We start from the raw sequence: 115,343 nt of genomic DNA on the forward strand, positions 1-115,343 counted from the left end.
ACAAATCTTATGTTACGTAGATTAGCCCGCAATCATTGTTGCTCGCCTGCTTAATATTTATTTTATAAACACCCTCTTAGTTATTTACATGGCAGTTTATCACCAGAAGCTGAAGTTGCTGTGACAACATTTCAGACTTTCCAGCAGGATTTACTGGGGTACTTGAAAAAATGCAGTTCTGGTAAAGAGTTGATTGAAAAAGGTTTTGAGGCAGATGTTGAATTATCAGCCGCCTTTAACATCAGTGATTGTGTGCCTTTATTTGGTGATAATGCTTATGTGAATTCCAAAGTACAAAGTTAATTAGCTGTCAGAGTTTTAATTTAATTATGCATACGCCATATTTAGATGCCTTTGCTTTGCCAAGTTACTCCTCTGTTTTTCCCAAGTAATAGTTGTGTCGATAATTTCGTCTAAATCATCGTGCTTCGGCTGCCAGCCCAAAACCTTACGGATTTTATCTGCACAAGCTGCAACACAGGCAGGATCGCCCGGACGGCGTGGTGCGGCAATAACGGGAAAATCTACACCAGAAATAGCCTTGACTCTTTCTATAACTTGTCGCACACTATATCCTTGCCCATAACCGCAGTTGAAAATTTGGCTTTCATCTCTTTTTTCTAAATAATCCAAAGCATCTAAATGAGCAGTCGCCAAATCCTCGACGTGGATATAGTCTCGGATTGCAGTTCCATCGGGAGTAGGAAAATCAGTACCAAAAATTCGTACTTCTGGCTTGCGCTTGAGTGCCGCATCACAAGCAGCCCGAATTAAGTGAGTGGCATTCGGAGACATTTGCCCCAATAGTCCACGTGGTTCGGAACCTGCTACATTAAAGTAACGTAGAATTACGTAGCGCATTGAAGATGCTGCTGCATAGTCCTGGATCAGCCATTCACTCATCAACTTGGAACGTCCGTAAGGATTAATCGGCTGTGTAGGGTTCAACTCAGTAACAGGATTTTCTTCTACTTCCCCATAGACTGCGGCTGTGCTGGAAAAAATGAACTTGTTAACACCCATAACGCTACAGCAGCGCAGCAGATTTAAAGTGTTGCGGGTGTTGTTTGCGTAGTAATCGAGGGGATGAGCTACTGATTCTGGAACAATCAGACTAGCGGCAAAGTGTAAGACTGCGCTGAATTCATGCTGGGCAAAAACTTGATAAAGATGCCCGGTGTCTACTAAATCGCCAATAATTAGTTTCCCGTGTAGTACGGATGCTGGTGAACTTGTAGAGCAGTTGTCATAGACTACGACATCATAACCAGCTTCCCCCAGTTGACGAACTACATGGGAACCAATGTAACCAGCACCGCCAGTTACCAATATTTTCTTCTTCATTTCTTTTTCCTTATCTACCTTTACCTAACAAAACAACTCGAATCGTTTTGAAGGCGATCGCTAAATCCAACCAAATGGAATAATTTTTGATGTAATACAGATCGTAAGAAAGCTTTTCGTAAGCATCTTCGATAGATGCTCCATAGGGATACATAACCTGTGCCCAGCCTGTAATTCCCGGTTTTACCAGATAGCGTATTTCATAGTAGGGAATCGCTTCTTTAAGTTTGACATCAAATTCTGGCCGTTCTGGACGCGGGCCAATCAGACTCATTTCACCCTGTAAGACGTTCCAGATTTGGGGTAATTCATCAATACGCAACAAACGTAGCCAGTATCCGATTCTGGTGATCCGTGGATCGCGTTGACTTGCCCATTGCGCCCCGGACTTTTCTGCATCTTGATACATGGAGCGAAATTTATAAACTCTAAATGCTTTACCGTACAACCCACTTCGCTGCTGACTGTACAATACTGGACCAGGGCTATCTAATCTAATTAGTAATGCAACCAACAACAGAAGTGGTGCAACTAATACTAGTAAAAACAGGATTAATATGATATCGATAACTCGCTTCAGTTTCATACTGAAGTAACCAGGCATTAGGTTAAAACCATCGCTAAAAGCCAACCATTTATCTTGTAGCAGCGATGAAGGAAGTTTATACCAAAATGTTTGGTATACATCCGGCAATGTGTAAACCGGAATGCCTCGCAACCGCATCTGCATTAACTGTTGTGCTTGAGATTTGGAAAAATTTATCTGGGCTGTAACTATAACCCCAGACCAGGATTTTTGACTCCATTGCGACAAATCGCTCAGATTTCCCTGATAACTCAGATTGCTTTTTGGTAAGTTTATGGTTGTTTGATTTTCTTCTGCTAGAACAGTCAACTTTCCTAAAGGATTAAGTACCAGCAATTTTTGTGCAAATTTAATGGCATTATCCTCTGCTCCTAGGATCAACCAACGACTTTTCAGAGCGTGGGATCGCACCCATTTCACTGCTACCACGCGTAATATTACTGACCAGATAGTAAAAATTCCCAAGCTAGGTAAGAACACACTCCGCCACGATACCGGGTTATGTTGGGCAATACCTGACAAGTAAATTAGGGCAGAAACGAAAAATGCGATCGCAATGTTACAAACAATAATTCGAGCAGGCGCTCTTAAACCTGCAATTTGCCGATCTGGATGGTACGCATCTGCTAAATAAAACGTTGCAAGTGTCATGCACACAAATCCGTAAGGCAATGGATTGAGCCAATTTAAGGGTTGATCTAAACGCAACCATTGTGCGATCGCTAAACAAATGAGCAACCCAAAAATATCCCCTAACAAGAGCAATATTGGTAGGCTGCGGACTATGTTTGGCAACCTAGTATTGGCAGGAGAACTGACATAACTTGTAAGAGTCATTGATTTTTTTTGATTCTTCAGTATCCTGGTATTTATTTGTTTGTTAAAGGCAGCAAGAGATTCAATGATAGTAGTATAAAAATTAGCTCTTTTGTTTCAAAGCATACATAGATAACAAACTTTTGTAATGCTCTGTTTTTCAAAAGAATTGGGTATTGAATATTATGGACTGGAAGGGCAGTTGCCAGTGCGCTTACGTGGCATGTATGTAATACATACATCTTACTAAGGTTATCTGTCCAAGCTTTATATTTGCATGATGCCATGAATATCGTCAATATAAACTTGAAATTTAATTAACATAAATTTACTTAAAAATACGTATTGACATATAGATGTAGTTTTGGTAAAAAATTGTTCAGTATAGTAAAATACTGTTAATCAAGCAGTATAAAATATTGTAAATATTAAGGATATAGTAATCTAATATTCCCTGTTTGCAAGAGTTTACGTTTTTCTCAAGGCGTGATTACTAGTTAAGTCAATAACAGCAGAGCAAGCAAAATCTTTACGTAGTAATACTCGATCAATAAAAATTTTTAAACCATATATACAATAAGATAGTGATTGTTTAATTTAGTCTACGTAGCTTTATATACCAGTAAAAAGGTTATATGCAGGTTAAAGTTTTATTTAATTTAAATACTTGTCAAAGTAATATAAAATCTCAGAGAAATGTGGATAAAAAATACCTTGACATTTCGATAATGTTTCTGGGATAAAACTAAAAAGATGTATAGAAAGGAAAGTAATCTAAAAATTACAGAAAAACTAAATACTTTTTATACGGCTTAATTTTAAGTAATTATATTTAATTATGTCCAAACAACTATTTTGGGATACCAAAATTTTGAAGAAAAATTAGTAAGTATTTCAGATATTCGCAATATATTCCATGCCCTCTAACCAAGAAGACCAATCCCCAGATTTGCAACAATACTCGCTGATTCTGAAAAGGCGTTGGCTAGTCATAGCTGCGGTGACTGCCTCTGTTTTTGGACTGTCAGCTTTAATTGCCATCAGACAAAAACCAATTTATGAAGCAGAAGGCAAGTTGCTCTTCAGTAAAACTGACCGCGTTTCTTCGCTGACAAGTCCCTCGGCACAAGTTGGAGAGTTGAGCAGTGTGACTCAACTCAGTAGCCCTTTGGATACAGAAGCAGAGGTAATTCGTTCTAACCCGATAGTTGAAAAAACTATCACTAGTCTCAACTTGGTAGGTAAGCAAGGAATACCCTTGGAAATAGATGAGTTTCTCAAAAAAATCAAAATTAAGATTGTCCGGGGTACAGATATTTTGGCGATTTCCTACAGCAGTAGCAATCCCAAAGAAGCCGCAGATGTTGTGAATTTGCTGATGAGATATTACCTGGAGAATAATATTCGCATTAACCAAACCCAAGCCACAGTGGCACAGAAGTTTTTGAGCAAGCAATTGCCTGAAGTTGAAGCAAGGGTAGTCAAATCAGAGGCAGCTTTGCGTCGGTTTAAAGAAGAAAATCGGGTAATTGCCTTAGACCAAGAAGCAACAAAAGGAGTGGACAGACTCGCGGATTTATCAGACCAGATTACCCAAGCTCAGGCAAATTTAACGGATGTTGAGACTCGCTCACAACTTCTGCAACGTCAATTGAGATTGAATTCCCAGCAGGCTGTGGATACGGGGAATTTAAGTCAATCAAAAGCTGTGCAGGAGGTATTAACAGAATACCAGCAGGTGCAAAATCAGTTAGCAGTAGAACAGACTCGCTATACAGACAAACATCCTGCGATCGCTAATTTATTAGCAAAAGAAGCAGCCCTGAAAAAGCAGCTAGAGATTCGAATTTTTGAGAATGCAGGCAGAGAAAAATCTGTACCAGCGCAGAATTTAGGGATGGGAGAACTCAAGCAGACCCTACTGGCCCAACTGGTACAGTCGGATGTAGAACGGTCAGCATTAGCTAACCGAGTTACAGTTTTGCAGAATGCATACGCACTTTCCCAAAGACGATTGAGTGTCTTACCCCAACTGCAAGAAAAACAGCAGCAGCTAGAGCGACAGTTGCAAGTAGCGAGGTCTACCTATGAAGAACTGCTGAAGCGATCGCAAGAAGTCGAAGTAGTAGTAAATCAGAATGTCGGTAATGCCAGGGTAGTATCTGCGGCTTTACTTCCTAAAAAAGCTATTTCTCCCAAAATTGCTCTTTACCTGGCGCTGGGTGGATTTGTGGGAATTTTGCTGGGTGTAGGGTTAGCTCTGATGTTAGAGGCTATGGATCAATCCCTCAAAACTCTTGAGCAAGCCCAGCAGTTATTAGGTTATCCTTTACTCGGTACGATTCCTCATTTGGGTCAAAAAGCTAAAAATGCTGGGGAAGCTTTAGTTGAACTGCCGGTCAGAGATAATCCATATTCGGGAGCAAGTTCAGCCTTTGAGATGCTTCAGACAAACCTGGATTTTACCATCTCTGATAAACCACTAAAAGTAATTGCTGTAGTTAGTTCAACTCCAGGTGAAGGCAGATCATTTGTAGCAGCAAATCTGGCAGTAGCCAAGGCACACATGGGACGCAGAATCCTATTAATAGATGCGGATATGCGTCACTCCTGCCAACAGGAAATCTGGAAATTATCTAACCCAGTCGGACTAAGTAATGTTTTAGTTGGTCAAGCAGAGTTTCGTAGCACCACCCAAGAAGTATTAGTTAACTTGGATCTATTAACGGCTGGGACAATTCCACCCAACCCCGCAGCATTGCTAGATTCACAACGCATGGCTTTGTTAATTCAAGAGGCAGCCAAAGACTATGATTGCGTCATTATTGATACTCCTGCCTTGAGTTTGTTTGGTGATGCACTGATGCTGGGCAAGATGGCAGATGGGATATTGCTGGTTGTACGTCCTGGAGTGCTTGATTGTGCTGTTGCTAAGAGTACAAAGATGATGCTTGAGCAAGCGCGATCGCGTGTTTTGGGAATGGTGATGAATGGAGTTACTGCCGATAGCGGTTTTATTTACTACAACCAGAAGAGTTATTACGACAAAAATAGCAGCGATGCCTACGGCGGCAAGCTACGGAATGGGAAAGGTGAACTGAAGTTTCCCAATATACACATTTCCTAATCCCTTGATAGTGATTTAACTTAACTATTTTAGTATTTTTGCGTTAATGCTTGTATTAAAAGAGAATATTTTTGGTGAAAAATAGCTTACTTAAGAACGGTTTTTACAACTCAATAACAGGATTAATCAAAATAGGGCTAGGCATACTAATTATTCCTATACTAATTCGCCTGTTGGGAATTGAAGAGTATGGACTATGGACTTTAGCTTCTGCTGTGGTGGTAATGGTTACTTTAGCTGAAGCAGGTCTTTCTACAGCCACAACAGTATTTGTTTCTCAAGACTTAGGAAAGAAAGATGTTGATGGACTATCGCAAACCTTGACTGTCACTATTGGGGTAATGCTAATATTGGCAACTTTAGCAGTAGTTGCTCTTTGGATGGGTGCTGAACCGATTATGAATTTATTTCCTAAATTGGGTCAGTTACAACAGTTAAAAGTTATACAGGCTATTAAAATTGGTGGGTTAGTAGTAGCGGCGCGATTGTTGCAACAAATTTTGATTGGTGTCGAACAAGCCCATCAGCGCTATGACTTAATGAATGTGCTGAATACAATACAGTCTGTGCTACTAAATGTCGGAATGTTGATTGTAGTTTGGCTAGGAGGTCGCACAGTTGAGTTAATGCAGTGGCAGGCTGGAATCGGTGTAGTGACTTTGGTCAGTCATATCTGGGTAGTGCGATCGTTACTCCAAAATATGAACCTGCGTCTGAGTTGGAATCAAAACAAAGCAGTAGCAGTAGGAGGCTACAGCTTAATGATGTGGTTAAACACATTGGGAAGTATGCTTTTTAGTCGAGGCGATCGGCTGATTGTCGGTAGCTTGTTAGGTACCCAGGCGCTTGGAGTTTATGCAAGTATTACTGATATCACCGCACAAATCAACTCATTTTCTGCATTACCTGTACAGCCTTTGCTTCCCACTTTAAGCAATCTAATTGGACAGCAAAACATTAATCAGCGTCAACTAGAACAGCAACTTAAACAAGCTACACAAATCAATGGATTAGTTGCTTTGGGAATGGGAGCAACTCTCATAACACTCTCTCCCTTAATTCTCAAACTATTATTTTCTGAGCAAACTGCAAGTCAATACTTAATTATCTTCTGTATTGCAACAGCAATTTACGCACTTTATTCGTGTCATGCAGTCGGCTACTATTCTTTGTTAGGAACAAATGCAGTTAAGGCTTGTGCATTAATTCAACTGCTAGGCAGTTTTTTGTCACTAGGATTAATCGCTATTGGTGCTTATAATTTTGGCTTAATAGGAGCAATTCTAGGTAATTTGGGATATCTCACAACCTTTCTGGTAACTGTCTTTGGAATGAAACGTTTATCTGTGTCTTATACTCTCTGGTTTAAATGGCTATGGCTTCCATTAATTTGGTTTTTTATAGTTGTATTATTGAGCTTTCAGCTTCCAAATGATTATATAGTAAGATGTATTATATGTTCGATACAAACAACTATTATATTGACATGGTTTGCTATTAGCAATAACTACAAATTTTCATCTATCAAAAAATATATCGTCGCTAAAAAATAAGCTTTACAGCTATTATAAATGATTATTAAGCTTAAAAAATAATTCAGGGTTGTATTCATGGATATAATAATTTGTACTTACAATAACGCTAATTTGCTAGATCGTGTTCTTACAGCCCTTTCCTTATCAAAAGTATCTCCTAGCTATCAATGGACAGTTTTAGTTGTAGATAATAACTGTACAGATGATACTAGTGCTGTTGTTGAAAAACACATTAATTTACAACGAATACCTAGCTTGTTTAGGATAGTAGAGCAAAAACAAGGATTAACTCACGCCCGTTTATGTGGAATTAAAAATACAACTAGTGAATGGCTCGCTTTTGTTGATGATGATTGCCTTTTATCAGAAAACTGGATAGACAAAGCAATACAATTTGCTGCATCTCGCCCAAATTGTGGTGCTTTTGGTGGCAAAGTAGTTCTCAATTGGGAAATAACTCCTTCCCCCATCCTTATCAAACATTCAGGTAAATTTGCAGCCTATGAGCGCGGCGAAACTTCAAAACAATTAAATCGGGGTAATTACCAGATTCCAGGTGCAGGTTTAGTTCTTCGTAGAACTGCCCTTGAGAAAAGTGGCTGGTTAGATAAACAATTACTCAACGATAGAGAAGGGAAAAAGCTAAGTGCAGGAGGAGATTCTGAGATAGTTTTACGAATTTTAAATGCAGGTTATCAACTTTGGTATACGCCTGATTGTGTGCTGCACCATTTTATCCCCACAAAGCGCATATCAGAAACTTATCTTTTTAACTTAATGTATGGTTTTGGTGCCGCAGCTCCTTACATTGCTGCTATGCGTTGGAACCGTTCTTATTATATTTGGTTGCTTGTATCTATTCTCAGAATTTTCAAAGGATTTTTGCAAATAATTGCTTGCTATGTTAAAGCTTCAATTAATCCGAATAATAAAGCAGAAGCATTGATCATGTGGAATTGGACTAAAGGTCAAATTCATAGTTTATTTACTATTATCAGGATGGGTAGAGAAGAACATATAATCTGGTTAAGTTTATTTCAAAAAACTTTGATTACCTAAATATATAATTAGAGTTAGAGAATGAATTTTAACTTATCAAGTGTCCGAACCAACTATCAAAAGTATATTTTGCTATTTGTTGGAATAATTATATGGCTAAACATTCCGATAATTGGAGTTTTACCACTAGTTTTATTTGTATTTCTCAATAGAAACTCAAAATCTTATAGCCTAGACAGCTTACTCAATAATTCTATACTTCTGCTAGTTGCAGTAACCGTCACTCTTTTTTGTTGTCTTATAGATATTCAAGCTGATACTGAGCAATATTTAATAGCATATCGAGATTGTAATGGTGATAATCCTATAGAATGTTTTCAATCAGACATTTTTCCATTTGAACCAGGTTTTTATTTGTTCGCTTCTATATTATTTATTATTTGTAATGGTTCGGAACTGGGCTTTCTATTATTTTGGTCTTTCATTATTAATTTTCTGACATTTTTCGTAATCTGTAAGGGCTTTTCAAAAAAATATTATGCTTTACTGATATTTTTTATTTTACTAAACCCGGCATTTTATCTTCAAGCATTTATAATGCGCCAATTCATGTCAAGTACTTTTTTTTTGTGTGCATTAGTTTCTAAAAAAAATAAAGTTAATTGTATATTATTTCTGCTTTTAAGTATTTTAAATCACTACTCTATACTTCTTTATTTACCTATAATAATCATGCAATTCGTTGATGTAAATAGCTTATTACAATATAAATATTTTAATAAAATCATTACTTTACTTAAATATACCAGTATTAGTTTATTTGTATTTGGATTAATATATTCTGTGAATCAAGCTACTATTGCATCTCTATTTGATAGAATTAGTAGTATTCCCCAACTTAGTTTTTTAGCTGCTAAAAGTTCATTTTTTGTAAAAAATCAATTGGCGAGTATAGGTTTCCTGGCTCATTTAGTGCTTGTAGCCTTTCTTGGTTATTTTTATATAAGTTTATCACGAGATAATTACATTGAGACAAGTTTAAATTCTTGCCTTACTTTAGAAGAAAAGCGTTTAGACTTAAGTATGTTAGGTCTTTATGTATTGCAGTCAATTTTATTTTTATTTACGCGCAATCTTGATTACCTTCCTTTAAGATTGAGTCTTATACTTCTATCCTTTTTAGGAATTTTCTTCTATTTACCTTTAGAAAGAAGGAGTAATCTTAAACCACCAATAAAGTTTTTGTCTATGCTTACTTTAGTTACGTTATTGTTCAGTTACTTTATTTATTTTTTACAAGCTAACTCTCGTGCAAATCCTACATTTAATTACTTAGAAGGTCATATATTTACATCATCTATTATAGATTATATTGATATGGCTATTTCTCGGTGGTAAATAACTCTCTATAAGTTTAAGAAATAATGCACAACCTAATTCAAGTTGACGTAATTACTCTAACAAAAAATTCTTCAAATTGTATACTTAAAACTTTGGATAGTGTTAGTATACAAAATTATAAATACATAAATCACATTATTATTGATGGGCATTCAACAGATGAAACAGTCGATATTGTCAATCAATATAATCATGAAAAACAAGTAACTATATTTCAGCAAAATGGTGTTGGAATTGCTAATGCTTTTAATCTAGGATTAATGAAATCATCAGGTAGTTTAGTGATTTTCTTAAATTCTGGAGATACTTTAGTTAATGAAGTTGTAATTAGTAAAATTGTAGATTCTTATATAAAACAAAAGTGGCTTTGGGCATTTGGAGAAACTATTTCTATGAGCCGGAAGCAATACTTAAAAAGACATATTAAGCAGTACAGTCAGTGGAATCAAAACTTATTCTTGTCTCGCAATCCTATCTGTCACCAGTCTACTATTTTCTCACAAAAAATTCTCCAGGAAGTCGGCTTATATGATGAGCGGTTAACTTTAGAAATGGATTATGATTTTAATATTAGAGCCTCCTTGATTGCTCAACCACACCTGCTCTATTTTCCAATTTCTTACTATGACACGACAGGTGTATCTTCTATAAAAGTCTTTAAACATTATAAGATACATAGAGAGTTACGTAAGAAATACTTTACACTATCTCCTATTAATAGCTTCAAAACTGATAGTTTGTGCTTTTTAAAAGCATGTATGCGCTTTCTGATGATCCCGATTAAAATATTCTTGTAACTTAAATTGTTATTCCTCCAAAATAAATTCAATATCGTAGCTAAATGTAATATGTTAGTCGAACCAAAAGTCAAGACTTTTCCTTCTGTAACTGTAGCCATACCAACCTATAACGAGGTAAATTATATAGAAAACTTGGTTTTAGGGTTTTTAGGAACAAATTATCCTAACCTAATTGAGATATTTGTAGCTGATGGTGGCAGCAATGATGGCACTCAAGAAATAGTCAAAAAACTCTCAGATAAAGACGCACGAGTTAAATTAATACACAATCCTGATAAAATTCAATCGGCTGGTCTTAATTTAATTTTGTCTGAATGTATAGGTGATATTTTTATTAGAATTGATGCCCATTCAGATTATGCACCTGACTATATTGAAAGATGTATAGAGGCTTTGCTAGAATCAAAAGCTAGCAATGTTGGTGGAGCGCAGCGTTTTGTTGCACAAACTTCCTTCCAAGCTGGTGTTTCCCTTGCATCCAAAAGTTTTCTTGGTAATGGTGGAGCTAAATATAGAAATCCGAACTATACAGGCTATGCGGATACAGTTTATTTAGGGTGTTTCTGGAAAAAGAGTTTACTAGAGATACAAGGCTATAATTTAAAAACAAGTTCTAATGAAGATGCTGAATTAAATTTGAGATTAAAAAAGACATTTGATACAACACAAATTACTAATCAAGATGCTGAATTAAATCAAAGATTAATTTCTCAAAATAAACAAGCAATATATATTGACTCCAAAATTCGTGCCTGGTACTATCCTCGAAAAAACTGGAAGTCTTTATTTATTCAATATTTTAAATATGGCAGAGGTCGCTATTTAACGAGTACAAAACACCAAATCCAATCACAGTTGAGGGGTTTGATACCTTTTGTATTTATATCTACTGTCATTTTACTGCTGATTGTTGATTTACTATTTCCCAAGCTAGGTTTACCTGTAGAAATATTAATTACAATAAGTTTATTTTTGCCTTTTTTAGAGAGTTTACGAGTTAATTTTGTATATTGGAAAAGCTTTCCTTCGGAAATTTGGAGAGGTGATGAAGATAAAATGCCGTCATTTTTTAGTCGTTGGTTTTTTTGTGGTACTACTTTATTAAGTATGCCGATTGCTCATTTTACTGGATATGCATATCAATTATTTCGGCATAAAATTATGAGAGTAAAAACTTGGTAAATTAATATATTTATCGATTAATTAATATGCAAAATAATTAAGCATAGCGTAAGTAAGTTGGCACAATAAAACCAAACTATAGGAAGAAAGCTAAACAGAACTAAAACACCTTTTTCCCATACCTTATCCCAACTATAATTATTTTTATCAAATCATGTTTTACATTCCAATTTGATATAACCTAACTTCGTAAGCTTTTAAAAGAATACTAAAACCTCCCTCAGCAATTTTTTTTGCAATAGGCTTTTGATTAAAAATAACTACTTTTCGAGATAATTTTTGAGGAAGTTTTACAGTGAAATTGTTCTGAGTATTATTGTGATTAACAACTATCATCACAAAATTTTTAGTATTAGGAATAGAGAATAATTTAACTTCTATGTTTGAGTGATTTACTTGTACTGCATTATTTGAATCTTCCCCTCTAACGATTGCAGGAATGTAATCTCGAAATTCCTGAATAGTAGGATACAAAACTGACTCATTCCAGAAATGTGAAGAACGGTAGTGCGTCCAAAATATCAGTCCGTCAGCCCCTGCAAGGACTGATAAATAAAACATATAGCGAAATTCTGCCTTTGTTGGTAGTCGTTTTTTGAACTGATTACTGCTATAAGCCTGTAGTACGTTCCAAAATTTTTTATTTTTAACATCAGCTAGAGAAATGACTTTATACATTGCCTTGCGGTAAGATAATACCCATTCAAATTCTGGAACTCCCTCCTCGCAAGGATAACGATCCCACATCAGTATATCCATTGCATCGGCGTAAGATTCGATTTTTTTTATGCCAGCAAAAACTAAAGCAACTGGCTTAGTTTTATCTTCTTCTTTAATAGCTTGGTATACCTTTTTTAATAAATCTGGAGAGAGTGGTGTAGGTTTTTTCATCTCTGGTTCATCATAAAGATACCAACCATAAACGGAAGGATGATTTTTATAAGTACGAATAAAGTTTTTTACTCCTAAGATATTTTCTGATTCAACTAGGGGACGATAAATCTCTAATAAAACTTTTACTCCTGCTTTCTTAGAAGTATCCAGAAATGCTTGAATTTTTCCCTTGTTTGCTTCTCCTACATAAGGTATTAATAGATCAATTCCTTTAGAAGATACTTGAGTTGAAACATCAATATTGTAAACGTGTTCATACCAGCCTAAGAAGAAGGGTAAATTTCGTTTCCGATGAACTGTTAAATATTTGGTGGTATTGAAACTCAAAAGTATGCTGCTAGTACTAGCTACTATGAAACTAGGAATCAAGGCTATAAATTTACGTCGCGTTATGATCATCAAATATCAAGTTTCAGAAAAATTTAGGAACAAAGCTAGAGACATTGTGCCAAAGCATCAAAATGCTTTGGCATTGGAGATTCAGCAAAAATTCGAGCTTCTGCTTCTGGTGATAGTTTCTCTACGCGCAGCGTATCGTAGAGAGCGCTTGAGGCGTTACCAAGTGTCCTTTGTGGCATGAAAATCCCCTATCGCGCGTGCTGGCTCACTAGTCCCACAGAATTTATGGCTTTATTCTGGCGACTAACGCCTTTGTTCTTTGTTCATAAAATCAAAAAAAATGGAAAAGTCCTGTCAGCAAAAACCACCTTGAGCCGACAGAGGGTATTAATATTTTATATATGGGATGGTGAGCAAGATTGCGGCAATTGTGAGTTTAACCAATGGGGTACAGTTCTGAACTGGCAATCATCAATTCAAAGCTCTGAGTTAATCAAATGTCACATTCATGGGTTTGGCAGTATTTGGTTTTATTGATTGTATCTTGTAAATTTCTCAAGGGAATTATCTGAAAATTAGTTCCATCTTGCACCGCCGCAGTGATGTAAGCAAACTTTTTGCCACGATAAAATTGGTCGCGACCAATTTTTGTAACATACTGGGACTGCTTGAAGTCATTGGCAATGTTTAAATTGTAAATATTTTCTAGTAGTTTGACTCCTTTGGTATTTTTTGTGGTGAATTTGATGCTTGAGTCACCACTCACAGTTATTCCTTCTTTGGTCACTGTCCCATTTTCTTGCGTGACCTCAGCATAAAAGTATAAATTTCCTTTTGTACCCTCATAGCCGTGGGCTTCGCTGTTGTATCTCAAAGTTGGTAGTTGCGATCGCGTTTTTGCCCACTTAACAACGGTGCTAATGTTTTGCTCTGGAAGCGCATTTGCAGGAGTGACAGCTAAAATAACTGCGATCGCAGACAGAGTAGCATTGAATAAATAGTTAAATTTAGAACTTTTCTGCATAGTATTTTCCGGTTAAAGAATACTGATAGCAAATGCTTAAAACTCCACAAAATAAAAATTATTTCCAGCGTGGTGTTATTTATCAATACCCATTTGCTAGTAGCAAAAACAACTTAACATTGACTAATGACTACTGTCCACTGAGATTGCTAAAAGCAATTTGGTTTCAACTAAAATTTTGTATAAGTTGTAATAATCGTAGAGTGGACACTGCCACAAACATCACAATAAGGGTTTTCGGCATCAGTAGACCATGCTTACCCTATTACTTAGTTACAAAACTTAGATTTTGTCTCAGCCAAACAAGAGTATGTACTTTTAAGACTGGATGTATCTAAGCTACAGGTTCTACACACTTCTTAATAAACCAGCCTTGAGAACGCAAAACGTTCTAATCTAAAAGCTAACTGGGTTAATTTACTGGCAGTTTTGCAGGCAGTACTCTCAAGCTCATAAAGCACAGACGCACCGATGTGTCAAGCCTCAAAGCGACCCAGACTTAACACATAAATGATTATGATGGGAGTTTTACAAATCCGATGAGTGTTAAGGCAAGTGGTGGAAGCTCAGTTGCGCGTCCGCAACTATATCAAACCCTAGCTGTAGCGACAATTACCCAAGCCGAGCAGCAAGACCGCTTTTTGGGAAGTGGTGAGTTAAATGAACTGGCAAGCTATTTTGCATCTGGTGCAAAGCGTCTAGAAATTTCCCAGACGCTGACGGATAATGCCGAGATTATTGTATCTCGCGCTGCCAACCGGATTTTTGTCGGTGGTTCGCCAATGGCTTTTTTAGAAAAGCCCAGAGAAGCAGAACTAGTAACTGCTGGTGGTGGTGGTGCTAATGTTCAACAAGGGATGCAACTGGGAACTGTAACCTACGTTGAAAGTCGTGGTGGGTTCCTAGAAAATTTACGCTCAATATTTAACTCATCCCCCAGTGGCCCGACACCTCCAGGTTTCAGACCAATTAACATTGCTCGATATGGCCCAAGCAACATGGCCAAGAGCTTGCGGGATTTATCCTGGTTCTTGCGCTACGCTACTTATGCGATCGTTGCTGGCGACCCCAACATCATAGCGGTGAACACACGGGGTCTGCGGGAAATAATTGAAAATGCCTGCTCTGGTGAAGCAACGCTAGTAGCTTTGCAAGAAATCAAAGCCGGGTCGCTTTCCTTTTTCCGCAAGGATGCTGAGGCTACAGAAATTGTGTCTCAGTACATGGATGTTTTGCTAACAGAATTCAAAGCAGCCACACCTTCAAATAAAGTCCGCCAACGCCCCTCTAGCGACCAGCAAGGGTTGCAACTGCCACAAATTTACTTTAATGCGGCAGAACGGCGTCCCAAGTTTGTGATGAAAACTGGGTTGTCAAGTAGCGAAAAAAATGAGGTAATCAAGGCTGCATATCGGCAAATTTTTGAGCGCGACATTACCCGTGCTTATAGCTTGTCCATATCTGACCTAGAATCCAAGGTGAAAAATGGCGACATCTCCGTGAAAGAGTTTGTCCGTCGTCTAGCTAAATCTCCCCTTTACCAAAAACAGTTTTACCAGCCTTTTATTAACAGCCGAGTCATTGAACTGGCTTTCCGTCACATTCTAGGACGAGGCCCAAGTAGCCGTGAAGAAGTACAAAAATACTTCTCAATTATTTCTAACGGTGGTCTGCCAGCCTTAGTAGATGCCTTAGTAGATTCTGCTGAATACGGCGACTATTTTGGCGAAGAAACAGTACCCTATCTGCGGGGTCTGGGACAAGAAGCACAAGAATGTCGCAACTGGGGGCCGCAGCAAGACCTGTTTAACTACAGTGCACCTTTCCGCAAGATACCTCAGTTTATTACCACATTTGCTGCTTACGAACAACCACTACCAGACCAACATCCTTATGGTTCTGGTAATGACCCCTTGGAAATTCAATTTGGGGCGATTTTCCCGAAAGAAACTCGCAACCCCAGCACCCGTCCGGCTCCTTTTGGCAAGGATACCAAGCGCATCCTAATTCACCAAGGGGCAGGGATTAATAACCAAAATAGTAATCCCAAAGCGCGGGGTGAAGCTCCTGGGACTCTTGGACCTAAGGTGTTCAAGTTAGATCAGCTGCCTGGTACTATTGGTAGAAAAGCTGCCAAAGGTTCTAGTGTCAGATTCTCCGAAAGCTCTACGCAAGCTGTGATTAGAGCCGCTTACCTGCAAGTTTTCGGTCGTGAACTCTACGAAGGTCAGCGCCCAAAGGTATTGGAAATCAAGCTGGAAAACGGCGACATCTCTGTGCGGGAGTTTATCCGTGCTTTGGCTAAGTCGGATGTATTCCGCAATCTGTACTGGTCATCGCTCTATGTTTGTAAAGCGATCGAGTATATTCACCGCCGCTTGTTGGGTCGTCCGACCTATGGTCGTCAAGAAATCAATAAGTACTTTGACATTGCTGCGAAGCAAGGCTTTTACGCGGTGGTTGATGCCATTATTAACAGCGTAGAATACACCGAAGCATTTGGTGAAGATACAATTCCTTATGAACGGTATCTGACTCCTGGTGGTGTATCAGGGCGACAATTGCGCGTTGGTACCATTCGTGAAGATGTTGCGGCGAAAGTCCAGAAGGAAGTAACACCAAGTTTTGTGACATTGGGTACAGTCACAGAAAAACGGTCAGAACCAGATATTCAGTTCCGCATTAACCAAGGTGTCAGCAAGCAACGCGAACAAACCAAAATCTTTAAACTGGTGGCTAATACCAGTGACAAAGTTGCAGTCCAAACTTTGATTAGTGCTGCATATCGTCAGATTTTTGAGCGCGATATTGCTCCCTACATCGCCAAAAACGAATTTACGGCGTGGGAAAGCAAGTTAGGGAATGGGGAAATCAGTGTGAAGGAGTTTATTGAAGGTTTGGGTTACTCTAACCTCTACCTGAAAGAATTCTACACACCCTACCCCAACACCAAGGTGATTGAGTTAGGAACCAAACACTTCTTGGGACGTGCGCCACTAGACCAAGCAGAAATCCGCAAGTATAACCAGATTTTGGCTACTCAAGGTATTCGTGCCTTTATCGGTGCATTGGTAGATAGTGTGGAATATAACCAAGTATTTGGTGAAGATACGGTGCCTTACCGTCGCTTCCCAACTTTACCTGCGGCAAACTTCCCGAATACAGAGAAGCTGTACAACCAGCTTACCAAGCAAAATGATGACGTAGTTGTGCCTAGCTTTAAGCCAGTGCAACCGCGTGTAGGAGTTAGTAACGATACGCCGCTTTTGGCACAGGCGATCGCAAATTCAGCGCAAACAAATGGTATAAACCAGAGCAAGCCCTCCTTTGCTGAACTGGGTCGTTCCTACAACGACGTTACCGGACAAACTGTGGAATTGGGTGTGCGTAAACATGCACGCATTTACCGTCTAACGGAAAGCACCAACCAAGCCGAAATACAACAGGCAATCAACGCCATCTACCGCCAAGTGTTGGATGTATTTAGCGGTGAAGTACCTGATAATTTCCGCCGTCCTGATCTAGAGAGCAAACTCCAGAATGGTGAAATTTCCGTGCGGGAGTTTGTGCGTGAACTAGCCAGTTCCCAAATTTATCGCCAGCGCTTCTTGTCACCTTATCCTCATGCCAAGGTCATTGAGTTCCTCTTCCGTCAACTGTTGGGGCGTACACCCGCAGATCAGGAAGAAATTCGCCAGTATCACAAGCTGCTAGCTGATAGTGGTTTGTCGACTGCTGTAGAAGCAATAGTCGAAAGCCCAGAATATAGCCGCTACTTCGGTGAAGATGTTGTGCCTTACAACCGCTTCCCATCTCTGCCAGTAGGTAACTAACTCGGCAGTGTTCAGGCGACTGAAAAGAAATTAGGGATTAGGGAATAGGGAATAAATTATTTCCTGTCCCCTGTCCCCTTTGTAACCTTTCGTAATATCGCTCTCAGATTGCAGCTAAAACAGGTAATTCTGAAAAAGAATATTACAAAGTGTTAAGAGCAGTCATAAATGCTCAACAGAATGCCGGAAAATGTTTTGCGGAAGGTAACTGAGTTTAAAAGCTTGCGTACTTGTGTGGACTCAAGAAAACTCGTAATTTATTAGCCGTAGCAGTTATGAAACTGTTGTGTCTAAAAGGACGAGAAGATAAACTCAGTGAACCAACTTTAAAGTCGCACCAGTTTAATCAAATCCTGGTTTCATTCGTATTGGAGGAATCCATTAATGAGTATTGTCACGAAAGCTATCGTGAATGCTGATGCAGAAGCCCGCTATCTCAGCCCTGGCGAGTTAGATCGGATCAAATCCTTCGTTGCAAGTGGTGAGCGCCGTGTGCGGATTGCTCAAATTTTGTCAGAAAATCGCGAACGGCTCGTTAAGCAAGCTGGCGATCAACTGTTCCAAAAGCGTCCTGATGTTGTGTCTCCCGGTGGTAACGCTTACGGTCAAGAATTGACTGCTACTTGTCTGCGTGACCTAGATTACTACCTCCGCCTCGTTACCTACGGTATCGTTGCTGGTGATGTTACCCCCATCGAAGAAATTGGTGTTATCGGTGCCCGTGAACTGTACAAGTCCTTGGGAACTCCTATCGATGGCGTCGCTGAAGGTATCCGTGGGCTGAAGAATGTAGCTGGTACATTGCTGTCTGGTGATGACGCTAGTGAAGCTGGTAGCTACTTCGACTACCTAGTTGGTGCTCTTCTAGGATAGGGTAAAGCTGTTTACTCACTGAAACAGAAGTATTGCAATACGGTTGGAAATAAGGAATTAACAACATGGCTCAAGACGCAATTACCGCTGTCATTAACTCCGCAGACGTTCAAGGTAAATACCTAGACTCTTCTGCTTTAGAAAAGCTAAAAGGCTACTTCGCCACTGGCGAACTGCGAGTACGTGCTGCTAGCACCATCAGCGCTAATGCTGCTGCGATCGTTAAAGAAGCTGTAGCAAAATCTTTGCTGTACTCTGACATCACCCGTCCCGGTGGTAACATGTACACCACCCGTCGCTATGCTGCTTGCATCCGTGATTTGGACTACTACCTCCGCTATGCCACCTACGCTATGTTAGCTGGCGATCCTTCCATTTTGGATGAGCGTGTATTAAATGGCTTGAAGGAAACCTACAACTCTTTAGGAGTTCCCGTTGGTGCTACTGTTCAAGCTATCCAAGCAATCAAGGAAGTAACCGCTAGCTTGGTTGGTTCTGATGCTGGTAAGGAAATGGGTGTTTACTTAGACTATATCTCTTCTGGCTTAAGCTAAGAACTAGTTTGCGCTTAAGAATTTAGGTGCGGCTTTATTAAGGTCTGGAAATCAACCGTGAGTGCTAGAACGTTATATTGCTTATCTTGGTAAATTATCAGCGATGAGTGTTGGTGGTCTAGTATTGATGTTTGATTTCCAGCCTTGGAATGATTAAAAGATTTGCACTCAAGATTTTGAGATAAAAAAAGTTTTCACAAAGTTTACAGGAGATTTTCAAAACATGGCCCGTTTTTTTAAAATTACTGCTCTAGTTCCTAGCCAAACCCGAATTCGTACCCAACGTGAACTGCAAAATACTTACTTCACTAAGTTAGTTCCCTATGAAAACTGGTTCCGCGAACAGCAACGCATTCAAAAAGCAGGCGGTAAAATCATCAAAGTAGAACTGGCAACTGGCAAGCAAGGTGCTAATGCTGGCTTGTCGTAATTCTGTAAATAGAACATTATTTTAGGGAATTGGTGAGAGGTCAGCAAAGACCTCTTTTTTGTTGATAATTGATACTACAAACAATCTGTTAATTAAGCATATAATTAGCTGCTACACAAACAAAGTATACCTGCGTGAACTTAATAAAATAACCTGCTTAGGCGGGTTTAGTCTATTTAGCAGCGATTTCTAATCGCCAGGGCTGAATAAAATTTCACTTTTATATTTGATTTTTAATCTACGTATTTTTTCACGATTCAATTCGGATTGCTGATTTTGAGTCCTGCATTTTGTACCTCACGTGCAAACTGCTGTAGTTGCAAAATATGCAATTGGCTCAGATAGAAATAAGGTACTCTTAATCAAGCTTGTTAGCTTTTTTAAAGTACTTGTCCCACTCAGCATCTAGGTCTATGGGTGATAAAGATTAATAAAGAGGTCTGGTATTAGACCTCTTTCTTTTTTGTTGCTTGTATTCCTAAAAGTTAAAAGTTGAACATTTCTACAATGCGATACCCACGAGTATATAGGGGAACTAGAGCGCCAGAATTCTGTTTTTTCCTTGCTTGTTCAGAAGTTTCATCAAACACAATTAGTGTTTCTTTCCCAACTTTCAGCCAGTCTTCATAGGGCACACTCATATCTTCTTCAATACCAGCAATATTAGATGCTACCATTGCCCGGTAAGCTTCATTAAATTTTCTACGAAACCGGAAATCTACTGAAATTCTTAGACCTTCAGTTTTCCTTCTTACTGTTTGATGCAATCCACGGGCATCATTAAAGTACATCGTTCCGTGTTGAAGTTGTGCTTCTGTGTAGGAGACAACCATTGGAATATTCCGACCTTCATCGAAGTCTGACATTACCTGCATAGACGGTAGTTCCATTTCGCGGGGCATTTCACCCGCTTCAATGGTTATATTATCGATGTCGCCAAACAGTGGTAGAACCACTACAGTAGCATCAGCAGCAACACCTGCCCAGACATCACTGTGGCATTTTGAGCTAGCGAAGGGTAAACCTAGCTTTTTTGCATCAGTTTTGCCGTAGACCATGCGGAGATTTACTGGTAAATCCACTGCATCAATCAGGTCATTTGCTCCTAGTTGGTAGAAAGCCTCAGCTACGCTTTTTTGAAAGAGGTTAAATGCCAAAGTATGTTCTCGCTTGGGCATCAAAAGACCAGTGCCAGTATAGTTCGACAAAGTATTTCTTGCTTCTATTAGCCGTTCAAGCATTTCAGCTTCTGAAAGAATGATAGGACTATTCAGACATGCTGAAATATAACCGGCAGCAGCAATTCGGATCTGCTGGAATAACTCAGGCTTTAATGTGTGTTCAAACAGTAGTCGGTACTGTCGCTTTGTAGCAATTTTATCAGCAAGCTCATCAAAGAGGCGATCGCCAAGCTCAGAAAATGCGATCGCACGTTCATATTCTAAGCCGCATACTGGTGATTCTGCTAATAGTTCTTTTAACATCATTTCTTCCAACATTATTTTAAATTGGCTAAATAACTCATGTATCCAAAGCCATTTCGCTTTCAAAACGAATCTGGTTATTACAAATTAACAAGATTACTTTCTTTATACTTCGTAAAATATACTGTTTTATTTTCCTTATTTATCTTTATTAAAAAAGTTAATTTTAATTTTTTTAATAAAGTATAGATGAAGTTGAAGTTTCTAAACCAAACTAGCTATATGTGAAGTAGCTATTAACTAAGTAACAATGGAACTTCATGAAGTTAAATATGATTTATCTGTTTACATTTAAAGAAACTAACAAGATTATATGTTCAAATTAGCTATTTTTTTTGAAAATGATAGGTTTTAAATACAAAAACACCAAGCAAAACAAAATCAGTAAAATTAACATTATCAATAAAACATATTAATTGTTAAAACATATATATTCAGTAGTATTTCAGCTTTATCTGAATGAAATTGCACAAGACAAACATAACTCAAATATAAATAAATACTTAAAAATGTCAAATGTAAATCACAAAAACTCAACTCAAAAATTATATAACCACACAGCATCAGAGTGGATTAGAGGAGAACCTACTTCCTTATCAGACTTTACAGCACGCCCTTTTGTACTAGAGCTTTGTGAGCCTGTTGCTGGGGTGCGAGTACTCGATATAGGTTGTGGTGAAGGTTATTGCAGTCGAGAATTACGCCGACGTGGCGCTGCACAGGTGCATGGAATAGACCTTTCCCAAGGAATGATTGCAGCAGCAAACTTGCAAGAAGTAGAAAATGCGTTGGGTATTAGCTATGAAGTAGGATGTGCTACTAATCTCAAGCAGTTTGATGATGGCGAAATTGATCTAGTTGTTGCAGTTTTTCTATTTAACTATTTGACAATTGCTCAGACCCAAGAATGCATGACAGAAGTTGCACGTATTCTTCGTCCAGGCGGTCGATTTGTATTCAGCGTTCCCCATCCATCTTTTCCATATATGCGGGAAGCAGCATATCCGTTTTATTTTCAAGTTGAGGGTGCAGGCTACTTTAGCAAGCGAGATCAGCAGTTTCCTGGTCGGATTTGGAAACGAGACGGCTCTTGGTTAAATGTGCAATTGATTCACAAAACTCTTGAGGATTACTTTAATGCCCTTAAAATTGCTGGCTTCAATACGATGCCAATCTTACAGGAATTGCATGTGACTCCAGAACATATAGCAATAGATGAATCATTTTTTAGCCCCTTACTTGACCAACCACTCCATCTAGCCCTACAAATATCACGATGATACAGACATCTTCTTTAGTGACAGATTCCTTCCGTGATATAACGGTTAATCATCCTCTATGGAATCATGAGTTTCTCATCCGCTGTCGCACTGGAAATTTATTTTTACCAGATGTACAGGTACTAGCTGTTCAGATGTACAAATTCTCCAAAGAATTTAATCGTATCTTGGCTAGTATTTTGTCTTGCTGTCAAGATGAAAGTAGTCAGTTAGTCATATTAGAAAACCTATTTGACGAAATGGGACAGGGAGATACAACTCAGTCCCACCCGGAATTATTTCGTAAATTTACCCGCGCACTTGGTATCCACGACGAAACTCTGACAGCACTGCCCACTGCACCTGAAACTCGCGCCCTTATTGAAACCTACTTGCGGATGCCACATAAGTACGGCTATTTAGCTGCACTGGGTGCTGTCTGTTATGCTTCCGAAGGGATTGTTAGCTCACTGTACACGCAGCTATATAAAGGAATTGTCGGCGCTGCTCCCTTACCCAAAGAATCGCTGATCTTTTTTGAAGTCCATATTGATGTGGATGATAGTCATGCAGCAAAGCTAGCAGCAGTGATTGAACCTCGAATAACCATGAATGAGGAGGATATCAAGATCAAACTGGCTATCGCAGAAGCTATGGATGCTCGGGTTCAATTTTTTAACGGAATTCAGCGTCAAATCTCTAAATATGGCTTTTATACTGATTCATGGCTGCCTTTTGATGCATAAATACATTTGTTTGTTAAGTTCAAATTGATGGGTAAGCAAGTTTGTAGTAAGAACTAAAGTGCTTACTACAAACCCTCCAAACATAGGACTCATATTTAATTTTTGAAAAAACTCCGTACAACTCAAAATGCCTTATTGCTTTCTTGCCTATTGCTTGTTAAGTCTAATAAGTTCAAAAATTAAAGCGGATTCCTATAGCTTGACAAGGTAGTGGGTAAAAGCAATAAGTGAAAATACGGTTATCACAACAAGGATTTGTAGCATTAAAATGTGAACAGTTTTCCCCTATTTTTTCGGCTTTTAAAGCTGTAATAAAACATTTCAAGGTTTGTCTGCAAAAAATTGTGTCATTTAAATAAGCCTTTTAAAGAATTAGTTGTCAAGTCTTGGGCAAATTCACAAAGCAAAATTAGGTGCAGCAAGAGGAGGCTTCCATGTACGGATTAGTGAACAAGGCGATTCAAGACATGGTGTGCAGTCGCTTTGGCGAAGAGACTTGGAAAGAAATTAAGCACAAAGCAGAGGTAGATGTAGATGTTTTCCTCAGTATGGAAGGCTATCCCGATGACATCACCCACAGGCTGGTAAAAGCTGCTAGTGTCGTTCTCGGTCTATCTCCCTCAGAGATTATGCAAGCTTTTGGCGAATTCTGGGTTCAGTACACAGCCCAAGAAGGCTATGGCGAAATGATGGATATGAGCGGAGATGCACTCCCTGAGTTTTTAGAAAATCTTGATAATCTTCATGCTCGTGTAGGAGTTAGTTTTCCTAAACTTCAGCCTCCATCATTTGAGTGTACTGATATGGAGGAAAATTCTTTGAGCCTACATTATCGCTCTGATAGAGAAGGGCTAACGCCAATGATTCTTGGACTAGTCAAGGGGTTGGGAACCAGGTTTGATACAGAAGTTCATATTACCCAGACCCAGAGTCGAGATGATGGTGCTGAACATGATGAATTTTTAGTGATTTATAAACCAAATTGAGTGAAGTAGCATGTCTCCTCCTCACCTGACGCTTTCACCAGAGTTACTGGCGAAAGCTTTTCCTTTCCATTTTGCCTTTAGCCGTAATCGGGAAATTGTACAAGCTGGTGATGTATTAGGGCGCATTAGTCCTGAACCATTAGTTGGTAAATTGATTGAGCAGCATTTCCTGATTAATCGCCCAAAAATTTTGGTCGATTTTGATGCTATTGGTAAACAGTCTCGTGCCCTGTTCATATTAGAGTTTATTCACAATGGAATGCAGCTCAAGGGCCAGATGATGTATCAACCAGAGCAGGAGGTAATATTTTTTTTAGGTTCTCCCTGGATTACAGATACGACTAGTTTGGCTCCGCTGGGTATCAAACTCAAAGATTTTGCGATTCACGACCCAATTGTTGATTTCCTGTTTTTACTGCAAGCTCAGAACACCGCTTTAACTGATGCCAAAAAGTTGACAAGCGAACTGAAACAGCAAAGGGCACAACTACGGAGTGCGCTACAAATTAAGGAGAATTTAGCAGAAATTGCTGAGGCTCAGGCTAAAAAATTGGAAAAATCGCTTCGGGAACTACAGCAAACTCAAGCCCAATTAGTTCAGGCTGAGAAAATGTCCAGTTTAGGACAGTTAGTTGCAGGAGTTGCTCACGAAATTAACAACCCCGTTAACTTTATTTACGGGAATTTGAAATATGCAAAAGATTATACACAGTCACTGCTAAAACTTGTGGTTCTTTACCAGCAGTTTTATGCCAATTCTGTGCCAGAAATTCAAGAATATATTAAGGAAATTGAGTTAGATTTTTTACTAGATGATTTACCCAAAATCCTAAATTCGATGCAAGTAGGAGCCGAACGGATCTCTGAAATTGTCTTGTCCCTGCGGAATTTCTCTCGTCTTGATGAAGCAGAGAAGAAAAGAGTTGATATTCACCAAGGGCTGGATAGTACTTTGCTGATTTTACAGAATCGGTTTAAGAATAGTGTTGATAATACTGGTATAAAATTAGTTAAAAATTATGGAAATTTGCCTTTAGTAGATTGCTACGCTGGTCAACTAAATCAAGTATTCATGAATATTATTAGTAATGCAATCGATGCGCTCGAAAACTATAACAGTAAACGCGCGATCGCAGAAATTCATGCTAATCCTAATACAATTACAATTACTACGGAAGTCATAGAAACTAACTGTGTGATCCGAATTGCTGATAATGGTTCAGGAATGACAGAAGCAGTTAAGGAGCGACTGTTTAATCCATTTTTCACAACTAAGCCTGTAGGTAAGGGTACAGGATTAGGCTTATCAATTAGCTATCAGATTGTAGTTGAAAAACATGGGGGAACACTAAGATGTGTATCAGAACCTGGACAAGGAACTGAGTTCTCGATTGAAATTCCCTTGTCTATGGACAGACAAGCAGTTAATTGTGGCAAATCGTTGAGTTTTATGAATTGTCAAAATTCAGTAATGCTTGCAGTGGGTGATTGGGACTCAACACCTTCTGTGATCTAAGAAAGTTTTGGATTCATAGTTCTCTCTGAATTCTGAATTTTTCTAGAAATTACTGTTTTTTTTTGTAAATCTGCTCATTGATTGCCGCATAGCGATACCTTTTCTAAGTTCCCTGTGGGATGCTACGCAAACGCGCAACGTGTCGCAGACAGACACTCTTGCTAGCTTGCTTCTCCGTAAAGGTACAGCGCACATAGCCAACGTAATTTGTCAGAAATTATTGAACTAGCAGTGTATTGAAGTTGACAACTCTAATATTTTTGGTTGTAAAGCCTACTTATAAGTTATAAGTTATGATTTATGAGTTTTATTGCTAACTCCTAATTCCTAACTTTTTACCTGTACTGATCGTGAATCTACGCCGCCTGATTCCAATTTTTGATAGTTCAGTCTCCAACTGGGCCTTAGAAGCGCGGTTGTTGCGCTGGTTAACGTTGATTTGGCTGTTTGTCGGCTTGATCATGCTATTTTCAGCATCCTATCCCGTTGCTGACTCCCGTCATGATGATGGGTTGTACTACTTTAAGCGTCAACTGCTTTGGGTCTTAGTTTCCTTAATGGGATTCAATATTATTGTTAATTTGCCATTGCAGAAAATTTTGAGACTATCTCATTGGTTTTTATTACTGTTTTTGACGTTAATTTTCATTACACTGATCCCAGGATTGGGAAAGAAGGCTTTTGACGCAGCACGTTGGATAGCGATTGGGCCAATTCCGATTCAACCTTCAGAATTAATTAAACCCTTTTTGGTGCTGCAAAGTGCGCGACTTTTTGGTCAGTGGGAACGAATCAGTTGGCGGGTTCGCCTGGCTTGGTTGGGTATTTTCGGTTTAGTACTTTTAGGAATTATTGCCCAGCCTAACTTGAGTACAACAGCACTTTGCGGTATGACTATTTGGTTAATTGCTCTAGCAGCTGGATTACCTTACAAGTATCTGGGAGGAACAGCAATTGGTGGAGTGATGCTGGCAATACTAAGTATTAGTATTAAAGAGTATCAACGTAAACGGGTGATGTCATTCCTCAATCCATGGGCGGATGCTACAGGAGATGGCTACCAGTTGGTGCAGAGTCTACTAGCGGTAGGTTCTGGTAGAACTTGGGGTTCTGGATTTGGGCTTTCTCAACAAAAACTATTTTATTTACCAATTCAGGATACAGATTTTATTTTTGCGGTGTTCGCTGAAGAGTTTGGCTTTATCGGCAGTATGGTGTTGTTGGCACTTTTAGCTACATTCGCCACTCTCGGATTAATTGTGGCGCTGAAGGCTAAAAATACAGTACATCGATTGGTAGCGATCGGTGTGACTATTTTGATGGTAGGACAATCATTGCTCCACGTAGGTGTTGCTACAGGTTCTCTACCGACTACTGGCTTACCTTTGCCCATGTTTAGTTATGGTGGTAATTCCATGATTGCCAGCTTGATAGCTGCTGGGTTGTTGATTCGGGTAGCACGCGAAAGTAGCGAAGCTGAGGTAGTACCGTTGCGAAAACCCCTGTTTGAAAATGGGCGCAGACGCCGAGCTTTTCAGAAAAATAGGAATTGAGCTAGCAAAAGCTTTTTGCAGGAATTAAATAGATTATGAAAGACCTAAAACAAGCAATAATTAGCTACTCCAGCAAAGACCTCGAATACCGAAAAAATTGGTATTCTCCGGTAGCAGAAGCTTACAAGATGATTTTAGAGGCAGTCTTCAACTTTAATCTCTGCATTTTACATCGCCCAAAAAGTTACCTCAGGGGTAAAGGAGTTTTAAATGGACTATTGCTAGGTGGCAGAGTAGGCACAATTGGGTTAATGCTAGGTATAGGAGTAGGCTCTACTTTTTTGAGCACTGTGATTGCAAATCCTCTTTGCTGGGGTTGTTGCTTACCAGATATATCATTCACTAGTAGTCCGATTTGAGGCGGGAAGGCTTGATTTACTGGAAGCTTTATTGAGTCAACTGGTTTAACATCATTGCCGTATGGCAGAAGTTTGACCTGAATATTTTCTCCCTCTACTCTCCAACTCAGAGTAGCAGATTCTCCTTCGTTAAGAACTAGATTTGGTTGCTCACTACCGTTGATTCTGAAAGAGACAATCTTAAATGGTTTCGGTAATATTCCAATTTTTGATTCAGTCTTTTTAGAACTAATTTTCTCACTCCCGTTATTAGGAAAAGCTTTGATTTCAAATGCGAAGTTTCCCGCTTTATATGCTGGTAGAGGAATATTTGTACATCGCAGTTGTTGATTTTGTTGTGTACATAGCTTTTGAAGTTTAGGGTCGGCAAGATTACCTTGATTAAATTTATAAGTAATTGGTTCACCATATGATGTCCCATCATCTGCACTGCCAGCAATTTGAACTTGCGCTAGCAATAGCGGCCGGGCAATTGTCCAACTTAAAAGAATATTTTGACCTTTTGTATACTGTGGTTTATCTGCTTGGAAACTAAGTACTTCAGCAATTTGTTTTTCAGCTATTTCTACTTGGGTTGTTTGGGTTGCTACTTGGTTTTTGGGAGAAAATAGTTGTATACCATTACGATAAAAGGCTTGTAACTCAAAAGTGTAATTCCCTTTTGTTTTCACTCCAGTTTTAACATTGCTACAAATTAGCTCTTGTTTCTCTTGTACCTGACAAGGAGGTATTTCATTAGCACTTCCTTTACCCAGTGTTTCAGGAATGCCATTGCTAAAGTCATAGGTAATAGGCTGAATAGGTTGCGAACCTTTAGCCGTCAGAACTAATTTTTGCAATTGTTGATAATTGTGAATGTCCCACTTCAGAGCTACCTCATCCTCCTCTTCGGTAATTCGAGGGTTATTGGCACTAAAATTTTCTAATCTCAAAGGATCGGGGTTTAAAATTCGCCAAATGATGAATCCTATCCCTCCTAGTAACCCCAAAACTGCCAAAATTAACAGAAGAAATTGCCACCAAGGACGGGGTTTCCATACCAAAGTTCCCTGAGGCAATGTGTTAGGTAAAGGTAAATTTTGTGGGTCTTTGATGTCGAGTTGAAAGTTGACCACTAGCCCTGCACCAAACCATGGTCGTCGCCACCAAGGTCTGGGTTTAACCGTCAAATTGGTCACAGCACTTCTATTAGGTAATAATCTTACTTCAGTAGGATCAAATTTATAAGTATATAGTTCTTCTTCGTCTCGACTTTTTAAGCTTAATATCAGTTCACGGACAATATTTCCCTGGTTAGTTAGTGATAATTCGTACTTTCCAAGACTACGGCTCACTTGTCCTAAGATGGTATGAAGTTCTATATCTAGACGATAATTTGTCGGAATTTGGATATACACCAAATCCAGCAGTACTAAGTCTGGAGAGTTTTCCGAATACAAGCGGATTGTTGGAGAATAGCTTCCCGCAAGGGTATCTCCTGGTGGGTGAAATTTCAATAGTATTTGACCTTGAGTACCAGGGTTGAGTTCTAGTGCAGTAACATCAGATACTAACCCTGTCCCCTCGTATCCAGTTGCCGGATAATTAATTGTAAACCAGTCATCGTCTAAATCTGGGCAACTCAAGCGGAACCTATCTACGAGATAAGAACGATTGTCAACTATTACCTCGACTTGCAGAGGTTCACCAGGATTGAAAATTAGTGGCTTGTTGGGGTTGGTGTTCGGTCTAATGGAAAATGTCGGGTCATTCACCCGAATTGCAGTCTGTTCTGTTAGCAGAACCTTAATTTGATTTGGGAAGGTTATGGGAGTATCTTGTGGATAATGTAGAGGGGAATCTACGACTAGTGTATAGTCATAGGTTCCTGGGAGAGCATTTGTGGCGATTTGAAACTCAAATTTTACTTCATCGCTATTCTGTTGGGGAGCTAATGCTAAACTTTCTCTAGGAGAACTAGACCAACCAGTTAAATTTTGAAATACTTCGTCAAAAACAAAATATAAGTCAATAACTGCACTCTGGTCTCCCTGATTAATCACAACAACATAGATTTCAATGGTATCTCCTGGCATTCCAAATTGAATTCCAGGTGGGTTGATAATAACTTGTAGTGGATTGAATTTAGCTTGCATCTTATCAACTCCCTTATTTGATGCGGTGTAGTTTGACTTGAAAATCTTCACTTCCACTCACAATCATGGTTCCTTGATTAGTTTTCAAGTCAATACTATTAATTTTTTTAGAGCTTTCGTAGATTTTTGTACCTTCTGCTGCCTTTGTTTTGTCGAGTTTATGTTCGGGGGTTAAGTACCAAACCATTACTCGTCCATCATCGCCACCACTTACTAAGAGGTTACCATCATCACTAAATGCCAGACTACGCACAGATGTTTTTGATGCTGACCAGCGGTCTAGTGGTGAACAATTGAGTTCATTTACTTTTTCCTGCGGATTCGGATTTTTGAGAGTTTGGCACTGATTCAAATTCCAAATCGTAATGAATCCCGCAGAATCGGAGGTTGCGAGGATTTTTTCTGCTGAGTTAGGAACAAAAGCCAATCCCCAAATATAGTCTTCACGTCCAACTAATGGGTCTAGTTTTTCTAGATTTTGCACTGATAAAGCTGGGAATTGTTTATCAGGCTGAGTTGGATTCCACTGCCACAAGATGAAACGCTTAAAATTTCCTGAAATTACTAGAGTTTTTGCATCTGGACTGAGATTTAATGCCCGGACTTGGAAACCTGATAGTTTCAAGGTACTTTGGACATCGATAACTTGCGGTTCTGGCAGAAAATCGCTGTTAGGGGCTGGTCTTGACCACACTCTAACTTTACCACTGCCATAACCGCTGAATAAGTTAAGTGAGTTTGAGGTGAAAGCTAGGTCAAAAATGCGATCGCCTTTTGCTTTTGGATCTTTAAGGTCTTGAAGTTGGCTAATCTTTGTACCTGAAGGGACATCTCTTAGTTCAATTACCCCATTATCTAAACCAACAGCAGCACGATCATTTTGTAACGGCATGAAGCGTAAAACTTGTACTGCATCATCGGTAATTGCCATCAAACCCTTAGGCTGTTGCGGTTTATCACATGCAACAGGCTGCCCAGCATATCTTACTGTATCGTCGGGGTTTAAGCTATCAGCACCGATTCTCCAAAGTCTTAAGGTGCAATCATCTGAGCCACTGACCACAGATAAACCAATGCCACTAAAACGTACTGAGTTGACAGAACGTGTATGCATTACACCTCTTGGTTGTAGTATTAATGCTAAGAGTGTTGCTAAAAGTGCGATTGCAGCCAACTGTAGCCATAAAGGTATAATTGGCAGAGTCTCCACTTCTAATGTCTGCGTGGCGGGGTCTGTACTCCCTAAACGTTGGTCGGATAATTCCGATTTGGCTTCTAATAATAGAGTTTTGCCGATTCCTACCCAAGGACGCTTTGTTTTAACATCAAGGATGACTTTACTTGTCTCTCCTAGATGGAGATTAGCAATTTCGGGAAGCTTTTTGAAACTACATTTTCGCCAGTCTCTACCCTGCACCTGCACATTAATTTGCTGGTTGAGGTTGCTAGCGTTTTTAAATAGTAATTCAAAGGAAGCTGTATCAGACTTCCAGTCAGGCAACCATGCCGATTTACTAGGAATTTTGAGGTTTTTTTGTGTGGTGGTAAAGTCTACAAAACCCACAGGCAAAACTTCAATGTTGCCTTCAGCATTAGTTGGATAACCATTATTGCTAACAGCTTCAATAGTAAAAGGGTAATTTTGACTGGGCGCTTGCACTACAGAAGGGGGTTGGCATTGGAATGTGGCTTCTGCTAAACCACCTGGATCTAAGGATAATCGGCGTTCTGCACTACCAGTCAGCCAAGACGGATCAACGCCTGTAAAACGTAATACCACATCAGTTGGTTGTTGTCCCAAGTTCCGCACCCGTACTGGTATATCTATAGAATTACGGGGATAAACTTGGAACTCTCGTACAGGTAATTCTACATTTAAATGCGTTGGTCTGTTGTCTCGCTCGATTTTTAGGCGTAGCACAAGTCTGCACTGTTGTGCTAATTGCGGTGAAAAAATCTTTACCATCAGGTTGACAGTACCGACAAATCCCGGAATGGGTGTATTGAATATAAAGACTTGAAATATGGTACTACTACCCGGTGGTTTAGCTGCTGCCACCTCTGGTTCAAGTCGATACCAGCGATATCCTGTGTTCCGAGTTTCTCCTGCTGCGGCAATTTCTATCTGAAAATTGACAAAGCGATCGCTGTCATTATTGACAGTTACCTCAAAGGAGACAGGTGTATCACCTGGACGAAAAGTTAAGTTTTGAGTAGAAAGGCTGGCATTAATAACACTTTTTTCCATACTATTACTTATAATGTTTTTTTTATATTCTGCATGATTAGCACTATTAAAAAATTAATGTCAATGTCTGCGAAAACGTGACAATAGTTTTTTGTTTGAATATTGAAATGTATATATTATTAAATATTTTGTAATAAATTTGTCAATTTCTAAAAGTAATTTTCATAAAAGCTATATATTAAAATCCAAATTCATCAATTGAATATCTGGCGCGATTCTCAACAAAACTTGATAAACCAAGTTTATAGGCGAAGAATTGAGTTTTTGAGGTTGAATCAGCATAAAACCTTTAATACTCATTCTAGATGTGAGTTTGAGAACACTGTAACATTACATACTTTTATTGCTTTACAAAAGCGTCAACTTGCTAGATGATAGCAACGAAAGGGAAAATAATTAGTAAATATATATAGTATTTTTAGCTATCGGTAGTTGTGTGAAAATCCTGTAATTAAGCGGCTGAAGTCGGTTTGAGATTCCCTCATTACCTTAGCTCGAAGTAAAGAAATGGCAACACTACATACCTCACACTTCCAAGTAAATCTCGCAACTTCCACTTCCTATGTCCGTAATTTAGTCTTTATCGACATGGCGGTTGAAGACTATAGCGTTCTAGTCAATGGCGTGCTTGATAATACCCAATTGTTCGTACTTGATTCAACACAGAACGGAGTTGAACAAATTACAGCAATTCTGGAGAGTTGCGTAGACGCGCAGTGGCTTGTCGCTAAACATCGCACGAATTTGACTAATATTCATATTGTGTGCCACGGTGCTCCAGGTTGCTTACAATTGGGCAACACCCATTTAGGACTCAATACCCTCGACAAATACAGCCAGCAACTCCAAAAATGGCAGAAGATATTTTCAGCCTCTGCCAAAAGCGATAACCCCTGGAACTTACTCATCTATGGTTGCAATGTGGCTTTAGGTGATGCGGGGGAAGAATTTGTACACAAACTGCATCAACTCACCGGAGCAAATATTGCCGCTTCCCGTCAGCCAATTGGCAATGCAGCATTAGGCGGAAACTGGGAGTTAGAGGTGCGCACCACTGAGATGGAAGTTAGTTTAGCATTTGCAGAAACGACGCGACAGGCTTACGCAGGGGTACTGGCTACGTTCACGGTGAATGATACCAAAGATGCAGATGATGGTGATCCGAACAACGGCATCACAACACTCCGGGAGGCAATTAACTTAGCCAATGCTAATGCTGGGGATGATGCGATCGCCTTTGGGGAAGTGTTTACTGATGCCACCCCAGATATTATCACTCTCACCTCTGGGCAACTGACGATTACCGATGATATCACCATCTTGGGGACTGGGGCATCTCAGCTGAGAGTGAGTGGGAATAATGCCTCTACAATATTCGAGATATCGGGACTAGCGACAATTGTCACCATTGATAGTTTGGCGATCGCTAGCGGCAGTATTAAGGTTAATAAAAATTCCATCCTTAGCCTAGCTAACACCAGTGTATCTGGTAATACAGTAGAAAGTGGCATCTCTAACAGCGGCATTCTCAGTCTTGCTAACACCAGTGTTTTTGGCAATACAGAAGGCGGTATCTATAATGGTGGTACTCTCAGCCTAACTAACAGCAGTGTTTATGGCAATACCGGGGGAAAGAGCATTTTTAATGGCAATACTGCGGGAAGCGGTATTTTTAATGACGGTTCTCCTGGGAACACTGGTACTCTCAGCCTAATTAACAGCAGTGTCTCTGGCAATACGGCAAACTCCGGCGGTGGCATCTATAATCAAGGCGGTACTCTCAGCCTAACCAATAGCAGTATCTCTGGCAATACGGCAAACTTCGGTGGTGGCATTTTTAACGCAGGTGATGATTATTATAGTTCCGGATCAGCTACTCTAACTAATAGCACCATATCTGGTAATACAGCGTTAGAGGATGGCGGTGGAATATATAATGACAGAGCCTACGCAAGTGACAACAAGCTCACCCTAATTAGCACCACAATTAATAACAACACAGCTGACTTAGATGGTGATGGTACTGGTAATGGTGGCGGTGTTTTTAGTTACTTTGATTCCTCTGTTAACGTTAAGGTTAGTAACACCATCATTGCAGGCAATTTCGACAACTCCACCTCCGGTGATATACACCCCGATGTGAGTGGTGGACTGGTTGACTCCGGCAATAATTTGATTGGCAATAATACTGGTAGTACTGATTTTACCACCAGCGCCCTCGTCGGTACAAGTACTAGCCCCATTGACCCCAAACTCGAACTGCTGCAAAATAACGGTGGTGCGACCTTTACACATGCGTTACTTGCGGATAGCCCCGCTATTGATGCTGGAAATAATTCCCTAGTTCCTCCTGGTGTCACGACTGACCAACGCGGCGCTGGATTTGATCGGGTATTCAACGGTGTTGTTGATATTGGTGCTTACGAAGTCCAGCCCCCCATTACCCCGTCACCTGTTAATACTGACACAGTGGTGACTAATACCAGTGATTCTGGCTTAGGGTCGTTGCGACAGGCTATTCTCAATGCCAATGCTACTGCTGGGGCGGATACCATTAGCTTTGCGGGCGTGTTCACCGATGCCACCCCAGATATCATCACCCTTACATCTGGGAAACTAACCATTACCGATGATATAACCATTTTGGGGACTGGGGCATATAACCTCATTGTGAGTGGGAATAATTCATCGGGCGTGTTCGAGATATCGGGTTCTGGGACAGATGCCAGCATTGATGGCTTGAAGATTGCTAATGCTAATAATCCCTTAGGCAGTATTTTGCTCAATAGCAATACCAGCCTCAGCTTGAGTAACAGCAATGTCTCTGACAATACTGGCACCGTAGGCGGCATCTTTAACAAAGGCACCCTCACCCTAATTAACACCACTGTCTCTGGTAATCGTGGGTCATCATTAGGCGGGGGCATCTTTAACCAAGGCAACCTTAGCCTAACTAACAGTACTGTCTCTAATAATTTTGCAGCCGTCCGTTTCTACCCTGCCTATGGTGGCGGCATATTCAATACAGGCAAACTCAGTTTAACTAACAGCACTGTTTCTAATAATAGGGCGTTTGCCGAAGGTCTTGGTCGGGGAGGGCCTGACCCTTACCCATCCTATGGTGGTGGCATTTATAACTCAGGCACCGTCGATATAATAGGAAGCACTCTCTCTGATAATAGTGCGGCAGATGGCGGTGGCGTTTTCAACAATGGTACTTTTAGCCTGACTAACAGCACTGTCTCTGCTAATAGTACATACTACAACGGCGGCGGCATTTATAACAGCGGCACTCTCACCCTTACCAACGACACCATTACAGATAACATAGCAGAAGGCTTTTTCAGCGGTACAGGCGACGGTGGGGGCGTTTTCAATGACTCTGATGGGACTGTTCTTGTTGGGAACACCATCATTGCAGGCAATTTTGATATGAAACCAAACGGGTATTCTGAACCTTTTATCTTTAACCCTGACGTTTCCGGCAGCTTTTTGGATGAAGGTAATAACCTAATTGGTGATAATACTGGCAGCACTGGCTTTACCGTCAGCACCCTCGTCGGCACCAACACCAATCCTATTAACCCCAAACTCAGTCCACTGCAAAATAACGGCGGTGCAACCTTTACCCATGCTTTACGTGGGGATAGTCCTGCCATTAACACTGGTAATAATTTGCTAGCTCAAGAAAATATTACCACTGATCAACGTGGCGCTGGATTTGACCGGATTATTGATAATACAGTTGATATTGGTGCTTATGAAGTTCAAATACTGACAGGCGGTGGCGGTCAAAACCAATTTGTGATTCGTTTTGAGGGAACGCAGATAATCACCGATTTTGGTGGTGTGGGCAAAGTAATAAACCCGACAGCAGCAGTAATTGCCGAAGTTGATACTCTCAAATTTGAGGGTGCTGGCTTAACTGCTCGAAATCTGCTTCTCACCCAGAATGGCAGCAATTTGGTAGTCTCTTTTGAAAGCGTGGTCAACAGCCCAGAGATAACCCTGCAAAACTTTGCCCTAGAAAAACTAGAAAACCTCCGTAAATCTACTGGAGCAAACATAGATTTAGGTAATATCCTCTTTAACGAGCAATCCACTATTAGTGACAGCTATGATGTCTTCAATGCCAACTCCAGCCAAAGCACTATTTTCAATAAGAACACAGTCACCTTCCTCAATGACCTGAACAACAATATCAGTGGTTTTGACAACTCAAATGATGTGATTAATGGTCAAGGGGGTAATGACCAAATTGATGGCAAGAGTGGCAATGACTTGCTACGCGGTGGTGAAGGTAACGATACTCTGATTGGTGGTGCTGGTAATGACATTCTTGTTGGTGGTGAAGGTAACGATATTCTCGTTGGTGGTGTCGGCAACGATACTTTAATTGGTGGTGCTGGCAATGACATCCTCGCTGGCGGTAGCGGGAATGACCAGTATATCTACCAAGCCTTGAGCGACAAGGGTACTACTGGTGATACAATCACTGATTTTAATCAAAACCAGGATAAGTTAGTCCTAACTGACTTGTTCAAGAGTTTGGGCTATCGTCCTATCGATGTTTACTACCTACGATTTGTACAATCGGGTACTTCTACTGAAGTTCAGATTGAAGCTAATGATAATGGCTATGGTTGGAATACCTTAGCGACTTTGAATAATTTCACCGCTACTAATTTGGTAATTGGTACTAACGTCATCGTCTAGCGCTCACTACTAGTTTGTAGCAACTGTCTTAAAAGTAATCGAGGCACAAGCAATACAACCTATTTTGTTAACGGACAAACAGGCAATTTCATTCTGAAGATGTACGGGGATTCTGCAAGCACCGAACAAATTTAATATGGTAAATAGTTACTCATACCAGAGCCTAGAAGCCTTATTTGGTAAAGGTTGCGTGCAGAAAATCACTAATTTAGATAAACTTGGATCTGTTGCTTAATTTTGGATTTTAGATGTCTCAGAAATCTAAAATCCAAAATCTAGAACTCTTACAGTTGCCGCACTAATGGCTGACCATCTTTGACTTCACCAATCAAAACTAAATCGACACAGTTAACGAAAATACCATTTTCCAGAACGCCGGGAATGTTATTCAATGTCTTTTCTAGGCTGACTGGATCTTCAATAGAGTCAAATCTGACATCTAAAACAAAATTGCCTTGGTCGGTGATTACTGGGCCAGCTTTTTTAACACCCATGCGGAGTTCCGGTTTACCACCGAGTTTTTTGATGGCATTGGTTACAGGAGTAATTGCCATTGGAATCACTTCCACGGGCACAGCGAAACTAGAACCTAAGCGGTCTACTAACTTACCACTATCTACCACAACGATAAACTGTTCTGCCAGGTAGTCTACAACTTTCTCGCGGGTATGTGCTGCACCGCCGCCTTTAATCAAATTCTTCTGCGGATCGACTTCATCTGCGCCATCAATGGCAATATCGATGTGGTCAATTGCATCCAAGGTGGCGAGAGGGACACCGTATTGCTTCGCCAGCACTTCTGACTGAAACGAGGTAGGTATACCAATAATATCTTGAAGTTCGCCAGACTTGAGGCGATCGCCCAAAAACTGAATCGTATATGCTGTAGTTGACCCCGTACCCAACCCGACGATGGAACCGGATTTTACCAGGGCTGCGGCGGCTTTGCCAACTTCTTGCTTCATCAACTTTACGGGATCTGTTGCTGTCATTCCCAAAACTCCTGAAAAACTGACTATAGTCCATAGTAGTGGGCAGATAACATCAAAAGATGAAAGGTAAAAAACAAGTTTTTGCTGATTTCTACTTCCTTGATGATGGCAACAAGCTAATACCCTACGTAGCTACGCAACATTGCCCAGCCTAAAATCGTCACTAACTGAGTTACAGGTTATTAAGAACACTAAATTTTGCGTTAACCTCAGTAACGTAGTTTTTAAAATTCACGTTAGCAGCTAAAAGTGGTTATGGTGATGCGTCAGCTTTCAATTACTCTATCTTTAGTAGCACTACTACAAAACTTACCAGCAATTGCTCAGACTCAAGCGCCAGAAACTACTTCTGGAGTTCCATCTGATTCTATTCAACAAGTAACTGCTGTCAAATGGATGACAAACTTTTCCGATGGCAAGTTTTATCCAGAAAGATTACTGAGTAGGGCCGAATTAGCGTCAATTATGGTGAAAGCATTTGGGTTAAATAAAAGACAAGCTGTGAGCAAAGAAAATTTAGCTATTCCAGATGTTCCTCGTTCTCATTGGGCATTTAATGATATACAGACAGTCTTGAAAACTGACATCATGAAAGGTTATCGGGGCAATGAATTCTTCCCTAACCAAAAGGTGACAAAGGCAGAAGCTCTTGCTATTTTCGCTCAGGCTTATGGTGTATTTCAGTTTCCCGATGAGGCTGTTAATGAGGTTCTGGCTTCATATCCAGATGAAAAGTCTATCCCAAGTTGGGCTAGAAAAGCGATCGCTACAGTAGCCACTGAGGGATTTCTCAACACAGATGCTCAAGGTCATATTTCCCCATTAAAACCTGTAACCCGTGGGGATATGGCTTATGTATTGAGCAGATATTTGCAACGACAACAGCAACAACCCGAAACACCAGAAGTTCCGATTATTCCAAATAGCCCACAATCACCTTAGCTAGACTTTATCCAGTTAAGGTGCTTAAAATCACCTTTGACCAGAATCTCTATACTTGTCTCGAATCTGGCGAAGATATAAGGAATTAGACTGTGTTGGTTGCTGCAACACATAATTATTAGATTGTGGTGGTTGCATCGGTTGCTGCAACCCATAATTTCCATAAGTAGATTGTGGTGGTTGCGTCGGTTGCTGCAACCCATAATTTCCATATGCCGCAGGGTTTGTGGGTGTGACAACGCCTTGACTTTGACTAGAGTAAGGTGAAATATTACTTGGTGCGGCAGAGGTAGCTGGAGGTGTCACTGGTGCTAAATTAGGCACTACCTGACCGTTATTTAAATTGTTGTAGGGATTTTGCGGTAAGTTTGTACCCGTTGATGTATAACCTGTACCAGTAGTTAATCCATTACTAGGCAATACCTGACCGTTATTTAAATTACTGTAGGGATTTTGTGGCAAGTTCGTACCCGTTGATGTGTAGCCTGTCCCAGCATTTAAGCCAGTACTTGGTAGAGAATTCTGACTGGGTAAACTGTTGATGGGTGACATTAGCGTTGCTCCTGGGTCAGAGACTTGGCCCAAGGCATTCGTCTGAGTGACAGTACCATTAAAGCTAGACAATTTCTGGTTTGTCGATTGGTTTAGCGCCGCTTGTAGAGGGCTGATAGACAGGGAATTTTGATTCTTATTGGTTTGATTAGTTAATCCAATACCCAGGCTAGAAGATGTTTGTTTGCCCCCTGTTGCTTCAGATGCCGCAGTTAAGGAATTGAAGCCTAGAAACTGGCTACTACTATCAACCGTCCCAGTCCGCAATAAATTTTCTGTTTGTACAACAAAGGGATTTTTCGCGGCTGGGGAAGTATCGCCATTAACGCCTAAACCAGGATTTAATTTTGTATCAGTAGCAGACTTTTGTTTGTTAATTACATCCTCTAATAAGTTTTTGCTCTTTTCTGCTTCAGTATTTTCCTTGGGGGTATTTGCCGTTACTGAGAGGGTTGCTTGCTCAAAGTCATTAAATAAAACTGGTAGGTTATCAATATCTGCTGCAATGGCTCTGTTTTCTTCTGACAGCGAGGAATTAGCAGGCTTTTGTGAAGCAACTTGGCTTTTTTGCTTATAAACGAAAATATCTGGGTTTGACCAGTATTCCCAAGTTACTAGCCCGACTACAGATAAAAAAATTGCAGTGCCCCAAAAACCAGGTCGTCCTAGATTCCATAACCTGGCTTTGAGATAGCGTAAGTAGGCGGGAGGATAATGACGATTTGGCATGGGATTGGTAATTGAAATTTACTCGAAATCGGGAAAACTTGACGGAAGCTGAAGGCGTTGCTATTTAATGCTTTTGCTTTCCTCAACAGGAAATATCTCATCTGAAGTTGGAATGCTGGTTTTATCCTAACTTCTCCATCAGTTATTAGTCATTACCAATAGACATGTAGTAGTCAAAAATTTACTTTTTAGTGGCTGGAGTCTATTTGGCAAGATTTTTTAGAAAGTTCTGGGAATTTATGGTTATTTTTTGGGTATCGGTCACATTGGATAACATCAGAACTTGACAATTGGTCTAATTTATTGTTGTAGCTGGACAAAAGTTCAACTTTTTTACTTTCTAGTTAGCAAACTAAACTGTGCGCTGCAATGATTCGATACGCCTCTGAGGTCACTGTGTTGCACCGTACTATTAACCAGGAGACTACAGCAATGATGAAAGCTGAAGATATCATGACCAAAGATGTAGTTACCATTCGCGGTTCGGCGACTGTTGCTGAAGCAGTGGGGCTGATGAAGGAAAAAAAACTGCGGGCGCTGGTTGTGGATCATCGCCATGAGAATGATGCTTATGGCATTGTCACAGAAACGGATATTGTCTATAAGGTAACAGCTTACGGTAAAGACCCAAAGCAAGTGAGGGTTTACGAAATTATGAGCAAGCCCTGCATTGTGGTCAATCCTGATTTGAGTGTGGAATATGTAGCGCGGTTATTTGCTAACACTGGTATTCATCGAGCGCCTGTAATTCAAGGGAAGCTGTTGGGCATCATCTCGATTACCGACATTTTAACCAAAAGTGACTTTGTGGAAGCGCCAAAAGCTCTACTTCTGGAGGAGAGAATTCAAAAAGCCATTGAGCAGTCTCGGGCTATTTGCACCGAACAAGGTGCTTATTCTAAAGCTTGTGCAGCCGCTTGGGATGAGGTAGAAGAACTTCAAGCAGAAGCCGCTCATCAGAAAGCTGAGGGTATGGTATCAGCCAAAGTCTCTTTTGAAGAATATTGTAAGGAAAACCCAGATGCACCGGAATGTCGAAATTATCATCCGTAATTGAAGTGTGGGGATGAAGAAGACGCAAAGACGGGGAGATGCGGGGAAATTATCAAATATACTCTCTGTGTCCCCGCGTCCCCGTGTCTTTTTCCCTGGCTTCCTGTATTTAACGTTTAGCAACTCGCATTAATAAGAATAAACCTATTCCCAGAAAAAGAAAGTTGGGCAACCAAGCTCCCATAAAAGGAGAGAGCACACCTGCTTGCGCGATCGCACCACTAATAAAGAAAATTAAGTAGTACGAAAAAATAACTACGACACTAATCCCAAAGCTGGTACCTCTCCCAGTTCGTTGGGGTATGCTTCCCATCGCTGCACCTACCAAGCCAAAAACTACACATACAAAAGGTAAGGATATCTTTTGTTGAATCCGCACTTGGAGTTTACGAATTTTTTGGCGATCGCCACCAAGATATTCTACTTCTAGTTGATCTAGCGCTTCAGAAATATTCATCTCACCATAGTCCCGGCTTTTTTCTGCCAGACTTAATGGCGTGCGCGGTAGTTGCAGTTGTTGGTGTTCAAATCTGACGATGTTGCGATAGGAGCGATCGGCAGCGACAAAATAGATAGTACCGTTGTAAAAATCCCAGACATTTTGAGAAGCATTCCACTGGGCAGATTCCGATACCACAATTTGATTCAGATTTTTTGTTGAGCGATCTATAATCGTCAAACCTGACATCCGCTTACCATCAAATTGGTCGGCGTAAAACAAGCGTGTCAATATCCTATTCTTAGAGCCATCTGGTTGTGTAACATCCTGGTATTCAGGATAGAAAATATTTTGCTGTTTAAAAGTTGGCTTATCTGATTTAAGGGCTTTCTCTAAAGTCATCGCCGCTTGGTAATTTGCTGCTGGTGCAATTTGCTCGTTAAACACAAATGTCATTCCTGTAACCACAAGACTCAACATCACAGCAGTTAGCACCATGCGATAGACGCTGACTCCACAACTACGTAGGGCAATTAATTCGCTTTCGCTAGAAAGACGACTGTAGGTCATCAAAGTAGCCAGCAACGTAGACATGGGGAAAGCTAAAACAATAAAGTTGGGAAACTTTAACAAAAAAACTTGAATGGCAATGTCTATAGGTAGCCCAGATTCGACGATTTTTCTGACTAGATCAAAGACAGCATCAATGGTGACACCAATTGATGAAAAAGCTCCGACACCAAAGAAAAACGGCGCTAACAATTCGCTTGCAAGGTAGCGATCCATGATCGTAAAAGGTAGCAGCGAATGGAGGCTGTAGAAAGACGTAAGCTTCTTTGATATCATAAGCAACTTAAAAAGCTAAATATTGGCAACCCTGGCAAAGCAAAGTATATTTACTGCACTTAATATCAAAATTTAATTTTAAATTCCTGAAAATTAACTAATAAATTCATGTTTGAAAATTAAAAATAGCCTTTGAAATTATTAACTAAATAATTATTAATTTAGACTTGAAAATTATCCCCTAAATAATATTGCCGTACTAGGGGATTGCTGTAGAGTTCGTCAGCACCGCCAAAAGCAAGAATTTGTCCTTCGCGCATGATGTAGGCGCGATCGGTGATGGCGAGGGTTTCGCGGACATTATGATCTGTAATTAAGATTCCCATGCCGCGATCGCGCAGTTGTGCGACAATTTGCTGAATCTCTGAGACTGCGATCGGATCAACGCCAGCAAATGGTTCATCCAAAAGTAAAAATTTTGGCCCTTCTTGTCCAGCAGCTAAAGACCTGGCTAATTCCGTCCGCCGGCGCTCACCACCAGATAGTTGAATTCCTTTGCTATTGGCTAATTTTTCCAACCGAAACTCCCGCAGTAAAGTTGTGAGTCGTCTTGACCACTCCCATCGTGGCACATTCGTTTGCTCTAGCACCAACAGAATATTATCCTGTACCGAGAGTTGGCGAAAAATACTTGGTTCTTGTGCTAGATAGCCAATACCCAGTCGCGCTCTTTTGTGCATTGGCATTCCTGTAACGTCCAGATTACCCAGCCAGACTTTTCCTTGATTGGGTTTTTCTAAACCTGTGGCAATGTAAAAGGTCGTCGTTTTACCAGCCCCATTGGGGCCTAGTAAACCAACGACTTCGCCCTGAGCAACAGAAAGATTAACACGATTGACAATTACTCGCTTGCCGTAAGATTTGTGAATATTCTCTAAAACAATTTTCACGCTAGAGGCACCCTTTCTTAGTGGTAAATGCTAATTAGAAGGCTTCAAAGGTGGTGTCTTTGGGGCAGGTGCCGCAGTTGGTCCATTATTGTCTGATTCCTCGATCATGTAGATGGACTCTACCTGACGGTTGGATTGGGGTAAAGCAACAAATCGCCCTTCGTCAATTAAATAGGTTACCTTCTCTGCTCGGATACTGTTACCGCCCTGTTGCAAAATATAGACGTTGCCACTGAAATCAATTCGGCGTTCCTTACTAAAGTACTGTGCTTGGGCAGATGTTGCCTGAAGCTGACGAGAAGGATACAACATTTGCACGTTACCGCGAGCGGTAATTACTTGATTATTGGCATCATATTCTTGCACATCAGCACGGATAGTGAGGGGTCGATTTCCTCCAGATGTTTGTGCAGTAGCGGTTTGCAGTTGAGTAGGGAAGACAAAAGCGCCCAAGAGTGTCGCTGGCAGCATTAAAGCTAATCCAAAGCGACGCATTTGGGATATGGGCAATTGATAACAGGGCATCATAGCAATTAGGGATTTAGGATTTCAGTTTGCATTCTAATTATCTCAAGTACTTGATCCAGATATGAAATATACAATCTGGAGTGATTTCCGATAACTACTGGCTGAAATAGTGACGCTACCCCCAACCTCAAGGTTTCAGGAAATTGCCATCTCGATGAAATCCTTGGTAGGCACAATTCATGAATTGTGCCTACCAAGGATTTCGGGAAACGCATAATTAATTTCACCAAATGTCTAATCAGTAGTCAGCACAATTCTAGGCAAAGATAAAACTTGATTTTCACCCAGATCACCAGCGGCAATCAAGTCTTGCCCTATTTGTTGTAATGTCGTCAACAATGCTGCGCTCTGACTCAATAGCTCATCTACATCAATGCCGCTGTAACTAGATGGGTAACGCCGCAGGCGATTGCCGCCTTCTCCGAGTAGAATTACTGCACCTCGCCAGTTTCGATTCTCTAAATGATACAGCGCCACAGAAATTTGGAGAATGCCTTGATAAAAGGTTTTTTCCGGTTCGCCAGCTTCAATCCACAAAGCCTCTAAAGTGTCATGACAGGCGTAGAACTGACCAGAATTGAACTGTTCTACGCCTTGCCAAAACTCTTGGGGGATGGTTTCGCTCATCCCATGCTGTCTCGTACTTCTTTTATTGTTTCGAGAGAGATTTCTTGCTGTTCTCCAGCAAACTCGTTGTCAGGGGTGAGGAACAACATGCAATGGCACTCTTTGCGTTCTCTCATTGGCACACAGGGACAGTTCCAATAGGTGGCGTGAACTTCAGCCTCTTTGTCTTCGTAATGGCGACAGGGACATAAAGGCGCACCTAGTTCGTCTTTATGTTTGGCTAGTCCTTCAATCACAACTGCGGTAACAGAAGGTTCAGAACAGAAGTATGTTCCAGTCCGTTTGGCGTATTGCTCGGAAAAATGCCGCATTGCCTCTAGGCTTTTATCGCTGGATTTTGTGTTAAGTTCTGATGTGATCATGTCGCTCATAATTTAAATATTTCTTTGCATTGTACCTCAGCCTCACTAGGGGATTACTGGGTGTATATCCCCAACCTTACCTGCTCAAATTGTTTTACCTTTGCTCAAAGGCTGATATGTCCGGTGTGCTGGGATCAGACAAAATCTAAGAAATTGCAGAAGCTTAACTTGTCAGCAGTCTTTTGAAATTATAAAATTTGAATTGATTTATGAATGTAATGTTTTTTGTAGTTGGGGTTGCAGAGCGCGTAGGCGTAGCCCGTCGGAGACATCGCTCTGTAAAACTATACCAGGGTGTTCCCAATTGATTACCTCTGGTTCTACTGGTGAGGAAATATTTGGCCACAAAACCCAGCGACTGCCTTGAGGAAGTTTAGCAAGGCTCAGGGGATTTTGAGTCAGCCAAATCAAGGGATAGCTTTTAGGAACAACTGAACTGGCATCTTCTAAGGCTGCGGTTGCTGCTAAGGTTTCTAAAACAAAGCGATCGCCTTTAACTAAACTTGTTGATGCTGTCCACAGTTGCACCTGTAATTGCTGTTGCTGTGCATAAAAGTACAGAGATGCTGCGGCAATTACTGCTTGTTCAAAGTTTTCTTCTTTCCACTTGCTAGCACTGTCAAGGGCAATAATTATTTCTTGTCCACCTGTAACCATTTCTAACTCCCGCACCCTTAATTCCCCATAGCGGGCACTAGTTCGCCAGTGAATCAGACGGGTGGGATCTCCGATGCGGTAGGGACGGAGCGATCGCACCAGCCCGGTTGTAGCTGTCTGCAATGGTCTACCACGAGGATCGCCCCTTTTGCTCTCTTCTTGTCCCATTTCGTCTATTAAGGGGCAGGTAGCCAAGGGTAACACTGTGGGATAAACGATCGCTGTGGCAGCGCAATCACGCTGACGGCGACACCAAAACAATCCCAAAGGCGCACCAGAACCAAGTTCGACTGTGTGCCAGCGATAAACACCCCGGCGCTGAGTCGGGTGGTAATATACCCAACGGTAACTACCTTGGCTAGGAATTGTTTCGATTGCCTTTTGTACTGGTTTCCCTAAGACGAAGGGCAGTATATCTTCAACTTGCAATAAGCTTACAGGCTGTTGTGTCTGATTGCAGATTTCTAATTCCACAGTGAGATCGTCGCCGGCTGACACAGGTTGTATGGGACGGCGGGTGATAGATAGACCTGTGAGCGATCGCGGCGGTAAGATGGCTGCTACACCCAAAAGGGCAAAACTGATGCCGCTAATGGCGTAAAGCCAACCAGCCATTGTATTGATACCTGCGCCAAAAAAACAAATAGCCGTTGCTGCTAGTACCCAACCGCCATAAGCAGGGGCACTGGCGCGGGTTTCTAACCAATTGGTGATGGGTTTGATAATTTTCATGTTTCTTTTTTAACCCAACACCACCTGAAATTCACAGTGTCTCAAGGGTTTGATTTTTTGATGATTGCGAGTTGCTGTCAAACCTTACGCTGTAACCAAGTAAAGACTTCATCAACAGAGAGCGTCAAATTCAAATCTTCTAACACTGGTAATATATCTTTTCCTGCTAACAAATCTGGTAAAGAATTAGGCTGATAAACTAAAATACAGCGTTCACTTGGATCAATCAACCATCCTAGCTGACTGCCATTTTTCAAACAGTGTAAAATATTGCCAGTTACTTTCGTTTGACTTTGAGAAGGGGAAAGAATTTCGATGATCCAAGGGGGTGCAAAATCAATCCCACTGCTAATAATGTCACCGCTCTCATCCAGTGGTATTTGATTGGTAGAGATCACAACCACATCAGGAACTACTGAACGATTACCGCAGTTACAACGTAATTCAGGAAAGGCTTCGTAGTTACTGCCCAACGCATCAATTACTGCAACCAAACGTTTTTGCAATAAACTGTGTTTAGCCCCTCCCATAGGTTTCTGAATTGCCTCTCCGTTGATATATTCCCAAGCTGGTGACTCTTCAATATATGGAAGTTTTAAGAACTCTTCTAGAGTCGTGCTTTCTGGATCTGTAATTTTTCCTTGCGTCAACTCAATATTTTTCATAATCTGGAGTCACTTAAGAAGTGTATGCACAACTTAACAATTTCTCTGTATTTTGGTAGTTTACATCTATAAATTTATAATTGTATATGATTAGATTATGTAATCTAGGTAGAAGGTAAAAATATGACAATTACTACCAACTTAAAGCAACTCTATGAAACCGATGAGAATTTATGGTTAGAAGAAACTATTGAATTATTAAAACAAAAACAATTTAACAAACTTGATTTAGAACACCTAATTGAGGAATTAATCAGTTTGGGAAAAAGAGATTTAGCTAAAGCCAAAAGTCTATTAAGGCAAATTATTATTCATATATTATTACTCCAATATTGGCACGTGGAATATGAAAGAAACCATCGTCATTGGATTGGAGAAATTAAAACCTTTAGATATGACTTAAATAATCATTTAACGACGAATTTAATAAACAAGTTACAGGATGATTTAGAGAATATTTATCAAAGTGCGGTTGATTTTGTGAAAATTAAAACCGATTTAAATATTTTTCTAGAAAAGTGCCCTTACACTCTTGTACAATTATTAGATGAAAATTATTTACCTTAAATATATAAGTCTTATCTGACTTTTGTGAAATGAAAGTAGTACCAAGAGATGATCGCACTGTAAATCTATGCTGCTAATTGGCGATCGCAGTTTTACGAATAGGCATGATAATTGCCTTTTTCAGTCTTCTTCATTTTTACTCAAAGATTTGACTAAATGTACGGCAAAGGCGATCGCAATTGCACTATTTTTGAGTAACTTCACTGAGGGCTTCACAGATAACCTCATCACTAACACCATGACGCTTTAAACTAGCAATCAGTGCTGAAACAGTATCACCCTCTAGTCGCTCTAGATCAGTTCTGAGTCCTTGTCCAATATAGGCACGAACTAACGGTTGATAGCCAGAAAATCCCAGTAATGGTGCTATTCTTTTCAAATCTTCAATGACATCTTCAGGAATGCGAATTGTAACTGTCGTCATTGGACGATTTTTATCGAGTCGCTTTTTCAGTGCTTCAACTTTCATAATATTCTCGCTCCTTGCGTGTGGCTTTACGAGCTGAAATGATCCTAATTATGTCGTTTTCACGTTCAATGTAGACTACATAAAGAAGATTCCATCGTCTGTCTAAACCAATAACAGCATCTCTTTGTTCATCATTGCGACTTGCATCAACAACCACTAAAAACGGATCGAAAAATACCTCTGTGGCTTGCTGAAATGTCACGCCATCATGATTGCTAGGATTTATCCAAGCTTTTTCTTCGTTCCAAACGAAAGTGACACCATTAAGCACGAAATACACATCCATACCTTACATAGTAGACATTGTGTATTTACGTTGTCAATACGTTTTATGAAATAGAGATATTTCCGTAAGGGCGATGTCTACGACGGGCTACGCCTACGCACAGTAAATCTATGCTATGGTTTGGCGATCGCAGTTTCACGAATAGTCATGATAATTGCCTTTTTCAGCCCTCTTCATTATAGGCTTAAACCCTTACAAGAAAAGACTTACAGAATTTTTTTGACTGCTGGCTATATTCAATTTTTCCTTCTCTGGATAAGAACTGGCGTTAGATGCTCAGGAATACCCTGTAGTCTAATCTGAACACACCCAAATTTATACGCACTCTCAATTGTACGACCTGCCCCTAATGCTTGGTAGAAACCTATAGCAAAAGCGATAGCAGCGTTGTCACCAATAGCTTGATTCATTCCGATGACGTAATCAATGTGTTCTGAAATAGCATCTGCCTGAATTTTTGAGTAACAGGAATTCAGTAACACACAACTTATTTGATCAGTGAATTGCTCAAATAATGCTGCCAATGCGTCGGGCATGATTGGGTGAATTTCCCCTACTCGATTTTCAAAACATAGCGAACCACTTGCTGTACCATGACCAGAAAAATGTACGATATGCGGTTGTATATCCAGTAACGCTTGACTAATATCTGTTGGTCGCACAGACATTCTTTGATCTAGTTTAAATTTTTCTCTCAATTTGGCTAACTGAAGTCTTTCTTGAATTTCTCTTAATTCCTCTCCGATACGCAGCCTAGAAGCATTGGTTGGGTCAGCTGTTAATAGAAGGATTGAAATTATTGCAACCGTTTCGATTGTATCTACAGTTTTTTCAGGTAGCGGATCTTCACTAATCACGTCCTGAATGAGTCTCTGTGATACTTGAGAGCATTCATCAAATAGAGCCTGCTCTACCTGAGTTATCTCTGTATAACTGATCAACTTCTGCGCTTTCCAATATTCCAGTAAATTCAGAATTAGTTGTCCAACAATATTATTAGGTTCTTGATCCCAAAATGCTCTCAGACGGTTAGCTTTAGAACCACTTGAATAAGCATATTTACCATCGTATATATCAATACCTGTACTTTCTACAATAAATTCTTGAAATGTTCTGTTTGAAAAATCAAGTACATACCCATCACTCATTTTTAGGAGTTTTTCTATTTTTTTCTTTTCGACACTAGATAAATTAGACATTCTCAATAAGGACAAGCAATTTTTACGGAACAGCTAGAATTGAGGGAATAAACAGTATAACTTTTACGACGCAGGAACTTTCCGCCTAATCGGTAAATTTAGGGTAGTTATGCAAAATCTGTAGCAATAATTTCTCAAAATTGGTAGAACTAACAAAATAAAAAGCCCGCATCTACGGGCTTTCTAAATTAATTAAGTTATTGCTTTACTTACCGTTTCGCCAACTTCTTCGACATCTTCCGCAGACGAATTGACTGAGGTGTAACTTCCACCAATTCGTCGGGGCCAATGTATTCCAAAGCACGCTCTAGACTCATGTCTATTGGTGCTTGCAGTTGCACCAATTCATCGCCACCAGCAGCGCGGTGGTTGGTTAACTGCTTGGTTTTACAGATATTCAATTCCAAATCTTGGGAACGATTGTGTTCTCCCACAATCATGCCTCTGTAAACCTTTGTACCTGGAGTAATAAAGAATGCTCCTCTATCTTCGGCATTTCTCATGGCGTAGAAGGTAGAAACGCCTTCTTCAAAGGAGATTAAAACGCCTTTGTTACGGGCTTCAATATCGCCACTGATTTGACGATAATCTAAGAAGCTGTGGTTCATGATGCCTTCGCCACGAGTCATCCGCATGAATTCACCCCGGAAACCAATCAAACCACGGGCGGGTATGACAAACTCTAGTTGGGTGCGATCGCCACTACCTGGTTGCATATCTTGCATTTCGCCTTTGCGTTGTCCCAGGCGTTCAATACAGCTACCCACAGCATCAGCAGGAATGTCTAACACCAAAAGTTCAAAAGGTTCGCAAGGTTGACCGTTGATTTCGCGGTAAATTACCTGTGGCTGAGATACCTGGAACTCGAAGCCTTCCCGGCGCATGGTTTCAATTAAGATACCCAGGTGGAGTTCTCCACGACCGGAAACGAGGAATTTATCGGGAGAATCGGTTTCTTCGACACGCAAAGCAACGTTGGTTTCAAGTTCGCGGAATAGGCGATCGCGTATTTGTCTTGATGTTACCAACTTACCTTCTTGACCAGCAAAGGGCGAATCATTTACCCAGAAGGCCATTTGCAAGGTTGGTTCATCCACTTTAATTAGTGGTAAAGCTTGCGGTTCATTGGGGTCAGTAATCGTTTCTCCAATATAAGCATCAGCGAAACCAGCCACCGCCACAATATAACCTGCGGTTGCTTCTTCCATCTCTACGCGCTTCAGTCCATCAAAGCCCATCAACTTGGTAATTTTACCTTTGACAATGGTGCCATCTTCTGTAACTAAAGCTGCTTGCTGTCCTGAGCGGATAGTACCGTTGTGAATTCTGCCAATGACAATCCGTCCCAGATATTCAGAATAATCTAGGGTTGTAACTTGCAATTGCAGAGGCTTATTGCTGTCTCCTACTGGTGGTGGAACGTGTTGCAGAATCGCGTTAAACAGGGGTTGCATATCTACCGATTCTGCTTCCAAGCTTTCCTTGGCGAAACCTGCCATACCGGAGGCAAACAGATAGGTAAAATCACACTGGTCTTCGTCTGCCCCTAATTCCAAGAACAGATCCAAAACTTTATCGACAGCAACGTGAGGGTCAGTTTTACCACGGTCGATTTTGTTGATAATAACAATGGGGCGCAGCCCTTTTTCTAAAGCTTTTTTGAGAACAAAGCGTGTTTGGGGCATGGGGCCTTCATTGGCATCGACAATTAGAAGACATCCGTCAACCATGCCGAGTACGCGTTCAACTTCGCCACCAAAGTCAGCGTGTCCAGGAGTATCAACAATATTGATTAGCGTTTCTTTGTAGCGAACTGCTGTATTTTTGGACAGGATAGTAATACCCCGTTCCCGTTCTAGGGCGTTGGAGTCCATAACGCAATCCGGAACGTCTTCGCCTTCGCGGAAAATGCCGGATTGTTTGAGGAGTGCGTCAACCAGCGTGGTTTTGCCGTGGTCAACGTGGGCGATAATTGCGACGTTGCGAATTGGGAGCGTCATAGAAACTTTTGGTGAACTCTAGAGGGGGTTTTAAGATTTACATTTGAATGCTAGGCTGTTTTAACAGAACTGGGGATGATCAGCAAATTCTGTAAAGAACCTTTAACAATTCTAGCGTAATCGTCACAATTGCGGGGAGTTTTGTAAACCCCACAATGGAGATGTGTGGTAATTACGGCGTTGGTGGGATAAAAAAGCTTTTGTTACAAGCAGATGTGGCGTGAAGGGCGGTATCGCTTTTGGGAGTTGCGGTTGATTAGTTGAGATGCTTTGCTTTGGTGCTAAAGGCGATCGCACCCTTCCTTGCCTGAGATAAAAGTAACGTGATTTTGCCATTGCGATCGCAATGCCTTGTTTTACCTTAAAAGTCTGTAAATCCTAGTTTTATTGCTCGGCTGATTAATATCAAGCTCGCTCATGCTACTACAATTAAGTCTTTTCTGTTTGTAGCTTTTCCTAAGCCAAAGGATGGATGGGTTACAATAACTACTTTTACGTTTGTTAAGTTTGAGAAAAAAGCTTAAGGGTCAACCAAATGTCGGTTAAAATAATGCGATTGTACCTTACTTTCTTGTTCATCTAGAGATGTTACAATGCAACGTCTATACTGACATTTAAGGTATGTTTTCAAAACTAATAAAATGACAGCGATAATTATATGGTCTGCTGCCTAAATCCTAATTGCGACAATCCCCAAAACTCTGACGGGGCAAATTTATGCCTCAGTTGTGGTACAGAGTTAGTATCGCTACTGAGAAATCGTTACCGCATAATAGCGCCATTAGGAAGAGGAGGATTTGCACACACATATATCGCAGAAGATATAGACAAGCTCAATGAACGATGTGTTGTCAAGCAGCTAGTTCTAAGCCAATTTTATGGTAATCACGGTAGTCAAGCACATAAAAAAGCGACTGAGTTATTTGAACGAGAAGCACAACGTCTAAAAGAGTTAGCAGAACATGTCCAAATTCCCAATTTGTATGCATATTTTAAAGAAGGTGAATATCTTTATTTAGTGCAACAGTTTATCGAAGGGCAAAATCTGTTGCAAGAGTTAAAACAACAGGGAGTTTTTGATGAAGCCAAAATTCGAGATTTTTTAAATGATTTATTATCTGTGCTGGTAGCTATACATCAACAGCAGGTAATTCACCGAGATATAAAACCAGAAAATATTATTCGCCGTCAGAGTGACGATAGGTTAGTGCTGATTGATTTTGGGGTAGCAAAACAAAAGACGGATAGTATAAACACTACACTTGCTGGGACAATTATTGGTTCATTAGGTTATGCGCCGATTGAGCAAATGCAACTGGGTAAAGTTTTTCCTTCCAGTGATATGTACAGTTTAGGAATAACTTGCTTTCATCTACTAACCGATATTTCTCCTTCAAGTTTGTGGATTAAACAAGGCTATGCTTGGACTTCTAGTTGGCGACAGCATTTAACGCAAACCATAAGTCACGAATTAGAGATCATTATTGATAAGCTCCTACAAGAAAATTATGAACAACGTTATCAATCTGCACAGGCTGTCTTAGAAGACTTAAATAATCTCCCAGAGCTAAGGTATACATTACCTCCTACAGCCATTCCACATACTCAATCATCGGGTTTGCAAGCACAAATTAAAAATCAATCAACTCGATATCTACCGCAGTTTTTTAATAATAAATTATTGTCTGGCTCAATAATTGCTGGCTCAGGTAGTTCGTTTTTAGCGATCGCACTTATAAGTTTTTTAGGAACTACTTGGATTAGCTCTGGGTTATGGTTGCTAATTTTAGGAGGGTTAGTCTTTATTCAATCTCGTCCACTTCTGGAAAAAACTTATTTAATTGTTATTGCTATAATAGTAAATCTACTCGTTGTCTTTATTTTCAGAAATCTGCTAACCACTAATCTTCTCCAATTTGGTGTAAATGGAATAATTCTGGTAGGATTGCTAGTTCTTCTTGCAGGGTTATTAACAATTATTATTGTAGGTATATCTGAAATAATAAACAAACTTCTTTCTAAATATTTTTGATTTTTTGCTCTTGCTCAATTTTTAGAAATCTCTTTATTTCAGATAAATTTTATAGAGTTTGGTGAATTATTTATGACACATAAAAAAGAAAATTTAAGGCTGCTTATATCTCTGGGACTGGCTGGAGTAATGGTAGCAGCTATTTTATGGTTAATTAGCAAACTCTCTTCTACCATTATAGCACCATCAAACCCCATATCAACTTCATCTACATTGACAAATAAGTCATCATTAATGAATTTGGGTACAAAGATTTTGGTGAAAGTACAAACATATCCTGAAAAAATGGATGGGGTGAAAGCTTTTGATGAGAAAGATTTTAATACTGCTGTTAAAAAGTTTAATGCTTCTCTCAAAAATAATCCAAATGACCCGGAAACCTTAATTTATTTAAACAATGCCAAAATTGCACGAGATAATTCAGGAGCCATAAAAGTTGCTGTTATAGCTCCAATTAATTTTGATCCTAGTTTATCAGAAGAAATTTTGCGTGGTGTAGCTCAAGCTCAAAATGAAGTTAATAGCCAAGGAGGAATTAATGGTAAAAAATTGCAAGTTGTAATTGCAAGTGTTGATAATAGAGAAGATTCTGCACGGCTAGATAAAGAATTAGTTCAAGATAAAAGTCTTGTGGCCGCTGTGGGTGTTAGGCTTAACGCCGCAATTTATAATGAGAATCGCTTGGTGTTAGTCTTCCCAGTCGAGCGACCAAATCAAGCCGATAATGCAGAAAACTTAGAGAAAAATTCAGTAAATAGTCAGCTTAATACTTCCACAAAGAACTACTTGTTTCATGTAAATCCGTTATATGAGAATTTAGTAGATACTCATTCTCGCTACATTGCTCGACAAGCAAGAAATGTTGCTATTTGTGGCGATTCTCCTACCTCAATAAGTAATTCCACCTCTTCATCAAATCAGATACTTGTAGAACAGTACACTCAAGCTATCAAAAAATATGGCAGCAACATTATTAATATACCTTGCAATTTGGCCGATAAGAATTTTGACCCTAAAGCTTTTGTAGATCAAGCCATAGAAACAGAAAATGCAAGTGGCTTTTTACTAATGCCCTCAATCAGAAATATATATTTTGCCACCAAAGTAGCACAAGAAGTCAAAGGCAGAAAACCACTCTTTGCTTCCGAAAGTATGTATAGTGCAACAACTTTACAAAATGGCAAGGATCTCGAAGGAATGGTATTACCTGTGTATTGGCATCGTGATGCTAATAAAGATAACCCCTTTGCAGAAAATGCCTTTCAGCTTTGGAATGCACGAGTAAATCAGAGAACAGCGGGAGCTTATGATGCACTCCAAGCAATTATTGCTGGCTTGAAGCAAGATAACACTCGCGAAGGGTTACAAAAGGTACTGTCTAATCCCAATTTTTCAACTTCTGGAGCAACGGGAATAATTCAGTTTTCTCCCTCAGGTAAGCGTCAAGGAGAAGCAATGCTAGTCAAAATCGAGCCTTGTGAGTCTTGCTCTACTGGAACTGGTTACGATTTTGCCCTCTTAAATAAGAAGTAATTTTTTGACGTTAATTTCATTCCAAAGGTATAGATTGCTCCCAAATAGGTAATCTATTCAATTTGTGATGTAACAGTAAACTGGTTTATCTGAATTGCAACTATGAATTGAAGCGATCGCTTCAATTTATATTTCTATTCTACAAAGCTAAACTTTTGTTTTTCTACCCAGAGTTATGAACGCGATCACTCAAAAGAAAGATGGAATATCCCTAACCTCTATGTCAAGGTTATATCAGTAAGAATTACGAATACTTTGCCGAGGAGAACACGGATGGTAGCTACTTTAGATGATACGAAACGCAATGCTATTGCTGTAAAATTAGCAAGTCTTAAAGCACTCCAACAGTTGGTCATTGAAAATGAGCAATTGGTTTTGAGAGAAGGACTTGATGCCGAGATTGCTGATCGCATCCGAAATTTCCTCAATGATGACGAAAAAAATCTTGGCGTTTTAGAAACTGTAATTGGTCAGTATGGCATTCAGGCTGAACCCAAAAAAAATGTTAGAGAATTCATTGAGAAAGCCCGCGAATTGTTCAAAAGTTCTGAACTAAGCCTGTATGAAAAAGTATCTCAGCATGAATTGCTGAAACATCAACTCGTAATGAGTGGCTTGATAATTCACAAGGCTGCTCAAAAAGTTGGTGCTGACGTGATGGTAGCGATCGCACCTTTGAATACCATTAACTTTGAAAACCGCGCTCATCAAGAGCAACTCAAAGGTATTTTAGAAATCCTGGGTGTCCGCGAACTCACTGGACAAGATGCAGATCAAGGAATTTGGGCACGTGTTCAAGACGCTATGGCCGCCGTCAGTGGTGTAGTAGGTAGCGCTGTCACCCAAACCAGCGACAAAAAGGATCTGAATATTCAAGATGCCCTTCGCCTCGATCACAACAAAGTAAATACCTTGTTCACCGAATTACTACAAAGTAACAATCCACAAAAGATCCAAGAGTACTTTGGTCAAATTTACAAGGATTTAACTGCCCACGCTGAAGCTGAAGAGGAAGTAGTCTATCCAAGAGTACGTCCTTTCTACGGTCAAGATAACACCCAAGAACTGTTTGACGAGCAAGCTGAGATGAAGCGGGTGTTAGAGCAAATTAAGGCTATCAGCCCTTCTTCATCTGAATTCAAAAATCAAGTTAGACAGCTTATGGAAGCTGTTGGCGACCACATTCGTCAAGAAGAAAGCACAATGTTTGCTGCCATTCGCAACAACTTGAGCACCGAGCAAAGTGAACAACTTGCTACTGAATTCAAAGCTGCTAAGACCCGAATTCAACAAAAACTAGGTGTTGTTACTGAATCGAATGTTTAGAATGCTTTGGAGCTTTCTATATCCGCTAAAAAAAGTTAGTTAAACAAAAACTCCCAGCTATGATGTGCTGGGAGTTTTTGTTTAAAAATTTTGCTGACAGTATTTATAAGCGGCATAGGCCATAGTTACAACCCCGGTGATAATAGCAGATTCATCGACTTCAAATTGGGGATGGTGTAATGGGTGGTTAATGATTCTTTCTTTATAGCCGACACCCAAGCGAAACATGGAACCAGGGACGTGTTCCAAATACATAGAAAAATCTTCAGCACCAAGGGAGGGTTCGGGTAAGACTTGAACGCGATCGCTACTCCAAGCTTCTTCTGCGGCTGATTGCAACAATTGTGTCAAGGCGTAATCATTTTGAACGCTGGGTACGCCCTGGCGATAATTGACTTGATACTTTGCCCCGTAAGTATGGCAGACATTAGCTACAATATTTTCGATCCAGTTCGGGAGATGGGCACGGGTTTCGGGATGGAGCGATCGCACGGTTCCCAATAGCTGCACTTTATCCGCAATTACATTCGGCGCTCTGCCACCATTAATCTTCCCTATGCTCAATACTACAGGACGCAAGGGATTCTGCGTCCGGCTGATGGCTTGTTGTAGTGCAGTAATAACTTGGCAAGCAATCCAAATCGCATCAATCGCCTCATGGGGACGCGCCCCGTGCCCAGATTCTCCCATAATCAGAATCTCTAAATCATCAGCTGCGGCTGTCAAAGCCCCGTAACGCACGCCAATAGATCCTGCGGGTATGGAAGGGAAAACATGAACCCCTAATACAGCAGAGACGTTTTCCATCGCTCCATCTTTCACCATCCAGCTTGCCCCTTGAGCAATTTCCTCGGCTGGCTGAAATAAAAACCGCACTTTCCCACCCAACTCCTCTGCCACTTGGGACAGCACCATTGCCGTTCCTAACCCCACTGTGGTGTGGACATCGTGACCGCAAGCGTGCATAACACCCTCTGCACGGGAGGCATATTCTAAATTGGTACCCTCTTGAATTGGCAAGGCATCCATATCCGTGCGAATTGCCAATAAACGGTCATTTTGGCTGGTGCCTTGCAATTCCCCAATTACGCCCGTTTTGCCAACTCCCTCTTGTACGTGCAGACCACTGGAAGACAAAACACCAGCTACAAAGGCTGCTGTTTGGTACTCCTGACCGCTGAGTTCTGGGTGAGAGTGGATGTGGCGGCGAATTTCAATTAAGCGGGGCGCTAGTTTTGCTGCTAAGTCTTTAATATGGGTAAGCATCAATTCAATTAATCTAGAGGCTTTTTTCCCATGATAAAGAACTGTTAACGAACAAAATGCTCTTTGCTACAGAATGGGTCAAGTAAGAGACAAAGAGACAGAGGGTAAGTAGAGGAACAGAGGAAAAGAATTAATAACTAACGCCCTATTATCCTGTTCCCAAATTTAAAACTGGTTATTTTGAATAGCAGGTTGTGCCTCGGGTATCTTCGGGTTTGAACTCATTACATTCTCTGGAGTTTTGACGCTCTAACGACCAGCCATAGGGCTTGTCGGAGGTAACGACACCATTAGCCATAGTTGTTAATCGGAAGTTAGCCCCCCGAAAATTGGTAAACTGCAATTTGGCATCTTTTAAATTTGCTGCTTCCAAATTGGCGCTGATGAAACCGGCATAAGACAGATCGGCATTTTCCAGAGATGCTGATTTCAAATTTGCACCTGTTAAGGAAGCACCACTGAGATTGACCGAATTCAGAAGCGCACCTTCTAAATTTGCACCAGTAAGATCGGCATTCGTAAGATTAACTTGGGATAATGTAGCACCACTCAAGTCAGCCCCTCGCAAATTTGCTCCAGTTAGATTCAGTTGAGTTAGGTCAGCACCACTCAAATTACACCGGGGACAGGCACTTGTTGCCTTCAACTGATCCAAATCTAGTTGATTTAATGCAAGGCTCTGCTCTGCAAACCCAAAACCAGTTAACAGGGCGACGGTAGCGACAATCTTAAGTTTCATATTTTTTACAGATATCCACAAAAATGACAAGTGACGCATATTGCGTACTGTCATACTTACATATACCGCCTCCCTAAGGAACAACAGGGATGAAGCATTGATTAAGAAGCTGTAAAAATACTATAAATTCTAGTGGTAAGACTACTCAAACTGAAATATAGGCTATAGAATCGAGTCGTAAGCAACTATACCGAACCTTTTATAGACTACCACATATGTGATCCCCCTAGCTCGATGAAAAAGACGACTAGGGGGATCTTGTTTTTGGGCACTTGATTAATTCGTAATTCATTACGAATTACGAATTACGAATTACGAATTATTCTAACGCCACCCTAAAAGCCGCAATCCAGGGACAATTAGGTAATAACTCACTCCTAACCAGAAGCTGATAAAGAAGCCCACAGAACCAAAAAAAGCCAGAGGTAAATATAACTCTGACCAGGCTGGTTGACTAGAAAATTGGAAGATCGGAGGTGCTAACCTCAAAAGAATCAAAACTGCATAGGCGATCGCACTCCCAAAGGCAGCGAACACAGCGTAAACTATGTGATGGCTGCGAAGACCTAAACTCAAGGTGAGTAGGCAAACTGCGACTAAAATTACTGCCACTAAGCCCTCGCCACTATCTTTTGGGGTAATTAATTGCAAAATCAACCAACCGAAGCCATAGCTAATCACGCCCATCAGGGACGCTACTAAAAAGCGCCGCCGTTGACCAAAACACCCGGATACTGTCAGTCCCCATGCGGTTCCCCAGCCTGCTGCGACGAACACCAAAATATCTGTCCCGAAGACGGGTTGAGTATTTGGCACTAATTGGTTTAGCTGACTCCAAATAAATTCCACAACCTGACGACCCAAGCTGGTGCGATATGCCAAAATAAAACCTGCGATCGCACCAAAACAAGCACCAATACAAGCCAGGATCATCGCCCAAATCGTCGCCAAACAAGCTTGGAAAATTTTGATGATTGCTTGAATGATAAAAATAACGGTTTTGGTTACAGCTTGGCTAAAGTTAGCTAAAGCTTGTTCAATAGCTTGTGTTAACTGTGTAAAACTTTGGGAAACTTGCGTTGAGGCTAGCTTAACTTTGTCTCGCAGTTGGGAAAACAACCCTGGCGGCGGTAATGGTTGAGAAATCTTCGCTAAACGTTTTTGAATCATAGCTGCATTTGCTGGACGCGATCGCACATCTTCCTGCACCATCTCATCTAGCAAATCGGCTAGTTGCGGGTTGACATTCACCGCAGTTCGCCAGCGCAATTTCCCAGTTTGCTGATCTTCCAACTCTAGCGGGTATTTACCTGTTAGCAGTTCAATCACAGTACGACCGAGGGCATAAAAATCGGCACTTGGCCCAACAATACCTCCAGTCACTTGTTCTGGTGGACTGTAGCCAGAAGAAAATAATCGGGTGGAACTAGACTGAGAACGTAGTTTAGAGGCAGTAAATTGTTTTGCCCCGCCAAAATCAATTAATACCAGGCGATCGCCCTCTCTTTGCCCTTGGGGTGGAGTTACAGATTGCAAAGAGTTGCCCAGCATTAAATTAGAAGGTTTGATATCCCGGTGAATAATCTGACGTTTATGTAATTCTTGTAAAATCTGTACAGCTTGGGCGAACCAGTTTAAAACCAAATCCTCTGGACAGCCTTGGGGAAACTTTTTTAATATCTCCTCTAAAGTCCGGCCATTGATTTTTTCCATTATCAGACAAGGCAGTTGGTGTGGTTTAGGGTTAAACAGGTTTACGTGAAAATATCCATCGGCATCAACTGTGGGGACACCCGGATGCTGCAAGCTAGATAAAACCGCCGCCTCTTGGGTAAACAATTCTAGTGCCTTTGGTGAATCTTCTACCAACACTTTCAACACTTTTTCTGTTTGAGTTTTTTCATCCCAAACCGTGTAAATTTGAGCAAATCCTCCCGACCCCAAAGGCTGAAGTGGAACATAGCGGTCTAACAACTCTAGCGGTGCGCCACAGCTGTTGCAAAATTTGTTTCCCCAAGGCTGAGGATAAGGACGTTGACAATCAGGATTTATGCAGTGAACCGCACTCTGAGTGATGTGGGACACAACCGCTACAATACAAAGGCTGACTTGATTTTAGCGTTTCTTTAGGTTTCCTGATTTTTAAAATAGGCAAAAGAAAAACCCTCATAAAATTTATGAGGGCATTAGTTTATATCTATGTCAGTCCTTTAATTACGAAAACTTCTCTTACTCTGCCTGTGCTTGGCGACTTCTTTGCGCTTGCGTTTTTCTAAAGGCGTTTCAAAATGACGGTGCTTTCTCATGTCTGGAAAAATTCCAGCCTTAGAAACTTCTCGCTTAAATCGTCGTAAGGCTGACTCAATGTGTTCATTGTCACCTACAATTACTTGGGTCATTATATCTCCTACTAAGTTGACTTCATCAATGGCTATGCAGGCATTCAGGATTGCTGTACATGGATAGCGGGGTGTTTAGCTCGTGCTGAGTAACAATCCCCTAGATTGATCTATGGGGGATTGAAATAACGACAAGCATTCGTTTCTGGGCACTCAGCACTGCTTCGGTAACATTACAAAAAAAAGACAGACTCCTTGTCTGACCTTAAGACTCTAGGTAAATTTTTTTGTTTCCAAGGTTAGTAGCGATTGCGTCCACCGCCGCCGCCGCTGTATCCACCTCTACCACCACCAAATGAACCTCTATCACCTCTGTCTTCCTTGGGTTTAGCCTTATTGACTTTCAGGTCACGGCCCATCCACTCAGCACCATCGAGAGCTTCAATGGCAGCTGCTTCTTCAGCTTCAGTTCCCATTTCCACAAAAGCAAAGCCTCGTGGACGACCTGTTTCACGGTCAGTAGGTACTTGAACTCGCTTTACAGTACCATATTCTGCAAAAATACCACTTAAATCCTCTTGTGTAACATCATAAGAGAGGTTACCTACATAAATTGACATCGATTCTCTCCAAAATCATCACTGTGTAGAGATTTTAATTTCTCTGAGAAGTCTGTAAATACTAAAAGGAAAAAGCCTTTCAATACTAAAACCAAAGACATCACTGAATTAACTCTCCTAATCATAGGATGACATATGAGTCAACTCTCTGCATCTAGTAGGTAGTTAACCAGTGATGCGATCGCACTTAAGCGATCGGCTGCCCCCATCTACCTTAAGTACAACCCACCGGAAAAAAGGGTTGGAAATGGAAGAAGATAAATTCTGTAGGGTGATATAGGAAATCAGACATACAGGGACGCATCTTTGAATATCCGAATTGAACGTTTGACTGCATTAACCATGAAGCATTACTCCAAAATTTTAATATGAAAGGCAAAGTCAGGCAACAAATAACAATTCAAAATTCAAAATTTTACCCTTACAGGGATCTTGCTACGCGTAACGTCTCTGAAAGAGAAGCTCTGACCATATTGCACCCCTTCTGTCTTGTTCACCAAGGCGGCGGGAAGCCCATTTCTTCAAGAGGGATAGCCGCCCCGCCGTCGTTAACTGTTGACTGTTGACTGTTGACTGTTGAAGGTTAACAGTCATCAGTATGCACGTGTTATCCCATCCCCTTTTATGGGGGGATGAGCTTAATTACATTTTGGCTATGTCAAGTTCCGTATCAGCCCCTTTCCAAGCTGTTTCCAGTTCGGCTTTGACAAGTTGAGCAGCCTGATCTTTGCCCTGTGCTTGCAAACTTGCTTGCAAGCCAAATAGAGAACGCCCATTATGGGGATATTTTTTTAGATCAGCACGAAAGACTTTCTCAGCCTCTTTATAGTCACCTTTTGCCAAAAGTACACTGCCCAAAGATTCCCGCGTGGGAAAGTACCAGTCTGGTGGTTCCACGTAATTGAGGGCATCCTCTGCTGCCACTGCTTTTTCTAGCAATTGAATGGCAGATTCATAATCATGCTTTTCTTTAGCAATTTTGGCATCTAGAACTTTTGAGGCAATGTCTAAAATGCTACTGGCAGGACTGAATCCAATGGTTGCTTGGGTGGAAATTACCTGTTTGGCGGCGAGTAATGCCCGACTTTCACTTGCTGCATCTTCAAGTTTGCCTGTGGCAGACATCGCCATGCCGCGAGCAAAATGCCAAAGTGCTTTAGTAGTGGGCAACTTAGCATCGGGAGCAGGAGTTTTTAAGATGGCATCCCAGTTATTAAAGCGTGTCTGAATCAGCATTTTGCTGCCCAGAAATCCTTCAAGCATTGGTGCATACGGGTCAATGGCAGTAGCATTTGCAACTAACTTCTCTGCGGATTTGAGAGCATCTTCATATCTTCCTGCCATGCTGCTAGCCACCATGAGAAAATGTACATTGTGGTTGTAGTACATCATGGGGTAAGTGCCCTGGACTTGATATTTGTTGATGTAAATATCATCTTGAGCGATCGCCTGTTCGTTTGCCCGCATTGCCCCTTCATAATCTCCCACGCGAAAATAAATATGAGAAGGCATATGTACCAAGTGTCCCGCTGCTGGTGCTAGGGTTCCTAGTCGTTTGGCACTTACAAGGGCTTTTTCAGGGGAAGGCGAGGCTTCCACTGCATGGATATAGTAATGATTCGCTCCCGTATGATTCGGGTTTCGTTTGAGAACTGATTCCAAAATAGCCACAATTTCTTCTGTATCTGGCTGTGGCTTGCCATCTTTAGTCCAGTGTTGCCAAGGATGCAGATCCATCAAGCTTTCAGCGTAAAGCGTCGCCGCATCCAAATCATCAGGATAGCGCTTGACTAGTTTTGCCATTGCTTTCGCGTAGTCCACCGCTAGTTGATACAAGTCTGCATCAGGATCTTGGGAGTAACGTTTTGCTAAGGCGGTAATGTAGTCTCGTTCTTGGGTAGATGCTTGGGCAGAAAGTGCTAAAGCCTGCTGTACCGCTTGATAAGCAGCTAATTCTCGGTTGGGGTCTATTGCTGAGTTAATATTGGGGCCTAGAGCCAGAGCGATTCCCCAATATGCGATCGCCAAATGCGGATCGAGTTTGGCAGCATATTGAAAAGAACGCACCGCCTCATCATGATTGAAAGCGTAAATTAAATTTAATCCCTGATCGAAAAACTCTTGTGCTTGGGGATTAGCAGTAGAAACTGGATGGTGGATTGTGCCAAGTCCAGATATTAAGGTGTAGGGCTGTTGTACTTGAGCAATCGCCGCACTAGGAGCGATTAAAGAGAGTATAAGCACCCAAACTATACATAAGTACTTCATTGTCGTCTATATTTTTTTCTTCAAGCTCTTTTTTTCTTAATATTCAAATGCCACAGTTTCTCTAAAGAGGCAACTTGTTGGCGAAGAACAGCAGCACGCTGTTTCTTATAGATATTAAACCCTGCAAACCCAATCATTAAGATTGCTATAGAACATCCGATAAAAATGTTAACAGATGCATCAGTTTGCATCTTAGAGTCTACATATTGAGAGTTGGGAGTTGGTTGAGTAGTAAAATGCGATCGCATAAACACCTTCATAAATACTATAAATAACAAGCTAGAAATAAACGTGGGTAATTGTTTCTACTTTCTCTGGTCAAAAATTAGTCACAAGTTCTACTAGTAGAGCATGGTGCAAGGGACGCGCACTTGTTGGCACAGCCCCTCCAAGAGTTAAGGCTGTGCTATTAACCACCAAAGTTACGATGATAGGAAGCCACCATACCTGTGGGTAATTTAAAGCCACCGCTTAGACTTCTCTATGCCTTCTTGCACTAGCTAAACTACTCTTCAGTGAAAACTTGAAAAATTATGTTTATTTCTGCCCAATATTTCTAACAAAGCTTTGTTCGGTAAGCTAAGAATACTGGAATATTTACTTAAATCTCAACTCTCCTTTGTGCCAGTTATTTCTAATTACTGCTTAAGTATTCAAAGTCCAAAAAGTGACATATAACGGTTCTCAATTGCATAGAATACAGAGCATTGCTGGGGGCACAGCAATGCTGTGCTGCACCCAAAGAGAAGTTACATACAGCAATTTTCTTTTGCATTAAGTACAAAAATAGGGGTTTAGAGGCAGAGAGGCAGTTCTTGCTGGAGGTAGAAACTCCTGAAATTTGATTGTGAGTCCTACATTTTGTACTTCACTAACTTGTAAACTGCTGTATTTCCCATATCCAGCGGTAATAAGCCAAGTTGCGATTTATCATCATCGCTGTCTACCTGAAGTTGTAAATGATTTTGTCCCAATATAGAGATACCTTTCCCTCTTGTGGATATTAATTGGATTCTCAAAGATGAATTTAACCTTTAAATAACTATGTACAACGAATACAAATATTTATCATAAAAACATCGTCAGATAGAAGAATTAAAACTTGTTTAAAAGTAATCTATAAACATTGCAGCGCTTTCTTAGCAAGCAACAAAAAACTAATCAAAACTTAACATAAATAGGAACAAAGCATATGAGTATCGAAGATAGAGCAAAAGCTTTTGCTAAAAACATCGAAGGAAAAGTACAAGAAACAGTTGGTGAAGTAACTGGCAATCCTAACGATAAAGCTGAAGGTAAAGCTAAACAAGCTGAAGCTCAAGTCCGTCATACTGCTGAAAATCTCAAAGATGAAGTTAAAAAGACTTTAGACTAAGCTGAACTTTATTTAGTTTATCCAGGAAGAAGGTGTAGGTAAAATAATTATTTACTGAACCTTCTCCTTTTCTAAAATCTGTTTTCTAACTTGGATTTTAGGCATTTTTACAATACTGTTTCCAAAATATTTTCTCAAACTCTCAGTGATTTTTTCAAAGGTCTCGATCCATGATTAATCTTCTATTTACATATCTTTTAACAGATATAAGTCTGACATCACAAGATAATTCTGGTTATTCTATTGTACTGACAGCGTTATTAGGATTAGGCTTTATCGTTGCTGTTACTATAGGGTCAACTGCCTGGTACAATTCCAAACGTCCTGTAGGTTGGGAAGATAAAGAACGTCCCGATATTGTTCCAGAAATTGATAAGTAAAAATATTATCGTCTGCCTCCTCCTATATTTTAGTGTTCACAAATTTTGCCTGTGAACACTATTTTATTTTTGATTGCAAAACATCCTTACTTTTAGTTTTAGCCAGATACAGGTAGATGTATGGTGAATGTACTACCATGTCCTGGTTCAGATATTACATCGATTGTGCCTTGATGTGCTTCGATAATGCAGCGAGATAGATATAGTCCCAAACCACTACCAGAACGCTGGTGTTTACCTTGGCGAAATCGCTCGAATAATATTGCCTGATCTTGTTTAGAGATTCCTGGCCCTGTATCTTGGATATCAATAGTCACATCTGCCGGAGTGACATGGCTGTGAATATCTACAGAACCTTTATCTGTAAATTTGATCGCATTGCCGATAATATTTGTCAATACCCGCCGCAGTTCTACGCGATCGCCCATGACGGTGCTTGCAGTTTCACCTCTGTCAATATTTACAGTTAATCCTTTTTCTTCAGCTAAGGGAGTTAACTCCTGAGAAACTTCACTAACTAATTCCTGAATATTGCAGGGAGAAATTTTTAAGGTTTTACAGCCCGCTTCATGACGATAAACTTCTAGCAAGGTATTTACCATTTCCAGCAGGTCTTGATTACTGCCAATCATGGTATCAATTATTTCTTGTAATTGTGGCGAAACTTCGCAAAACCTGCCTTCCAGCAATAATTTTAATACGCGGTTGGAGGCTACTAGCGGTATACGTAAATCGTGAGTAAAACGCGAGACAAAATCTGCCCGCAGGTTAGCCATCTGATCTCGTTCGTCGATACTATGTTTGAGGCGCAGGAGCGATCGCACTCGTGCATGTAGTTCATCAGGATCGAATGGTTTACGAATAAAGTCATCTGCACCAGCATCGAGTCCTTCCACAACGCTAGACTCATAGTGAGCCGTGAGCAGCAGAATGGGGATAAATGGCAACGCCGGATTCTGCCGGATGCGTCGAGTGAATTCATACCCATCTATCTCCGGCATCATCACATCTAAGAGAATTAAGTCTGGCGGTGACTCCTCAACCATAGCCAGAGCTATTTTGCTATCTTCCACTAAGCTAATTTCATAGTCCTTATCTTCTAGGACAGCTTCTAAGACTAGTAGATTGTCAAAAACATCATCGACAGCGAGAATTTTATCTTTTTTGACAGTTTTAGTTAAAGACATGGCTAAATAAAAAAAGAAGTGCTTGGCTATCCCTAGCAAATCTAGTAATAGCTTACTTCACTAGCGCTGAGATTATTAAGGATTCACATTTTCCTTTCAAGTTTCCTGAATTAAAATTTTACCTTCCTAAGTAAATATACTAAGAACAGGCTTAATACTTGTACAAATTTATTATTATTTTTGCAAGCATCATAGCCGTCCGATTATCCAACCAATATCTGTACCTTAGTGCTAGGGTGAGGTAGTTTAGCCCCTTTTATTTATGTACATCATCCTAGCTACTGCAAGGGTAACTATTTAATAGTCGCCGACTCTTGCTTGCTACCAGATTTTCAATGAAAAATTGTCTACCATAAAACATCATTATCAGGTTAATGTATAAAAATATTTTTTGATTAACTTATTCTTTCATATCGAAACTCTTGCTTTAGAAAAACTTACGAGATAAGGTTATTTATGTCTAATGATAGATGAAGTTCGGGGAACAATACCAACTGCATTGCTTTTTGTATAAGATCCCGAATAAAAGAACGAGATTATTTTAATCTGTACTTTAGATAGATAACAGTAAAGTTAAGCAACTATGAATGAAATCAAGATCCTCGTGATTGAAGATCACAACCTTACGAGAATTGGCTTACGGGCTGCTTTACAAACCCAGCCGGAGTTAAACATTGTTGGTGAAGCAGCCAATGCAGCCGATGGCATCAAGCTTCTGAAAACTCTCAAGCCTGATGTTGCTACTATTGACATTGGTTTGCCTGACATGGATGGTATTGAGCTAACACGCACATTTAGGCAATATCAAGCAGAGAACGAAGACTATACTACAAAGCTGCTAATTTTAACCATGCAGAATAGCGAACAGGCAGTTTTAGCAGCATTTGCAGCAGGTGCAGATTCTTATTGCATGAAGGATATCGAAACTGAGAAACTAGTTGAGGCTGTGCGAACCACCCATGCCGGTAGCTCATGGATCGATCCAGCGATCGCAGACCTTGTACTACAACAAATACGTCAAGATTTCCCCGATGGCAGCAGAGGGGCATCTGGAAAAAGAGTCTTGATTGAAGGTATTGACCCAGACACTGAGAAAAGTATAGTCACCTATCCTTTAACTCATAGGGAGATGGATGTTTTAGAGTTGATTGTCGCTGGCTGTGACAATGCAGAAATTGCTAAAAGGCTCTATTTAACAGTCGGTACTGTAAAAACTCATGTTCGAGGTATTCTCAATAAACTCTGTGTCGCTGACCGGACACAGGCTGCTGTGCGTGCTTTGCGGGCTGGATTAGTACCGTAAGCAAGTTAAGTAGCCATCATAAACTGCTTACAAGAACACATGAAAATCTTTCTTCCTCAGTCCCCAGTGGTAACATAGCTTATGTTACCCTGAGCTTGCCGTTGGCGTAGCCTCTCGTAGATAAGGGTCGAATTGTCCAAAGTCCCTAAAGGTGGTTAACTGGGACAAAGATTTATTAAGAAATTGTTACACAGTTTAGTACAATGACATAATTGACAAACAAATAAGTATTTTTTCTCATATACATGATAGCGGATCAATTTCCCTGGCTTACCGCGATTGTCTTGCTGCCACTAGTTGCTTCCCTGCTCATCCCTGTGCTGCCTGATAAAGATGGCAAGCGCGTGCGGTGGTATGCACTGGGTGTAGGTATTGCAGACTTTGCCTTGATGTGCTACGCCTTTTGGAAGCATTACGATGCCAGCAGTGCTAGTTTTCAAATGGTAGAAAGTTATGCCTGGGTGCCTCAGTTAGGTTTTAACTGGGCGGTATCAGTTGATGGACTTTCAGCGCCACTTGTGCTCCTAGCAGGATTTGTCACCACACTCTCGATATTTTCGGCTTGGCAAGTTGATCACCGACCCCGCCTATTCTATTTCTTGATGCTGGTGCTGTATTCCGCACAGGTAGGGGTGTTTGTTGCCAAAGACTTGCTGCTATTTTTCATTATGTGGGAAGTAGAGCTGATTCCTGTCTACCTACTAGTCTGCATTTGGGGTGGGCAAAGGCGTCGTTATGCGGCTACTAAATTCTTATTGTATACCGCAGCGGCTTCTATATTTATTTTAGTGGCAGCCCTCGCAATGGGTCTATACGGCGGCGGGAATATGACATTTGACATCACCGCCCTCGCTAGTAAAGAATATCCGCTTGGTCTACAACTGCTACTTTATGCAGGATTGCTGATTGCATTTGGTGTCAAGCTTGCTGTTTTCCCCATGCATACTTGGTTACCTGATGCTCACGGTGAAGCATCGTCTCCTGTATCGATGATTTTAGCTGGTGTGCTGCTGAAAATGGGCGGATACGGACTAATTCGCCTGAATCTTGAGTTGCTCCCCGATGCACACATTTACTTTGCACCGGTTTTAGCCATTCTGGGTGTTGTCAACATTATCTATGGTGCATTGAACTCCTTTGCTCAGACTAATATGAAGCGGCGTTTGGCTTATTCGTCGATTTCTCATATGGGGTTTGTGCTGCTTGGAATTGCCTCCTTCACTGATTTGGGAATCAACGGCGCGATGTTGCAGATGATCTCGCATGGTTTGATTGCATCGGTGCTGTTCTTCTTAGCTGGTGTTACTTACGATCGCACCCACACAATGGTAATGAAAGATATGGGCGGTATTGGTCAAGCCATGCCTAAAGTCTTTGCCCTGTTTACAATCGGAGCAATGGCATCCCTAGCGCTTCCCGGTATGAGCGGCTTTGCTGGCGAACTCTCAGTATTCGTTGGTATGACAAGCAGTGACGTTTACAGTTCGACTTTCTGCACCGTTACGGTTTTTCTCGCCGCAGTTGGAGTTATCCTAACGCCGATTTATCTACTTTCTATGCTGCGAGAGGTATTTTATGGGAAAGGTGCAGCACTCCTATGCGACATTAATAATGCAGGCTTGGAAAATCAAGAAGATCAGGGAACAGTTTGTTTTGGTACAGACTGTCTCGTGCCAGAAGATGCAGTCTACGATGATGCTAGACCCCGTGAGGTGTTTATCGCTGCCTGTTTTCTGCTGATGATTATTGGTATTGGTTTTTATCCCAAGATGGCGATGCAGATGTACGATGTCAAGACCGTTGCAGTCAATGCTAATCTTCGCCAGTCTTATGCCATAATCTCGCAAACAAATCCCCAGATTTATGCTAAGGGATTCTTGGCTCCACAAATTTCCGAGGTTGAGGCAGCGCCTGTTTTAGGAACTTTGAAGTAAGCTTTTTAAAAGCTATTTCTTCTGGGGAAAAGAGCGATCGCTAACTTCGATAACTTCTAGATGAATTAGAGATAAACACTGGTGTATACACAGTGTTTATCTTTTAATTATCAAATTACTACTTTATACATCAAACTTGGGAAACTGGAAACTGCACCTCTGTGACATATACATCGTGATCTTGATCTTTGCAACCAATTATATAAACTTCACGGTTAGCGCCGTTAATTTTATAGCCGTTAGCTTCAATCCAAGAGACTAAGGCAGCATAAGCTTCTTCTTGCTGACTAAAACTCAGGTGGCCAATTAGGAGTGTGTGTTAGTTCGAGCTTAATACCATCTGGATCTAAAAAGTACAAAGCGTAGTAACCCGGCAAATAATCGTATTCAGCAGGAGGATCTAAAATCTCTACTCCACGTTCCATAAGATATTGGTAAAGCCGATCCACTTCTTCTCGACTATCTGCACTAAAAGCTAGATGATGCAATCCAGGAGAATAGCGATCGTGATTTTTATTGAGCGATTGCGGATTTGCTGGGGAAATGGTGATGACGCCATTAAAGCTTGCCCAAAGTATTAAATGCTCTGTTTTTTCTCCTTGTTCATAACCCAAGAATCCAAGTAGAGTATTGTAAAAAGCCTCAGAGCGCTTCAAATTGGATACAGTTAGTGCTATATGATTGATAGCTCCCAGTTTCATCATTTTTTGCCTCATATCGGTAGCTCTTTAGATTACACACTATCCCGTAAGGGCAGAATCAACAGCGATATTGAGACCAATTTTAAAGATAGTTCTAAAAGCCGTACATCATTAGTTATCACAAAATCCACTTTTCTTAATTACGAATTACGAATTACGAATTACGAATTAGTATTACATGAGATGCTGGTTGATGATTAGTGAGTTTTACCAATGTCTGTTGTTTCTGCCATCACTGTTACTGTTCCCGCCACAACTGCGAATTTGGGGCCTGGTTTTGATTGCATCGGTGCAGCATTAAAGCTGTATAACGAGTTCAAGTTCACTCGCCTAGAAGAGGGTGGGTTAACTATTCATGTCACGGGTAAGGAAGCTGAACGAGTCCAAACTGATGAAAGTAATCTCCTTTACCAAGCGTTTGTCAAGTTCTATCAACATATAGAGCAGACACCGCCAACTGTGAAAATAGAGATTAAGTTAGGTGTCCCGTTGGCGAGGGGTTTGGGTAGTTCGGCGACAGCAATTGTTGGTGGGTTGGTTGCTGCTAATCAACTCGAAGGTGCGCCTATAAGTCAGTCGCAGGTGATGGAGTTAGCGATCGCAATGGAAGGACATCCTGATAATGTAGTTCCAGCTTTGTTGGGAGGATGTCGTCTGGCTGCTACCAGTGGCGCCGCTTGGGAAATTTGTGATATTCCCTGGCATAAAGATGTTGTACCAGTTGTAGCTATTCCTAATTTTGAACTTTCTACTTCAGAAGCGCGGGGCGTTCTCCCCACTGAGGTGAGTCGCGCTGACGCGATTTTCAATACAGCACATTTGGGGTTATTGTTGCGCGGCTTGGAAACTGGTAACGGACAATGGTTAAAGACAGCTTTACAAGATAAGTTGCATCAGCCCTATCGCAAAGCTTTGATTCCTGGTTATGATGCTCTTAACATCGCAGCTGTTAGTGCTGGTGCTTATGGTATGGTAATTAGTGGTGCGGGGCCGACACTGTTAGCTTTGGCAGATAAGTTACACTCAGAGGCTGTGGAGGCGGCGATGTTAGCTGCTTGGGAAGAAGAAGGAATTACAGCCGAGGTGCGATCGCTTTCTCTCGATACCCAAGGCGCAAAAAGCTTTTAAAAAATCCGATGACTATTTTACTCAGCACTTAAAACTCGATTTATGGAGCAAATTCAGGCTGAAATGGCGGCGCTTAACTCTCAAATTCAGATTCTTTTAGAAGAACGCGCTGCACTCACTATTAATAATGTAATCTCTGGCGAGAATGATTCACCTCAAGCAATGGTGGAAGCTTACCGCCGTCAAGCTAGGGAAAATGCCCAATTATCAGTTGAACTCCAAGGCATAGACGCGGCGATCGCAGCCCTGGAAGGCCAGATAAAACAAAAACAAGGTAAATTAGTGCGATCGCAAGTTGCATCAAAAGAACTTATCCAACAGCAGCAGCTAGAAGAAGCCAAAGAAGTAGCACAGGTTCATGCTCAACGCATTAATCAACTAGCAAGTGAACTTGCGGCAGAAGTCCGTTTTCTAAAGGCTTGTGCCAATCAACTCAGTCCAATGTATTGGCAGATTTATTACAAGCCCTTCATTACTGGGTTCAAGACAATCTCCGTTCCTTATGTCCGCTCTGATGGGGAAGTGTGGACAATTGTCAACCGGATTGTTTAATGCTTTAGCTTTTTCGTTTGTATGCAATACATTGACCTCTCTCCTAAAAGGGAAGGGGCTGGGGATTAGGTCTATGACTCAACTTAGGTAGACTAAATAGCCCTGACAATTGGGCTAGAAAATATGACGGTATTGTAACGGTGGCTTTAGCTGCCGTTTTTTGTTGACGTTGCAAAAGTTTACATTTAGAATGGAATCGGCAAAATCCGATAAGTATTTATTCTTATTTATCCTGATAATTTGGAATTTGATGAGTATATATTCTTATCTATGCCAAAAATTTAAGATTCTAGGGTTAAGGAATGTTTACAAAAGTATTGATTCCTTAATATAATGAAATTAAAAGCGAGAAGGCAAATTTATTGTCAGAAGTGATGAATGCTATTGAATTTCCCTGGCTAACAGCCATAATCCTCTTACCCTTGGTGGCTGCCTTAGCCATCCCCTTAATCCCAGACAAAGAAGGCAGAACTGTGCGGTGGTATGGTCTGGGAGTTGCGATCGCTGACTTTGCACTGATGATTTATGCCTTTTGGTACAAGTACGACTTCCAAAGTTCAACACTCCAACTTGTAGAAAACTATCCTTGGATACCGCAGTTAGGTTTGCATTGGGCTGTGGGGGTTGATGGTTTATCGATGCCCTTGCTGCTTCTAACAGGCTTAATAAATACCCTCGCAATATTCGCGGCTTGGAAAGTTACCACCAAGCCGCGATTATTTTATGGTTTGATGTTAGCGATGTACAGCGCCCAACTTGGCGTATTTGTCGCCCAAGATTTGCTGCTGTTCTTCCTGATGTGGGAAATCGAGTTAGTGCCGGTTTACCTGCTGATTTCAATTTGGGGAGGACAAAACCGCCGTTATGCAGCTACCAAATTCATTCTTTACACCGCCGCCGCATCAATATTTATCTTGATTGCCGGTTTTGCAATGGCATTCTCTGGAGATACCGTCACCTTCGACATGGCGACTCTAGGAATGAAAGAATACCCCAAAACCTTGGAATTGTTGGTTTATGCAGGTTTCTTAATTGCCTTCGGTGTGAAGTTACCAATTTTCCCTTTACACACTTGGCTACCTGATGCCCACGGTGAAGCATCAGCACCCGGTTCGATGATTTTGGCTGGTGTGTTGTTAAAAATGGGTGGTTATGCCCTCATCCGCTTCAATGTGGAAATGTTGCCCAATGCCCATGTGACTTTTGCCCCAGTACTGGCAATTTTGGGTGTAGTGAATATTGTCTACGGCGCTTGCTGTGCTTTTGCCCAAACCAATCTCAAACGCCGCTTGGCTTACTCTTCAATTGCCCACATGGGGTTTGTGCTGATTGGGATTGCCTCTTACACAGAACTGGGTATAAGCGGTGCAGTGTTACAAATGGTTTCCCACGGCTTGATTGCTGCTAGCTTGTTCTTCCTTTCTGGCGTAACTTACGATCGCACCCACACCTTGATGATGGATAAAATGGGCGGAATGGCTAAGGTAATGCCCAAAACCTTTGCTCTGTTTACCATTGGGTCAATGGCTTCTCTCGCTTTACCCGGAATGAGTGGTTTTGTGGGTGAGTTGATGGTATTTCTCGGTATCGCCACCAGTGATGTTTACAGTTCCAGCTTCAAGGTTGTAGTCGTTCTGCTGTCAGCAGTTGGCGTGATTTTGACACCCATTTATTTACTGTCGATGCTGCGTCAAGTGTTCTACGGTGAGCAAAGTCAAGAGTTGCACTTGGATACTGTAATCTCTGATGTCAAACCCCGCGAAATATTTATTACCGCTTGTTTGCTGCTTCCTATCATCGGTATCGGGTTTTATCCCAAATTGGCAACGCAGACTTATGATGTGAAAGCGGTGGAATTAGCCGCCCATGCTCGTGAAGTTCTACCAGTCGTTGCTCATCAGCAACCATCAAGTCTGTACTCGCGGATTTTCTCTGCACCAACATTGGCTACTTCTCAAGTTGAAAGTTCAATTAACATTTCTGAGTAAATTAACTTCCCATTAAGGGGTCTGCAAGTAAATTCTAAATTATTAGGGCAATAAAGGGGTAGTTAGATAACTACCCCTAACATTTTGGCTTTTTGGAGGGGCGTTCAGGTGCTAAACTTTTCGTGATTTAGGATATAGCCAAGAACTAAACAAACGGCTAACTCTAGGCATGACAACATAGGTTAATAGCAAAACCATAGTAATGGTAATGATCAACGAAATAATTAAGGGAGGTAAGCCGCGAAGCAGGGGCGTTATAAATGTATTCAACAAATTAATCAACACAAATACAGCTCCCCAAGTTAGCAATGCTGTTTTATAGCGCGGTGGAGTTTTCAGTGGTTGACCGGGAAGAGAAAACCAAGCTTCTAATCCACAGATTTGTTGAACATCAGGATCGGATTCCACCAAATGTTTACCTTGATTCAGCCAATATTCGCGATCGCGCGATGTCATCCACACCTTTAAATTTTCATAACCGTCAAACCGGAAGATAATCACGTATTCATTTCGCACTCCAAGTTGGGGACGAATCACGTTTGTTCCCAGATGACCTATATAGGTTCTGGCAACTCTGGTAATATCTTTCAACCAAGCTTCGTAAGCGCTTTCGCATCCTGGCTTTACAACTTGTGTAATGACCACGGTTACAAATTGCTCGTCCTGTTCCATCTCCATTAGTTATGTCACCATCAAGTTAATAGTTGTAAGTTTTTGCAACCGTAGCATGGTTGAGTCATTCTCAAATTAAGGAATACCCAGTTTTTCCAACTTCAAGCCGAACAACATTAGCAGGAACGACACCAGTAGGTGGAGGTAAAAACATTCCACCATTAGTTACAACATAAATCGCGGTGTTCTCGCTCTCTGTTTGACCAAAAGCCACAGCTGTGCTACCAATTACACCTGACTCGGCTTGAGCAATGATAGTAGTAGTGCGATCGGGCGCAATTCGTATCACACTGTTGTAAATGTGCGTTGCTCCATAAAGGTTGCCTTCCACATCAAAGGCAAAGTCATCAATATTAGTTTGCTCAACAAAAATTTCCGGCTCACCTGGTTTATTAGCAGTATCAACAGGAATCCGCAACAGCAACATTTTTTCTGTATTTGAAACGTAGAGGAAATCACCAAAACGCTTCAAACCATTAGCAGCCGGAAACACGCTCTCCGAATTGCTACGAGCAAGCATTGGATGTTCTAGCCAAATTGATCCACGGCGTTGAGCAACATCAATCAGCCAGATTGCACCACGATAGGAATCTGCTGTCAAATACTGAGTGTCGGAAAGTGGGGTGATGCCATTGAGAAACATTGCGTCTGGCAGTGTCAGCAACGTTTCCACCGTGCTATCACTTTTAACTAAAGAAACCACGGGTATAGAATCAGCATTCCAGCCTGTTGCCACCAGATCGCCGTTGGTAGTGAAAGCAAGACCACTTACTTTGCCTTCAACGGTGGCATGAATTTGCTGATTGCCATCTGCGGTAATGCGAACAATTTCACCAACTTCGTGATTGCTTACAAAAATTGTGCCATCTGACGCGTAGGCGTAGCCCGCCGCAGGTATCGCTAGATTTTCTAAAAAAGTATTAACAGGAAACGAGGTAATAATTTTAGCAGGTGCTAATTCAATCGGCTTATCTGCGTAAATAGACGGTAAATCTGCGGAATTTCCCATATTAACCTACCATTGTAATTGAATGGGGCCACCAAACTTTCGCATCTCTGCAAAAAACAGTCCTTGCGCTCCTCCATCGGGAAGTGTTGCTAAATAGACAGCAGTTTCGGCTCCTTCTTCTGCCGTGAACGGGGCATCATCTCCCCCCATATCTGTCTTCATCCAACCCGGCGAATAGGCATTTACGAGAATATTAGTACCTTGGAGTTCCTTGGCGAGAAGCACGGTTAGTCCATTCACTCCCACCTTTGAGAGTCGATAAGAAGGCGCTAAAGGGTAGTAATCAGTGGGAACTGATACCAGAGATGCCATTTCCGTTGAGATATTGACAATGCGACCGTAGTTTTGCACCTTCATCAACGGAATTAATGCTTGAGAAATTCTGAGTACCGCTAGAACATTGGTTTCAAAGGTCGATCGCATCGTTTCCAGTTGCACAGTTAGTAAGCTGGACTCCTCCGGCTTAGTTGTGGGATTCACGCCTGCATTATTGACCAGAATATCTACCTTGCCGTAAGTTTCACGCAGCCATTCTGTAAACTGTTGCACACTTCCATCATTCGTGACATCCAGCGTGTGATAGTCAACATCAAGCCCTTCACTGGTAAGCTGCTGTTTAGCAGCAAGACCATCTGTTTCATTACGACTCGTCAGAATTACGCGGTTGCCAATTTGGGATAATTGACGGGAAATAGCATATCCTAGCCCTCGATTACTGCCTGTTACCACAGCAATCCTTTTTTGAGTCGTCATTTTTATGACCTTGAAACTGGTTTTGATTGTACTTTACTGAGATGCAATGAATTAAGCAAGTCGATTGCAGCAATGTATTCAATCAATGATTCTGACTTACTTCAAACTCGAAGCTTGCCGTCCACCTAAGCGTTGTTCTGACGCTGTAGGTAAGACATTGACAGAGATAGTTGCATAAACACCCTGTTTTTGACCACCTATAATCAGGCGAATAAAATCTCCCAAGCCTTCTATCAATCGAGCATTACGTAAAACACCAGAATCTACTGCTAAAAATCCGATTTCTTCAGCAAGTCTCATCACTGTTTTTCTGGCTTGTTCATCATCTCCTGCAACAAAAACAGAAACTCCATAATCCTTTAGTGGTTCAGGTGCTAATTCAAAGACTTCCTGCGCCATAGTATTAAAAGCTTTTACCACCCGCGCTTGAGGTACATCTTTAGCAAGCTTTTCGGCTAGGGATTCTACTATTGGTGGATAAGCAAATCCTTCAGGAATATCCTGATTATTACAATCAATAATAATTTTACTGTCGAGAACTTCAGGATGAGAAAGCAACTGTTTTGGCATAATATTGCGTACTGTCCACAAAATTACATCAGCAAACGCCGCCGCCTGATCATTTGTTCCACCTTGCGTTCCGCGTCCTGCAAACTCTGCCGTTGCTTTTCCTTTTTCGGCATCACGAGAGCCAAAAAATACTTCATGCCCCTGCTCTGCCCAGAGTATACCTAGAGAGCGCCCCATGTTTTCACTGCCAATAATTCCAATCTTCATGAGTTAACCCTCATTTCACCGTAGATTGTGAAAAGATTATAGTTAAAGCAGGTGAAGTAGCCACAAAGCAATTATGACCACCAACTTACCTGTAGCCACAGAAATTATACCAGTGGTTTTGCAATTGCAACCTGCGATCGCACTAACCGAAGATCAGTTTTATGAGTTTTGTCAACTAAACGGTGATTTTCGCATTGAACGTAATGCTGCTGGAGAATTAGTGATTATGCCCCCTACTGGTTCCGAAACTGATCAACATAACTTTGACATTATTGTTCAGTTGGGTATTTGGACAAAGCAAGATGGTACAGGTGTAGGGTTTGGTTCCAGTGGTGGGTTTACTTTGCCTAATGGTGCGGTGCGATCGCCAGATGCAGCGTGGATAAAACGCGATCGCTGGGAAGCCATACCACCAGAACTGCGAAAAAAATTTGCACCTATTTGTCCTGAGTTTGTGATTGAATTGCGTTCTGAAACTGATAACTTGCGAATTTTGCAAGATAAGATGCAAGAGTATATTGATAATGGGACACAACTTGGTTGGTTAATTGATAGAAAACAGCGCCGAGTTTTTATTTATCGTTCTAATATTGCGGTTGAGGTATTAGATAATCCTAAGACACTTTATGGTGAACCTTTGCTACCTGGGTTTGTTTTGAATTTAAGTCAGGTTTGGTAGGGAGTAAGCTAGTTTTATAGTGCCGATCCAACATTACCAAGTTCGGCTGATTGTTTTCGATCCAGAAGAGGAGGCGAATGCCTACGGCATACTTCGTGAACGTAAAATGGCAAAAGTAGAACAGTACCGTCAACTTATTCAAGAACTGTTGCTAGCTTACAGCGAAATCAAAGCCAGCAATGAAGAAGTCGAAGCAGAAGTTATTTTTGATAGAGAACGCGATCGCTACCAAGTTGTTCATGCGGGGTGGTCAAATAAGCGCCGCGTATATGGCTGTGTTTTGCATTTGGATATTAAAAATGAAAAAATTTGGATTCAACACGATGGTACAGAAGGAGGTATTGCCAATGAACTTATTAGTAGAGGCATACCCAAAAAAGACATCGTTTTGGCTTTTCATTCCCCCTTTAAAAGACAATTTACCGAGTTCGCTGTTGGTTAAGATGGCTGAAGGTTGAAAGGAACCCAATCACTTAGATAAATAGCGGTGCGTAGACGTAGCACGTCATAGACATCGCCTTCATTTTGACCAAAAGCCGGTTGTGCTACCAATTACACTTGCCTCGGCTTGAACAATAGTGCAGTTCGGTCAGCACCAAGACTTATTCAGCTTACGAAGTGAAAACATGAACCTCCAATGTAACAAAGCTCTTCAATATAGCCACGATTGTGTAAAAAAAAATCTCTTAAGCTTATTAAGCCTACTTCATCTGTTATGGGTAATAAACTTATAGTGTCATCTTCTTCTAGCTCAAGACGTTTAATAAAAGGCTGAGTGTTTTGCTCTATAGTTATTTCAAATAGGGAGTACTCTATGCCATGTTTGTGCATCATCTGAAGTTCATATAATTCTTCTTCTTTAAAGTAAAGTTTTTGCTTATAAAAAATATCCAAAGGATTATTTTTATTAAAAATTGAATCTACGTTAGGAAAAGTATGTCCATCCCATTCAAGAGAACCCACCAGAATAATTGTTTTGTTTGGTTCTCCTGGAATTTGAGCCACTATTTCAAGAGTTGGCAAGTAAGAAACACCTCTACAGAAATAGTTATATAGGCTAAATAATATATCATAGCCATAATAAATTCTAAAATTTACAGTAGCTTCTCTGCTTACAGATTCTACTTGTTTAAAAAACCAGTCAGACCCAATTTGCCATAAATCATTTCCATATAAAAAATGCTTTAATCCTTCAGAAGTTGCTTTCCATGAGGGTTGAATTTTAGGTGTGGTAACTGATGTATAAATAACAGAATTGCCACCTTCAAAACTGATAATCTCTTTGATAATTTCCTCATCATTTATTAATAAATTTTTAAATAATTGATTACCTGGATAAATTTTATTAATATGCCACCCATTAGACATCATACCTTGAAGTTTTTCAGATGTGCCTACTTCCATAGTGTCTATTAAACCTATTAGCCTATTAGTAATTTCAGACAAAGCTTCTTCTTCAAATAAAGGTTTAATATGTATATCTTCATCTTCATTATCAAACTCATAACTATCATCATCAAGCATATTCAGGTTTTTTTTAATCCTCTCTTTTTCTGAAGCTTTAAATATATCAAGAACTAAGTATATAGCAAAAGGATATATTACATTTTCAGAATCACCCTCGTAATTTATGATCAAAACGTAATAATTTGTTATCTCTAGCTCTCTTAAAATATCTTCTAGCTTTTCTATGGCTATCTCTCTATTCTCAATGATTTCATACAAGAAAATATTGTGTCTTGGAAAGATAAATTTTTCTTCCCCCTCTGGAGCCAACTGTACAGATTTTTTACCTATAGGTATCCCTTCTTCATTAACTATGAGTTGATAGCCATCTATTTGATAATCAACAACCCTTGAAAATTCCGAAAATGGCACAAGTAATTCATGCCAATCAGTAGAAAGTAGAATACATCTACACTTGTGAGTAGCCAGACCATAATTCGTTTTAAATAAAGCCATATATTTTTGAAGTTCATGTAGAGCTTGCCTAGCAGTTTTGTCATTTTTTTTAATTTCAATAATGACAAAAAATCCAAATTTATCTTTTGCCAAAATGTCTATACGACCACCAGCACCAAGACTATTTTCAAGGCTAAACTCCTTCTTAATAAATTTCAAATTAGGTTCTACAATATCTAAATTCTGTGTTAAAAAGTCTCGAATATCTGCTTCATTTATCATAATTATCTACCCTACATTTTGTGATTACCAAAAAAATCGGGACTGAGAAATAAATCTCAGTCCCGATAAAAAAGCGGGCTAACCGCTATTGATATGGTTAACCCGTGCAGCTTTGGGAACGCGCAGAGTAATTGTTATTGCAATACCAACTTCACATTGGCGTTTTGCAGACCGCGCTGTTTTACTTCAGCCAAAGTTTTGTTAACAGCATACTTTTGGTTGATTGAGTTGATCAACTCGGTTTGGTTGTGCTTCTTAGCAACGCCCCACAGGTCAGCAATTAGGTCAAAAGAACCATCGCTATTGCGAGACCAGCCGAGGTCATATTCGCCATCCAACATAGCAACGATGTCAGAACGGACACGCTGACCGTTATAACCACGGACATCAGCTTCAGTCTTTACGCTGATACCGAGGTCGCGCAAGGAAGCCTTGAGGATTTCGGCATCGGTGATTTTGGTACGCAGGGTGCTAAAGTGAGACATTTGGGTTTCCTCCAATGAGAAGATTGAGAAAAACGACAACGGTTTGTTTTGGGCGAAGCCGCGTTAGCAGGATGCGGCTTTTTTTATAACTGCTAGCATTCAGAGCTAGCCTTTCCCCCTGGGATGGCAGAGGAAAGCTTTAGAACTCCATTCGCTGATATTCAGCTACGGAGGATGCTGCGGGGCGTGCGCGCTGTCTGGCCCAATCTCTCAGAGCCGTTACTTGTTCTTGCATCGTTCGAGACAGCGGCAATGTTGCCTTCAGTGCAGCAATAATATCTAGTTGGGTGAACTCCCGATCTTGGGCAAAAGCTTCATACATTGCCGCAACGATCGCTTGCTCAACTTCTGCCCCAGAAAAGCCATCAGACATCTTGGCTAGTTGCTCAAGATCGAATCTAGAGATGTCTTCACGGCGCTTAGTCAGGTGGATATTGAAAATATCCTGCCGTTCTTCTGGTGTTGGCAGATCCACAAAGAAAATTTCATCAAAGCGTCCTTTCCTCAGAAACTCGCCAGGTAAGCGTTCTACTCTATTGGCGGTTGCCATCACGAACACTGGAGATTTCTTATCTTGCATCCATGTGAGGAAAGAGCCAAAGATTCTGCTTGATGTTCCCCCATCAGAGTCGGAGGAACCTCCACTACCAGCAAAGGATTTATCCAATTCATCGATAAACAAAATCGCTGGGGAAATAGATTCTGCTGTCTTCAGGGCATTCCGCAAGTTTGCCTCACTTCGTCCCACCATTGAGCCGTCGTAGACTCGCCCCATATCCAACCGCAAAAGTGGTAAACCCCACAGTCGGGAAGTAGTTTTGGCAATCAATGACTTACCACAACCGGGAACTCCTAAAATTAACATCCCCTTTGGTTGAGGCAAACCATATTCTCTCGCTCTTTCTGTAAAAGCGTTAGAGCGTTGCTTGAGCCATCTTTTTAACTCTTCTAGGCCACCTACAGCATCAATGGTTTCATCTTCTTCAATGTATTCTAAGATTCCATTGCGCCGAATTAGTTGTTTTTTCTCAGATAAAACGATATCTACTTCATCTTCCGTCAAACGCCCTGTAGTTACCTGCGCCTTTCGGTAGACTTTCTCAGCTTCATCTTTAGTTAGACCTAAAGCTGCTCTCAGAAGTTTTTCTCTGGCTTCTGTTGTCAACCGCCGACCACGATTTTGGTCTACGTGCTGAGTCAGTACTTTATTCAACTCCGCCATATCTGGCAGTGTAAAGTCGATAACAACAACTTCTTTTTCTAACTCTATAGGTACTTGTTGCATCGGCGACATCAAAATGATGTTCTTTTGCGTACCTTTAAAGCTAGCGATCGCATCACGTAACGATCTGTTTGTTGCAGGCGCATCAATAAAGGGGTGTAAATCTTTAAGAATAAATATACTAGGTTCTTTCTGCCGGATTATCCACTCAATCGCCGCCTCTGGAGACACCGTATTATGTTGGGTGACATTCCGAGGTTGACCATACTCCACAATGCCGTGTGTTACTGTCCAAACAAATACTCGGCGCTGGGGCTTTAACAACTGGGCGATCGTGGAAACTGCTTGCTCAGCCCGCTCTTCCTCGGAGGTCACAAGGTAGATTAAAGGGTATTGAGCTTGAATTAGGATATTGAGCTCTTCTTTCATACATCGACCTACTTGAGACCTTATAGAGACAGTAGAGACATTGCTTCTGGTAAAGACAACCGAATTATGAATTATTTATTCATGATTCCTATTTATCTAGCAAGGAACTAACTCTTCCTCACCCTTGGGATTGGTTTCATCTTCATCCATTTCATCAATGGAAAGATGTTCTTGACCAACTACCCCTGGTTGATTGCCTAAAGTAACCAGTTCCCCATCACGTAAGACTAGCGAGCTATCACAAGTTGGGCATGAATAAACTCTATGAGTCCGCCCATAAGAAGAATCTTCTAACTCGTCAACTAATTCTGAATGAGACAGGTAAAAACCAAGGGCACGTTCGGCAAGTTCTGACATTGGCTCAGAATCTACTGCTGAACGAATCTTCAGTTTTCTGTGCAACTCTGGCGATAAATACAAAGTGACCTTTTGCTTAGTTTGCGTTTGCATATAACTCTTTAACGGTCTTACCCGGGTATGTATATCAAGGTATCGGTTCTTTTCTTGCTTGTCAAGACAGCAAAACGTTTTGACGCTAGTTTTGTTACATTTTTTTACATTAGAGGCGGAAATACAGTTGGGTATTGTCTTTTTACCAGGGCCAGCACTTTTGCCACATAAAAAGTCTTTTATCAAAGCTGTTTAAAAAACCAACAGAAATTAATAACTTGGGTGTGTGATCTTCTGGTTAAGGGAGCAGCTAAGATTTCTACCAGAACATGAATTAGCGATCGCTAATTTAATAATTGCCTGAGTTGGCTTATTTTTTCACTATTTGTAGCGTAAGCGGATTAAAGTTGAACACCTTTCCGGTTGTAAACAACTGATATCCACAAGAGATGCCAGCGAATGACATCCAGCATAGAAAAAAGTGATACAGAGCCGATTACAACACCACTGGCGATGAATAGAGCAATTCCTATGCCAATCAACACCCATCCCAATTTCCGATTATCGCGCCCACCCCAATTTAGAGCTACTACACCTCCCATACACAGCAAAATTCCAGGTGTACTGCGTAAGTAGACGCTCACATAAATACTTGTACTTAAAAATGTAATGCCTGCTAGGATTAGCCCTAAGCCAATAAGCTTACTGGCAAAGATTACTTGATCTACCTCTTCTTTACTGATGGTAGAGGCTGAAATTTTTGTCGGCGCAGAGTTTGGCGTAGGATTTTTTGTGGCAGATACAGAGGGCTGCTGCACCCTAAACATAAAAGTTATTTTCTCACCCTGCCCAAACGAAATTCTGTCTTTTGGATGCAGTGGACAAAAAACTTGAGGTTGAAGTTTCGCACCATTAAGATACGTACCATTAGAACTGCCCAAATCGGTGATATGGTATTCATCCCCATTTACCCAAATTTGCGCGTGGATGCGAGATACTACATCCGAATCTGGTAAGCCAGAGATATCAATATCTGGTGGTTTTTGGTCGTTGGGCTTACCGATGTAAATTACAGAAAGATTCGGTGGAAATTGCAAAGATGTGTTGGTTTGGAAATGAAAAAGCTCCAAAGTTAGCTCGGCTGTCTGAGATGCGCTGGACATAGTTTGTGTGATAAAGCACCTTCTCTGAGCTTCCTCTACTGATAACTCAAAAGAGAATGGTAAATATCCTGAAAAAATATTCAATTTTTAATGAGCGCTCTTTAGGTGAAGTTTATTGAGCAGTTTACGGATTCGGGAATAGCTAGTAAATTGGCGAAGGTATTGATCTGAGTTTCTGGTACTTCTATAAAAATCAGTAACTTTGGCAAAATTTGTAATGTAAATGGCTACTGCTAGTAAAACCTGTAGTTTGGGACGAAGAATTTATAGGTTTGCCGCCAGCGTTAGCGGAGTTATTGCGCTGTTAGTAATCCTGTGGGGTTGTACTGCAAATGATTTTAACGCCGGAGCGATCGCCTGGAAAACTTACAGTAACTCTCGTTACGGCTTTGAATTTCCATATCCAAGTAACTGGACTTCTTTAGCTGTTCCAGAAAATGATGATGGAATTGCGTTTATTTCACCACAGGATAACACCGTGGAAATTCGGGGGTGGGCAAGTCAGCAACCACCAAATTCGATTGTTACAGAACAAGAGTCTGCGAAAAAGATAAATTCCAACTTTCAGACCGCCCAAGGAGTATCTGGGGTAATGGTTGTAGAAGTTGATGAACGAGTAGGTTCGATGACACTGACACTAATTCATAGTCAAGTAAAATACTACTGGCGGGGACGAAGCAAGAGCCAAGAATTTCAAAATTACTATCGTTTGTTTTATTACATTGCCGAGCAGTATCAGATTTCCAAGTTTTAAGGAATTGGGTATTGGGTATAGTTATTTTCTTTGTCCCCCTTGTTCCCCTTGTCCTCCTTGTCTCCCCACTCCTTCCCCAGATGCCTAAATCCATATCTCTCTCAGAATGATGATTGAGAGGGTACAGAAACCTGATAGATTTAGCTATCAGCGAGTAAAAACTGGTGAAGATGAAAGTCCTGGTTATTGGTGGTGATGGATATTGCGGTTGGGCAACTGCTCTTTACCTTTCCAATCGAGGTTATGAAGTTGGAATTTTAGATAGTTTGGTGCGGCGGCACTGGGATAATGAACTAGGTGTCGAAACTCTCACTCCGATCGCACTAATTCAGCAACGTCTCCAGCGCTGGCAAGATTTGACGGGTAAATCTATCGATTTGTTCATCGGCGATATTACTAATTACGAATTTCTCCATAAAACATTACAGCAATTTCAGCCAAATGCTCTGGTGCATTTTGGTGAACAGCGTTCGGCCCCATTTTCCATGATTGACCGAGAACATGCAGTTGTTACTCAGGTAAATAATGTAGTTGGTACGTTGAACTTGCTGTACGCCATGCGGGAAGATTTCCCCGACTGTCATCTGGTAAAGCTGGGGACGATGGGTGAATACGGTACACCCAACATTGACATTGAAGAAGGGTATATCACCATTGAACACAATGGACGCAAGGATACCCTACCTTATCCCAAGCAGCCCGGTTCAATGTACCATTTAAGCAAAGTCCATGATAGTCATAATATCCACTTTGCTTGCCGGATTTGGGGATTGCGGGCAACGGATTTAAATCAGGGTGTAGTTTATGGCGTCTTAACCGAAGAAACGGGGATGGACGAACTATTGATTAATCGGCTGGATTACGATGGTGTGTTTGGTACAGCACTAAACCGCTTTTGTATTCAAGCAGCGATTGGACACCCCTTAACTGTCTACGGTAAAGGCGGACAAACTCGCGGATTTTTGGATATTCGGGATACAGTACGATGTGTGGAATTAGCGATCGCTAACCCTGCCGAGGCTGGTGAATTCCGCGTATTTAACCAATTTACCGAGCAATTCAGCGTCGGCGACTTGGCATTGATGGTGAAAAAAGCTGGTAACACTATGGGATTGAATGTAGAAATCAATCACCTAGATAATCCCAGAGTCGAGAAAGAAGAACATTACTTCAACGCTAAAAACACTAAATTGCTCGATTTAGGTTTAGAGCCACATTTGCTCTCTGATTCTTTGCTCGATTCTCTGTTAAACTTTGCGATCAAGTATCAGAAACGAGTTGATCACAAACAAATTCTGCCCAAAGTCTCTTGGCATAGAACTTAGGATAACTGGCTTAAAAATAGTCGTCATATTTTGGCACAATATGACGACTATTTAATTGTGATTTATCATGCATAAAGCGCTATTCAGTTTAAGATTACGTAATCAACTATTAGCTGCTTACATCGAGGACATCTCAGACTTTGTACAAAAGCAGGGGCAAAATATTAAGTCTGGCTGTGCAGAATTGATTACAGTGCAGGAGACAGTTTACTCTGTGTTTGTTAGCAAAATAGATTCTTAAGCTGAGATTATTTGCCTGTACTGAATAGTTTTATATGAGAATTGCTCTATTTACCGAAACCTTTTTACCCAAGGTTGACGGCATTGTAACGCGCCTGCGCCATACTGTTGACCATTTACAGCGTAATGGTAATCAAGTGCTGGTGATTGCGCCTGATGGAGGCATCACAGAACACAAAGGCGCTAAAGTTTATGGCGTTACTGGCTTTCCTCTGCCATTGTATCCAGAATTGAAAATGGCACTTCCCCGCCCAGCCATTGGGTACGCCTTAGAAGAGTTCAAGCCAGATGTTATCCATGTTGTGAATCCAGCAGTTTTAGGTTTGTCTGGGATATTTTATAGCAAAATCCTCAAAATACCCTTAGTAGCGTCTTACCATACGCATTTACCCCAATATCTCCAGCATTACGGCTTGGGGATGCTGGAAGGTTTTCTTTGGGAACTGCTGAAAGGCGCTCATAATCAAGCAGCTTTAAATCTGTGTACCTCGACAGCAATGGTGGAGGAACTGACAGCACATGGTATTGAACGTGTAGATTTATGGCAACGCGGGGTGGATACTGAATTATTTCACCCAGATTTAGCTAGTGTAAAGATGCGATCGCGCCTATCAAAAAATCATCCAGAAAGTCCATTACTACTTTACGTGGGGCGGCTTTCCGCTGAAAAAGAAATTGAGCGCATCAAACCAATTTTAGAAGCAATTCCCGAAGCGCGGTTAGCATTGGTTGGGGATGGGCCCCACCGTCAAGCATTGGAAAAACACTTTGCTGGCACAAACACTTATTTTGTTGGATATCTCATGGGGCAAGAGTTAGGTTCTGCCTTTGCGAGTGCTGATGCCTTTATCTTTCCTTCCCGTACAGAAACACTAGGCTTAGTACTACTAGAAGCAATGGCGGCTGGCTGTCCGGTGGTAGCAGCCCGTTCGGGTGGGATTCCCGATATTGTGACAGATGGGGTAAATGGATATCTTTTTGAGCCAACAGCAGATGTTCAAGGAGCGATTGCTGCTACTATTCGCCTCTTAGAACAAAAACAACAACGAGACATCATCCGTCAAAATGCTCGCCAGGAAGCAGAGAGTTGGGGTTGGCCATCTGCCACCAGACAGCTACAAGATTATTACCAAAAGGTGATATTTTCTCAACAGTTGACAAAATAGGGGAGTGGGTAGAGACGCGATTAATCGCGTCTATCGGGAGATGAGGGAGACAAGGGGGACAAGGAACATAACCATGCCCCATGCCCAAAATCTAAAATTCCTATGACCGAAACAGACTCATGATACAAGCCCATTTCTTTTTTATGGGGATTATTGATTTTGAATTTTGAATTTTGAATTCGGAGCGAAGCGACGTGACACTCCCCAACCCTGGCAGCGTTTTGGCTACATTAACTGAACTTACTCAAGTTAATCGTACTCACGCCCTACTGCGTCGTGTTAAAGACTTATCTGTTAATGAATTTGTTTGCTTACTGGACTTCATAACTGCTGAGTTCCAGCAATTTCTTAGAGCCATTGAACTGATTAATAATGAAGCTCTAGAAACTATGTTGGAGAAGGTGCTAGAAGCTATCACACTCAAAATTGGTCAAATCCTGCAAGCAGAACACACAGCTATTTTTTTAGTTGACTATGACAAAGGTCAACTGTGGTCTAAAGTTCCCCAGGATAATACCCAAAAATTCTTAGAAATTCGGACTCCTATTACAGTAGGTATTCCCGGTCATGTTGCTAGCACAGGTCAATATCTAAATATATCTGAAACTTATACTCATCCCTTATTTAGCCCAGAACTTGAAAAACAAATGGGCTACAAAATCCATAATATTTTATGTATGCCTATTATCAGTAGCAAAAACCAGACTGTCGCGGTAGTGCAACTGGCTAATAAAACCGGGAATGTTCCGTTTAATTCTGATGATGAAGAACGGTTTCGAGACTTCGCTGCTTCTATTGGTATTATTCTGGAAAGTTGCCAATCTTTTTATGTAGCAGCTCGCAATCAACGAGGCGCAACCGCTTTGTTGCGGGCAACTCAGACGCTAGGGCAAAGTCTCGATTTAGAAGCAACTTTGCAGATAGTTATGGAGCAAGCTCGAATTTTAATGCAAGCAGACCGCAGCACACTGTTTTTATATCGTAAGGAGATGAGCGAACTCTGGACAAAAGTGGCAGCGGCGGCAGATGGCACAAACTTGATAGAAATTCGCATTCCCGTTAACCGTGGCATTGCTGGCTATGTGGCTTCCACAGGTGAAGCCTTAAATATTTCCGATGCCTATAAAGACCCCCGCTTTGACCCGACTACAGATAGAAAAACTGGGTATGTCACTCGCAATATCCTGTGTTTGCCAGTATTTAATTCTGCAAATGAATTAATTGGGGTCACACAATTAATTAATAAGCAACAAAACAGTTTTACTGCTTCTGATGAAGAGTTTATGCGGGCTTTTAATATCCAGGCAGGAGTTGCTTTAGAAAATGCCCGCCTGTTTGAAAATGTGCTGTTAGAAAAACAGTATCAAAAAGACATTTTACAAAGTCTTTCAGATGCTGTGATTTCTACAGATATGGCAGGACGAATTGTCACGATTAATGATGCAGCCCTGGAGTTACTAGGTTGTTCTATAAAAGACGTTAATAGCAAGAACAACAAGCTTTTGTGGGAACAAAATTTGATTGGTCGCCTAGTTTGGGAAGTTGTGCCGATTGAAAATCTCCAAATGCGGCTAGAAGATAGTTTAAAAACTGGAGCTAAACATTATGTTCCAGAGCAAAGTTTGATAGTGGGAGTTTCTCAAGTTAAGAGTGAGGAGTTAGGAGTTAAAAGTGAGACTCAACAATCGAAATTTAGGAATCAAGATTCAATCTTAGCAGTACGCGATCGCACTAATCCCAATGTTTTCATTCCCTGGAATCTACCCCTCACTCCTCAATCTGAGTTTCTCACCGCTGATGAGGTGCAAAAATTAGAACGCAGTACGAATCTCACTGTTAATCCCCTAACTAACCCAGAAGGCGGTGTCAGAGGTGGTTTAGTAGTGCTGGAAGACATCAGCCAGGAAAAACGGATGAAAACTACCATGTCCCGCTACCTAACGCCTCATGTAGCCGAACAAGTCATGGCTCTGGGGGAAGATGCTTTGATGGTGGGTGAGCGTAAGGAAGTAACTATCTTATTTTCTGATATCCGGGGCTACACAACACTTACAGAAAATCTCGGTGCAGCTGAAGTGGTATTGCTGCTCAATCAGTATTTTGAAACAATGGTGGAGGCGGTTTTTAACTACGAGGGTACTCTCGATAAATTTATTGGTGATGCCTTAATGGCAGTATTTGGGGCGCCGCTACCGCTGACAGAAAATCATGCTTGGAGGGCTGTGCAGTCAGCGTTAGATATGCGACAACGCTTAGAGGAATTTAACCAGCGACGAATTATCCAGGCCCAGCCACAAATTCGTATTGGCATTGGGATTAGTTCTGGGGAAGTGGTTTCGGGTAATATTGGTTCCCGCAAAAGGATGGATTACACCGTAATTGGAGATGGCGTAAATTTGAGTTCGCGTTTGGAAGCAGTAACTAAGGATTATGGTTGTGATATTCTCTTAAGTGAATTTACTTACCAGCTTTGCAGCGATCGCATTTGGGTGCGCCAGCTAGATAAAATCCGAGTCAAAGGGAAACACCAGGCAGTTAATATCTACGAGTTAATTGGCGATCGGAATACTCCTCTAGATGCCAAAACCCAAGAGTTTTTATTCCACTATCATACTGGACGCGCTGCTTATTTATCGCGCAACTTCTCACAAGCGATCGCCTGTTTTGAAGCCGCCAAATGCATCCAATCACAAGACCAAGCTGTTGATATCCACCTAGAACGTGCGCGTAATTATCAACAAACGCCGCCCCCAGAATTGTGGGATGGTGTCTGGGCAATGCTTACTAAGTAGTTTTAAGTCAAAGAGTTAGGAGTTATCAGTCCCTGTATCTTTGCGTCTCCACTTTAACCTTGAACCTCCCCCTGGTCATCCTGAAATGGGTCTTCACCAATTTTTAGCTCTTTTTTTGAGCGCTTCAACTGTTTCCATAGATCCTTTATTTGTTCGTAAGCTTCACCTGGAGGTAGTTTTCCACCTGTTTCTAGGTTGCAAATGTAGCTTACTCGTTGAGCAAATTCCTGTAGATTTGCATTAAAAACCAAGTTTTCTGGCTTTACCTGACCGTAGTAGCGACCACGAGGATAGAGAAAATCATCCTTGTTCACTATTTTGTTCTCCAATTTATTCAACTCTCCTTCTGTTTTGAATCTCTGAAGCTGAATCACTAGCTAACCTAATCTTTCTTTTGCCAGACTGGGGAAATCAAATCATCCAACCCCTTTTCCAATTAGTGATGCAGGAATTGGTTGATTCAGATTTTGAGACTAGAAGATGAAGCTTGAAATAGTTTTGTTGTAAATGTTACAAAACAAGTTTCTGTTAAAGTAACTAAAGAGAATATTTGATTGTCCTCCCGGTTGTCAATTTACCTCATCTTAAGTTATGCACTTCAAATTGTAGTTAACTTCAGTCGAAACCCTGAATTAGAAGCTATTAAAACACACCCGTATATTTTTGTAATTGTTTTTGCAAAAATAATTACAATTTTTTGCAGGTGAAACTACTGAGGTCAACATACTATGCACCAAAGCCAATTGTCGTCTGTTAAAAGTTAGAGATTTAGTTGTGAATCTTTAGCAGCTTTCTACTGACGATTGGCCCAAAAGAGGCAATGGAGAAAGGAGCGGGTTATTCTGAGGGAAAATCTTTCCTCTCTGCACCTCTGCCCAATTACTCGGGTCCTTAGATCCTCTTAAATAATCACCAATGGCTAATAGTTAATAACTAAAGATAAAATGGTGAAGCCTCAAAGGACAACTTTTGTCCATCGCCTAAAACTTTACCTGCCACCATGTCTGTTAATTCCAAGTTATACGAAGGCAAAGCAAAAATTCTCTATACAACGGACGATCCCGAAGTCTTGTTGGCCGATTTTAAAGACGATGCCACGGCGTTTAACGCCCAAAAGCGTGGCAGTATTCAAGGGAAAGGAAAAATTAATTGTAGCATTTCCAGCCAGCTTTTTAAACAGTTGGAGGCAAATGGTATAAAGACTCACTTTATTGACAGCCCTACCCCGAATCAGATGCGGGTTAAAGCAGTAAAGATTTTACCCTTAGAAGTAGTTATCAGAAATATTGCTGCTGGCAGTCTGTGTCAGCAAACAGGGTTACCAGTGGGTACAATTCTGAAACAGCCTTTGGTTGAGTTTTATTACAAAAACGATCAGTTAGGAGATCCTTTGTTGACACGCGATCGCCTTTACCTGCTAGAACTAGCTACTGCGGAACAAGTAGACGCAATTACACATCTAGCATTGCAAATCAACGAATTTCTCAATAACTTTTGGCAGCGGTGCGGTATTACCCTAGTAGACTTCAAACTAGAGTTTGGTTTGGACTCACGACAGCAGTTGCTCTTGGCAGACGAAATTAGCCCCGACACGTGCCGTTTGTGGGATATCGCAGAAGAGGACTCAAATCGGCGGGTAATGGACAAAGATCGCTTTCGCCGAGACTTAGGAAATGTAGAGGATGCCTACCAGGAGGTTTTACAAAGAGTGCTAAAAGCAGTAGAAACTACAAGTTAAACAGGTAAAAACCAAAAGGTAAGAAGGAATTATATTTGCCTTTTGCCTTTTGCCTTTTGCCTTGTAAAGTAAAAAAGCAAAAGAAAAAAATTATGTTTTGAGTTTTACCTTTGGCATGAGGGCATTATTGCCTTGTGATGGTGTGTGTGTGGTCGTGAAGAGGAATCATAAGTAAAATGCGTTTATCTCCCGTATTGCTGGCAGTAGTAGCAATTGCAGCCCCTTTGGGCGGTTCATTGAGTGCAAATGCAGAAACCGCCAACAGTTCAAAACAGACAACAGAAGTTTTGACACCAGAAACTAATCAGCAGCCAGAAAAGGACACTGGTCAGGGTGACTCTAGTAAAATTATAGAATCTCGGCCTAATTCCACAGGGGTTATGGAGGCGGATAAATCGCGCATTGTCGCAGTTTACCCTGCCAATCCAGCAGCGATGCCTGCGGCGGGCTACGCCTACGCGGCACCAGAAGTAATAGTGCCAATCTCCACAACGTCAACAACGGCACAAACCTCTCAAATAGATCCTAGCCCTACTCAACAGCCGTCTCCGTCTCCAGACATTCCACCGCCAGAAATTCAACAACCAACGCCTTCTCCAACTCTTGAGACTACTCCAGTCCCAGAAAATGTCAATCCACCAACAACGGAACCTTTATTACCTACAACTCCCGAACCATCTACCGCTCCTGATCTTCCATTGCCCGATGGTCAACAACGAACACCTGCCCCAAGCCCAGGCGCTACTCCCAGTCCCCAGAATGTTAACCCGCCGACAACTCCGGGAGACACTCAACCCAACGCAGCCCCAGAAGCCAATGACCCCCGCGTACTGGTATCGGAAGTAGTAGTTAGATCGCAAGCTGGGCAACTACCACCAGAATTGGAAGACCAAGTTTACAGAGTAATTCGTACCCAACCAGGGCGAACGACAACCCGCAGCCAACTGCAAGAAGATATTAACGCCATCTTTGGTACTGGCTTCTTCTCCAATGTTCAAGCAGCGCCAGAAGATACCCCTTTGGGAGTGCGGGTGAGCTTTGTTGTACAGCCTAACCCCGTCCTGAGCAAAGTTGAAGTGCAAGCCAATCCTGGCACTGGTGTTGCCTCCGTACTCCCAGCTAATACAGTGGATGAAGTATTTCGGGAGCAGTATGGCAAAATCCTCAACTTGCGTGACTTACAAGAAGGCATCAAACAGTTAAACAAACGGTATCAAGACCAAGGTTATGTGCTAGCTAACGTGATTGGAGCACCACAAGTCTCTGAAAACGGAGTTGTTACCTTACAAGTAGCAGAAGGTGTAGTAGAAAACATTAGAGTCCGATTCCGCAATAAAGATGGTCAAGAGACAGACGAGAAGGGACAACCGATTCGGGGACGCACACAGGATTACATCATTACACGAGAATTGGAGTTGAAGCCAGGACAAATATTCAATCGCAACACAGTACAAAAAGACCTACAGCGCGTGTATGGACTGGGACTGTTTGAAGATGTGAATGTGTCCCTTGACCCTGGTACTGACCCTAGCAAAGTGGATGTAGTAGTCAATGTAGCTGAACGCAGCAGTGGTTCGATTGCAGCTGGGGCAGGGATTAGTTCTGCTAGCGGACTTTTCGGAACAGTTAGCTATCAACAGCAAAACCTGAACGGTAGGAACCAAAAACTGGGAGCGGAAGTACAAGTGGGAGAACGGGAACTGCTGTTTGACGTGCGGTTTACAGACCCCTGGATTGCGGGAGATCCTTACCGGACTTCCTACACAACCAATCTTTTTCGCCGGAGTTCCATTTCGTTGATCTTTGATGGCAAAGATCAAGATATTAGGACATTTCAAGAGGGGCAAACAGATGAAGGCGATCGCCCCCGCATTCTCCGTCTAGGTGGCGGTGTTACCTTTACCCGTCCCCTTTCCGCTAATCCTTACCAAAGTTCAGTATGGACAGCCTCAGCCGGTTTCCAGTATCAAAGAGTTTCCGCCCGTGATGCCGATGGTAACCTCAGAAGAACAGGAGCGGTTTTTGACGATAATGGGAACCGCACCAGCGGCGAAATTCCACTTAGCTTCTCTGGTTCAGGTGAAGACGATTTAGTGCTATTGCAATTAGGTGCACAGCGCGATCTCCGTAATAACCCTTTGCAACCCACTAGCGGTTCTTATCTCCGCTTTGGTGTAGATCAGTCGGTGCCTATAGGACAAGGCAACATTTTACTTACCAGATTGCGGGGTAGCTACAGCCAATATTTACCCGTCCAATTGATTAGCCTCAGCAAAGGCGCACAAACCTTAGCATTTAATCTGCAAGCAGGAACCATCCTCGGTGACTTGCCACCCTACGAAGCCTTTACCATTGGTGGTAGTAACTCCGTTCGCGGTTATGAAGAAGGAGCATTAGGTAGTGGACGCTCTTATGTGCAAGCATCAGTTGAGTATCGGTTCCCAGTTTTTTCAGTAGTCAGCGGCGCACTATTTTTTGATATTGGCAGTGACCTGGGAACTAGTACCCAGGCAGCTGAAGTGCTCAATAAGAACGGAAGTGGCTACGGCTATGGTCTCGGTGTTCGCGTGCAGTCTCCATTGGGGCCAATTCGTATTGACTACGGTATCAACGATGACGGTGATAGCCGGATTAATTTCGGTATTGGCGAAAGATTTTAATTTGTCATTAGTCATTAGTCATTGGTCATTGGTGAATAACAAAGGACTAATGACAATTCTCTTTTCCTAATTAGCTTGCTAATTTTTACATTTACCTCAATACTGTTCCGATAAAGGGTTTAATGACATTTTTAGGGGAATATCAGGGATTCTACCAAAACAGACGATGAACAATACTAAACGACATATATTGACTTTTCGGCTATGCAACAGCACACTATAGCAGCCGAAATCATCCAAGTAGGGGTGGGACTGCATAGCGGTGTGAGTACCCAGGTGCGGATACTACCAGCGGAGGCGGGAAGTGGACGCTACTTTGTGCGGGTGGATTTACCGGATTTGCCGATCATTCCAGCCCAAGTTGGGGCAGTTAGTCACACTGTTCTTTCAACTCAGTTGGGTAAGGCTGAGATATCTGTTCGCACAGTAGAGCATTTATTGGCAGCACTTTCGGGTATGGGTGTGGATAATGCCCGGATTGAAATTGATGGTCCAGAAGTCCCCCTTTTAGATGGTTCAGCAAGTGTCTGGACAGCCAATATTGCCCAAGTTGGCTTAGTATCACAACCCGTTAACAACCAAGCCCCCTTGGTTGTTATAGAACCAATATGGGTCTATCAAGGGGATGCATTTGTATGTGCCCTCCCAGCACCAGAAACCCGCTTTAGTTATGGTATTGATTTTGACCTGCCTGCCATTGGTAATCAATGGCACAGTTGGTCACTAACCGCTGAAGTAGGAAAAGCTTCTGCTAGCTTTGCTGGGGAAATTGCTCCTGCCCGTACTTTTGGGTTATTGCATCAAATTGAACACTTACAAAAAACAGGGTTAATAAAAGGTGGCAGCTTAGATAATGCACTCGTTTGTGGACCAGAAGGCTGGCTAAATCCACCATTGAGATTTGCAAATGAGCCAGTCCGTCATAAAATCTTGGATTTAGTAGGAGATTTAAGTTTACTAGGAACTTTTCCTCGTGCTCATTTCTTGGCGTATAAAGCTAGTCACAATTTACACATTCAACTAGCTCAAAGAATTTTAGATTTGGGATTTTAGATTTTGGATTAGAACTAAAGCTTAAAATCTAGGATTATCAAGGCTTTGGATATACGCCTGCCTATTTAACTTTAAAATGAAAAATCAACTACACGGCCAATGTCAATCCTCACTGAAGTGAATACCATCGATACAACTACATCTACCGAACCACAGGCTATAAATGAGACTACAATCAGTTCTGAGATTAAAACAACTTTCACATCTGAAGAAATTCAGAAATTGTTACCCCACCGCTACCCATTTTTACTTGTAGACAAAATAATTGACTACGTTCCAGGTGAAAAAGCTGTTGGTGTCAAAAATGTCACTATCAACGAACCCCATTTTCAGGGGCATTTCCCTGAACGCCCACTGATGCCGGGGGTGCTAATTGTCGAGGCAATGGCACAAGTTGGTGGCATTGTGCTAACTCAAATGTCTTCGGTAGAAGGCGGGCTGTTCGTCTTCGCTGGTATCGATAAAGTTCGTTTTCGCCGCCAGGTTGTACCGGGGGATCAACTAGTCATGACAGTGGAACTGTTATGGGTAAAACAACGTCGTTTCGGTAAGATGCAAGGTCGTGCCGAAGTTGACGGTCAACTTGCTTGTGAAGGGGAATTAATGTTTTCCCTAGTTAACTAAAAGTTTGCTTTCGTGGTATGGCATAGCCGTGAAATGCCCATACTGAATCCTGAAAAGGATAACAGTTAAAAAAATCCACAACAGCATCTGATAATTTCTTGATTTTCGACGCCCTCTTTACGAAACGCACTCGCAAACACACTTAACTTGCTTTGCCCGACACTTTCGTTCACTGAAATACTTCACGCTCTACCAGTCGCCTCGATAGGATGGCAGTCTGTACAACTCTCTTAAGCAGAGTAACACCCTGCCTCAGAAACCTACCTGGCGCTGACTTATCAAGACAGTTCTGGAGATTCACCCTTGAAAACGCTAATTCATCCAACTGCTGTAATTCATCCAAAATCGGAACTCCACCATACAGTGCAAGTCGGTGCCTATGCTGTGATTGGAGCGCATGTCAAAGTGGGCCCTGAAACAATAATCGGCGCTCATGCAGTGCTAGAGGGGCCTTGTGAAATTGGGGCGCAAAATCAGATTTTTACAGGTGCAGCCATCGGCATGGAACCCCAGGATCTCAAGTTTGTAGGAGAACCAACCTGGGTCAAAATTGGTGATAATAACTTGATTCGTGAGTACGTTACTATTAACCGCGCTACTGGTGCTGGTGAAGCAACGGTGATTGGCGATGGTAACTTACTAATGGCTTATGTCCATGTGGCTCATAACTGTGTGATTGAAGACCAAGTAGTGATTGCTAACTCTGTAGCGTTGGCAGGTCATGTCCATATAGAATCACGCGCTAGGCTGAGTGGGGTTTTAGGTGTCCATCAATTTGTGCATATCGGTAGACACGCAATGGTAGGAGGTATGGCACGTATTGACCGGGATGTGGCTCCGTATATGCTCGTGGAGGGAAATCCAGCGCGGGTGCGAACCCTCAACCTTGTCGGACTCAAACGGTCTGGTATGGACTCAGCAAATTTGCAAACGCTCAAAAAAGCCTTCCGTATTCTCTACCGTTCTGATTTGTCCTTTAAGGATTCTTTGGAACAACTGGAAATGTTAGGGGATAGCGAAGACTTGCAACATCTGCGCCGCTTCCTGCTACTTTCTCAGATGCCAGGAAGGCGTGGCTTGATTCCTGGTAAGGGGAAAAAGGGCGCGAGTGATGAATCGTGAGATGTGAATTAGTAGTTAGGAGTTATGAGTTAGGAGTTATCAATTGAATTTTTAACTCCTAACTCTTAACTACTCACTCCTAACTATTCATTCCTAACTCCTCACTCCTAATTTTTACTAATTACTAATTATCAAATGCGGATATTTATCAGCACTGGCGAAGTATCTGGCGATTTACAAGGATCGCTGCTAATTACAGCGCTGAAGCGTCAAGCTGTGGCAATTGGGTTGGACTTAGAGATTGTGGCGCTGGGTGGCGAAAAAATGGTAGAGGCTGGGGCAATACTGCTGGGCAATACCAGTAGTATTGGCTCAATGGGTATTTTAGAAGGGCTACCTTATGTTTTACCAACTCTCCAGGTGCAACGACAAGCGATCGCTTCCCTAAAACAAAATCCACCGGATTTAGTGGTGCTGATCGATTATATGACTCCCAATCTGGAAATTGGGACTTATATGAAACGGCAGTTACCAGATGTACCTGTAGTGTATTACATTGCTCCCCAAGAGTGGGCTTGGTCATTAAGTTTGCGTAGAACTAACCGGATTGTTGGTTTTACAGACAAACTGTTGGCAATTTTTCCACAGGAAGCCCGTTATTTCCGCGAGCAAGGGGCAAAAGTTAGTTGGGTAGGGCATCCTTTGGTTGACCGAATGCAAGATGCTCCCAGTCGCCAAGCAGCCCGTGCAATGCTGAGAATTGCACCAGAACAAATTGCGATCGCACTCCTCCCCGCTTCTCGCCGCCAAGAACTAAAATATCTTTTACCAATTATTTTTCAAGCCGCCCAAACTATTCAAGCTAAATTACCTGAAGTTCATTTCTGGATACCCCTATCGCTGGAAGCCTATAGACAGCCAATTGAGGAGGCTATTGAGAGTTATGGTTTGCGGGCTACAGTCCTATCCGGTCAACAAAAGGAAGTTTTTGCTGCGGCTGATTTAGCCATTAGCAAATCTGGTACTGTCAACCTCGAGCTTGCTCTGTTGAATGTGCCGCAAGTTGTAGTTTACCGCCTGAGTCGCTTGACTGCTTGGATAGCTCGTAAGATCCTCAAAGGTTCTATAGCCTTTGCATCGCCACCCAATTTAGTAGTGATGAAGTCGATTGTGCCAGAATTTTTACAAGAGCAAGCCACACCAGAGAATATTATCCAAGCAGCGATGGAACTGCTACTCAATCCCAGTCGCAGAGAGCAAACTCTAGCAGATTATCAGGAAATGCGGCAAAGTTTAGGAGAAATTGGCGTGTGCGATCGCGCTGCTCAAGAAATTTTGCAAATGCGACCAAATAATTCGTAGTTCGTAATTCGTAATTCGTAATTAAAAATAGAGAATCAATCAGTTTATTTATGAGTAAAATTAAGTGCGAACTACCTATTATCTGCCGAAACCCGTATTTATCCATAGGGTAATTACGAATTACGAATTACGAATTACGAATTAGAAATTACGAATTAGATTGGGGTGTCATGGCTCATGAGATGAAAAAACCAAGAGCGATCGCAGTTGATTTGTTTGCTGGCGCGGGCGGTATGACTCTTGGCTTTGAGCAAGCTGGTTTTGATGTGCTGGCATCTGTGGAAATCGACCCTATCCACTGTGCAACACATGAGTTTAACTTCCCTTATTGCTCAGTGTTATGTAAAAGTGTTGTGGATACAACTGGGGAAGAAATTAGGAATCGGTCTAAGATTGGCGATCGCGAAATTGATGTGGTAATTTGTGGCTCACCATGTCAAGGATTTTCTTTAATCGGTAAACGGGCTGTTGATGATCCCCGAAATTCTTTGGTATTTCACTTTCATCGGCTAGTTTTTGAGCTAAAACCGAAATTTTTTGTGATGGAAAATGTCCGGGGGATAACGGTTGGTGAACATAAACAAATCCTCCAAAGCTTAATTAGCGAATTTAAAATCTACGGCTATAAAGTAGAAGAAAATTACCAAATTCTCAACGCTGCAAATTATGGAGTACCACAGTCCCGTGAGAGATTATTTCTTATAGGTGCAAGGGAGGATGTAGAGTTACCGAAATACCCTCAACCAATTACTAAACAAGCATTACCAAATAATTTAAATTCTAAAAAAAAATCTGATATTCCATTAAGTCCTACAGTATGGGATGCAATTAGAGATTTACCAGAAATAGAAAAATATCCTGAGTTACTAACAAGAGATTGGGTTGTAGCAGAATACGAAAAACCTAGCAGCTATGCTTTTATACTTCGTGGTATGAAATGCCTAAAGGATGATTATTCTTACAAACGTGAATATGATTTGCGAATACTTTCGTCAAGTCTAAGAACAAAACATTCTGCGGAAACTATTCAACGTTTTCAGGAGACTCAACAAGGCGAGAGAGAAAAAATTAGTCGTTTTTATAAGCTGCATCCTACTGGTGTCTGTAATACTTTAAGAGCCGGAACAGACAAATACAGAGGTTCTTTCACGTCTCCTAGACCGATTCATCCGATTACGCCCCGCTGCATCACAGTCAGGGAAGCGGCGAGATTGCACTCTTACCCAGATTGGTTTAGATTTCATGTAACCAAATGGCACGGATTTCGACAAGTCGGTAACTCTGTACCACCTCTACTAGCAAAGGCTGTGGCGTCAGAAATTATTCGCAGTTTGAATATTTCGCCTTTTAAGCCGAGTTTCCGATACAAGTTGGGAGAGGAGAAGCTATTACAATTTAATATGTCGCAAGCGGCACAATATTATCAGTGTGACTAGTAAGAATACACTTTGTAATATGTGCAAGGTTGGGCTAAGTCCAAGCACGGAAAAATGTACTATCTTCCCAGATGTTAGCAGTCGCCAGTGCGATCGCTGTTAATTCTTCCTTTTTAAGAGGCACAAAAGCCCGCGCTATCTTGACATTATTCTCTAATTGTGAAATCGTCTCCGCCGCAATTACACAACAATGAACTCCAGGCTGAGACATTGTGTAACCTAAAGCTTGCTCCATACCTGTCAACCCACCTGATTTAAACAGGCGACCATAAGCCGGGACTTTCATCGCAATCACACCGACATTTTTTTCTTGAGCAACTGGTAGAACTACCGGGATAAATGGACGTGGGTGGTGTTTGTCGGCGGCATTCACAGGAATCAGTGTAGTGTGGAAAGGATAGCGACGTAACCCTTCGGCAATGACTTGAGGGTCGTGATGTCCGGTAATACCTGCGAACCGCACCAATTTTTGTTGTATGGCTTCTTCTAAAGCTTTAATTGCACCAGATGCACTAAAGATGGTGTCGAGTTCTTCAGAAAAAGAGACATGATGCAACTGCCACAAATCGAGATAATCTGTATTGAGACGTTTAAGCGATCGCTCTAATTCTCGCCATGCACCATCCCGATCTCTTTTATCAGTCTTGCTTGCTAGAAACAGTTTTGAGCGATGGGGTGGTAGCACTTTGCCTAAATAATCTTCACTGGGCCCATAACTAGCGGCTGTATCAAAATAGCGAATGCCAAGTTCTAGCGCTCTTTGAATAATTGCCACAGCATCACCCTCTTTTCCTTCCCAGGATAGCGGCGTTTGTCCTGCTCCTCCTAAACCAAAGATAGGGAGTTTTACTTCCGTGCGTCCGAGTAACCGTTCTGGCATAGCTGCTGGCGGTGTTGCGATGTTGATAGCATTTTGCTGTAAGGCATTAGTTGCCACAATACCGCTAGTCACAGCAATGCTGGTAATGAGGAAATTACGCCGCGTTTTTCCTTCTGTCATGATTGGCTTCGGGGGCGAAATTACTTTTATTCTAATATCTTAGCTAAGGAGAATTAATCTGAGAAAGCAAAATTACTGATAGATTAGGGACGCTCTGAAAGCGCCGATCGTTAGTTAGAAAAGTAGAACATTGAGCCAAAAGTGCTGTTGTTGCATGGATAGCATCTGGTAATTTAATGTTAATACTGGCACGCAGTTGAGCAGCTTCAATTAAAATCTGACGACTGACAGGAATTACTGTTAAATTCTGAGAATTGCTAATCAGTTGTTTGTAAGTTGTCTGTTGAGCTAAGTTCTGATTTTGGAAAGGTTTTACCAATACTTCAGCAAGTGATAATTCACTAGTTACTACACTCAAGTTACCTTGATCAATACTTTGGAATAACTCAGTTAAATCTTGGATGAATGCGGGATATCTTTCTACAGCATAGATCCAAATGTTGGTATCGAGGTAGATCCGTGTGCCTTGAATGGCATCTAGAATTCCCATGCATCTCGTTCTTGGCGAATAAACTTATCCACTTCTTCAGGCGTCGCAAAACTACCTTTAGCAGATCCGAGAAAGCTAGTTAGAGGTTTTTTAGAATGCTCTGGGGGTGACTCCAGAAGGACTATCACCTCGACAGTTGCACCTGCTGGAAGTTCTGGAGAACAGATTTCTACTATACCGCCAGGTTTGACAATCGCCTTTTGCCTGAGTCCATTAAGCATGATAGTTTATCCTCATTAGTGCCGGAATATCGCACTGCTTTTTCTAGTTTAACGCTGAGGTGCGATCGCTTTACTTATTACTAAGGGAATTTTTCTCAGCGTAGTTGAGATTTCTCTGATATTCTATAATTTTTTGTTGGGCTATTGCATAATTGGGACTAGAAGATGGTACGGCTTTCATAAGTGCGATCGCAGCTTCCCACTGACTCACAACTGTCTTCCACTCATCTGGAGATTTTGCTAGTTGGGTTATTTTGGCAGCACTCATTGCTTGATTAACAGCCTCTCGGAATGTATTAGGTTGAGGTGTGAGTATTGTTGTAAATGGAGTTGGCAATATAATTGGAGAAGCTGTAGAAATTGGTGATTTTTCTTTCAAATTTGGAGTTTTTGCTAATAAATTTATTCCGATGGCAACCACTACAAAGAGCATAAATATCAGCAGTTTTTTATTTAAGATTTTAGATATTTGATAATTATTTTTAGATAGTGATTCTATAGGCAAATTATGCTTTTTACCCTTTTTGATTTGGGTTAGACCCATGTCACCACGCAATCTGTCAATTTCTAAATCTGTGCGATCAGCACTGTAACTCTTAGGTTTAGTTTGAAAGTTTTGGAGTAAAATTTTTAGTTTAGGAATTAAACGTTTTATTACTAAGTGTTCTAATTGGTACAGATATGCGGCAGTGAACATCCAAATCATGAACCAACGTTGACTTACAAAATCATTGTTTTCAATACTGTAAAAAACTCCATTTGTTGCACGTCCTGTTAAATTTCCCGTACAACCATTAAAATATTCCGGTATTTTATTGTAAAAGTTGCAATTATAAAAAGCTAGTTCCGAAAAGATAGTTAGGATTAGCATAAAAGATAATCCCATAACTATTGTGCCATAGAAACCTGCCCATAAACTATTGAAAGTAGGTATCCATTTAGGTATTTTATTAAATGATTTAGACTTTTGCCAAATAAACCAGAAAATATGGTATATAAAGGCTAATAAAATCGTTGGTATTAATAAGCCGAATAAAATAGAAAATATTAATAATATAGGGCTTTTGCCAACAACTGATATAAATACTCCGGTCAATCCAAAGACTATTAAACGTGTGCCAGGAAAAGCTATGGGAACTAGAATAATTGCCCTAAACCAAGAACTAGGATAAGGAAACCAAACTGGCCATATTTGAGAGAATGTTTCGTATTTTCCCTGTTTAGCTAATTCTAAAATACTGGAATCTTTTTTAGTCTCCTCATTCTCAGGAGCCAAATCTAAATAATCTATCCAAGCTACTGAGGTTTGTCTTTTGCCTTTTCCAAAGATTTTTACGGACTTAATTGGCGTAGCTTCTAACTTTATTATTAGGTTACGAATAAAAGTGACTGATGATTCTTGCTCCGGTACTTGGACAGATTCTAGCATTACCTGTAAGCAGTTATCTTTCAAGACTACTTTTGCAGTAATATTTTTTGGTTTCAAAAGGTAATTTATCACTGATGCGATCGCTTGTACATCTCCCTGTTTAGCAAGTTCTAAAAGATTCAGCTGTGTCATAACCAATAAATCCGAAAAACTTAGAGAATATCTTCTATCTCAGGTTTCCCTATTCACAGGCAAAAGCAACATTTTACAAATCTTTGAAACCTTATATTGAAAATATACTTGGATTTATTATATTTATTGCAAAAATACCGCTTGTCTCTGCGTGAGTGCAATTAAATACTAGCGTTCCTTTGTAATCACAGAGCTACCATTAGTAATACTTACTTTTTGAATAAACACGTCGGTACAAGATGATAAAATATCAGTGCTGATTTGATTGGCAATAAATTCAAAATCTTGGTTTGTTAATCCCTGTGCAGTATCACCACTTAAATTAATACAAATAGTTAAAGTTTGAGGATTACTAGAAGACTGTTCATTATCTACTGCTTCTATTTCAGCTTCTCCTATGCCCAAATCAAACTCTTTACTCCAAGCTGGAAACTCTTTACCAGTTTGTTGTCCATAAACTTTCACTATTTCAACAGATGCAGCCCCTAAAGCTGTTAACCCTTTGCGGATAAATGGAACTAAAATTTGCTGATTTGGTACTTGGACAGATTCTAGCATTACCTCTAAACAAGCATCTTTAAAGGCAACTGTTGCAGTGATCCCTTTGGCGTGTAGGTGGCGGTTCATCAGAGATGCGATCGCCTGGGAATCTCCCTGTCTTGCAAGCTTTAGAATATTTGGCTGTGTCATAACCAGTAAAAGAAAAACTCTGGGAAAATAAACTTATATTCTCAGGATTCCCTCTTGACAGCCTTAAGTAACATTATGATGCAAGATATCAACTAAGCTGGGCTAAAATGTCTACTATAAAGATAGTCTTTCACGGACTTTTGCAAAAATTATATTTTCTCTGTTTTGAAATCAAAAACTAGTGTTTTTGTGCTTGCCAAATTAACAGGATTAATATTAATCAGTTTAATTCTAATTTTAAATATGAAGTTTTATCGAGATCATGCTTGGCCCTCGACGCTAGAAGAAGCCATAGTTATCCAAGAAAAGCTACGAGATCAAGTAATTACTGAGGATCAACTGCAAGAACCTATTCAGTACGTCGCTGGAGTGGATATGGGTTTTGAAGCTGATGGAACAATTAGCCGTGCAGCTGTCGCAGTACTGAGTTTTCCTGATTTGCAAATAATCGAGACAAGCCTAGCACACCGTCCTACAACCTTTCCTTATGTTCCTGGGTTCCTCTCATTTCGGGAAATTCCAGCTGTTCTCGATGCCCTGGAAAAGATTAAAACAACACCAAATATAATTCTGTGTGATGGTCAAGGAATTGCCCATCCCCGGAGATTAGGTATAGCTAGCCATTTGGGGTTACTTATAGATATGCCAACAATTGGTGTAGCCAAGTCTAGGTTGATAGGTAAGCATGAGGAATTGGCAGAAACCAAAGGCAGCACGCAACCACTGATATATAACGGTGAAACCATTGGGGTAGTTTTGCGATCGCGCACAGGAGTAAAACCTCTATACATCTCCAGTGGTCATCGAATTAGTTTACCGACAGCAATTGACTATGTATTACGCTGCACGCCAAAATATCGGTTGCCAGAAACTACACGCATTGCTGATAAATTAGCATCGGCAAAATAAAGCTTGTTGAAGTTTTTTCTAAATACTTGCTTGCGCCTACTCAATCATGTTAGGAATCGCACAGAAGGAAGTTGAAGTAGCTAAATACGATTTACGAAGTTAGAACAATGAACGCACTAACTTTACAGTGGCACGATGCAGGCCAAGATAAAACTCAGAACATTTACGAACAACAGCCAAGTCAAAATCATGGTACTGTCCGTATCGGTCGTGACCCCCTCCGGTGCGACATTGTTCTGAGTCACCCCACTGTCTCTGGTTTACACGTTGAAATATTTTTTCATCACCAGCAACAGCACTTTTATATCAGGAATTTGCGATCGCAAAATCCCCCCCTTATCGATGGACGGCAATTAGTCCAAGGTGAAATGCCTTTAACTCAGGGCACTAGTATCACTTTGGGACAAATAAAACTCAATGTTACTAGCGTTTCCACAGGTAGCATTCCAGCAACAATTTTGCTGCCACCCAATCCACCAGTACATATAGGATATCATCAGCATCCACCAATACCCCCCGCACCACCGCCAGGAGTTTATGGCTTAGAATGCCCCAAATGTCATAAAGTTTCCCCAGGAGAGAATCTACAAATTGGCTGTCATTGGTGTGGGACATCTTTAGCTGCGGCAGTAAGTGTTTTAGTAGCAAGGAATTAGAGGGTGGGGAGATGAGGAAGATGAGTGAGTATAATTAATAACTAATTTCCAATGCCCCAATACAGTTCAGATAAGACCAAAACACTTGTAGAGACGGCGATTTATCGCGTCTCGAAAACCCACAATTTTGTACACTTAGCCCTTAACTGAATCGTATTGCCCAATGCCCAATGACTAATGACCAATGACCAATGACTAATGACTTACAAATCCAATTGAGTTGGGATGATCCAGCGACGGGTGAACGGCGAGAACCAAGGTTGAATATGCCGATCGCTTTTGGTCGAGAATTCGCTCGTTTACCTGCTGAACTCAGGGGAGTGCGGGTTTCTAGGATGCTGCTTAACAGTAACGAAGTTTCTCGCTACCATGCCCTAATTGACTGGGAACAAGACCATCTGGTGGTGATTGACCAAGGCAGCGTTAACGGTGTGTATATCAACGGTCAACCACAAACGCGTAGTGTTCTGGCTAATGGTGATACGTTGCAAATTGGCCCCTATATGATAACGGTGACATTTGCTGCTAGCACCTCTGCACCAGATACCAGCCCCCCTTCAACGATTCATTTCAACGCAAATACCAATCACCCAGACCCCAGTTTGCCTGTAGTCCAGCCGCTAACGCCCGTGGCAAGTAATTTCCCGCCATTGGCATTTCAGGCTCAAAAGGTCTCTGTGCAAGCACTTCATGCTACAGGATTACCAGTAGATGAATCTGATTATCTTGCGATCGGGGCGGGACTGGGTAGCTTCGTTTGGGCTGATTTGCTGCGAATTAGTGGTGTGCGTGCTGACAAAATTGTGGCTTTGGGATTAGAGGCAGAGCCTTATGCTCGTTATAAGCGCCTGTGTCTGAATTCACAAATTCCCTTATATGAAAGACTGCGTTCTAATTCTGACTCTTGTCCTGATAATATTTGGGGCTGGCCTAGTTATGCCTTGCGTGAGGCTTGGCACGATTGCAGCAAGGGACAGATGAAATCAGCATTCAGGTATTTGTGGCAAGTGTTTGCTGAACCAACATTTGCAGAAACTTATACTCCCCGTGCGGGTAATGTCTTTGATTCCATAGATAGGGAAGCGAAACGTATTGCCTGGAATCAAATTTATCGCTATGGGCGAGTTAGGGGAATTCGCAAAACTGATGATGGCAGATATTGCATAGCCTATTCTCGCGGCCCCGGAAATTATGCTTTTTTAGTTAGTCGTTATTTACATTTAGCTACTGGATATCCAGCAATTCAGTTTCTCCCAGATTTGCAAGCTTATAGAGAAAAATATCAAGATTTTAAATCTGTAGTTAATGCTTATGAAGCCCATGATCATGTTTATGAGCAACTAGAGCAACATGGTGGTACGGTGTTGATTCGGGGGCGGGGAATTGTGGCTTCGCGGATTATTCAACGCATTTACGAAGCTAGAAAGCGAAATCGGAATATTGCAGTTTTGCATTTAATGCGATCGCCTAAACCTCAAGGCAACAAATTTCAAAATACCCAGCGCCTAGTCAAAAATCATTACGAATTTCAACCCTTTAACTGGCCGAAAGCCTGTTGGGGCGGCGAACTCCGGGCAATGTTAGAAAAAGCCACCCCCGATGAACGCAAACGTTTATTAGCAGACTGGGGTGGAACTACCACCGCCGACCGCCACGACTGGCAGCAAATTACTGCCCAAGGGATAAGCGAAGGCTGGTATCAAATTACCTTTGGTGAGGTTCTGGATGTGGAACGAGATGCCCAAAACCGGACTATTACACATATCAGAGAACAAAGCTTTGGGGAAATGAAATTGCTAGCTGATTTTATTGTTGATGCTACTGGACTGGATGCCAAAGTAGATGCCAATCCTCTAATAGCGGATTTGGTGAAACATTACAACCTCCCAGTGAATCACTTGGGGAGATTGACTGTAGCGAACAATTTTGAATTAGTAGAAATGCGTAGTGGGAACGGTCAAATGTATGCTGCTGGAGCTATTACTTTAGGTGGCCCTTATGCCGCCGTTGATAGTTTTTTGGGCTTGCAATATGCTGCATTAGTCGCCGTTGATGGACTCGCCGCCATCCGTGCACCTGGAGTTCATCATTTGAATACTATAAGTTCTTTTAGGCAGTGGTTGAAGTGGGTGTTAAATCAGTCACCTTAGCTTCAGAATGCAGGAGGCATAAGAAATACATTATTTACCTGACTGTTTTGAGTACCAAATCCCAAATTTGAGGTTCAAAGGCTCAACGTTCGAGTAAAAAGGTGCAACGTTTGAGTAAAAAGGTGCAACGTTCGAGTAAAAAGGCTCAACGTTCATGTTCAAAGGCTCAACGTTCGAGTAAAAAGGTGCAACGTTCGAGTAAAAAGGTGCAACGTTCGAGTAAAAAGGCTCGACGTTCATGTTCAAAGGCTCAACGTTCATGTTCAGAGGCTCAATGTTCAGGTTTAAAGGCTCAATGTTCAGGTTTAAAGGCTCAAGTCGCGATGTCTACGACGGGCTACGCCTACGCAGAATTTTTGTTCTCTGATATGGTGAATTCAATCGGCGGTTAGAAACCGCGTCTACACAGGCAAAACTCACGGAGGTGGGTTTCAACCCTTCAATTTTTCCTTAGTCCGCGCAGGCGGACTTTGTTTGTGTAGCCGCGAATTCCATTCGCCCTGACTCTAAATTGACTTTGGCAATTTGTGAACATACTTTAGGTTTAGATCATCCCCATACTAATGACGGTTCAGAGAAATTATGCAAGATTTTTAAGATAAGCATATCGCTAGCGATCGCCATCAATTGTAACTGCAAACAGCGATCGCTCCTTCTTCTCTCTTCCTTCTCTGCGAGACGCTGCGCGAACGCGCCCTTTGCGTCCTTTGCGGTTCGATTCTCATGCTCATTAGCAAAGGGCGATCGCTCATACATCTCTAAATTAAACTGAAACATATAGCGATCGCTTACTTATTTCAAATTCCAAACGCCAAATTTGAGGATAAATTTATGCGAACAGTACCAATCCAATTACCAGAAACAGTATTTTCAGCACTTCGTAAAAATCCTGAAGAATTTATCCAAGAAATGCGAATTGCCGCAGCAGTTAAATGGTATGAATTAGGTGACATTTCACAAGCCAAAGCAGCAGAGATTGCTGGACTAACTCGTGCTGAATTTATTAATGCATTATCACGCTACAAAGTAGATTTTATGCAATATACTGCCCAAGAGTTAGCCCAGGAACTGGCAAATGTCGATTAATCGTGTAATTATTAACTCCTCGCCTTTGATTGTTCTTTTGAAAAGTCAGCAAGCAGAATTAATTCCACAATTATTCACAAAAATTTTAGTTCCATCAGGTGTTTTTGAAGAAGTCACAACAAAAGATGATGTCGCATCAACACAATTACCCAGTATTTCTTGGATACAACCAGTAGAAGTTAATGCTATTGCTCCTGAAGTAGCAGCTTGGGATTTGGGAAAGGGAGAATCACAAGTATTGAGTTTGGCACTAAAAAATTCCGACTGTGCCGCTATTGTTGACGATAGGGCAGCACGGCGTTGTGGTCAAGCTTTAGGTATTAATACTATCGGAACCGGAGGCTTGCTGATATTAGCAAAAAGACGTGGAATAATCCCAAGCATATCTCCTGGAATTCAAGCTTTGCGTGACGCTGGTTTGTGGTTATCCGATACTTTGGTCAATTTACTGAAAACTTCAAGCAGGAGAATAGCGATCGCCATCAATTATAACTTCAAACTGCGATACCTTCTCTGCGAGACGCTACGCGAACGGTAAGCGTCTCATGCTAATACTTAAAAAAGTGCAACTCCAAATAGTCCGTCGTAGACATCGCATAGCCATTGTTGAGTACAAAACTCGAAATTTGAGGTTCAAAGGCTCAAATAACCATGCCTAACGGCAAGCCACTGCTTTTAAATGTTTTTATGCCAATGGTATTTCTACGCCAAAGAGGGGAGATTTCCAAATCGAGAGAAAGTAGAATTAAAAATAAAGTTCACAAGCTGTTTATGAAATGGGCTAATTTTCTAGCCAAAGAAGCTGCTAAGAATGGCTTATCTCTAGAGCAAACGGCAGCTTTTGCAAAGTATTTTAAGACTGAAAATTTAGGTAAAAGTGAAACTAAACTTGCCAGCGAATTAAACGTTGATGTTGCTGCTTTCAGAAAGTGGATTAGTGAGGTATATGACAAATTTGCCCAGAATTATCCTGAATTATCAACTTCCAACAGTCAGGACAAACTAGAAAAGTTACGAGCTTACCTGAGTGCAAAATATAATAGCGAATTAGATGTCCTCAAACCATTGGCGGCGATGAAATTATTAAAATCGCTGGTGGGAAAGGAACGACTGCAACAAGAACCTTGGGTTGCGAGAAGAATTTGTGAATTTTTAGGATATTTACCTTTAGCGTTAGAGTTAGTGGGAGGATATCTGGAGAAAATGCCAGAATTGTCTCTGAAAACACTGCTGAAGCGGCTAGAGAAGAAACGAGTGGAACATGAAACAGTAGTCAATGCTAACTCATTGATGCCTTGTGAATACGGTGTAGCTGAAGCTTTTGAATTAAATTGGGAACTGTTAGATGAAAATGCACAAAGCTTTGGCTGTTTGCTAAGTTTGTGTGCCTTAGCTGACATTCCCTTATCTGTTGAGATAATACAAGATGACAAAAAACAAGAACTCAATGAGAAAGCTATAGCCGATTTACTGGAATTACATTTACTACAACAGAAAAGTAAAGGAATTTATCGTCTAAATCCATTGATTCGACAACTTTTCCAAATGAAGTTGGATAAATCAAGTGAGGCGGATAAAGCAAAAACTAACTTTGCAGTGATGATGTTAGAGGTAGCAAAGCTAATTCCGCAACAGCCTAACCCTGAAGATATTCTCCACCTCACTCCACATATTCCACATATTACAGAAGTTGCAACCCATCTATTCCAGTATCTCAGTGATGAAAATCGAATTATTCTGTTTACCAAATTGGCCTGGTTTTATCAAACCCAAGGACTTTATCAGCAAGCAGAAACTTGGTTGCAGCAGTGTGTAGAACTGACTCAAAATCGTCTTGATTTAGAATATTCCTATGTGACTGCTAGTCTGAACAATTTAGCACGACTCTACGAATCTACAGGACGCTACAGCGAAGCTGAACCTTTGTATCAGCAAGCTTTAGAACTGAGTAAACGCCTGCTGGGAGATAACCATCTTGATGTCGCGACTAGCCTGAATAATTTAGCACAACTTTACGATTCTATGAGACGTTACAGCGAAGCCGAACCGCTGTATCAACAAGCTTTAGAGTTGAGAAAACGGCTACTGGGAGAAGAACATCCCGATGTTGCCACTACCCTGAGCTATTTAGCATTACTCTACGAATCTACAGGACGCTATAGCGAAGCCGAACCTTTGTATAAGCAAGCTTTAGAACTGTGGAAACACCTAGTGGGAGAAGAACATCCCCATGTTGCCACTACCCTGAATAATTTAGCAGCATTGTACTGTTATACAGGACGCTACAGCAAAGCCGAACCCTTGCTTAAAAAAGCTTTAGAACTGAGAAAACGCTTGCTGGGAGACAACCATCTTGATGTCGCCACTAGCCTGAACAATTTAGCACAACTCTATGAATCTACAAGACGCTACAGCAAAGCCGAACCCTTGTACAAGCAAGCTTTAGAACTGAGTCAACGCCTGCTGGGAGACAACCATCCCGATGTCGCTATTGGCCTTAACAATCTCGCAGCACTCTACCGTCATACAAGACGCTATAGGAAAGCCAAACCCTTGTTTGAGCAAGCTTTGAAAATTTGTGAACAAACTTTAGGTGTCAGTCATCCTACTACTATGACGATTCGGGCAAATTACGCCAGCTTTTTAAGAGAAACATATCATTAGCGATTGCCTCCGGCACGCTACACGAACGCTGGGCATAATTCGTAATTCGTAATTCGTAATTCGTAATTAGTTAAAAGAATATCCCCCTCTCCACCAACGAAGAAGGGGGGAAATTCTACTTACATCCTAAAGAATCGCGAGTATCTACACCAGTTTTAGAATTAACACCACTTGCCTTAACACAAAGTTTTTTCACTTGCGTCCCATCTAAAATTGCATTTGTAAAATCAGCATCGGTGACATTTACATCATCAAAAATAGAACGCAGCATCATTGCATCAGTCAACACAGCATCACTTAAATCAGCATCCTTAAACTTTGTTAGATAGGCTATGCCTTCACTAAAATCAGCACCATGCAGATTTACTCCCTCCAGTAGGGTACCGTTAAACACAGCACCACGTAAGTCAGCATTGCTAAAATTAGCATTCTCTAATTTGAGATTGGTAAACTCAGTGCCAACTAAACTTTGACCAGAGTAATCCTTGCCCTTGAGTTCATCATTACCTACAGAACGGGTAATACTGGAAGAACTTGCAGCTTGCGCCGATAGGGGAAACAAAAAAAGAACCATCGCTAAGACAAAGCTAGCTAAGAGTCGCCAATATTTCATAATGTCTTCTTAATAAATCTCAACACTTGCACCATTAACTATTAAAGCTTATGGAAGAGAACAAAGGAGATGAGGAAGCAGGGAGAATAACCAATGCCCCAATTCGATACACAAGACTGTAAAACCAGAAAGCATCTCGTAGGATGATATATGTTGAGGTGCGATCGCAAAATTACCTGTGGCTAATCAAGAAGACAACGCCCAATCTCTGGCGCGAACCCCTTTATATCAATTGGGTGTAGAACTCAGAGCACGCTTTACCAGCTTTGGCGGCTGGGAAATGCCTGTGCAATTTAGTGGCATTAGCCGCGAACACGACGCTGTAAGAAATACAGCTGGAATGTTCGATATTTCCCATATGGGCAAATTTACCCTCCAAGGTAAAAACCTGATTTCTCAACTCCAGCCTCTAGTACCTTCCGACTTGAGTCGTTTGCAACCCGGTCAAGCACAATACACAGTATTGTTAAATCCCCAAGCTGGAATTATTGACGATATCATTATCTATTACCAAGGTGAAGACGCTACTGGTATACAGAGGGCATTCATCATAGTCAATGCATCAACCTCTGGTAAAGACAAAGCATGGCTATTGCAACACCTTGACCTGGATAAAGTGCAATTCCAAGACCTTTCACCAGAAAAAGCTTTAATTGCTGTGCAAGGGCCAAAAGCAATTAAATATCTCCAGCCATTAGTGCAAGAAGACTTACAACCAATCAAAGCCTTCGGACATTTAGAAGCAACCCTACTAGGTAAACCTGCCTTCCTGGCCCGCACAGGTTACACCGGAGAAGATGGCTTTGAGGTGATGGTAGACCCAGATGTGGGGGTAGAATTGTGGCGAAGTCTCCATAAAGCTGGTGTTATCCCCTGTGGACTTGGTGCCAGAGACACCCTGCGCCTAGAAGCGGCAATGGCACTTTACGGACAAGATATCGATGACACCACCACACCCTTAGAAGCAGGTTTAGGGTGGCTAGTTCACTTAGATACCAAAGGCGATTTTATTGGTCGGGAAGTTTTAGCACAGCAAAAAACCGCTGGAGTTCAGCGCCGATTGGTGGCTTTGCAAACTCAAGGACGTAACATTGCCCGTCATGGCTATCAAGTGTTATCCGCAGGTAAAGTTGTAGGAGAAGTAACTAGTGGCACTCTGTCGCCTACACTTGGTTATCCCATTGCCTTAGGCTACGTTCCTACCCAACTAGCAACCGTCGGTCAACAGTTAGAAGTCGAAATTCGCGGCAAAGCTTACCCAGCAGTTGTAGTTAAACGTCCCTTTTATCGGTCAAAAAATCGTGTCGCCAACTGATAAGCGTCGAGGTTTTTGAGGAATAATGTGTTGTGAGTTACTCAATCTACAGTAAGGTTCATTACCAGATATGGCTTGGATGACTGTTGGGGCAATAATTTTTTTGACAAGGGAGAGGAAGTGATATGTCTTTTGAATATCCTCAAGATTTCAGATACTTGGATTCTCATGAATACGTGCGACTAGATGGCGAAATTGCCACCATTGGCATTACTGAGTTTGCCGTAAATGAATTGGGCGATATCGTCTTTTTGGAACTGCCAGAAATTGGCGATGCTCTTACCAGAGGAGAAAACTTTGGCACAATTGAATCAGTGAAAGCCGTTGAAGAACTGAATTCACCAGTAACAGGCACAGTTATAGAACGCAATGAAGCCTTAATTAATTCTCCCGAAGAAGTGTCAGAAGACCCCTACGGAGAAGGGTGGTTTTTGAAAGTGCGCGTCAATGACCCTGGTGAAGTTGAGGATGCGTTGACAGCAGATGAGTATCGGGCGCAAGTAGAAGGGGAGTAGGAAGTAGGGTCAGGGGGCAGGGGGCAGGGGGAAAACTGAAAATTCTTCTCCCTAATTCTCCCTGCTCCTTTGCCTTTTTTCTCTGCCTGCCTCAACCAAAAAGTTCCTTAACTGAACGGTATTGCCATCTCTCCTATCTCCCATTCCAACCGAAGATAATTCATGAAATTTAAATGAACTGAAAAGTTACACTTACTTCTCATGAGTATTTATTGCAAAATATGAAATAGTACCATCTGGAGAGTAATTTGTGGTATTAAACGCCCCTATTCTCAAGTCTAATGAGCAGCAAGTGCTGGACGAAAAAAGTCAAAAGTTAAGTAGTTTTGCGCCAAGACACATTGGCCCTAACTCCGACGATATCCAGCAAATGCTTAAGGTTTTGGGATTTCCCAGCCTGGATGCCTTAATTGACCAAACAGTTCCACAGACAATTCGGCTGAAGCAACCGCTAAAGTTACCAGAAGCAGAAAGTGAGTATGCAGCACTGACATCCTTAAAAAAAGTTGCTGCCAAAAATCAGGTTTTTCGCTCATACATTGGTATGGGATATTACGACAGTATTACCCCCCCTGTGATTGGGCGTAACATCCTAGAAAACCCCGGTTGGTATACTGCCTATACTCCTTATCAGCCAGAAATAGCTCAAGGGCGATTGGAAGCGCTGCTGAATTTTCAAACCTTAATTATCGATTTAACAGGTTTGGAAATCGCCAATGCCTCGTTACTTGATGAAGCCACAGCCGCCGCTGAAGCGATGAGCCTAAGCTATGGTATTTGTAAAAATCAAGCAAATGCCTATTTCGTCTCTCGTGACTGCCATCCCCAAACTATCGATGTGTTGCAAACACGTGCTCAACCATTAGGGATTAAGATCATTGTCGGCGATCATCAAACATTTGATTTTGATCAACCTATTTTTGGGGCTGTTCTGCAATACCCTGCAAGTGATGGCACTATTTACGACTACCGCGCTTTTATAGAAAAAGCCCATGCTAAGGGTGCATTGGTGACGGTAGCAGCAGATCTTTTAAGTTTAACTTTGCTCACCCCTCCAGGGGAATTTGGGGCTGATATTGCTGTCGGTAGCACTCAAAGATTCGGTATTCCCTTGGGATTTGGGGGACCTCATGCGGCATACTTTGCTACAAAGGAAGAGTATAAGCGGCTGGTTCCAGGGCGAATTGTGGGAGTATCAAAAGATGCCCAAGGTAAGCCTGCATTGCGTCTTGCCTTGCAAACCCGCGAACAGCACATCCGCCGCGAAAAGGCTACTAGTAATATTTGTACTGCACAGGTACTGCTGGCGGTAATGGCGAGTATGTATGCCGTATATCATGGCCCAGATGGACTGAAGCAAATTGCAGAGAATATCCACTCATTAACGGTGTTGCTGGCACAAGGGCTGAAGCGTTTAGGTTACAGCGTCGTTTCAGAATCTTTTTTTGATACGCTGCGAGTAGAACTGGGAACACGTAATTTAAAAGATATTCTAGAAGCCAGCGAACAGCTTCAAATTAACCTGCGGATTTTTGATGCAACTGCTGTTGGCA

99 protein-coding genes and 2 pseudogenes (1 of these 101 running past the window's edge) are annotated in these 115,343 nt (G+C 41.3%); 52 read left to right on the top strand and 49 right to left on the bottom strand.

Annotated elements, in window-relative coordinates:
* Positions 1-108: 108 nt before the first annotated feature.
* Positions 109-303 (top strand): annotated as a pseudogene (locus ACEYW6_RS19025) (2-phosphosulfolactate phosphatase); the annotation flags it as partial.
* Between the two features lie 24 nt (positions 304-327).
* Here ACEYW6_RS19025 and galE read toward each other — a convergent pair.
* Positions 328-1,344 (bottom strand): UDP-glucose 4-epimerase GalE, encoded by a 1,017-nt coding sequence (galE, locus tag ACEYW6_RS19030; protein WP_412980964.1) that lies wholly within the window; start codon positions 1,342-1,344, stop codon positions 328-330.
* Between the two features lie 10 nt (positions 1,345-1,354).
* Complete coding sequence (locus tag ACEYW6_RS19035; RefSeq protein WP_412980965.1) at positions 1,355-2,767, bottom strand: sugar transferase; 1,413 nt, start codon at positions 2,765-2,767, stop codon at positions 1,355-1,357.
* Positions 2,768-3,662: 895 nt separating this feature from the next.
* Between ACEYW6_RS19035 and ACEYW6_RS19040 the strand changes: the two genes are divergently transcribed.
* The 6 genes from ACEYW6_RS19040 (at position 3,663) to ACEYW6_RS19065 (ending at position 11,790) form a co-directional block, all read left to right on the top strand.
* Positions 3,663-5,873, top strand: a complete 2,211-nt coding sequence (locus ACEYW6_RS19040; RefSeq protein WP_412980966.1) for a GumC family protein — start codon at positions 3,663-3,665, stop codon at positions 5,871-5,873.
* 74 nt (positions 5,874-5,947) lie between these two features.
* Positions 5,948-7,426: a lipopolysaccharide biosynthesis protein gene (locus ACEYW6_RS19045; RefSeq protein WP_412980967.1), complete on the top strand. Its 1,479-nt coding sequence runs from the start codon at positions 5,948-5,950 to the stop codon at positions 7,424-7,426.
* 57 nt (positions 7,427-7,483) lie between these two features.
* Positions 7,484-8,467, top strand: a complete 984-nt coding sequence (locus ACEYW6_RS19050) for a glycosyltransferase (RefSeq protein WP_412980968.1) — start codon at positions 7,484-7,486, stop codon at positions 8,465-8,467.
* Between the two features lie 21 nt (positions 8,468-8,488).
* Positions 8,489-9,805, top strand: coding sequence for an EpsG family protein (locus ACEYW6_RS19055; RefSeq protein WP_412980969.1), 1,317 nt, complete (start codon positions 8,489-8,491; stop codon positions 9,803-9,805).
* A 26-nt stretch (positions 9,806-9,831) separates the two neighbouring features.
* Positions 9,832-10,605, top strand: a complete 774-nt coding sequence (locus ACEYW6_RS19060; RefSeq protein WP_412980970.1) for a glycosyltransferase — start codon at positions 9,832-9,834, stop codon at positions 10,603-10,605.
* A gap of 51 nt (positions 10,606-10,656) precedes the next feature.
* Entirely contained in the window at positions 10,657-11,790 is a 1,134-nt protein-coding gene (locus ACEYW6_RS19065) for a glycosyltransferase family 2 protein (RefSeq protein ID WP_412980971.1), read from the top strand.
* 159 nt (positions 11,791-11,949) lie between these two features.
* Here the strand turns inward: ACEYW6_RS19065 and ACEYW6_RS19070 are convergent, their stop codons facing one another.
* From ACEYW6_RS19070 to ACEYW6_RS19080, 3 genes are all read right to left on the bottom strand, one after another.
* The gene (locus tag ACEYW6_RS19070; protein WP_412980972.1) at positions 11,950-13,011 is read right to left on the bottom strand and encodes a hypothetical protein; all 1,062 of its coding nucleotides are present in this window, start codon (positions 13,009-13,011) and stop codon (positions 11,950-11,952) included.
* A 107-nt stretch (positions 13,012-13,118) separates the two neighbouring features.
* Positions 13,119-13,262, bottom strand: a complete 144-nt coding sequence (locus ACEYW6_RS19075; protein ID WP_412980973.1) for a hypothetical protein — start codon at positions 13,260-13,262, stop codon at positions 13,119-13,121.
* A gap of 254 nt (positions 13,263-13,516) precedes the next feature.
* Positions 13,517-14,047 (bottom strand): hypothetical protein, encoded by a 531-nt coding sequence (locus ACEYW6_RS19080; RefSeq protein ID WP_412980974.1) that lies wholly within the window; start codon positions 14,045-14,047, stop codon positions 13,517-13,519.
* Positions 14,048-14,586: 539 nt separating this feature from the next.
* Here ACEYW6_RS19080 and ACEYW6_RS19085 point away from each other — a divergent pair.
* The 4 genes and pseudogenes from ACEYW6_RS19085 to ACEYW6_RS19100 all read left to right on the top strand — a co-directional run.
* Positions 14,587-17,877: pseudogene (locus tag ACEYW6_RS19085) on the top strand (phycobilisome rod-core linker polypeptide); the annotation flags it as partial.
* A 387-nt stretch (positions 17,878-18,264) separates the two neighbouring features.
* On the top strand, positions 18,265-18,753 hold the full coding sequence (apcA, locus tag ACEYW6_RS19090) for an allophycocyanin subunit alpha (RefSeq protein ID WP_094341663.1): 489 nt from the start codon (positions 18,265-18,267) through the stop codon (positions 18,751-18,753).
* Between the two features lie 65 nt (positions 18,754-18,818).
* Complete coding sequence (apcB, locus tag ACEYW6_RS19095) at positions 18,819-19,307, top strand: allophycocyanin subunit beta (protein ID WP_069068902.1); 489 nt, start codon at positions 18,819-18,821, stop codon at positions 19,305-19,307.
* Positions 19,308-19,530: 223 nt separating this feature from the next.
* On the top strand, positions 19,531-19,737 hold the full coding sequence (locus tag ACEYW6_RS19100; RefSeq protein ID WP_190894651.1) for a phycobilisome linker polypeptide: 207 nt from the start codon (positions 19,531-19,533) through the stop codon (positions 19,735-19,737).
* 485 nt (positions 19,738-20,222) lie between these two features.
* On the opposite strand, the gene ACEYW6_RS19105 is transcribed toward ACEYW6_RS19100, so the two are convergent.
* Entirely contained in the window at positions 20,223-21,224 is a 1,002-nt protein-coding gene (locus ACEYW6_RS19105; RefSeq protein ID WP_412980975.1) for a hypothetical protein, read from the bottom strand.
* Between the two features lie 506 nt (positions 21,225-21,730).
* On the opposite strand from ACEYW6_RS19105, the gene ACEYW6_RS19110 reads away from it, so the two are divergent.
* From ACEYW6_RS19110 to ACEYW6_RS19130, 5 genes are all read left to right on the top strand, one after another.
* On the top strand, positions 21,731-22,501 hold the full coding sequence (locus ACEYW6_RS19110; protein WP_412980976.1) for a methyltransferase domain-containing protein: 771 nt from the start codon (positions 21,731-21,733) through the stop codon (positions 22,499-22,501).
* Positions 22,498-23,226: a TenA family transcriptional regulator gene (locus ACEYW6_RS19115; protein ID WP_412980977.1), complete on the top strand. Its 729-nt coding sequence runs from the start codon at positions 22,498-22,500 to the stop codon at positions 23,224-23,226. Before ACEYW6_RS19110 ends, ACEYW6_RS19115 begins: the two co-directional genes overlap by 4 nt.
* Positions 23,227-23,660: 434 nt before the next feature.
* Complete coding sequence (locus tag ACEYW6_RS19120; RefSeq protein WP_190894647.1) at positions 23,661-24,212, top strand: heme NO-binding domain-containing protein; 552 nt, start codon at positions 23,661-23,663, stop codon at positions 24,210-24,212.
* Positions 24,213-24,222: 10 nt separating this feature from the next.
* The gene (locus tag ACEYW6_RS19125) at positions 24,223-25,728 is read left to right on the top strand and encodes a sensor histidine kinase (protein WP_412980978.1); all 1,506 of its coding nucleotides are present in this window, start codon (positions 24,223-24,225) and stop codon (positions 25,726-25,728) included.
* A gap of 350 nt (positions 25,729-26,078) precedes the next feature.
* Positions 26,079-27,281, top strand: coding sequence for an FtsW/RodA/SpoVE family cell cycle protein (locus ACEYW6_RS19130; protein WP_412980979.1), 1,203 nt, complete (start codon positions 26,079-26,081; stop codon positions 27,279-27,281).
* 184 nt (positions 27,282-27,465) lie between these two features.
* On the opposite strand, the gene ACEYW6_RS19135 is transcribed toward ACEYW6_RS19130, so the two are convergent.
* Both ACEYW6_RS19135 and ACEYW6_RS19140 read right to left on the bottom strand, forming a co-directional pair.
* Positions 27,466-29,775 (bottom strand): hypothetical protein, encoded by a 2,310-nt coding sequence (locus ACEYW6_RS19135; protein ID WP_412980980.1) that lies wholly within the window; start codon positions 29,773-29,775, stop codon positions 27,466-27,468.
* Positions 29,776-29,788: 13 nt separating this feature from the next.
* Positions 29,789-32,023 carry a hypothetical protein gene (locus ACEYW6_RS19140; RefSeq protein WP_412980981.1) on the bottom strand — a complete coding sequence of 745 codons (2,235 nt, stop codon included), beginning with the start codon at positions 32,021-32,023 and terminating at the stop codon, positions 29,789-29,791.
* Positions 32,024-32,530: 507 nt separating this feature from the next.
* Here ACEYW6_RS19140 and ACEYW6_RS19145 point away from each other — a divergent pair.
* Positions 32,531-36,739: a DUF4347 domain-containing protein gene (locus tag ACEYW6_RS19145; protein ID WP_412980982.1), complete on the top strand. Its 4,209-nt coding sequence runs from the start codon at positions 32,531-32,533 to the stop codon at positions 36,737-36,739.
* Positions 36,740-37,023: 284 nt separating this feature from the next.
* Here ACEYW6_RS19145 and rpiA read toward each other — a convergent pair whose 3' ends face one another.
* Positions 37,024-37,731, bottom strand: coding sequence for a ribose-5-phosphate isomerase RpiA (gene rpiA, locus ACEYW6_RS19150; RefSeq protein ID WP_190729931.1), 708 nt, complete (start codon positions 37,729-37,731; stop codon positions 37,024-37,026).
* Positions 37,732-37,992: 261 nt separating this feature from the next.
* Between rpiA and ACEYW6_RS19155 the strand changes: the two genes are divergently transcribed.
* Positions 37,993-38,673: an S-layer homology domain-containing protein gene (locus ACEYW6_RS19155; RefSeq protein ID WP_412980983.1), complete on the top strand. Its 681-nt coding sequence runs from the start codon at positions 37,993-37,995 to the stop codon at positions 38,671-38,673.
* A gap of 30 nt (positions 38,674-38,703) precedes the next feature.
* Here the strand turns inward: ACEYW6_RS19155 and ACEYW6_RS19160 are convergent, their stop codons facing one another.
* On the bottom strand, positions 38,704-39,954 hold the full coding sequence (locus ACEYW6_RS19160) for a hypothetical protein (RefSeq protein WP_412980984.1): 1,251 nt from the start codon (positions 39,952-39,954) through the stop codon (positions 38,704-38,706).
* Between the two features lie 432 nt (positions 39,955-40,386).
* On the opposite strand from ACEYW6_RS19160, the gene ACEYW6_RS19165 reads away from it, so the two are divergent.
* The gene (locus ACEYW6_RS19165) at positions 40,387-41,007 is read left to right on the top strand and encodes a CBS domain-containing protein (protein WP_190894638.1); all 621 of its coding nucleotides are present in this window, start codon (positions 40,387-40,389) and stop codon (positions 41,005-41,007) included.
* Positions 41,008-41,116: 109 nt separating this feature from the next.
* On the opposite strand, the gene ACEYW6_RS19170 is transcribed toward ACEYW6_RS19165, so the two are convergent.
* The 7 genes from ACEYW6_RS19170 to ACEYW6_RS19200 all read right to left on the bottom strand — a co-directional run bounded on the left by ACEYW6_RS19170 (position 41,117) and on the right by ACEYW6_RS19200 (position 46,753).
* The gene (locus tag ACEYW6_RS19170) at positions 41,117-42,232 is read right to left on the bottom strand and encodes an LptF/LptG family permease (protein WP_196513090.1); all 1,116 of its coding nucleotides are present in this window, start codon (positions 42,230-42,232) and stop codon (positions 41,117-41,119) included.
* A 221-nt stretch (positions 42,233-42,453) separates the two neighbouring features.
* Complete coding sequence (gene lptB / locus ACEYW6_RS19175; protein ID WP_190894636.1) at positions 42,454-43,182, bottom strand: LPS export ABC transporter ATP-binding protein; 729 nt, start codon at positions 43,180-43,182, stop codon at positions 42,454-42,456.
* Between the two features lie 30 nt (positions 43,183-43,212).
* Positions 43,213-43,710 carry an LptA/OstA family protein gene (locus tag ACEYW6_RS19180; RefSeq protein WP_412980985.1) on the bottom strand — a complete coding sequence of 166 codons (498 nt, stop codon included), beginning with the start codon at positions 43,708-43,710 and terminating at the stop codon, positions 43,213-43,215.
* 234 nt (positions 43,711-43,944) lie between these two features.
* Positions 43,945-44,337: a DUF309 domain-containing protein gene (locus tag ACEYW6_RS19185; RefSeq protein WP_412980986.1), complete on the bottom strand. Its 393-nt coding sequence runs from the start codon at positions 44,335-44,337 to the stop codon at positions 43,945-43,947.
* Positions 44,334-44,699 (bottom strand): ferredoxin thioredoxin reductase catalytic beta subunit, encoded by a 366-nt coding sequence (locus ACEYW6_RS19190; RefSeq protein WP_190894689.1) that lies wholly within the window; start codon positions 44,697-44,699, stop codon positions 44,334-44,336. Before ACEYW6_RS19190 ends, ACEYW6_RS19185 begins: the two co-directional genes overlap by 4 nt.
* A 207-nt stretch (positions 44,700-44,906) precedes the next feature.
* On the bottom strand, positions 44,907-46,088 hold the full coding sequence (locus tag ACEYW6_RS19195; protein WP_412980987.1) for a DUF58 domain-containing protein: 1,182 nt from the start codon (positions 46,086-46,088) through the stop codon (positions 44,907-44,909).
* A gap of 77 nt (positions 46,089-46,165) precedes the next feature.
* A complete protein-coding gene (locus ACEYW6_RS19200) occupies positions 46,166-46,753 on the bottom strand; it encodes a Uma2 family endonuclease (RefSeq protein ID WP_412980988.1) in 588 nt (195 codons plus the stop codon).
* 123 nt (positions 46,754-46,876) lie between these two features.
* Between ACEYW6_RS19200 and ACEYW6_RS19205 the strand changes: the two genes are divergently transcribed.
* Positions 46,877-47,320 carry a DUF29 domain-containing protein gene (locus ACEYW6_RS19205; RefSeq protein ID WP_412980989.1) on the top strand — a complete coding sequence of 148 codons (444 nt, stop codon included), beginning with the start codon at positions 46,877-46,879 and terminating at the stop codon, positions 47,318-47,320.
* Positions 47,321-47,504: 184 nt separating this feature from the next.
* Here the strand turns inward: ACEYW6_RS19205 and ACEYW6_RS19210 are convergent, their stop codons facing one another.
* The 5 genes from ACEYW6_RS19210 to ACEYW6_RS19230 all read right to left on the bottom strand — a co-directional run bounded on the left by ACEYW6_RS19210 (position 47,505) and on the right by ACEYW6_RS19230 (position 51,610).
* Complete coding sequence (locus ACEYW6_RS19210) at positions 47,505-47,789, bottom strand: hypothetical protein (protein WP_412980990.1); 285 nt, start codon at positions 47,787-47,789, stop codon at positions 47,505-47,507.
* On the bottom strand, positions 47,779-48,060 hold the full coding sequence (locus tag ACEYW6_RS19215; protein ID WP_412980991.1) for a BrnT family toxin: 282 nt from the start codon (positions 48,058-48,060) through the stop codon (positions 47,779-47,781). The genes ACEYW6_RS19210 and ACEYW6_RS19215 overlap by 11 nt, the downstream gene beginning before the upstream one ends.
* Before the next feature lie 251 nt (positions 48,061-48,311).
* Positions 48,312-49,274, bottom strand: coding sequence for a CHAT domain-containing protein (locus ACEYW6_RS19220; RefSeq protein ID WP_412980992.1), 963 nt, complete (start codon positions 49,272-49,274; stop codon positions 48,312-48,314).
* A gap of 209 nt (positions 49,275-49,483) precedes the next feature.
* Entirely contained in the window at positions 49,484-51,274 is a 1,791-nt protein-coding gene (typA, locus tag ACEYW6_RS19225; RefSeq protein ID WP_412980993.1) for a translational GTPase TypA, read from the bottom strand.
* 123 nt (positions 51,275-51,397) lie between these two features.
* A complete protein-coding gene (locus ACEYW6_RS19230; protein WP_412980994.1) occupies positions 51,398-51,610 on the bottom strand; it encodes a hypothetical protein in 213 nt (70 codons plus the stop codon).
* 322 nt (positions 51,611-51,932) lie between these two features.
* Here ACEYW6_RS19230 and ACEYW6_RS19235 point away from each other — a divergent pair, with 322 nt between their 5' ends.
* From ACEYW6_RS19235 to ACEYW6_RS19245, 3 genes are all read left to right on the top strand, one after another.
* On the top strand, positions 51,933-53,306 hold the full coding sequence (locus tag ACEYW6_RS19235; RefSeq protein WP_412980995.1) for a protein kinase domain-containing protein: 1,374 nt from the start codon (positions 51,933-51,935) through the stop codon (positions 53,304-53,306).
* A gap of 72 nt (positions 53,307-53,378) precedes the next feature.
* A complete protein-coding gene (locus ACEYW6_RS19240) occupies positions 53,379-54,839 on the top strand; it encodes an ABC transporter substrate-binding protein (RefSeq protein WP_412980996.1) in 1,461 nt (486 codons plus the stop codon).
* A 273-nt stretch (positions 54,840-55,112) separates the two neighbouring features.
* Complete coding sequence (locus ACEYW6_RS19245) at positions 55,113-56,165, top strand: hemerythrin domain-containing protein (protein WP_412980997.1); 1,053 nt, start codon at positions 55,113-55,115, stop codon at positions 56,163-56,165.
* 81 nt (positions 56,166-56,246) lie between these two features.
* Here ACEYW6_RS19245 and ACEYW6_RS19250 read toward each other — a convergent pair whose 3' ends face one another.
* From ACEYW6_RS19250 to ACEYW6_RS19280, 7 genes are all read right to left on the bottom strand, one after another.
* Positions 56,247-57,431 (bottom strand): M20 family metallopeptidase, encoded by a 1,185-nt coding sequence (locus ACEYW6_RS19250; protein WP_196513102.1) that lies wholly within the window; start codon positions 57,429-57,431, stop codon positions 56,247-56,249.
* A 175-nt stretch (positions 57,432-57,606) separates the two neighbouring features.
* Positions 57,607-58,170 (bottom strand): pentapeptide repeat-containing protein, encoded by a 564-nt coding sequence (locus tag ACEYW6_RS19255; protein ID WP_412981036.1) that lies wholly within the window; start codon positions 58,168-58,170, stop codon positions 57,607-57,609.
* Between the two features lie 324 nt (positions 58,171-58,494).
* Positions 58,495-60,255 (bottom strand): serine/threonine protein kinase, encoded by a 1,761-nt coding sequence (locus ACEYW6_RS19260; RefSeq protein WP_412980998.1) that lies wholly within the window; start codon positions 60,253-60,255, stop codon positions 58,495-58,497.
* Positions 60,256-60,380: 125 nt separating this feature from the next.
* Positions 60,381-60,569 (bottom strand): 30S ribosomal protein S21, encoded by a 189-nt coding sequence (gene rpsU, locus ACEYW6_RS19265; protein WP_012407716.1) that lies wholly within the window; start codon positions 60,567-60,569, stop codon positions 60,381-60,383.
* Positions 60,570-60,808: 239 nt separating this feature from the next.
* Entirely contained in the window at positions 60,809-61,129 is a 321-nt protein-coding gene (locus ACEYW6_RS19270; protein ID WP_190894616.1) for an RNA recognition motif domain-containing protein, read from the bottom strand.
* Between the two features lie 642 nt (positions 61,130-61,771).
* Positions 61,772-63,373 carry a tetratricopeptide repeat protein gene (locus ACEYW6_RS19275; RefSeq protein WP_412980999.1) on the bottom strand — a complete coding sequence of 534 codons (1,602 nt, stop codon included), beginning with the start codon at positions 63,371-63,373 and terminating at the stop codon, positions 61,772-61,774.
* Between the two features lie 44 nt (positions 63,374-63,417).
* The gene (locus ACEYW6_RS19280; RefSeq protein WP_196513106.1) at positions 63,418-63,645 is read right to left on the bottom strand and encodes a hypothetical protein; all 228 of its coding nucleotides are present in this window, start codon (positions 63,643-63,645) and stop codon (positions 63,418-63,420) included.
* A gap of 944 nt (positions 63,646-64,589) precedes the next feature.
* On the opposite strand from ACEYW6_RS19280, the gene ACEYW6_RS19285 reads away from it, so the two are divergent.
* Complete coding sequence (locus tag ACEYW6_RS19285) at positions 64,590-64,772, top strand: CsbD family protein (RefSeq protein ID WP_190894613.1); 183 nt, start codon at positions 64,590-64,592, stop codon at positions 64,770-64,772.
* A 170-nt stretch (positions 64,773-64,942) separates the two neighbouring features.
* Positions 64,943-65,152: a photosystem II assembly protein Psb35 gene (gene psb35 / locus ACEYW6_RS19290; protein WP_412981000.1), complete on the top strand. Its 210-nt coding sequence runs from the start codon at positions 64,943-64,945 to the stop codon at positions 65,150-65,152.
* Between the two features lie 98 nt (positions 65,153-65,250).
* On the opposite strand, the gene ACEYW6_RS19295 is transcribed toward psb35, so the two are convergent.
* A complete protein-coding gene (locus ACEYW6_RS19295) occupies positions 65,251-66,339 on the bottom strand; it encodes a response regulator (RefSeq protein WP_412981001.1) in 1,089 nt (362 codons plus the stop codon).
* 583 nt (positions 66,340-66,922) lie between these two features.
* Between ACEYW6_RS19295 and ACEYW6_RS19300 the strand changes: the two genes are divergently transcribed.
* Positions 66,923-67,642 carry a response regulator gene (locus tag ACEYW6_RS19300; RefSeq protein WP_412981002.1) on the top strand — a complete coding sequence of 240 codons (720 nt, stop codon included), beginning with the start codon at positions 66,923-66,925 and terminating at the stop codon, positions 67,640-67,642.
* Positions 67,643-67,887: 245 nt separating this feature from the next.
* Positions 67,888-69,576 carry an NAD(P)H-quinone oxidoreductase subunit 4 gene (locus ACEYW6_RS19305; protein WP_412981003.1) on the top strand — a complete coding sequence of 563 codons (1,689 nt, stop codon included), beginning with the start codon at positions 67,888-67,890 and terminating at the stop codon, positions 69,574-69,576.
* A 130-nt stretch (positions 69,577-69,706) separates the two neighbouring features.
* Here ACEYW6_RS19305 and ACEYW6_RS19310 read toward each other — a convergent pair whose 3' ends face one another.
* Positions 69,707-69,883, bottom strand: a complete 177-nt coding sequence (locus tag ACEYW6_RS19310; RefSeq protein ID WP_412981037.1) for a GyrI-like domain-containing protein — start codon at positions 69,881-69,883, stop codon at positions 69,707-69,709.
* Positions 69,864-70,280, bottom strand: coding sequence for a VOC family protein (locus tag ACEYW6_RS19315; RefSeq protein WP_412981004.1), 417 nt, complete (start codon positions 70,278-70,280; stop codon positions 69,864-69,866). Before ACEYW6_RS19315 ends, ACEYW6_RS19310 begins: the two co-directional genes overlap by 20 nt.
* A gap of 210 nt (positions 70,281-70,490) precedes the next feature.
* On the opposite strand from ACEYW6_RS19315, the gene thrB reads away from it, so the two are divergent.
* From thrB to ACEYW6_RS19330, 3 genes are all read left to right on the top strand, one after another.
* Positions 70,491-71,405 (top strand): homoserine kinase, encoded by a 915-nt coding sequence (thrB, locus tag ACEYW6_RS19320; RefSeq protein ID WP_412981005.1) that lies wholly within the window; start codon positions 70,491-70,493, stop codon positions 71,403-71,405.
* Positions 71,406-71,447: 42 nt separating this feature from the next.
* Positions 71,448-71,957, top strand: a complete 510-nt coding sequence (locus ACEYW6_RS19325) for a hypothetical protein (protein WP_412981006.1) — start codon at positions 71,448-71,450, stop codon at positions 71,955-71,957.
* 374 nt (positions 71,958-72,331) lie between these two features.
* Positions 72,332-73,945 (top strand): NAD(P)H-quinone oxidoreductase subunit 4, encoded by a 1,614-nt coding sequence (locus tag ACEYW6_RS19330; protein ID WP_412981007.1) that lies wholly within the window; start codon positions 72,332-72,334, stop codon positions 73,943-73,945.
* A 111-nt stretch (positions 73,946-74,056) separates the two neighbouring features.
* Here the strand turns inward: ACEYW6_RS19330 and ACEYW6_RS19335 are convergent, their stop codons facing one another.
* From ACEYW6_RS19335 to ACEYW6_RS19350, 4 genes are all read right to left on the bottom strand, one after another.
* Complete coding sequence (locus ACEYW6_RS19335) at positions 74,057-74,617, bottom strand: antibiotic biosynthesis monooxygenase (RefSeq protein WP_412981038.1); 561 nt, start codon at positions 74,615-74,617, stop codon at positions 74,057-74,059.
* Between the two features lie 70 nt (positions 74,618-74,687).
* Entirely contained in the window at positions 74,688-75,626 is a 939-nt protein-coding gene (locus tag ACEYW6_RS19340; RefSeq protein ID WP_412981008.1) for an SMP-30/gluconolactonase/LRE family protein, read from the bottom strand.
* Positions 75,627-75,632: 6 nt separating this feature from the next.
* The gene (locus ACEYW6_RS19345) at positions 75,633-76,379 is read right to left on the bottom strand and encodes an SDR family oxidoreductase (protein WP_412981009.1); all 747 of its coding nucleotides are present in this window, start codon (positions 76,377-76,379) and stop codon (positions 75,633-75,635) included.
* 96 nt (positions 76,380-76,475) lie between these two features.
* A complete protein-coding gene (locus tag ACEYW6_RS19350; RefSeq protein ID WP_412981010.1) occupies positions 76,476-77,156 on the bottom strand; it encodes an NADPH-dependent F420 reductase in 681 nt (226 codons plus the stop codon).
* 73 nt (positions 77,157-77,229) lie between these two features.
* Here ACEYW6_RS19350 and ACEYW6_RS19355 point away from each other — a divergent pair, with 73 nt between their 5' ends.
* Positions 77,230-77,835 (top strand): Uma2 family endonuclease, encoded by a 606-nt coding sequence (locus ACEYW6_RS19355; protein WP_412981011.1) that lies wholly within the window; start codon positions 77,230-77,232, stop codon positions 77,833-77,835.
* Between the two features lie 106 nt (positions 77,836-77,941).
* The gene (locus tag ACEYW6_RS19360) at positions 77,942-78,277 is read left to right on the top strand and encodes a XisI protein (RefSeq protein WP_190913376.1); all 336 of its coding nucleotides are present in this window, start codon (positions 77,942-77,944) and stop codon (positions 78,275-78,277) included.
* 164 nt (positions 78,278-78,441) lie between these two features.
* Here the strand turns inward: ACEYW6_RS19360 and ACEYW6_RS19365 are convergent, their stop codons facing one another.
* From ACEYW6_RS19365 to ACEYW6_RS19385, 5 genes are all read right to left on the bottom strand, one after another.
* Positions 78,442-80,019, bottom strand: coding sequence for an endonuclease NucS domain-containing protein (locus ACEYW6_RS19365; protein ID WP_412981012.1), 1,578 nt, complete (start codon positions 80,017-80,019; stop codon positions 78,442-78,444).
* 134 nt (positions 80,020-80,153) lie between these two features.
* Positions 80,154-80,504 carry a DUF1257 domain-containing protein gene (locus tag ACEYW6_RS19370; protein ID WP_012407317.1) on the bottom strand — a complete coding sequence of 117 codons (351 nt, stop codon included), beginning with the start codon at positions 80,502-80,504 and terminating at the stop codon, positions 80,154-80,156.
* A gap of 139 nt (positions 80,505-80,643) precedes the next feature.
* Positions 80,644-82,155, bottom strand: a complete 1,512-nt coding sequence (locus tag ACEYW6_RS19375; RefSeq protein ID WP_190894599.1) for an AAA family ATPase — start codon at positions 82,153-82,155, stop codon at positions 80,644-80,646.
* Between the two features lie 96 nt (positions 82,156-82,251).
* A complete protein-coding gene (locus ACEYW6_RS19380) occupies positions 82,252-82,605 on the bottom strand; it encodes a hypothetical protein (RefSeq protein ID WP_190894598.1) in 354 nt (117 codons plus the stop codon).
* Between the two features lie 341 nt (positions 82,606-82,946).
* Positions 82,947-83,708 carry an FHA domain-containing protein gene (locus ACEYW6_RS19385; protein ID WP_412981013.1) on the bottom strand — a complete coding sequence of 254 codons (762 nt, stop codon included), beginning with the start codon at positions 83,706-83,708 and terminating at the stop codon, positions 82,947-82,949.
* Positions 83,709-83,931: 223 nt separating this feature from the next.
* Here ACEYW6_RS19385 and ACEYW6_RS19390 point away from each other — a divergent pair, with 223 nt between their 5' ends.
* The 4 genes from ACEYW6_RS19390 to ACEYW6_RS19405 all read left to right on the top strand — a co-directional run bounded on the left by ACEYW6_RS19390 (position 83,932) and on the right by ACEYW6_RS19405 (position 89,985).
* Positions 83,932-84,462, top strand: coding sequence for a hypothetical protein (locus tag ACEYW6_RS19390; RefSeq protein ID WP_412981014.1), 531 nt, complete (start codon positions 83,932-83,934; stop codon positions 84,460-84,462).
* A gap of 170 nt (positions 84,463-84,632) precedes the next feature.
* Complete coding sequence (locus ACEYW6_RS19395) at positions 84,633-85,787, top strand: NAD-dependent epimerase/dehydratase family protein (RefSeq protein WP_190894684.1); 1,155 nt, start codon at positions 84,633-84,635, stop codon at positions 85,785-85,787.
* Positions 85,788-86,062: 275 nt separating this feature from the next.
* Entirely contained in the window at positions 86,063-87,193 is a 1,131-nt protein-coding gene (locus ACEYW6_RS19400; protein ID WP_412981015.1) for a glycosyltransferase family 4 protein, read from the top strand.
* A 194-nt stretch (positions 87,194-87,387) separates the two neighbouring features.
* Positions 87,388-89,985 (top strand): GAF domain-containing protein, encoded by a 2,598-nt coding sequence (locus ACEYW6_RS19405; RefSeq protein WP_412981016.1) that lies wholly within the window; start codon positions 87,388-87,390, stop codon positions 89,983-89,985.
* A gap of 53 nt (positions 89,986-90,038) precedes the next feature.
* Here the strand turns inward: ACEYW6_RS19405 and ACEYW6_RS19410 are convergent, their stop codons facing one another.
* Positions 90,039-90,314 (bottom strand): hypothetical protein, encoded by a 276-nt coding sequence (locus ACEYW6_RS19410; protein ID WP_190894593.1) that lies wholly within the window; start codon positions 90,312-90,314, stop codon positions 90,039-90,041.
* Between the two features lie 671 nt (positions 90,315-90,985).
* Between ACEYW6_RS19410 and purC the strand changes: the two genes are divergently transcribed.
* The 7 genes from purC to ACEYW6_RS19445 all read left to right on the top strand — a co-directional run bounded on the left by purC (position 90,986) and on the right by ACEYW6_RS19445 (position 99,920).
* Positions 90,986-91,723, top strand: coding sequence for a phosphoribosylaminoimidazolesuccinocarboxamide synthase (gene purC, locus ACEYW6_RS19415; RefSeq protein ID WP_190894592.1), 738 nt, complete (start codon positions 90,986-90,988; stop codon positions 91,721-91,723).
* A 176-nt stretch (positions 91,724-91,899) separates the two neighbouring features.
* A complete protein-coding gene (locus tag ACEYW6_RS19420; protein ID WP_412981017.1) occupies positions 91,900-94,383 on the top strand; it encodes a BamA/TamA family outer membrane protein in 2,484 nt (827 codons plus the stop codon).
* 204 nt (positions 94,384-94,587) lie between these two features.
* Entirely contained in the window at positions 94,588-95,436 is an 849-nt protein-coding gene (gene lpxC / locus ACEYW6_RS19425; protein ID WP_412981018.1) for a UDP-3-O-acyl-N-acetylglucosamine deacetylase, read from the top strand.
* 99 nt (positions 95,437-95,535) lie between these two features.
* Positions 95,536-96,060, top strand: a complete 525-nt coding sequence (gene fabZ / locus ACEYW6_RS19430) for a 3-hydroxyacyl-ACP dehydratase FabZ (RefSeq protein WP_196513129.1) — start codon at positions 95,536-95,538, stop codon at positions 96,058-96,060.
* Between the two features lie 303 nt (positions 96,061-96,363).
* Positions 96,364-97,182, top strand: coding sequence for an acyl-ACP--UDP-N-acetylglucosamine O-acyltransferase (gene lpxA, locus ACEYW6_RS19435; RefSeq protein WP_412981019.1), 819 nt, complete (start codon positions 96,364-96,366; stop codon positions 97,180-97,182).
* Positions 97,183-97,317: 135 nt separating this feature from the next.
* Positions 97,318-98,484 (top strand): lipid-A-disaccharide synthase, encoded by a 1,167-nt coding sequence (gene lpxB, locus ACEYW6_RS19440; RefSeq protein ID WP_412981020.1) that lies wholly within the window; start codon positions 97,318-97,320, stop codon positions 98,482-98,484.
* Between the two features lie 182 nt (positions 98,485-98,666).
* The gene (locus ACEYW6_RS19445) at positions 98,667-99,920 is read left to right on the top strand and encodes a DNA cytosine methyltransferase (RefSeq protein ID WP_412981021.1); all 1,254 of its coding nucleotides are present in this window, start codon (positions 98,667-98,669) and stop codon (positions 99,918-99,920) included.
* A gap of 34 nt (positions 99,921-99,954) precedes the next feature.
* On the opposite strand, the gene ACEYW6_RS19450 is transcribed toward ACEYW6_RS19445, so the two are convergent.
* From ACEYW6_RS19450 to ACEYW6_RS19470, 5 genes are all read right to left on the bottom strand, one after another.
* On the bottom strand, positions 99,955-100,920 hold the full coding sequence (locus ACEYW6_RS19450) for an aldo/keto reductase (protein ID WP_412981022.1): 966 nt from the start codon (positions 100,918-100,920) through the stop codon (positions 99,955-99,957).
* A 43-nt stretch (positions 100,921-100,963) separates the two neighbouring features.
* The gene (locus ACEYW6_RS19455; RefSeq protein ID WP_412981023.1) at positions 100,964-101,410 is read right to left on the bottom strand and encodes a type II toxin-antitoxin system VapC family toxin; all 447 of its coding nucleotides are present in this window, start codon (positions 101,408-101,410) and stop codon (positions 100,964-100,966) included.
* Positions 101,398-101,631, bottom strand: coding sequence for a hypothetical protein (locus ACEYW6_RS19460; protein WP_412981024.1), 234 nt, complete (start codon positions 101,629-101,631; stop codon positions 101,398-101,400). Before ACEYW6_RS19460 ends, ACEYW6_RS19455 begins: the two co-directional genes overlap by 13 nt.
* A gap of 70 nt (positions 101,632-101,701) precedes the next feature.
* Positions 101,702-103,192, bottom strand: a complete 1,491-nt coding sequence (locus ACEYW6_RS19465; RefSeq protein ID WP_412981025.1) for a hypothetical protein — start codon at positions 103,190-103,192, stop codon at positions 101,702-101,704.
* Between the two features lie 168 nt (positions 103,193-103,360).
* Positions 103,361-103,882, bottom strand: a complete 522-nt coding sequence (locus ACEYW6_RS19470; RefSeq protein ID WP_412981026.1) for a hypothetical protein — start codon at positions 103,880-103,882, stop codon at positions 103,361-103,363.
* Between the two features lie 243 nt (positions 103,883-104,125).
* Between ACEYW6_RS19470 and nfi the strand changes: the two genes are divergently transcribed.
* The 3 genes from nfi to ACEYW6_RS19485 all read left to right on the top strand — a co-directional run bounded on the left by nfi (position 104,126) and on the right by ACEYW6_RS19485 (position 107,597).
* Positions 104,126-104,791, top strand: coding sequence for a deoxyribonuclease V (nfi, locus tag ACEYW6_RS19475; protein ID WP_412981027.1), 666 nt, complete (start codon positions 104,126-104,128; stop codon positions 104,789-104,791).
* Between the two features lie 107 nt (positions 104,792-104,898).
* Positions 104,899-105,447 carry an FHA domain-containing protein gene (locus tag ACEYW6_RS19480; protein WP_412981028.1) on the top strand — a complete coding sequence of 183 codons (549 nt, stop codon included), beginning with the start codon at positions 104,899-104,901 and terminating at the stop codon, positions 105,445-105,447.
* 191 nt (positions 105,448-105,638) lie between these two features.
* The gene (locus tag ACEYW6_RS19485; RefSeq protein ID WP_412981029.1) at positions 105,639-107,597 is read left to right on the top strand and encodes an FHA domain-containing protein; all 1,959 of its coding nucleotides are present in this window, start codon (positions 105,639-105,641) and stop codon (positions 107,595-107,597) included.
* A 549-nt stretch (positions 107,598-108,146) separates the two neighbouring features.
* Here the strand turns inward: ACEYW6_RS19485 and ACEYW6_RS19490 are convergent.
* Positions 108,147-108,374, bottom strand: a complete 228-nt coding sequence (locus ACEYW6_RS19490) for a hypothetical protein (RefSeq protein ID WP_412981030.1) — start codon at positions 108,372-108,374, stop codon at positions 108,147-108,149.
* Positions 108,375-108,428: 54 nt separating this feature from the next.
* On the opposite strand from ACEYW6_RS19490, the gene ACEYW6_RS19495 reads away from it, so the two are divergent.
* The 3 genes from ACEYW6_RS19495 (at position 108,429) to ACEYW6_RS19505 (ending at position 111,347) form a co-directional block, all read left to right on the top strand.
* Positions 108,429-108,683 carry a UPF0175 family protein gene (locus ACEYW6_RS19495; RefSeq protein WP_069068941.1) on the top strand — a complete coding sequence of 85 codons (255 nt, stop codon included), beginning with the start codon at positions 108,429-108,431 and terminating at the stop codon, positions 108,681-108,683.
* Positions 108,673-109,221 carry a DUF3368 domain-containing protein gene (locus ACEYW6_RS19500; RefSeq protein ID WP_412981031.1) on the top strand — a complete coding sequence of 183 codons (549 nt, stop codon included), beginning with the start codon at positions 108,673-108,675 and terminating at the stop codon, positions 109,219-109,221. Before ACEYW6_RS19495 ends, ACEYW6_RS19500 begins: the two co-directional genes overlap by 11 nt.
* A 233-nt stretch (positions 109,222-109,454) precedes the next feature.
* A complete protein-coding gene (locus tag ACEYW6_RS19505; RefSeq protein ID WP_412981032.1) occupies positions 109,455-111,347 on the top strand; it encodes a tetratricopeptide repeat protein in 1,893 nt (630 codons plus the stop codon).
* A 115-nt stretch (positions 111,348-111,462) separates the two neighbouring features.
* Here ACEYW6_RS19505 and ACEYW6_RS19510 read toward each other — a convergent pair whose 3' ends face one another.
* Positions 111,463-111,960 (bottom strand): pentapeptide repeat-containing protein, encoded by a 498-nt coding sequence (locus ACEYW6_RS19510; protein ID WP_412981033.1) that lies wholly within the window; start codon positions 111,958-111,960, stop codon positions 111,463-111,465.
* A 178-nt stretch (positions 111,961-112,138) separates the two neighbouring features.
* Here ACEYW6_RS19510 and gcvT point away from each other — a divergent pair, with 178 nt between their 5' ends.
* The 3 genes from gcvT to gcvP form a co-directional block, all read left to right on the top strand.
* A complete protein-coding gene (gene gcvT, locus ACEYW6_RS19515) occupies positions 112,139-113,275 on the top strand; it encodes a glycine cleavage system aminomethyltransferase GcvT (RefSeq protein WP_412981034.1) in 1,137 nt (378 codons plus the stop codon).
* 125 nt (positions 113,276-113,400) lie between these two features.
* Positions 113,401-113,790: a glycine cleavage system protein GcvH gene (gene gcvH, locus ACEYW6_RS19520; RefSeq protein ID WP_190890731.1), complete on the top strand. Its 390-nt coding sequence runs from the start codon at positions 113,401-113,403 to the stop codon at positions 113,788-113,790.
* A gap of 250 nt (positions 113,791-114,040) precedes the next feature.
* On the top strand, positions 114,041-115,343 hold the 5' portion of the coding sequence (gcvP, locus tag ACEYW6_RS19525) for an aminomethyl-transferring glycine dehydrogenase (protein WP_412981035.1). The gene runs 1,616 nt beyond the window's last position; only the first 1,303 of its 2,919 coding nucleotides appear in the window; its start codon is at positions 114,041-114,043; its stop codon lies beyond the right edge, outside the window.

Origin of the sequence: Nostoc sp. UIC 10607 (assembly GCF_047228265.1) — a bacterium.
Taxonomy (GTDB): domain Bacteria; phylum Cyanobacteriota; class Cyanobacteriia; order Cyanobacteriales; family Nostocaceae; genus Nostoc; species Nostoc foliaceum_A.

Excerpts from the sequence above, each read along its gene's own strand:
- galE (WP_412980964.1), bottom strand. The coding sequence starts at position 1,344 with ATGAAGAAGAAAATATTGGTAACTGGCGGTGCTGGTTACATTGGTTCC.
- ACEYW6_RS19035 (WP_412980965.1), bottom strand. The coding sequence starts at position 2,767 with ATGACTCTTACAAGTTATGTCAGTTCTCCTGCCAATACTAGGTTGCCA.
- ACEYW6_RS19040 (WP_412980966.1), top strand. The coding sequence starts at position 3,663 with ATGCCCTCTAACCAAGAAGACCAATCCCCAGATTTGCAACAATACTCG.
- ACEYW6_RS19050 (WP_412980968.1), top strand. The coding sequence starts at position 7,484 with ATGGATATAATAATTTGTACTTACAATAACGCTAATTTGCTAGATCGT.
- ACEYW6_RS19055 (WP_412980969.1), top strand. The coding sequence starts at position 8,489 with ATGAATTTTAACTTATCAAGTGTCCGAACCAACTATCAAAAGTATATT.
- ACEYW6_RS19060 (WP_412980970.1), top strand. The coding sequence starts at position 9,832 with ATGCACAACCTAATTCAAGTTGACGTAATTACTCTAACAAAAAATTCT.
- ACEYW6_RS19065 (WP_412980971.1), top strand. The coding sequence starts at position 10,657 with ATGTTAGTCGAACCAAAAGTCAAGACTTTTCCTTCTGTAACTGTAGCC.
- ACEYW6_RS19075 (WP_412980973.1), bottom strand. The coding sequence starts at position 13,262 with ATGCCACAAAGGACACTTGGTAACGCCTCAAGCGCTCTCTACGATACG.
- ACEYW6_RS19080 (WP_412980974.1), bottom strand. The coding sequence starts at position 14,047 with ATGCAGAAAAGTTCTAAATTTAACTATTTATTCAATGCTACTCTGTCT.
- apcA (WP_094341663.1), top strand. The coding sequence starts at position 18,265 with ATGAGTATTGTCACGAAAGCTATCGTGAATGCTGATGCAGAAGCCCGC.
- apcB (WP_069068902.1), top strand. The coding sequence starts at position 18,819 with ATGGCTCAAGACGCAATTACCGCTGTCATTAACTCCGCAGACGTTCAA.
- ACEYW6_RS19100 (WP_190894651.1), top strand. The coding sequence starts at position 19,531 with ATGGCCCGTTTTTTTAAAATTACTGCTCTAGTTCCTAGCCAAACCCGA.
- ACEYW6_RS19105 (WP_412980975.1), bottom strand. The coding sequence starts at position 21,224 with ATGATGTTAAAAGAACTATTAGCAGAATCACCAGTATGCGGCTTAGAA.
- ACEYW6_RS19110 (WP_412980976.1), top strand. The coding sequence starts at position 21,731 with ATGTCAAATGTAAATCACAAAAACTCAACTCAAAAATTATATAACCAC.
- ACEYW6_RS19115 (WP_412980977.1), top strand. The coding sequence starts at position 22,498 with ATGATACAGACATCTTCTTTAGTGACAGATTCCTTCCGTGATATAACG.
- ACEYW6_RS19120 (WP_190894647.1), top strand. The coding sequence starts at position 23,661 with ATGTACGGATTAGTGAACAAGGCGATTCAAGACATGGTGTGCAGTCGC.
- ACEYW6_RS19125 (WP_412980978.1), top strand. The coding sequence starts at position 24,223 with ATGTCTCCTCCTCACCTGACGCTTTCACCAGAGTTACTGGCGAAAGCT.
- ACEYW6_RS19135 (WP_412980980.1), bottom strand. The coding sequence starts at position 29,775 with ATGCAAGCTAAATTCAATCCACTACAAGTTATTATCAACCCACCTGGA.
- ACEYW6_RS19140 (WP_412980981.1), bottom strand. The coding sequence starts at position 32,023 with ATGGAAAAAAGTGTTATTAATGCCAGCCTTTCTACTCAAAACTTAACT.
- ACEYW6_RS19145 (WP_412980982.1), top strand. The coding sequence starts at position 32,531 with ATGGCAACACTACATACCTCACACTTCCAAGTAAATCTCGCAACTTCC.
- rpiA (WP_190729931.1), bottom strand. The coding sequence starts at position 37,731 with ATGACAGCAACAGATCCCGTAAAGTTGATGAAGCAAGAAGTTGGCAAA.
- ACEYW6_RS19155 (WP_412980983.1), top strand. The coding sequence starts at position 37,993 with ATGCGTCAGCTTTCAATTACTCTATCTTTAGTAGCACTACTACAAAAC.
- ACEYW6_RS19160 (WP_412980984.1), bottom strand. The coding sequence starts at position 39,954 with ATGCCAAATCGTCATTATCCTCCCGCCTACTTACGCTATCTCAAAGCC.
- ACEYW6_RS19165 (WP_190894638.1), top strand. The coding sequence starts at position 40,387 with ATGATGAAAGCTGAAGATATCATGACCAAAGATGTAGTTACCATTCGC.
- ACEYW6_RS19170 (WP_196513090.1), bottom strand. The coding sequence starts at position 42,232 with ATGGATCGCTACCTTGCAAGCGAATTGTTAGCGCCGTTTTTCTTTGGT.
- ACEYW6_RS19180 (WP_412980985.1), bottom strand. The coding sequence starts at position 43,710 with ATGATGCCCTGTTATCAATTGCCCATATCCCAAATGCGTCGCTTTGGA.
- ACEYW6_RS19185 (WP_412980986.1), bottom strand. The coding sequence starts at position 44,337 with ATGAGCGAAACCATCCCCCAAGAGTTTTGGCAAGGCGTAGAACAGTTC.
- ACEYW6_RS19190 (WP_190894689.1), bottom strand. The coding sequence starts at position 44,699 with ATGATCACATCAGAACTTAACACAAAATCCAGCGATAAAAGCCTAGAG.
- ACEYW6_RS19195 (WP_412980987.1), bottom strand. The coding sequence starts at position 46,088 with ATGAAAATTATCAAACCCATCACCAATTGGTTAGAAACCCGCGCCAGT.
- ACEYW6_RS19200 (WP_412980988.1), bottom strand. The coding sequence starts at position 46,753 with ATGAAAAATATTGAGTTGACGCAAGGAAAAATTACAGATCCAGAAAGC.
- ACEYW6_RS19205 (WP_412980989.1), top strand. The coding sequence starts at position 46,877 with ATGACAATTACTACCAACTTAAAGCAACTCTATGAAACCGATGAGAAT.
- ACEYW6_RS19210 (WP_412980990.1), bottom strand. The coding sequence starts at position 47,789 with ATGAAAGTTGAAGCACTGAAAAAGCGACTCGATAAAAATCGTCCAATG.
- ACEYW6_RS19220 (WP_412980992.1), bottom strand. The coding sequence starts at position 49,274 with ATGTCTAATTTATCTAGTGTCGAAAAGAAAAAAATAGAAAAACTCCTA.
- typA (WP_412980993.1), bottom strand. The coding sequence starts at position 51,274 with ATGACGCTCCCAATTCGCAACGTCGCAATTATCGCCCACGTTGACCAC.
- ACEYW6_RS19230 (WP_412980994.1), bottom strand. The coding sequence starts at position 51,610 with ATGGCAAAATCACGTTACTTTTATCTCAGGCAAGGAAGGGTGCGATCG.
- ACEYW6_RS19235 (WP_412980995.1), top strand. The coding sequence starts at position 51,933 with ATGGTCTGCTGCCTAAATCCTAATTGCGACAATCCCCAAAACTCTGAC.
- ACEYW6_RS19240 (WP_412980996.1), top strand. The coding sequence starts at position 53,379 with ATGACACATAAAAAAGAAAATTTAAGGCTGCTTATATCTCTGGGACTG.
- ACEYW6_RS19245 (WP_412980997.1), top strand. The coding sequence starts at position 55,113 with ATGGTAGCTACTTTAGATGATACGAAACGCAATGCTATTGCTGTAAAA.
- ACEYW6_RS19250 (WP_196513102.1), bottom strand. The coding sequence starts at position 57,431 with ATGCTTACCCATATTAAAGACTTAGCAGCAAAACTAGCGCCCCGCTTA.
- ACEYW6_RS19255 (WP_412981036.1), bottom strand. The coding sequence starts at position 58,170 with ATGAAACTTAAGATTGTCGCTACCGTCGCCCTGTTAACTGGTTTTGGG.
- rpsU (WP_012407716.1), bottom strand. The coding sequence starts at position 60,569 with ATGACCCAAGTAATTGTAGGTGACAATGAACACATTGAGTCAGCCTTA.
- ACEYW6_RS19270 (WP_190894616.1), bottom strand. The coding sequence starts at position 61,129 with ATGTCAATTTATGTAGGTAACCTCTCTTATGATGTTACACAAGAGGAT.
- ACEYW6_RS19280 (WP_196513106.1), bottom strand. The coding sequence starts at position 63,645 with ATGCGATCGCATTTTACTACTCAACCAACTCCCAACTCTCAATATGTA.
- ACEYW6_RS19285 (WP_190894613.1), top strand. The coding sequence starts at position 64,590 with ATGAGTATCGAAGATAGAGCAAAAGCTTTTGCTAAAAACATCGAAGGA.
- psb35 (WP_412981000.1), top strand. The coding sequence starts at position 64,943 with ATGATTAATCTTCTATTTACATATCTTTTAACAGATATAAGTCTGACA.
- ACEYW6_RS19295 (WP_412981001.1), bottom strand. The coding sequence starts at position 66,339 with ATGTCTTTAACTAAAACTGTCAAAAAAGATAAAATTCTCGCTGTCGAT.
- ACEYW6_RS19300 (WP_412981002.1), top strand. The coding sequence starts at position 66,923 with ATGAATGAAATCAAGATCCTCGTGATTGAAGATCACAACCTTACGAGA.
- ACEYW6_RS19305 (WP_412981003.1), top strand. The coding sequence starts at position 67,888 with ATGATAGCGGATCAATTTCCCTGGCTTACCGCGATTGTCTTGCTGCCA.
- ACEYW6_RS19315 (WP_412981004.1), bottom strand. The coding sequence starts at position 70,280 with ATGATGAAACTGGGAGCTATCAATCATATAGCACTAACTGTATCCAAT.
- thrB (WP_412981005.1), top strand. The coding sequence starts at position 70,491 with ATGTCTGTTGTTTCTGCCATCACTGTTACTGTTCCCGCCACAACTGCG.
- ACEYW6_RS19325 (WP_412981006.1), top strand. The coding sequence starts at position 71,448 with ATGGAGCAAATTCAGGCTGAAATGGCGGCGCTTAACTCTCAAATTCAG.
- ACEYW6_RS19330 (WP_412981007.1), top strand. The coding sequence starts at position 72,332 with ATGAATGCTATTGAATTTCCCTGGCTAACAGCCATAATCCTCTTACCC.
- ACEYW6_RS19335 (WP_412981038.1), bottom strand. The coding sequence starts at position 74,617 with ATGGAACAGGACGAGCAATTTGTAACCGTGGTCATTACACAAGTTGTA.
- ACEYW6_RS19340 (WP_412981008.1), bottom strand. The coding sequence starts at position 75,626 with ATGGGAAATTCCGCAGATTTACCGTCTATTTACGCAGATAAGCCGATT.
- ACEYW6_RS19345 (WP_412981009.1), bottom strand. The coding sequence starts at position 76,379 with ATGACGACTCAAAAAAGGATTGCTGTGGTAACAGGCAGTAATCGAGGG.
- ACEYW6_RS19350 (WP_412981010.1), bottom strand. The coding sequence starts at position 77,156 with ATGAAGATTGGAATTATTGGCAGTGAAAACATGGGGCGCTCTCTAGGT.
- ACEYW6_RS19355 (WP_412981011.1), top strand. The coding sequence starts at position 77,230 with ATGACCACCAACTTACCTGTAGCCACAGAAATTATACCAGTGGTTTTG.
- ACEYW6_RS19360 (WP_190913376.1), top strand. The coding sequence starts at position 77,942 with ATGGCAAAAGTAGAACAGTACCGTCAACTTATTCAAGAACTGTTGCTA.
- ACEYW6_RS19365 (WP_412981012.1), bottom strand. The coding sequence starts at position 80,019 with ATGATAAATGAAGCAGATATTCGAGACTTTTTAACACAGAATTTAGAT.
- ACEYW6_RS19370 (WP_012407317.1), bottom strand. The coding sequence starts at position 80,504 with ATGTCTCACTTTAGCACCCTGCGTACCAAAATCACCGATGCCGAAATC.
- ACEYW6_RS19375 (WP_190894599.1), bottom strand. The coding sequence starts at position 82,155 with ATGAAAGAAGAGCTCAATATCCTAATTCAAGCTCAATACCCTTTAATC.
- ACEYW6_RS19380 (WP_190894598.1), bottom strand. The coding sequence starts at position 82,605 with ATGCAAACGCAAACTAAGCAAAAGGTCACTTTGTATTTATCGCCAGAG.
- ACEYW6_RS19385 (WP_412981013.1), bottom strand. The coding sequence starts at position 83,708 with ATGTCCAGCGCATCTCAGACAGCCGAGCTAACTTTGGAGCTTTTTCAT.
- ACEYW6_RS19390 (WP_412981014.1), top strand. The coding sequence starts at position 83,932 with ATGGCTACTGCTAGTAAAACCTGTAGTTTGGGACGAAGAATTTATAGG.
- ACEYW6_RS19395 (WP_190894684.1), top strand. The coding sequence starts at position 84,633 with ATGAAAGTCCTGGTTATTGGTGGTGATGGATATTGCGGTTGGGCAACT.
- ACEYW6_RS19400 (WP_412981015.1), top strand. The coding sequence starts at position 86,063 with ATGAGAATTGCTCTATTTACCGAAACCTTTTTACCCAAGGTTGACGGC.
- purC (WP_190894592.1), top strand. The coding sequence starts at position 90,986 with ATGTCTGTTAATTCCAAGTTATACGAAGGCAAAGCAAAAATTCTCTAT.
- ACEYW6_RS19420 (WP_412981017.1), top strand. The coding sequence starts at position 91,900 with ATGCGTTTATCTCCCGTATTGCTGGCAGTAGTAGCAATTGCAGCCCCT.
- lpxC (WP_412981018.1), top strand. The coding sequence starts at position 94,588 with ATGCAACAGCACACTATAGCAGCCGAAATCATCCAAGTAGGGGTGGGA.
- fabZ (WP_196513129.1), top strand. The coding sequence starts at position 95,536 with ATGTCAATCCTCACTGAAGTGAATACCATCGATACAACTACATCTACC.
- lpxB (WP_412981020.1), top strand. The coding sequence starts at position 97,318 with ATGCGGATATTTATCAGCACTGGCGAAGTATCTGGCGATTTACAAGGA.
- ACEYW6_RS19445 (WP_412981021.1), top strand. The coding sequence starts at position 98,667 with ATGAAAAAACCAAGAGCGATCGCAGTTGATTTGTTTGCTGGCGCGGGC.
- ACEYW6_RS19450 (WP_412981022.1), bottom strand. The coding sequence starts at position 100,920 with ATGACAGAAGGAAAAACGCGGCGTAATTTCCTCATTACCAGCATTGCT.
- ACEYW6_RS19455 (WP_412981023.1), bottom strand. The coding sequence starts at position 101,410 with ATGGGAATTCTAGATGCCATTCAAGGCACACGGATCTACCTCGATACC.
- ACEYW6_RS19460 (WP_412981024.1), bottom strand. The coding sequence starts at position 101,631 with ATGCTTAATGGACTCAGGCAAAAGGCGATTGTCAAACCTGGCGGTATA.
- ACEYW6_RS19465 (WP_412981025.1), bottom strand. The coding sequence starts at position 103,192 with ATGACACAGCTGAATCTTTTAGAACTTGCTAAACAGGGAGATGTACAA.
- ACEYW6_RS19470 (WP_412981026.1), bottom strand. The coding sequence starts at position 103,882 with ATGACACAGCCAAATATTCTAAAGCTTGCAAGACAGGGAGATTCCCAG.
- nfi (WP_412981027.1), top strand. The coding sequence starts at position 104,126 with ATGAAGTTTTATCGAGATCATGCTTGGCCCTCGACGCTAGAAGAAGCC.
- ACEYW6_RS19480 (WP_412981028.1), top strand. The coding sequence starts at position 104,899 with ATGAACGCACTAACTTTACAGTGGCACGATGCAGGCCAAGATAAAACT.
- ACEYW6_RS19485 (WP_412981029.1), top strand. The coding sequence starts at position 105,639 with ATGACTAATGACTTACAAATCCAATTGAGTTGGGATGATCCAGCGACG.
- ACEYW6_RS19490 (WP_412981030.1), bottom strand. The coding sequence starts at position 108,374 with ATGTTTCAGTTTAATTTAGAGATGTATGAGCGATCGCCCTTTGCTAAT.
- ACEYW6_RS19495 (WP_069068941.1), top strand. The coding sequence starts at position 108,429 with ATGCGAACAGTACCAATCCAATTACCAGAAACAGTATTTTCAGCACTT.
- ACEYW6_RS19500 (WP_412981031.1), top strand. The coding sequence starts at position 108,673 with ATGTCGATTAATCGTGTAATTATTAACTCCTCGCCTTTGATTGTTCTT.
- ACEYW6_RS19505 (WP_412981032.1), top strand. The coding sequence starts at position 109,455 with ATGAAATGGGCTAATTTTCTAGCCAAAGAAGCTGCTAAGAATGGCTTA.
- ACEYW6_RS19510 (WP_412981033.1), bottom strand. The coding sequence starts at position 111,960 with ATGAAATATTGGCGACTCTTAGCTAGCTTTGTCTTAGCGATGGTTCTT.
- gcvH (WP_190890731.1), top strand. The coding sequence starts at position 113,401 with ATGTCTTTTGAATATCCTCAAGATTTCAGATACTTGGATTCTCATGAA.